Below are 115,343 nucleotides of genomic sequence, written 5' to 3' on the forward strand. Positions count from 1 at the left end.
ATTTGCTTTTGACCCAAAGCCCGTTCCAGCTCCTTAATGCGCTCTGCCTGCTCTTTGTGCTTCTTTGATAAACTTTTACTTTCCACTATCATTCGGGTATTACTCACGTAAAGATCGGAATATTTACGTAACCATTTATATACCGCCGTGGTACTTACATCATAAAGCTCGCTAACATCACGAACCCGGAGTTCTCCCTTTTCAATCTGCTTGACTAATTGCAATTTGAGGCCTAAATCAAACACCCTGTGTTCTTGTCCTTTTTTCATTATACATTAAGTTTAAGAAAAAAGGCAACCTATGTTAGGCGTAGTCAGTATTAATTAATTTTAAATCTTGGTCTTTGTTGAGCAGTTAACTGCTCAACAAAGGTTCCGAATTCTACAGGTTTCATATTTTTATTCTTTTTCAGGGATGTCCTTTAATATCTCTTTCAGGAACTTCCAGAATTTCTTTACCGATGTTATGTTTGCCTTTTCATCGGGTGAATGCGCACCACGGATAGTAGGTCCGAAACTAACCATATCCATTTCCGGATAGTTCTGTCCCAATATCCCGCATTCTAGTCCGGCGTGGCATGCCGCTACATCCGGTTTTTCATGGAACAGAATTTCATATTTTTTGCGAAGTACCTTTAATACGGGAGAATCCAGGTCGGGTTGCCAGCCGGGATAACTTCCCGAAAGTTCCACTTCACAACCGGCCAGTTCAAAAACCGCACGAAGGGCATTGGCCAGGTCCGTTTTAGAACTGTCTACCGAAGAACGGGTTAGACAGGAGATCTTTATATTTCCTTCTTTGATCTCCACTCTGGCCATATTATTGGATGTTTCCGTCAACCCTATCATATCGGCACTCATCCGGTATACGCCGTTGTGTGCGCCGTATAAAGCTTTCGTAATGCCTTCCTGCACCCCGAGTTCCATAACTTTCAGCGGGCTGTCTACGGGCTTCGCGGTGATCTCCAGGGACGGTTCCATCGTTTGCAGTTCGTTTTTGATATCCCGTTCCTGTTCACCGAATTCAAAAACGAAAGCATCCTTATGTATCTTTTCTATCACAACCACAGCCGTACTTTCGCGTGGAATGGCATTTCGGAGCCCTCCCCCCTCTACAGAGGCAATACGTAAACCGTAATTTTCAAAACCGTCAAAAAGCAGGCGGTTCATTATTTTATTGGCATTACCCAATCCTTTGTGGATATCCATCCCGCTGTGGCCGCCCTGCAATCCTTTCACCGTGATCTTAAACGCGACGGCATCGTCGGGCACGGGCTCTTCTTTATATGTACGCCGGGCGGTTATATCCACGCCCCCGGCACAACCTATACCTATTTCATTATCTTCTTCCGTATCGAGGTTCAACAGTATTTCTCCCTTCAACAAACCGGGTTCGAGCCCCTGTGCCCCGGTCATACCGGTTTCTTCATCGACGGTAAACAAGGCCTCTATGGCCGGATGTGGTATATCGGTACTTTCCAGGATGGCCATAATAGCCGCTACTCCCAGTCCGTTATCGGCCCCCAGCGTAGTTCCCCTGGCTTTTACCCAGTCTCCTTCCACATACATGTCTATACCCCGGGTATTAAAATCAAAATCGGTATCCGCGTTTTTCTGGTGTACCATATCGAGATGTGATTGCAGCACAACCATTTTCCTGTTTTCCATACCCGGTGTTGCCGGTTTACGGATAATGACATTTCCGGTTTTGTCCCTGAGGGTTTCCAGTCCCAATTTCTTTCCGAAATCCAACATAAAAGCTATTACCTGTTCTTCCTTCTTGGATGCCCGGGGCACGGCATTCAGGTCTGCAAACCTGTTCCATACCACGGCAGGTTCCAGGGATCTTATTTCTGAACTCATATTTTTTCCTTTTGTTTGTTACAAAACTACAGAAACTTTTAAATCCGGACAGGATTATTAACAGCCGTATTTTGCTCTGATCTCAGAAAGCTGCGGAAAAAGCGAGAAATAATTCCAGATGAATTTTACACAAGGTAAATGCGTATTAAAATTCAAACGGTTTGTTGTGAGGTGCTTTTTTAGTTTTGGAGTTGATGAGTTCGGAGTTGGTAGCTTGAGGTTGAAAATACATTATGAATTAGAAATCCATAGGTTTCCGGCGAACTGAAAATCCGTTTTGCTGCGGATACACGAATAATTTTGAGATGACTATTCATATATCCGTGTATTCGTGCCAAAATTTACAGAAACCGAAGTCACCCCGATATAAAAGAGTATTTCCAGCACAACGGACGGGCTTTTGCCCGGAATTTTATATTCCGTATTCCTGTCATAGGATATATTTTCCTATTTTTAGCCCATGTCCGAAAAAATGAGAACCATCCTGGCGCTGTCCATAATCCCCCAGGTAATTGCCATCAAATTACTGGCCCTGGCCCCGGAATTTATCGAAAAATATTACAGTAACGGCATATACCCTTTCATATCGGCGGGATTCCGTTATGCTTTCGGATGGATTCCCTTTTCCGCCGGGGATATTTTTTATACGCTTGCCGGTATTTTCATACTTCGTTTCCTGGTCCGTAATACAAAATATCTTTTGCGTAAGCCGTGGTACTTCTTCCGGGAGATCCTCATCGTGATCTCTTTCGTCTATTTTTCGTTCCATCTCTTCTGGGGGATGAACTATTACCGTCCTCCCATACATCAGACCCTTGAAATCGGAAATACATATACGACAGAGGAACTGGTTAACTTTACTGAAAAACTGATTGACAGGACTAATATCCTGCAAAAAGAAATTACGGGAAACGACTCCACATTGGTCAAACCGCCTTATTCCCGCAGGGACATATATCGTATGTCTTCCTCCGGTTATACCGTCATATCCGCAAATAATCCGCATTTCAACTACGCTCCTGCAAGTATAAAAAGTTCGCTTTTTTCCCTGCCCCTTACCTATATGGGGTACAGTGGTTATCTTAACCCGTTTACCAACGAAGCCCAGGTAAACAGCCTCCATCTGGATTATCGTTATCCGCTTATAACCTGCCACGAGGAAGCCCACCAGATCGGTTTTTCGGCGGAAAACGAAGCCAATTTTATCGGTTACCTGGCTGCAACAGCCAATAAGGACCCTTACTTTAAATTTTCCGGTTACGCTTATATGCTTCGCTATTGCCTGAACGAGATTTACCGGAGAGACCGGGAAGAATTCACCAGGTTGAAGGAACAGGTGCACCGGGGTATTCTCAAGAATTACGAAGAGGTCGCCATATTCTGGAGCAAATACGAAAACCTGGCGGAACCGGTGTTTAAAAACACCTTCAATGCATACCTGAAAGCTAACAACCAGACGGATGGAATAAAAACATACAGTTATGTCGTGGCGCTCCTGGTTAATTACCACAAAAGGTATCCTTTATAAATAACGCTTCCCTACCAGCCTATCCCCGAATACCTCAGTTTACCTGTGGCAAAAAACAACAATACACAAATCGTATAAATCCTCTGTTTTTTTGTCTTAAAAGAAATATCGGGGAACGTCTGTTTGATCATTAATAATCAAAAGTTAAAGTTTCCTTAACTAACTCATGCTTTTTAACAGTTATCTTAACTTTAAGCCTACTAAACTCTAATTCAAATACGTTATGAGAAAAAGGCTACCCGTATTATTACTGGTATTCCTGTGTTCGTTTACTCTACACGCCCAGGAATATTTTCCGAAGAATGACGGTGTCAAAACCACAGACAACAACTACACGGCATTTACCAATGCGAAAATTTACATCACGCCCACCCAGGTTATCGACAAAGGGACTCTTCTAATTCAGAAGGGCAAAGTTATCGCTGTGGGAAGCAAAATTTCCATTCCCGGTAACAGTGTGGTGACAGACCTGGAAGGAAAATACATTTATCCTTCTTTTATTGATATTCACAGCGAATTCGGTATACAAAAACCTGCCAGGCAAGGTCGTGGCAGACGTTCGCCGCAATACGACGCTTCCCGGAAAGGCTTTTACTGGAACGATCATATTATGCCGGAGAAAAATGCCCTGGATAAGTTTTCGTTCGACGCCAAGAAGGCCAAAGAATTACTGCAGGCCGGTTTCGGTACGGTGAACACCCACGTGGCCGATGGTATTGTACGGGGTACCAGTGTGCTCGTTGCCCTGGATTCCCTGGACACTTATGATATGCGCATCCTGGACGAAAAAGCCGCCCAGCATCTCTCTTTTACCAAAAGCGTTGCTTCTGCACAGAATTACCCTACCTCGCTTATGGGAGCTATGGCGCTTATCCGCCAGATGTATAAAGACGCGGAGTGGTATGCAGGAGGAAATACGGAGAACAAGGATATGTCTCTCGAAGCGCTGAACACGAATAAAACCCTTCCCCAGATATTTGATGCGGGCAGTTACCAGAACGACCTTCGTGCCTATAAGATCGCTAAGGAATTCGGTCTGAAGTACATATTAAAAGGCGGTGGTGATGAATATCAGCGTATCCCGGAAATAAAAGCTACGGGGACCAGTTTTATCCTCCCCCTGAACTTTCCGGAAGCCTACGACGTAACCGATCCTTACCAGGCCGGAAAGGTATCCCTCGCGGATATGCGTTTGTGGAACCAGGCTCCCGGAAATCCCGCTGCCCTTGCCAAAAACGGGGTCCCCTTTGCATTCACACTCTCCGGACTCGAAAAAACGACAGACTTTAAAACAAACCTGCTCCGCACTATTGATTACGGACTGGATAAAACCAAGGCCCTGGAAGCCCTTACCACTGTTCCTGCGGAGCTTCTGGGGAAAAGTGATATAGGTAATCTCAAAAACGGAAGTTATGCCAATTTTCTCATAACCTCGGGAGATATCTTCGACAAAAAAACTACCCTTTATGAAAACTGGGTTTTAGGAGAAAAGCACACTATAGCGGACAGGAACATCAAAGATATCCGCGGTGAATACACTTTAAATGCAGGTGGAAAAACATACACCCTGAACATTACAGGGGAAGTTTCTTCCCCGAAACCGGAACTGAAATCGGACACGACCAAAATCAGTTCCAAATTAACTTATGAAAACGGCTGGTTCAACCTTTTCTTTTCTCCCGAAAAAGAAGGTTCCCGTTTCCTGAGATTATCAGGTTTGGTTACCACCCCGGAAACTCTTGGCGGCAAAGCCTTGTCGGGGGACGGCACAGAAGGAAGCTGGACCGCGACCAGGAAATCAGCTTACGAAGAAAAAGAGAAAAAAGAAAAAGAGGAAAAATTTGTCCCGGAAACAGTTCCGGTTACCTTCCCGAACAAAGCATACGGATTCTCACAACTTCCGAAACAGGAAAGCATTCTCTTTAAAAATGCCACCGTATGGACCAGCGAGGAAGACGGTGTACTGGAAAATACGGATGTGCTGGTCAAAAACGGAAAAATATCCCGTATAGGCAAAGACCTTTCCGCAGGTGGCGCCACGGTTATAGATGCCACCGGAAAACACCTTACTGCCGGGATCATAGATGAGCATTCGCATATCGCAGCCGCTTCCATTAACGAAGCCGGGCATAATTCTTCCGCGGAAGTGATTATGGAAGATGTTATAGATGCGGATGACATCAATATATACCGCAATCTGTCCGGAGGGGTTACTTCCATACAGATACTGCACGGTTCCGCCAATCCCATAGGAGGCAGATCGGCCATTATTAAACTAAAGTGGGGACTGCCCGCAGAAAAACTCATTTACGAGAACTCACCTAAATTCATCAAGTTTGCCCTGGGAGAAAACGTAAAACAATCGAACTGGGGAGATATGCAGACCATCCGTTTCCCACAGTCCAGAATGGGCGTCGAACAGGTATATACGGACTATTTTCAGCGTGCTAAAGAATACGATGCCAAAAAGAAAAGCGGGAAACCATACCGTTTTGACTACGAGATGGAAACTCTTGCCGAGATCATTAACAAAGAACGCTTTATTACCTGCCATTCCTACGTACAGAGCGAGATCAACATGCTGATGAAAGTTACGGAAAGATTTGACTTTCCTGTCAATACTTTTACCCACATACTCGAAGGCTATAAGGTAGCGGATAAGATGAAGGAACACGGCGTGCTCGGTGCTTCTACATTCTCCGATTGGTGGGCGTATAAGTATGAAGTGAATGATGCCATTCCCTATAATGCAGCCATTATGCAAAGCCAGGGACTGACCGTCGCCATCAACTCCGACGATGCCGAAATGTCGCGCAGACTTAACCAGGAAGCGGGTAAAACCGTAAAATACGGTGGCGTTTCCGAAGAGGAAGCCTGGAAAATGGTTACCATCAACCCGGCCAAGATGCTGCATCTTGACGACAGGGTAGGAAGTATCAAAGAAGGGAAAGACGCCGACGTAGTGCTCTGGAGCGATCACCCGCTGTCCATTTACGCTATTGCCGAAAAAACCTTTATAGAAGGGGTCCCTTACTACGATTATGAAACGATGAAACAAATGCAGGCAAGCATCGCACAGGAAAGGAATGACCTCATCAACCAGATGATCAAAGCCAAGAACAAGGGAATGAAAACCCAGGCTCCGAAGCAGAAAGAAGAGAAGCATTTTCACTGCGATACGGAAGTGTACGGAATTTAAAAGGCCTCGACTCCGCTCGGCCGGACAGCTTGTAAAGTAACTCTGTCACCTCGAGCGGAGTCGAGAGGCTTAATATGCTTGTAACACATTGTTCAGATAAATATAAATTCAGGGAAATGAAATTCTATTTCGTTTATATTGTAAAATGCTCCGATGATTCTCTTTACACAGGTTTAACCAATAACCTGGAAAGAAGAATTAAAGAGCATAATAATGGCCTAAATAAGGATTCCTATACGTATAGAAGAAGGCCTGTGAAACTTATTTTCCATCAGGAATTTATGCAATTTGAGCAAGCAGAGATATTTGAAAAGAAATTAAAAAAATGGAGTAGAAAAAAGAAACTTGCCCTCATAGCAGGTAATTCTGAATTACTTCAAACATTATCTGAATGCAGAAATAAAACACATTATAAAAATTTTACTCATGAAAATTCATAAAAATATATTTTATTTCGTGCTGCTACTTTCCTGTACGGTTATCTCCGCACAGCAAACCCCGGCAGCAAAGCAAACCGAATCTGTTCTTATAACCGGCGCTACGGCGCATATAGGTAACGGTAGTGTCATAGAAAACAGCGCGATCGGATTTAAAGGCGGGAAGATCACCTATGCCGGGCCGCAATCGGGAGTTTCGGCTTCGGAATACGACAAGGTTATCCAGGCATCCGGTAAACACGTATACCCGGGATTTATTGCCGCCAACTCCACCCTCGGACTGGTGGAAGTAGACGCGGTAAGGGCGAGTAACGACCAGGCGGATACCGGCGAACTGATCCCGCATGTCAGGAGCCTTATTGCCTACAACGCGGAATCCAAAGTGGTGGAAAGCTGTAGACCCAACGGGATTCTGATGGCCCAGGTAGCCCCGAGAGGGGGACTTATTTCCGGGACATCTTCGGTGGTACAACTGGATGCCTGGAACTGGGAAGACGCGGCTATCAAAACGGACGACGGTATCCACATGCACTGGCCCAATGCCTTCCGTTCCAAAGGATGGGGATTCAGCGGCCCCAGCGAGTTTATGCCAAACAAAGAATACGAGAAGGAAGTACGGGAGATCACGACTTTCATAACCGGGGCAAAAGCTTATCTGAAAGGAGACAAATCCCCTGAAAACCTTCCTTTTAAAGCTCTTACAGGGCTTTTTGACGGTTCTCAGAAACTGTACATAAACACCGATGGCGAAAAAGAAATTACCGATGCCGTCAACTTTGCCAAAGAAAACGGGATACAGAAAATTGTTATCGTAGGGGGCGGAGAAGCTTATAAAGTAACCGGGCTGTTGGTTAAAAATAATATTCCCGTAGTACTGAGCCGGCCGCACAGACTCCCTTCCGGAGAAGATGACAATGTGAAACAACCGTATATGCTGGCCAAAATGTTATCGGACAAAGGCATCCTGGTCGGCCTGGAAATGAGCGGGGCCATGGAACGTATGAACACGCGTAACCTTCCTTTCTACGCAGGCACATTTGCCGCTTACGGTCTGGACAAAGAGAAAGCCGTACAGATCATCACGGAAAACAATGCCAGAATACTGGGCATCGATGACTTTGCCGGAACCCTGGAAACCGGAAAAGATGCCACTTTATTTATCTCCGAAGGAGATGCGCTGGATATGCGCACCAACATCCTTCCCCACGCTTTTATCCAGGGCAGGGAAATAAGCCTGGAATCACACCAAACCAAATTGTGGAAACGCTATATGGGCAAATACGAGGCCGAACGTTAACCTCTACCCGTATAGATCACCTGCAAGGCCGTCTTATCCCCCAGAGACGGCCTTGTGTTATTTTGGGGGCCCGGTGGCTTCGGTACATTCCGAACACAGTTCGGAACACTCAGTCACCTCTGTAGAGGTTTTGACAACCAATGCCTTACAAAACAAAACCTGAAACCTGAAACCTGGAACCTGGAACCTGGAACCTGCAACTTGTAATTTATACCCTGAAACCCGGAATCTACCTTTCGACCGCTCAGAACAGGTACCGGGGTATTTAATCCCGATATTATCGGGACACTTAGTGAGTAAGCAGAAGATTCGTATTTTTGCGGCAAAACGTCCAGATTGAAAACAATAAGCAGTGTTCAGAACCCGATCGTAAAACAGGTACTCCAACTCAAGGAAAAATCCAGGACACGGAAAACATCCGGTTTATTTGTTCTGGAAGGAAAGCGGGAACTGTCGTTGGCTTTAAAAGGAAATTACGAGATCGATTCGGTTTTGATATATGAAGACCTCTTCCGGGCGGCTGAAATAGAAGCACTTTTTGACAATATCCCCCGGAAACCGGAAATCATAAGTATCTCCAGGGAAGTATACCAGAAACTGGCCTACCGGGAGACAACGGAGGGTATACTGGCCATATCCGAAAGTAAAGAACACACGCTGAACACGGTTTCATTTACAAAAACAAACCCGCTTATCCTCGTTGCCGAAGCCCCGGAGAAACCCGGGAACATAGGGGCGCTTCTCCGCACCGCAGATGCGGCCGGCATAGATGCCGTGATCATTGCCAATCCGAAATCGGATCTCTATAACCCTAACATTATTCGCTCCAGTGTCGGATGTGTGTTTACCAGAACAATTGCCACGGGAAGTACGGCAGAAGTCCTGGGCTTCCTGAAGAAAAACAACATACGGACCTATTGTGCCGCGCTGACGGCATCCGTCCATTATCATACAGTAGATTTTACCGGGGCTACCGCCCTGGTGGTTGGTGCCGAAGCTACCGGTCTGAGCGACGAATGGCTCCGGAATTCAGACCGGAATATTATCATTCCCATGCAGGGAGAAATAGATTCCATGAATGTTTCCGTCAGTGCGGCAATTCTGATTTTCGAAGCAAAGAGGCAGAGAGGGTTCCTGTAAATGTCCCTATATTTCAAATCCACAGGATTCGGGTAACAGTGGTGAATCTATAATTCAAAAAATCGTATCTTAGCGTTATGGAAACTACATCGGACAGAAAAATTAATATTACCAAAAAAATACTGGAGGTTCAGGATGATTCTGTATTGGACCAGATCGAACAACTTCTTTCAGAAACCGAAATTGTAGCTTATACTTCCAATGGGGAACCTTTGACCAAAGTAAAGTATATTGCCCATATTGAAAAAATCAGTACGGGTATTCAAAAAGGGGACAAAACCTATACATCCGAAGAAGTTAAAAACTATATTCTGAATCGCAAATAATGGAAGTGATCTGGTCGGAAAAAGCTAAGGAATCTCTTGCCGGCATCTACGATTATATCTATCCATTTAGTCCCCAAAACGCAGAAAGAGTAATCGACACTTTATTGGAAATTGGAGATTCTCTGGGGGATAAACGGTTCGAATATGCCAAAGAGCCAATTATTCAAAAGGAAAAATACAGATTTATACCCAAATGGAGTTATAAGATCGTTTATGAACGAAAAGAAACTTCAGTCATTATCTTAGACATTTTTCATACTAAACAAAATCCTGATAAGATCGTATTTTAACAAAAGAGAAATTCATGACTCCAACCGTACTTTTTTACATTATCATCGGCATATTATTATTGGATTTTATTGTAGACCAGGTATTGGACTACCTGAACGCAAAGCATTTCGGCGATGCCGTTCCCGAAGAATTAAGTGACGTTTATGACGATGAGGAATACGTCAAATCCCAGGCTTATAAAAAGACCAATTATAGCTTTTCAAAGGTGTCTTCGGCTTTTTCCCTCGTACTTACACTGGCTTTCTTTTTTCTCGGCGGTTTTGAATATGTAGACCAGATAGCACGTGGCATTTCGAATAACGAAATTGTAATAGCCTTGATTTTTTTTGGCATTATACTTTTTGCCAGCGACATGCTCACCACGCCGTTCTCTTACTATCACACTTTTGTCATCGAAGAAAAATTCGGGTTCAACAAAACCACGAAAAAGACTTTTTTCCTGGATAAGTTAAAAGGCTGGATCATGGGAGCTGTTATAGGTGGCGGAATCCTGGCCTTAATCATATGGTTTTACCAGGTGGCGGGAAAAAACTTCTGGTTATACGCCTGGGGAGCAGTTGCCGTTTTCACCGTATTCATGAACATGTTCTACAGCAAACTCATTGTTCCGCTGTTTAACAAACAAACCCCGCTGGAAGATGGCGAACTGAAAACGGCCATAGAGAAATACGCTTCTACCGTAGGTTTTACCCTCAATAAAATATTTGTTATCGACGGTTCCAAGAGGTCCACCAAGGCCAATGCCTATTTTTCCGGTTTCGGCCGGCAGAAGAGGATCACCTTATACGACACCCTGGTCCGGGACCTGGACACCGAAGAGATCGTTGCTGTCCTGGCCCATGAAGTCGGTCATTACAAAAGAAAACACATTTTGTTTAATATACTGGCATCCGTATTGCTCACGGGGTTTACGCTCTATATTCTTTCCCTCTGCATCCGCATCCCGGAATTGTCTTATGCCCTGGGCGTAACGCAGCAAAGCTTCCACACCGGGCTTATAGCCTTCGGCATACTCTACAGTCCCGTTTCGGAAATAACAGGATTTATCATGAATTATATTTCCAGAAAGTTCGAATACCAGGCAGATGATTACGCTAAAAAAACCTATGGTCCCTCCCCCTTGATAACCTCCCTGAAAAAACTGAGCAAAAACAACCTCAGCAATCTCACCCCGCATCCGGCCTATGTAAACATACATTACTCCCACCCCACACTATTGCAGCGTATACGAAACCTCAGAAAGCATTAAATCCTGTCCTTTTAAATTGATAAAAATCTGTTTTGTACAATTTGATCGGAAAATCTGTTTAACCCCGAGCTTTCGGGAGAGGAATTAGCGAAACTCAGCTTTTGTCATATACTAAGTTCATAGGTAATAAAGAAATATAATCGCCACACAAAAGACCTGGTAACAACCTGTACGGTAAAAAATGAACCGGATTTTTTAAGGCACGGAATTTGCTGTTTATTTGTAAAAGTTTTATTAACTTTATGTAAAGCCATGGCTTCGGGAAAATCCCGGAACACTGGCCGGACACAAACCTTGTAACCGACAAAAGAAAGTGCTTTTATGGCAGTAGTGATTGATACGGAAAAAGAGAACAAAGAGATTGCCAAGCAATATAAAGAGCTGCTTCGCATCAGTTATCAAACGTTAAGCGATGAAGATAAAAAACTTATCCGGAAAGCGTTTGACACAGCTGTTGATGCCCATAAAGATCAGCGGCGTAAGAGCGGGGAAGCCTATATCTTCCACCCCATTGCCGTAGCCAAGATAGTTGCTTCCGAAATAGGACTGGACGCCACATCCATAGCGGCAGCCCTGCTTCACGATGTCGTAGAGGATACGGAATATTCGCTGAATGATATCGAAAAAATGTTCGGGAAGACCGTTGCCCTTATTGTGGACGGACTCACCAAGATATCGCACCTCAGCAAAGAGAAGGATATATCCCTGCAAGCGGAAAATTTCCGTAAAATGTTGCTTACGCTCAACGATGACGCAAGGGTGATCATCATCAAAATTGCAGACCGGCTGCACAACATGCAGACCATGGAGTCTATGCCGGAACACAAACAGCTGAAAATAGCTTCGGAAACGCTGTATATCTATGCCCCCCTGGCCCACCGGATCGGCCTGTACAACATCAAGACCGACCTGGAAGACTTCGGGTTGAAATATACGGAACCGGAAGTGTATAACGATATCCTCAGTAAAGTAGAAGAAAGCAAAGAGGAACAGAAAGCCTATATCGCCGCCTTTTCCGATGTTATACGGGAAAGCCTGGATAAAGAAGGCCTGAACTACCAGATCAAGGGACGGCCTAAATCCATCTTCTCCATCCGGAGAAAAATGAAGGTCCAGAATGTGAGTTACGATGAGGTCTACGATAAATTTGCCATACGTATTATTTACAAATCCGATTCGGCAAACGAAAAATTCCTCGCCTGGAAAATATACTCTATAGTGACGGATCATTTTCGTCCCAATCCCGTCCGGTTACGCGACTGGATATCCTCTCCTAAATCTACCGGGTATGAAGCGCTGCACATTACGGTGATGGGACCGAAAGGGCGTTGGGTGGAAGTACAGATACGGAGTGATCGGATGCATGAGATCGCCGAGAAAGGTTATGCCGCACACTTTAAATACAAACACGGGGACCAAAAGGAACAGGGCATAGAAGTATGGCTGAATCGTCTCCAGGAAGCATTGGAAAATCCCAATTCCAACGCTGTGGATTTTGTTGAGGAATTCAAACTCAACCTGTATTCCAAGGAGATCTTTGTCTTTACCCCTAAAGGCGAACTTAAATCTCTGCCCAAAGGCGCAACCACACTCGACTTTGCCTTTAATATCCATACCGAGGTAGGCATGCATACCCGTGGGGCCCGGGTAAACGGCAAACTGGTTCCGCTCAGCTACGAACTGAAAAGCGGTGACCAGGTGGAGATCATAACCTCCGAGCAGTCCAAACCCAATGCCAACTGGCTCGATTATTCCACAACGGCAAGGGCACGTTCCAAAATAAAAACTTCCCTGAAGGAAGACAAAAAGCAGATAGGCGAAGAAGGAAAAGAACTTTTACGCCGCAAGCTAAAACATCTTAAGATCATTCTAAACGAAAAAGTGGTCAACGAACTGGTGGTTTACTTCAAACTGAAAACCAGCCTGGACCTGTTTTTCCGTGTAGGAATCGGTACCATAGACAACCAGATGTTGAAAAACTTTGCGGCTTCCCGTACCAATACCTTTATCAACTTTTTCAAGAACCGCATCCGGAAAACCCCTTCCGCTCCGCAGCAGGAAGACCTGGACAGGGAAGAAGTGACGGCCAAATACGACATGCTGGTCTTCGGTAAGGAAGAAGAAAAACTGAGTTACAAACTGGCCAGTTGCTGTAATCCCATTCCTGGAGATGATGTTTTTGGTTTTATTACGGTGAACGAAGGGATCAAAGTACATAAAAAGGACTGTCCGAATGCCATAGCCATGCAATCGAACTACGCCTACCGGATCATTCCCGCCAAATGGGTCGATTCCACCCAGCAAGAATTTGTGGTCATGCTCAGCCTTTCCGGAATAGATAATATGGGCCTGGTGAATAATGTGACTAAAGTGATCTCCAATAATATGCACGTAAACATGAGAAATATTAATTTCGATACCAACGACGGTATCTTTTCGGGCAAGATCACCGTAGTGGTTAAAAACAACACCATCCTGAAAAAACTTATCGACAACCTGAAAAAGGTAAACGGTATCGACAAAGTATCCCGGTTATAAACTAACGGCGCCACAACACCACATATCCGTCTTTCGTGATAAGAAAGGGATAGTATCAAACCAAAATCTTTACGTATCTTTGTGCAGGCAACAGCCGGGGGATTTTTTCCGGATGAATGCCTGAAGCGGAGATGTGGTTATAATTTGCGTTATACTACATTTTCACATAAAAACGTTAAAAACAGGCTACTTTAGCCCGTTATACATTTTATATTAGAACTTTACATATTTTCCGGAATTGCGAAAATGTTGCAGGAACGAAAAAAAAATATGTAAGTTTGTGTGTTAATTTTTTTGATGTCCTTCGTTATGATAAATGAGACGACCAATAAGAAGAATCAGGAGATAGTTAAAAATGTCTTCACCCGTTTTCTGGAAGACAACGGTCACAGGAAAACCCCGGAGCGTTATGCTATTCTCCAGGAAATATATGACAATGAGGAGCACTTTGACATAGAGTCGCTGTACATTAAAATGAAAAACAAAAACTACCGGGTCAGCAGGGCTACCCTGTACAATACCATAGAACTGCTTCTGGAATGCGGACTGGCAAGAAAGCACCAGTTTGGCCAGAACCAGGCACACTACGAAAAATCGTATTTTGACAGGCAGCACGACCACGTTATACTTACGGATACCGGTGAGGTTATGGAGTTTTGCGATCCGCGTATCCAATCCATAAAACAAACGATAGAAGAAGTTTTCAATATCAAAATACACAATCATTCCCTGTATTTTTACGCTACCAAGGAAGAAGAAAAATCATAAATCCGTAACGACATAAACCAGGAAACAGATTCGCTGTCAGGACAAGCGGTTTTTCCGTGGCCCTATTATTATTTCACCTGACAGAAGTCGGTATATTGTATTAACGAAAAGACAAGATAAACACGAACAAGACAATGGCAGTAGATTTACTACTCGGACTCCAGTGGGGAGACGAAGGAAAAGGCAAGATCGTAGATGTCCTCACCAAAGATTATGACATCATAGCCCGTTTTCAGGGCGGCCCGAATGCAGGGCATACACTGGAATTTGACGGGATCAAACACGTATTGCGCACTATCCCTTCCGGAATTTTTCACCCCGAGGCCATCAATGTTATAGGAAACGGTGTCGTTATAGACCCGGTAGTATTGGTAAGTGAGTTGGAAGGACTGAAAAAATTCGATATCGATTACAAAAGCAAACTCATACTTTCACGTAAGGCACATCTTATATTGCCTACACACCGTCTCCTGGACGCTGCTTCGGAAGCTGCGAAAGGAAAAGCCAAAATAGGTTCTACGCTAAAAGGTATTGGCCCTACGTATATGGACAAGACCGGGCGAAACGGTCTGCGTGTCGGAGACCTGGAACTGGACACCTTCGAAGCCAGGTACCGCGCATTGGCCGAAAAGCACGAAACCATGATCCGCCATTACGAAGTGGACCTTCAGTACAACCTTCCGGAAATGGAAGCGGAGTTTTTCGAAGCCGTAAAAACACTCAAAGAACTCCGTTTTATCGACAGCGAAGAATACCTGAACAGATCGCTGAAAGAAAACAAAAAGATACTGGCCGAAGGCGCACAGGGCTCCCTGCTGGATATTGATTTCGGCACCTACCCTTTTGTCACTTCATCAAACACTACGGCTGCCGGCGCATGTACCGGGCTGGGAATAGGACCAAACCGCATCGGGGAGGTCTACGGGATCTTTAAAGCCTACACCACCCGTGTAGGAAGCGGCCCCTTCCCTACCGAACTTTTTGATGAGGACGGAGAGCGTATGGCAAAAATAGGAAACGAATTCGGAGCAGTGACCGGGCGTCCCCGCCGTTGCGGATGGCTGGACCTGGTAGCTTTGAAATATGCCGTCCAGGTCAATGGCGTCACCCAGCTTATGATGATGAAAGCCGACGTACTTTCCAAATTCGAAACTTTGAAAGTATGTACCGCATATGAATATAAAGGAGAAGTCATAGCACATATGCCTTTCTCCATTGAAAAGGAAAACGTAACCCCTGTCTATACCGAATTAAAAGGATGGGACCAGGACCTTACCGGGTTGACTTCGGCAGACCAGCTTCCTGAAGAACTCCAGGATTATATTGCTTTCCTGGAAAAAAACCTGGAAGTACCTGTGAAAATCGTATCTGTAGGTCCAGACAGGACCCAGACTATATATAGGTAGATTTTTGGTTACAGGTTGCAGGTTACAAGTTGGCCTTATAACTTGGAGCCTGTAACCTGCAACTTGGAATTTATTACCCGCCACCACTATTAAATTCCTCTTAAATCCGCTATTTCCTTGTTCAAAAAAGCTATTTTTGAAACAAATTTCACAACGTGCCGGTATTTTTTAAGAAAATAATTTTCTGTCTTCTCGCTTTTCTTTCCCTGGCCGTTCATGCCCAGGAAAAGAAGAAGATCAATATTATATACAGCGGGGAATACAACCAGAACGAACAGAAATACCCCGGGGCATCCATTTTCAGCAAGGATGACCGGCAGGTACAGTTTGAACACGAAGGTATTGACCTCTGGTGCGACCTAGCCATTTTTTACCAGAAAGAAAATCTTCTGAAAGCTTTCGGCAATGTATTTCTGCAACAGGGAGATACGGTACAGTTAAACAGCGGGTATATAGAATATGACGGTAATACCAAACTCGCCCTGGCCCAAAAAGACGTATTGCTTCAAAATCCTGACATGACCCTTACTACGGACACACTGTATTTTGACCGGAACACCCAGGAGGCCTATTACAATTCTTTCGGTACGGTAAAAGATTCCACCAACGTACTGACCAGCCGGGAAGGACGCTATTATCTTACTCCCAAAAAATACAAATTTGTCACCGATGTAAAAATCGATAACCCGGAATACGAAGTGCACTCGTTGCGGCTGGATTATTACACCACCACCAAGCATGCCTATATGTTTGGCCCGTCCACTATTATCGGCGAAGACTATACCATATACTGTGAAAGAGGGTTCTATAAAACCGAGGAAGAAGAAGGCTATTTCGTAAAGAATTCCCGTGTCGATTACAATAACCGGATTATCAACGGGGACAGTCTCTATTTCAATCAGAAAAAAAACTTCGCTTCCGCCACCAACAATATAAAGATTACCGATACCATTAATAAAGGAATCGTTAAAGGGCACTATGCGGAAGTCTTCAAGGAGAAAGATTCCGTATTCATAACCAAAAGGGCCGTGGCCGTAAACCTGGTAGAACAGGATTCCATATACATACATGGGGATACCCTGATGGTAACCGGCAAACCGGAACACCGTATCATCCGTGCTTTCCGGGAAGCGAGGTTTTACAAATCAGACCTGAGCGGCAAATGCGACTCCATACATTCCGACCAGAAGACAGGGATCACCCAGCTTATCACCCGCCCCATATTGTGGTCCGGCGAAACACAGATGACGGGAGACAGCATCAACCTCCTTTCCAATCCGGAAACCGAAAAACTCGATTCGCTCCATGTCTGGGACAATGCCTTTGTCGTACAAAAAGATTCCCTGGAGAAAAACGGCTATAACCAGATCAAAGGAAAAGAGCTGCTCGGTTACTTCGAGGAGAATGAACTGCGGGTAGTGGATATGATCAAAAATGCAGAATCCATCTACTACACCCGGAACGATAAAAACGAACTGATAGGCATTGACAAACACGTCAGCGGAAATATACAGTTCACCATAGAGAACAACGAAATGCAGGACATTTCCTATTTTATTAATCCCGATGCCATTCTGTACCCTGAAAACCAGCTTCCCGAAAATGCCAGGAAACTTCGGGGTTTTGTCTGGTATGGCGACCAAATGATTCGGAGTAAGGATGATATTTTCGACGAAGACGACAACAATGTCGAACTCGTAAAAATACGGGGAATTGACAATCCCATAGATATCGAAGCCGAGGAAGAAGAATACCGCAGGGCGATGGATAAGGAGCCGGGAATACTTCCTCCCAGGAAAGAGCCTTCATCTCCCGCGGAGGTTACAGACAGTATTCCGCCGGAAGCCGAAGATACGACTGCCGTGACACCACCCGGGGAAAAAGACAGTACAGGCATTGAAAGCAAGGAACCCGATTCCCTGCAAGTCCGAAAACCGGTAACACAAGCAATAGACAGCCTTTCCGAAAAGATAGACAGTATTGTTCCGGAAAAAAAAGAAACCGATTCCCTCAAACTTCAAACGCCGGGTGTTCCCGTAACGGACAGTATCCCGGTAAAAAAGGAACAGGACAGTATTATTCCGCCAAAGAGGAATGATTCCATTCCCGAAAACGAAAAGAAGAACGCAACATCCCCGCCATCCGAACAACAAGGCACAGGGGAGGAAAATGAAGAAGGTTTATAGGAATATGTCAATGATGAAACAGGATTTTTTTAACTTCCAGGCACAGACATCGCCCCACCCGCTTGCCCTGGAAGTCTCTCATGCTAAGGGCAGCTATATTTATGACACTACTGGCAAAGCCTACCTCGACTTTATTGCGGGTGTTTCCGCCAACACCCTGGGGCACAGTCATCCTAAAGTGGTGCAGGCGGTGCAAGATCAGGCCGAAAAGTACATGCACGTTATGGTCTACGGGGAATTCATCCAGCAACCCGCAGTAGAACTGGCCAGGTTACTGGCATCACATCTCCCCGCGCCACTGGAGACCACATATCTTGTCAACTCCGGTACCGAGGCTATAGAAGGCGCCCTGAAACTGGCCAAAAAAGTTACCGGACGAAGTGAAATCATTGCTGCACGGAATGCCTATCACGGCAATACCCAGGGCTCTATGAGTGTTATGGGCCACGAAGAACGCAGGCAGGCCTTTCGTCCCCTTATCCCGGGGAACAGGTTCATTACCTTTAATAAAGAAGATGACCTGGAAAACATCACAGAAAGAACGGCAGCCGTCCTGCTGGAAACCATACAGGGAGGAGCGGGATTCATTGTCCCCTCCGATAATTACCTGCAAAAAGTCAGGAAACGATGTGATGAAACCGGGACTCTGCTCATCCTGGACGAAATACAACCCGGATATGGCAGAACGGGAAAACTTTTCGGGTTTGAGCACTTTGGTATTGTTCCCGATATCCTGGTTATGGGTAAAGGCATGGGCGGAGGTATGCCCGTGGGTGCATTCACGGCATCAAAAGCCATGATGGCCCGGCTAAAGGACAATCCCAAACTGGGACATGTTACTACTTTCGGGGGAAACCCGGTAATAGCATCGGCCTGCCTGGCTACATTACGCGAAGTCACCGGCACTTCCCTAATGAAAGATACCCTCGAAAAAGAAAAACTGTTTCGCAGGCTACTCGTTCATCCGCGGATAAAAGAAGTACGCGGAAAGGGGCTGATGCTTGCCATAATGACAGACAGCGCGGAAATAACCAATTATGTCATCCTGGAGTCCCTTAAACGCGGCTTACTGATGTTCTGGCTGCTTTTTGAGCCCGACGCAGTACGCATAACCCCTCCCCTCACCATTTCCGAAAAGGAAATACGTGAAGGGTGCTCCGTTATCCTGGACGTCCTGGATCAATGGCACGATTAATGTTAACTACTTTGTTGATAACAAATACGTGGAATTGCTGGAAATAAAGGCCGCAAACCCTAAATTTATTAACGTAGAATCCTAAAAAAGCATGCTTATGCCATTTAGTTCTAACGAAGACCGAAAGTTTCCCATTTCGAAATTCGAGTCCATGCTCAAAACCAATGACGTGTATTTTTTTGACGCGGATGATTTTGAGGATATTATCCACCACTATCTCGATTTAGGGAAAGTGGCTTTGGCTAAAAAAGCCATAAAGATCGGACTGGAACAACACACCACTTCGACTACCTTGAAATTGCTGTTGATCGAAGTACTGATCTTCGAGAACCGGTTTGATGTAGCGGAAAAAATGCTGGATGAACTTGCGGCCCTGGAAACCTCTAATGAAGAGATATACATTCAACGGGCCAATATCTATTCCAAAAAAGACAATCACGCCATGGCCATCGAGCTCCTTAAAGAAGCCCTGGCCTATACGGAAGACAGCGCGGATGTCTATTCGCTCATAGGTATGGAATACCTTTTCCTGGACAAGTACGGCGAAGCCAAGGATTGTTTTATAAAATGCCTGGAAGAAGACCCGGAAGACTATTCCGCTCTTTATAATATTATCTACTGTTTCGATTTCCTAGAAGATCATGAGGGCGCCATAACATACCTGAACACTTACCTTGAGGACAATCCGTACAGCGAAGTAGGCTGGCACCAGATGGGCAAACAGTTCTTTCATAAGAAGATGCTTAAAGAAGCACTTGCCGCTTTTGATTTTGCTATCATTTCCGATGATACCTTTATAGGCGCCTATCTCGAAAAAGGTAAAGTCCTGGAAAAGCTGGGACGATATAACGAGGCCATAGAAAACTATGAACTGACCCTCACCCTCGACGATCCTACCTCCTTTGCTTATCTCAGGATAGGAAAATGTCATGAAAAACTGGGGAATGACAATGTGGCCAAACAGTATTATTACAAAACCGTTCACGAAGATCCGCTGCTGGACAAGGGGTGGATAGCCATTACCGATTTTTACCTGAAACAATACAATTACCAGAAGGCCAAATATTACATCAATAAAGCGCTTAACATCGACAGCGAAAACATAGCTTACTGGAAACGTTGTGCAGAAATAAACAAGGAACTGCATCTTTATGAAGAAGCGGACATTTCGTACCAGAAAACCATTGAACTGGGCAACTACGAACTGGAAACCTGGACTTCCTGGTGTGATATCCTCGTTAAGATAGGTGAATTTGAAAATGCCGTACATGTTATGCTCCAGGCTCTTGAATTCTATCCTAAGGAAGCCTGCCTGGAATATCGTATCGCCGGACTTTATTTTACGCTGGCGGACAGTAGTAAAGGACGTTTTCACCTCAGGAACGCTCTGACCGATAATTATGATGACCGGGGTATTATGAAAGAGTTGTTTCCTTCCGTATTCAGCAGCAAAACCGTTAAGAATTTTATAACAGATTTTAAAAAGGCTTCTATTTAAAATTGTCTATTTTTGTTCGTCAAAGAACAGAATATGCAAAGAAGGCTATTGGATTACCTGATAATCACTTTAAAAGGGATGGCAATGGGAGCCGCCGATGTTGTTCCCGGCGTGTCCGGAGGCACCATAGCATTTATTTCCGGGATTTATGAAGAACTTATCGGTTCTATTGACAAGATCAACCTATCCTCACTGAAAATCTGGAAACAATATGGTTTCAGGGCCATGTGGAACAGTATTAACGGTAATTTTTTACTGGCCCTGGTCATAGGCATTGCTTTTAGCATATTCTCCCTGGCAAGGTTTATCAGTTGGTTGCTTAGCACCCACCCTATAGCCGTGTGGTCGTTTTTTTTCGGCCTTGTCATAGCCAGTATTTTTTTTATCGGCAAACAGATATCCCGGTGGTCCGCCAGGGTCATAATAGCCACCTTGCTGGGTGGGATCATATCCTATTACGTAACCGTTGCAAACCCCGTAAGCTCGCCGGACGGATTCCCCTACCTGTTCTTATCCGGTTTTATAGCCATTATAGCCATGATACTTCCCGGTATATCCGGTGCTTTTATCCTGCTGCTTATGGGATCGTACGAAATTGTGATCAATACTATAAACCAGCTCCGAGAAGGGATATTCCGTGCCGATATGCAACTTCTGGGACAGGCCTTTACCAAGCTGGCTGTTTTCGGCGTGGGGGCCATACTCGGACTCAAATTATTTTCAGGGGCCCTCAACTGGATGTTTAAGCACCATAAAAATACAACCCTGGCTTTACTTACCGGTTTTATGATCGGGTCCCTGAACAAGATATGGCCCTGGAAAGAAACCCTTTCCTGGAGAGTGAATTCACATAATGAGCAGGTTCCCGTACTGCAAAGGAGCATATCCCCTTTCCAGTTCGAAGGAAACAACCAGGTGGTCCTGGCTTGCTTTGTTGCCATTGCCGGGTTCCTCACCATATACCTTTTGGAAAAAATAGCCGTAAAAGCACAAAAAACAAATGAATAGTTCCAGAACACTCCGGGACAGGATCTTTTTAGTAATAAAAGGACTTGCCATGGGCGCTGCCAACAAGGTGCCCGGGGTATCCGGAGGTATCGTGGCCTTTGTTGCAGGCTTTTATGAAGAATTTATTTATTCCCTTCAAAAAATTAACCTCAAGGCATTAAAACTGCTTATCAACGGCAGGTTTAAGTCTTTTTACCGCTATATTAACGGCAGGTTCCTCGGGCTCCTGATCTTCGGAATGCTCGTAAGTTACTTCAGTGTATCCAAGATACTCGATTATTTTATAGCCCAGAAAGAACTTTACGTCTGGGCCAGCTTTTTCGGGATGATCTTAGGCTCCATTTACTATATCTCCAAAGGATTTAACTGGAGCCGGAAAACCATTCTTTCCGCACTCATAGGTCTTTTGGTGGGAATTTCGATCAGTTTCCTGAGCCCGGCACGGGAAAATACCAACCTTTTCTTTGTTTTCCTGTGCGGGATTATAAGTGTTTCGGGAATGACTCTTCCGGGCCTGTCCGGTTCTTTCATCCTCATCCTTCTCGGAAATTATGTACTCCTGCTGGTAGATTCGGTCAACTCACTTTACGATACTTTCGCCGAGATCTTTCAGGGCGATTTTTCCTTCGTGCAAAACCAGGAACGCATTGAGACGCTTACCATTCTCGGGGTCTTTACTCTCGGATCGGCAACCGGGCTGGTAACCCTGTCCCACCTGCTCAATTACGTATTAAAGCACTATCGCAATATGACCACTGCCATCATTATCGGTTTTATTACCGGCTCCCTGGGAGTGGTATGGCCGTGGAAAAGAACGCTATTCCGTGTAGACGAAACCGGAAAATACATCCTGGACAGCGAAGGGCACCAGATCATACAAAACTACCAGCGCTATATTCCCGATTTTTCACTTTCGGAGACCTGGGGAGCCATAGGTTTTGCTATATTTGGGGTATTGATCGTCCTTGCCCTGGACTGGTACGGAAGACGCACAAGAAGGATCAAATAACGATTCCCCGTTTATACCAAAGCACTTGGTTACCGTGCTTAAAACACCTACAGGGCTCCTGAACAAAAACAGAAAAATATGCCATTATTCGGACTTATCGGAAAAAACATATCGTATTCTTTCTCCCAGGTATACTTCCGGGAAAAATTTGAAAAACTACAACTTACAGACCATTCTTACGTCAACTTTGACCTACAGGATATCAAGGAATTCCCATCTCTCCTTACCAAACATCCCGACCTTATGGGATGCAATGTGACCATTCCTTACAAAGAAGCCGTCATGCCCTATCTCACGGGACTCAGCAACAAAGCGCAACAGATAGGTGCCGTAAACGTCATTAAAGTCGAGAAAGATCGTCTCACCGGGTACAATACGGATTACTATGGTTTCCAGGCTTCCCTGCAACCCTTATTGCGACAAGAACACCGCAAGGCTCTGATACTCGGTACAGGAGGCGCTTCCAAGGCCATAGCCTTCAGCCTTAAAGAACTGGGAATCGCCCATACTTTTGTTTCCAGAAACCCGGGAGAAGGACAATTATCCTATAATGACCTGGACGAAAAGACAATAAAAACCAGCCCGGTTATCATAAACTGTACTCCTATGGGCACTTATCCGGATGTAGAGAACAAACCGGCAATTCCTTATCATTATATTACCCCGGAACACTTGTTATATGACCTTATTTACAATCCGGCCGAAACTTCCTTTTTAAAAGAAGGAAAACAAAGGGGTGCTACCACAAGCAACGGACTTCGTATGTTGCAGCTTCAGGCAGAAAAAGCCTGGGAAATATGGAATTCTCCCGCCAGGTAAAACCCGGGGTGATATACGGTTTTACCGTGAAGCATATCAGAGTTTCTGTTCAGGGAAAAAAAAACAGTCTTTTCGGAAGGCTGCCTGAGTTCTATCCTTTGGTTCTTTTATGTGTCTTTTTCCTCCATTCCTGCCTGCCGGTGTGCAGGAATACACTGTAACCTCAATAATTATCGGGATCAAAAACAGAATTCAGACACTCTCTAAAAGCTTCAAAAGTTTTGCTATTTTAAGAGTAGTTAGTATCTTTCACGTTCTAAAGCGATGATGAACCATAAACATTTTTAAGATGTTAGACCAAAAAGACAATAACCTGCACCATGCAGAGGAGAATGCGGCTACCGGCCGGACCAAAGGGGAAGAAAAAGAGATTGGCATAGACCATGCGGCTGCTTCCGATGAGGAACCCGTGACGGAAGCGCATAAAACCGAGGAGACGGAAGACAAAGACGCAGGTCAGGCAACCCCAGCCGGTATAGAAGTAAATGAAGAAGAGGTTCCGAAAGAAACAGAGGAATCCGGAACGGAAGTGCATATAACCGAAGAGGTAGAAGACAAAGACGCAGACCAGGCAACACAAGCCATCATAAAAGCAGATGAAGAAGAGGTCCTGAACGAAACAGAGGAACCGGGAACGGAAGTGCATAAAACCGAAGAGGTAGAAGACAAAGACGCAGACCAGGCAACCCCAGCCACCATAAAAGCAGATGAAGAAGAGGTCCTGGACGAAACAGAGGAACCCGGAACGGAAGCGCATAAAACCGAAGAGACGGAGGACAAAGACGCAGACCAGGTAACCCCGGCAGCCATCATAGAAGTAAATGAAGAAGAGGTCCTGAACGAAATAGACGAGTCCAATGCCGAAGATGCCGAAGACGAAGACAATGTCAAAAGACATTCCATCCCGGTACTGGATTATCATGCCATGACCCTGGATAAACTGGCCGAGGAACTGGAAAAGCTTATCAAAAGGGAAAAAATACAGGCCATAAAGGAGCACGTGGATGGAATCAAGTATGAGTTTGATCTGAAATTCCAGGAACTCGTAGAGGAAAAGAAAGAAGAGTTCCTCAACGATGGCGGCAACGAAATAGACTTCCGCTATAGTCCTCCCGTAAGGCAAAGATTCCTCAATGCCTACGGAGATTATAAAGACAGAAGAAACCAGTACTATCAAAACCTGGAACAAAACCTTAAAAGCAATCTCACCAAGCGACTGGAGATCATCGAGGAACTGAAGGGCCTGATCAACGTAGAGGAAAATATAAACACCACCTACAAACACTTTAAAGAACTCCAGGAGCTCTGGAAAGTGGCCGGGCCTATCCCCAGGGTCAACTACAATGATGTATGGCGGACTTACCAGCACCATGTAGAGCGTTTTTACGATTTCCTGGACATCAACCGCGATCTTCGGGATCTCGATTTCAGACACAACCTGGAAGAAAAGGAAAAACTGATCACAAGAGCAGAAGAACTCGCCGAGATTTCCGATGTAAATATGGCATTCAGGGAGTTACAGTCCCTTCATAAAATATGGAAGGAAGACATTGGCCCCGTAGACAGAGAACACCGTGAGGACGTGTGGGAACGCTTCAGTGCGGCGACCAGGATAATTCACGAAAAAAGACAGGAGTACTTCAAGAACATGGATGAGATCCATGAGCAGAACCTGGAGAAAAAAGAGGAAATTATAGCGCAAATAAACGCGATTGCACAAAACAAGGTTTCTTCTCATAACCAATGGCAAAGGCAGATCAGGGAGATCGAAGCGCTCCGGGAAGCCTTTTTCAATGCCGGGAGGGTGCCGAGAAAGGTCAACGAGGAAGTATGGGCAGCCTTTAAAACCGCGGTAAGGACATTTAACCGGAATAAAAACGAATTTTATAAACACCTCAAAAAAGATCAGCACGAGAACCTGACCAGGAAACAGGAACTCATAAAAATAGCACAGGAGAACCAAGACAGTGACGACTGGGAAGTGGTTACCCCGTTGATGAAGAAAATACAGTCCGACTGGAAAAAAATAGGCCATGTGCCACGCAAGTATTCCGATAAAATATGGAATGAATTCAAGGCGGCCTGTAACCATTATTTTAACAGGCTTCACCAGCACAGGGACGAAGGTAATAAGGATGAAACGGAAGCCTACAAAGGCAAGGAAGCCCTGCTCGATGAGCTCAAGGATTTTCAACTGACCGGCGACCACCAGGCCGACCTGGAAACCGTCAAGGAATTTATTTCCGCATGGAGGTCTTACGGACGTGTGCCTTATTACAAAAGGAACATAGAGAGTAAATTTAACAAGATCATCGATGCCCTCTTTAAAAAACTGGATGTTGCCAAACGGGATATAGAACTCATCAAATATGGCAATAAGCTGGAACAACTGGCTAATTCCGACCAGGAAAACCTGATCGACCACGAAATGGTCTTTATACGCCGCAAGATCGATGAAGTAAAAGGTGAGATCCGCCAACTGGAAAACAACCTGCAGTTTATCAATGCCGATGAAACCAACCCGATTGTGAGAGAGGTAAACAAGAACATTGATAAACACAAGGAGACACTTGCATTGTGGAAAGCTAAGCTCAAGCAACTGAGGGAAATGGATTAATGGCCGTTTCCCCGGTTTCACATCCCTGAAAAAATTTGTTTTTTCATTCCGGAATACACCCGTCGTATCTCCGGGACAATTGTGCCATTTTACCCGCTATTCAAATATTTACGGGACCAGAAAGCATTGTACTATTCCCGTTCCGCGCCACCGCACCTGATCTGATTTTTACTATAAACTCACAAACGTTTCAAAAACAATGAAAAAAACAGCATTTTGCCTTGTCCTAACGGCATATTTTCTTTTCCCCGACTCTACGCTCGCGCAGGTCAATGAAAACGAAACAGGGGCCTGGTATATGTACTTCTGGAACACAACATTAAAAAACAGCCGTTTTGGTTTTCAAGGGGATGTACAATACAGGAACTGGGACATTATGGGAGACCTGGAGCAACTTCTCCTCCGGGGTGGTGTTACTTACCAACCGGAGAAGGCTAACGTTAAATTCACACTCGGATATGGCTATGTCCTTTCCGGCGAATACGGTGACGGCAACAGCACCAGCGAAGAAAGCAGGATATACCAGGAAGCTCTGCTCCCCCATCAACTGGGAGACCGGTTTTATCTAACTCACCGTTTCCGGTTTGAACAGCGCTGGGTGGAAAGCCAGGACTTTCGTACACGTTTTCGCTACAACCTTTTCCTTAACATCCCGGTAAACCAGGTTTCTTTAAATAAAGGAGCAATTTACATAGCCCTATATAACGAATTGTTTATCAACGGACAAAAAGAGACCGGCAACGGCAATACGGTAGAAATATTTGACAGGAATCGTCTCTATACCGCACTGGGGTACAGCATTACGGATAACCTTAAAATACAAGCGGGCTATATGCGCCAGTCTACGAATACTATTGATAAAGGACAATTACAACTGAGCCTGCATCATACGCTTTAAAATTATATACTCGTAACTGCAAAATCCAAAGGTTTTAGCATCTGGGAAATCGCTTTTCAAGTGATGAGTTAATAAGTTGATTCAGTTATCAGGTTATTCAGACAATACCACAGTATGCCTGATAGCTAAAGCCCGGAGGCTTTTGATCTCAGAGAGGTTTCTACTCCGCTCGGCCTGACAGTATTACACAAATACCTGTGATTATCAACTTAAAATCAGGACCAATAAAAACGGGGCCGGCGAATATTCGCCGGCCCCGTTTTTATATTATATGTCCGTCTCTTTAACTTACAAAGCTCTCCGAAACCCTCTAAGCAACTTATTTGGCAATATTTACAGACCTGGTCTCGCGGATCACCGTTACTTTTACCTGTCCCGGATATGTCATATCCGTTTGTATTTTCTGAGAGATCTCAAAAGACAGTTCAGCAGCCTTATCGTCACTCACTTTTTCACTTTCAACAATAACTCTCAGCTCCCTTCCGGCCTGGATAGCATAAGCTTTTTTAACCCCATGGAAAGCGAAAGCTATGTCTTCCAGGTCTTTCAGGCGCTGTATATAGGAATCGAGCACCTGGCGTCTTGCTCCCGGTCTTGCCCCGCTTATGGCATCACATACCTGCACTATCGGCGCGATGAGCGACTTCATTTCCACTTCGTCATGGTGAGCCCCGATGGCATTACAAACGTCGGGCTTTTCCCCGTATTTTTCAGCCCATTCCATACCTATTATAGCATGAGGCATTTCGGTTTCGGATTCAGGGACTTTTCCTATATCGTGAAGCAGCCCGGCGCGTTTGGCCAGTTTTGGGTTTAGTCCCAGTTCTGCCGCCATTACTCCGCACAGTTTAGCGACTTCACGGGAGTGTTGCAGCAGGTTTTGTCCGTATGAAGAACGATACTTCATACGTCCCACCATTTTTATCAGTTCGGGGTGAAGTCCGTGAATCCCCAGGTCGATCACCGTTCTCTTTCCGACCTCAATAATCTCCTCCTCTATCTGCTTGGTCGTTTTCTGTACCACCTCTTCAATACGTGCCGGGTGTATCCTTCCGTCCGTCACCAGTTTATGCAGGGACAAGCGGGCTATTTCCCTTCTAACGGAGTCAAAGCAGGATAAGATAATGGCTTCGGGAGTATCGTCCACAATGATCTCCACACCGGTAGCAGATTCCAACGCGCGGATATTCCTTCCTTCCCGGCCTATAATGCGGCCTTTAATATCATCGGATTCGAGGTTAAATACAGAGACACAGTTTTCTATGGCTTCTTCGGTGCCTATTCGCTGAATGGTATTTATGATCACTTTCTTGGCCTCCTGCTGTGCCGTGAGCTTTGCCTCTTCGAGCGTGTTCTGGACGTAACTCATGGCATCGCTCTTTGCATCGGCCCTCAGGGATTCTATCAACTGACTTTTGGCTTCTTCTGCCGGTAACCCGGAAATAATTTCAAGTTGTTTTACCTGGCTTTTATGTAGTTTTTCTACTTCTGTTTGCTTCTTGTCCAGGATCTCCATCCTGTATTCGTAATCTTTCAGTTTTGTTTCCAGTTCATCGTTAAGCTTTTTGTTCCTGGTTAATTCGCCGGTAATCTGTGCTTCCTTATCCCTCGTCCTCTTCTCTGCTTCTGCAATTTTTTTATCTTTTGCTACAATTACTTTCTCGTGTTCTGCTTTCAGTTCAAGAAATTTCTCTTTGGCCTGAAATATTTTATCTTTTTTTATGCTTTCGCCTTCGGTAGTGGCTTCTTTTACAATGGATGTCGCTTCTCTTTTGGCATTGGCCAATATTTTAGACGCATTTTTCTTTTCCATTATTCTGGCGATGAAAAACCCCAGGGCCACGCCAATTATACCCGCAACAATAATCATAGTTATATCCATCTTGTTTTCTCTTTTAAAAAAAAAGCCTACATCGGTAAGGGGTTATGTATAAACTCCAAAAGACAAGTTTAGGATTAACCGGCTGATCAAGGATCCGTTCATCCGGCCTAAACCGGAAACGGCATGCTTTTACAACCGAGACTCACCCTTCTTAATTTGAATAGTGTTGAGTTTATCAAACAATAATACCAATGTAGGCAGTACCTCTATTTATTTAAAGAACTTTTTTATGAACTAAGTTTAGCCTGAAGAAGTTCATTCAAAGCCTCCAGGCGTTCTTTGACCTCTTCATTTCCATTTTCTTTATCTATACTTTTCTGTTCTACCCGCGAGGCAAACTGTAAGGCACACATAGCCAATACATCCTGTTTATCCCTTACGGCATAATTCTGTTCAAACTGCTTTACAAGCCCTTCTATGCTTTTAGCCGCTTTCCGCAATCCCTCTTCCTGATCAGGATCAATGGTTAGCGGATATACACGATCTGCTATAGATATCTTAATTCTGAGCTTATCCATACGTCTTTTACAGAACCTTATTCCGAGAGTTGTGCTATACAGCTGTCAATCTCCCGTATTAAAGTATTTATTTTAAGCTTAGTTTCCGTTTTGCTTTCATTACTGCCCAACATTGCATTCGCCAGTTTAAGTGCATTATATTTTTCTTCCCAGCCGGCTATAACAGTTTCTTTTTCCTGTATCACCTTTCCGGAATCTGCTAATTCCTCCGTTAATTTAAGATTAGCCTGCTTTAAAATCTCCATTTTGTGAAGCAGCCTGCTAATCCTATTTTCAAGAGAATCAACAATTTCTGTAATATCACTCATACCTGCTAATAACAATACATCTGCCTACAAAGTTAACATACCTGATCATACTTCGCAATAGTTTCCCTCATTTTTATCGCATTTCATCCATATGGGCACTCCACAAATGAAATAATTACAGGAGGAACACACAGCCGGTTTCCTTATTTTCAGAACAGTTTCTGTTGTACATCCGCCAGGGTATGCGGAACAGAAAGACTACTTCCCAGCTCTTTATTGAGTTTTTCGATAAGATAGGCAGATAACAGAGGGGATGCGTTTTCGAGATTCTGGTGTACAAAAAAATGGATGCGCTCCAATCCCTGTTCTACCCAGGATTTTAATTTCACCACCCAATCGTCCAACCGGTCATAATCACTCTCGTGATTAGCCCCCACATACCTTACGAAGGCTTCGTTATTTGTCAGCCTCATATGCATAAGGTCTCTTCTCCCGGCGGTATCTACTATAATATTTGCTATATTGTTTTCTTCCAACAAGTGGTACAATTCTCCGGCCACTGTGGGATCGTTGAACCAATCGGTATGACGGAATTCCACGGCCAGGGGGATCTCTTCAGGCCAGAATTCGACAAAACTCACTACGCGGTCAAAATTTTTCGGGGCAAAATTATTGTGCATCTGCAAAAATACGGTCCCCAGTTTCTCTTTGAGGTGAACTACACCATCCAGGTACTCCTCTACCGGCCCCTGGAAATCCAGCAATCTTTTAAGGTGACTTACCATCTGGTTCACTTTCGGGAAGAAGCGAAAATCTTCCGGCACCTTATCATACCAGGAGGAAAACTGGGACGGCGGAAAATTCCTGTAGAAGGTAGCATTGAGCTCTATGGCGTTAAACTGCGTCGCATAATACGCCAGTTCATCTTTGGTACCTCTCGGATAAAAATTCTTCAGGTCCTGCCGGTTCCACTTGGCACATCCAATACAAATCTGAGGCGATTTCCTATCTTTATTTGCGGAAAGTACCGCAGCCGTATCCGGATGGTCTTCGGGAAAAGAAAAATCTACGGTTTCGGGGTTATCTACTTTTCCAAATTTCATTTTTACCGTTTTTTATTGTTTTACAAAGTACGTATAATTCCGTAAATTTGCGAAACAGTTTAGAATTACGTTATTTTTTTCCGGAGGTAACAGACAGTGTATTTTGAAGTTAGGTTACCATAAAACAATTTTCCTTAATTTTTCTTTGCCTGCCTTTTAAAAAAGAATATATTTGCACCCGCAAAATGGCCTCGTAGCTTAACTGAATAGAGCACTTGATTACGGCTCAAGAGGTTGCAGGTTTGAATCCTGCCGAGGTCACTTTTAAAATTCACAATGAGCATCAAAACCTTGCAAAATCTATGATTTGCAGGGTTTTGTTGTTTTACGGCCATCATTTAAATTGAATTGATTTGATTCTAAATGTCGCTTCATCGGTCAACAAAAATTTAAGCGGTCAACACTGTTGACCGAATGGCCCAAAACACAAAACCATAGTTGATTTGACTTTCATCTTCATGTTTAACCTTTAAAGATGACAACTATGAAAACATCGCACACCTTTTCCATCCTCTTTTGGATCAATGCTTCACGATCATCAGAAAAAAAAGCAGATTTATTTGTTAGAATAACCGTAGACGGTAAAAGGGCCAATATCAGTTTAAAATACAAGGGGAATATTCGGCTTTGGGATTCTCAAAGGCAGCGGGCTACTGGGACAGGGCAAGTCTTTAAGCGAATCAATAATTCTGATTATATAGCTTTTTACCTTTAACTCTATTTCCAGACAAGTTGAGCTGTTGGTCCATCCCAAGGATAAAGGGATCGGTATCTTCCAGAGACGAAACATCAATCACATGAACGGCAATATAGCCCTCACCTAAAAAACCCGGGTGTGCTTTTGGGTTTGTTATTTTTGCTGTTTTTCGATTGATCAAATATATAAAGTATTGAATAACCGCAACACCTTTCAGATATTGCGGTTATTGCATTGCTAATCTTGGATCATATAAAAAAATCTTCACCTCCGGTTCCACGCTTTTGGTAGCCTTTATGGCTACGCTCAAGACGAATAGATTCCACCACCGTATAAGCGTGGTATTTTGTATTCGTAGTCACACCTGCAAGACGTTCTTCCCACAGCTGACCATTTGAGGTAATTTTAGCTAACATTTTTTCTGTCACATAATTCACCATGGAATTGATCCAGTTTTCATTGGCAGGCGAATATTGTTCTGCGGGGGGTATAGAGAAGAACTCGCCCACCCCGTTCGGAGTGCTCATTTGCATTAGTGCTTCATCAGCGAAATCAACCATATCGTGAAAATATTCCCTGGCTGTAATTACGTCCTCCCTAGTTCCCCAACGGAAGATGTGCCCGCCTACAAGAAAGTCAAAATCATATTCCAATATCTGGTCATGGGCTTCGATCCACGCGATGATGTTTTCTGAAGCATCACAGTGAAAGAATGTGCATGATCCCGGGCTCACGATATCGATCTTGACCAGCGCTTTTTGTTTGGGCGCGTAAATAAAAATATTTCCGGGGCAATGGTTAGCTCCTTTATAGGATAGCTCCAGTTTCTCACCTCCCAGTTCAAGCACATACTCGTCTTTGAAAGTAAGGGTAGGTAACGGTCGGAGCGGGTCAGGAAACCGTTCAAGCAATTCAAACGTTATTTCGTGCGCTATGATCTCCACTCCGGAAGGAAACATAGCAGCCGCGCCAATATGGTCGGAATGCCAGTGGCTATATATAACAGTTACGATCGGCTTATCTGTTACTGATTCAATGGCAGCAAGCATGTTTTCTCCCAACATTGGTGGTGCGTCTATTGCAATAACTCCTGCTTCAGTGACCATGAAGGCAGCGTCATATCCGCCTGCAGTAACCCAATAAAAGCCATCTCTCAGCTCCTCACAATGATACCCGTTCTTTTGGAATTCAGGACTGCTCAGGTACGCAGGGTGAAAGCCCTCTGGAGATGGGGGGTGCTCATGCCAGTCGGCTTTTTCAAAACCATGCTTGGTAAAGTAAAAATCTTCATGTCGTCCTTGTTTTTGTTCATTTTCTTTCATGATAGTAAATTGTTTTAATTTATGAATTAGAATTTGTTATAATTATCTTTTGTTTTTGAATAGCCAGCGATGCAGCACTCTATTTATTGCCGGCATGAGCAAATAGGTCATCAGTGCTACCATAGCCATAATACTCAGTAGGGTATTGAGGAATTCGGGCAATCCTAAATATTCCAATAATCCACCAAGAAACGGCATGAGTACTTTTAGTAAGGCAAAGATGATGATAACCGTAATCAACATCATTTTCCATTTTGCTGGAGGTTCAGCAGCAGTATGTTTATCGACAAACCAAAAATCAAGACCGGTTAAGGCCAACTCTGGTTTCACCTCGGCGTACAAGTGCTTAGTGGATGTGATTAGATTCTCTCTCTCCCGCGAGTTATTCCATAAGCTTAAGTTACTGTAACTGTCAAAGCGAAGTATAACTGCATATTCTGTAGCTGTACCATCTGTCACTTTTTTATAGACATCTGCTACTTGATAACCCTTATATTGTGATGCTGCTTGGATCATACCATGAATTGAATCAAGGGCCTCTCCCTCTAAAGCTACCTTAGGTCTCAATTCGACAATAGTAATCACTGGCAAGTCATTAGAGTCAATCATATCATTAGTTGAGTCAGTTACAAGTGTCTTAGTCTCCATATTCGTTAGTGATTGTCTTTTTAATTTGATATTTTAAAGTTTTGGACTAACTCCCGCATCATGATGTATATGCTTAAATTCAATAAAATCATGCATCGCCGCAAGGCCATTTAGTCGGCCCAATCCACTCATCTTGAAACCGCCTTCCTCAAATTCATCATTGATTCTAGCCCAGTTGTTGATCCATACCGTACCGGCATCCAGTCTTCTGCTTACCTGCAACGGAAGATCCACGTTGGTGCTCCAGACCGAGGCTGCGAGTCCATATTTATTGTCGTTGGCCAATGCTATCGCTTCCTCTGCTTTATCGAAGACCTGTATCGTAGCTACCGGTCCAAAGGTTTCCTCTTGTACGATATCCATTTTATGGTCCGTTACCTGTAGTAAGACCGGACGGTAAAAGGCTCCTTTATCTAACACACCATCCTTGGTTTTCCCACCACGCAGTAAAACCTTTGCCCCGCCTTGAATGGCTTCTTCCACCAAGACGTCCACACGATCCACATTACCGTGGTCGATCAGTGGCCCCATATCGCTTTGGGGATCACTGGCAGGTCCTACTTTGACTTTTTCTAATTCACGTACCAGTTCGTTTATAAATTGCTCAGCAATATTTTTCTGCACCAGGATGCGGCTGCCTGTCATACAAAACTGGCCAGTGAAAAGTGTTATAGCTTTAGCGAGTACGGGCACTGCCTTTTTAAGATCTGCGTCATCAAAAACAATCATAGGAGTCTTGCCTCCCAATTCAAAGCCAAAACGCTTAAGGTGCTCGGCACCGTTTCTCATCATGATCTTTCCTGTAGCAGTGCTGCCGGTGAAACTGATCGATGGTACATCCGGGGAACTGATCAGATGGGCAGCGCCTTCATGGCCACTTTCAGTAAACTGGTTGATTACGCCGATCGGCAGACTTTTGATCGATTGGAATACCTCGCAAATTACAGAATTGACCTGTGCGGTCTGTGCTGGCATCTTGATCACGACTGTACAGCCTGCAGCCAGGGCTGGTGCCAAAGACCGTACCATGAGAATCACTGGTGAGTTCCATGGGGCGATAATACCGGCTACACCTATCGGTTCTTCCAGTACCATACTGAAACTACCTGCACTTGTTTCCAAAGCCCTGCCACTCTGAGTTAATACCAGTGCGGCATAATAACGTAGTTTTGATGGAACTCCGCCAACTTCCATGCTAGCTTCCGCTTTAACCTTTCCATTGTCCAATGAAAGAATATGGATCAATTTTTCACCGTATTCCTCAAAGGCATCTGCGAGTTCATTTAAGACTTTGGCTCGGAGGATTCTGTTTGATTTCCAATCGCTGTGTTGAAATGCAGCTTTTGCAGCAGCGATTCCTGAAGCCGCAGTTTCATAGCCTCCGTCAGCAAAACGGCCAATTACTTCGCCTGTGGCGGGATCAATACTATCTTTATAGATTTGACTGTCCACCCACTCATTATTGATCCAGTTAAGTTTAGGCACATGTCCTGCGACGTTGTCCATTTTGTTTATCATAGTTTGTCTATATGCTGTATTGTTCTTTATTTTCTTTTGTTTTTTTGATCTCATCAGCAATCTTTTCCGCTGCCATGATAACCGTGACATTTGGTCCGGACGAAATAAAACTCGGGAATATTGAGGCATCCACCACCCGGAGACGTTCCACACCATAGACCTTTCCCCATGCATCAACAACTGCGTTTGGATTTTCTTTAGGCCCCATTGGTGTTGAAGCGACAGGATGGTTATAGGTCTGCAGATTTTGATTGATCGAAGCCAAAATCAAGCTATCATCAGTAATATCCCAACCAGGGGTCAATTCCATTACCGTCATGTCTTTCAGCGGTGGTGTCCGGGCTAGCTCCCTTGAGAGCTTAACACCTTCAAGCAATCTTTGACCATCTTCCTGGCTGCTTAGGAAATTAAGGTCAATCATTGGCGGGGTTTCCGGATCACGGCTGGTAATTTTTACGTAGCCCCGTGAGTTTGGATTGGTCAATGCAACTCCTATCACATACCCGGAATTGGTTGGGCTTAACCCCGAATCGAAGAGGTGACCTGCAGTAATGTGAAGATCCAGTTCATCTGGTTCTGCAAAAGAAGAACGTGTCCATAAGTTTACACCAGTCACAGGCGAAAGCCTGCCGATTTTCTCTGGATCTGATGCATATGTGTTGAAATAGAATGGGTGGTCCTGTATATTTTTTCCAACAGGAAGGTCGGCGATGACCCGTATCCCCATAGGTTGCAGAACCTCTCTAGGACCTAGACCGGATCGCTGTAAGATAGTGGCAGTACCATAAGTACCGCTGGATAAAATGATTTCCCTGCCCTTAAACAATCTTCCATCGGACAGAACAACACCTATTGCTTTTTTGTCCTCAAACAAGACTCGATCGGCAAGTGCATTACCCATAATAGTCAAATTATGCCTTTGTCTTACTGATTGATTGAGGTAGGTCATGCCTGTATTCATCCGGATACCGTCGACAATGTTGACGGGATACGCACCGACTCCATATTGCTTTTCCCCATTAAAGTCAGTAATCTCTTCATATTTTTTGGCCTTAGCCGCTTCCATAAAAGCGGTCTGCATAGGCGAGATATCTGTCTGTTGAAGCTGGTTCACCGGAAGGTAACCGGTATGTCCGTGCCACTGCTCTTCATCTCTGTTCGATTTTTCCAGTTTTTTGAAGTAGGGCAGTACGTGCTCCCAAGACCATTCCTCTAGTCCCATATCAACAAATCGTTTGAAATCGTTGGGAATGGCTCTGAGGGCTACAGCTGCATTGACTGCCGAGCTTCCACCCAATACTTTACCACGGGGAATCGGGATAACATGACCTGCATCATTGGGTACTGACTGGTATCCCCAATCATACCTACTGTCTCCGTTGGCTGCTATTATCTGACTGTTGCTCAGGAGCTCGGGGTACTTATCCTTTGAAAATGCTTCCCCAGCTTCAAGGAGCAGAATGTGAAACGCTGGATTTTCACTCAGGCGGCTAGCCAGGACAGCTCCGGCAGATCCACCTCCAATAATGATGTGGCTGTATTCAGAATGCAAATCTTTGCCATCAGTGGTATTGTTTACTTTTTCCATTGACATTTAAGTTTATTTTAAGTTAAAGTATGATAAGACGAATCGGCTTGGTCCTTGCGGTTGCCGTAGATAGGATTACGGCTGGAGCCGAATCAAGAAACTCTTTTTTATGATGCTCTCCGATACCAAAAACATCAAGGGCTGCTTCATCGGCCAATATGATCCGATCCAGTAACTGTTCCATAGCATCTGCACTCGCTGCTAAGGGTTTTACTACCATACATGGCAGATGCAAAACTTATCTTTTCCTATTTCCATTTTTTTATTTTAATTGTTCTTAAATACTTCTTGATGCAAGGACACCGCTTTCCAATAGAAGAACCTGTTAATGGCTGCAAATTGTTATCTCTTGAAATTGAAGATTGTTTAAGAAAGGGCATTGGGAGGAGGACCTCCGGCCGGTTTTGTTTTGTCATCAGGCAAAGGCACAAATTCTTTATTATCCATTGGAGGTAAATTTATTCGACCTTGTTTCCAGTCTTCTTTAGCTTGTTCAATCCTATCTTTTCGGCTGGAAACGAAATTCCACCAAATATACCGGTGCCCCAGATGTTCTCCCCCAAGCATCATCACAGTGCTTTGTTCCTTTGCGATAATTAACGGATCAACCCCTTTTGTGAAAACCATTAACTGACCGGGCTGATAAATAATCCCATTTACTTCAACGCTACCTTTTACGATGTATACACCTCTCTCGCTGTATCCAATTGGCAAACCAAAGCGAACCCCTTGTTCCAGTACCACGTGTAAATAAAATAAAGGGGAATGCGTCTTCACATTACTTTTCAGGCCGTAGGCTTCTCCTGCAATTAGACGCATCCAAATACCCGTATCTGTAAAAACAGGTAATTGTTCCGGCTGATAGTTCTCAAAAGTAGGATCACTTTCCTCATCTTTTTCAGGCAGTGCTACCCAGGTTTGTATCATTTCAAGTTCACCTCCGGCCAGCATTGCAGGATCTTCAAAACGTTCACTATGTACAATGCCCTTTCCGGCAGTCATCCAGTTTACCTCTCCCGGTTTTACCACCTGCTCCACGCCAAGGCTATCTCTATGGGTTACATTCCCACTGAATAAGTAACTGACTGTAGATAATCCGATATGCGGATGCGGCAATACATCAAGACTACTTACTGGTCCTGATGGCATAGTTAATGGCCCGCCATGATCCATAAAACTAAAGGGGCCTATCATTCTATGAAGCCGATAGGGAAGGATGCGTTTAACCGCAAAACCTGGAGAAATTTCGGCCTTTCTAGCTTCTATAACAATATCAAGCATAATGAATATTCTAATAATTAAACTCTTTTTAAAATCTATGATAACCGCATATACACTTTATTTTTTGGGCCACTCCCCAAACCTGCCTTCCCTGAAATCCTTAAAGGCTTGCTTTATCTGCTCCTCGGTATTCATTACAAAAGGACCTTTTGCCGCAACTGGCTCTCTTAAAGGTTTTCCCGCTATCACTACACACAAAAGTGGTTCGGTAGCATATAATTCAACTTCACTGGCTTCGTCAGCGGATGGTTTAAGCCAAAGAACATCGTTCTTTTTACCGGCTACTTTATTTGCACCAAAAATACCGGCACCGGCTATAACATAAATAAAGCCATTGAAATCAGCCGGAAAATCCTGCAGAACGGTATGCGCTGCCTGTAGGGTAATTTCAACCATTGTTACAGGTGCATAGTTTTTTGTGTGTGAAGCAACACCTCCGGAAGATCCGGAAATTACTTTTATTTCAGCTCCGTTTTCTTTGCGTACGGGTGCCTCGGTGTGAATAATTTCCTGATACCTAGGCTCAACCATTTTGTGTTCCGCAGGTAAGTTAACCCACAACTGAAGTAAATGTGCAAAGCCTTCTTCCTGAGCCTCTTCTATATGCAGGATACCTTTACCTGCCGTCATCCACTGTACGTCTCCTTTTCTTAGTTCTCCTGTATTGCCTTGGTTATCGCGGTGCCGAAGTACACCATCGATCATATACGTAACCGTTTCGATTCCCCGGTGTGGATGATGATCGAATGCACCCTTTTTCATATTGTCTTCGGCCATAATCAAAAACGGGTCAAATACCTCCCATTTTTCGGCTGGCAAGACGAGGTTCTGTTTGTGGATAGGGCTGTTTCGCTGTGGGATCACCGACCACTTGTTTTGAATTTCTCGTTGGATCATATTCTTATTTTCAAGATTTTATATTAAACCGCTGTATTACCACCATCTATTACCATTTCTGAACCGGTAGTATAGCTTGATTCATCAGATGCCAGGTAAAGTACGCCTAAGGCAATTTCATCCGGAACTGCTTCGCGCCCCAGAGGAGTTATACCAATTGCCATTTTCTTAAATTCTTCCGGATTTTGCAGACCTTTGGTCATCGGTGTATCAACGTATCCCGGATGGACAGAATTAACTCGTATGTTATCACCGGCAAATTCGGCGGCAGCACCTTTTGTAAAACTTCTTACGGCACCTTTAGAAGCTGTGTATGCTGTGGCCTTAGCCGATCCGACTATCCCTGCAATGGAAGATATATTGATGATTGATCCGCCTTTATTTTTTTTCATATGAGGCACCACAGCCTTGATTCCTATAAATTGACTTAACAGGTTTATATCTACGACCTTTTTAAACTCGTCAACGGATGTTTCTTCCAAGCTCTGCATAATATTTCCGGTAATCCCTGCATTATTCACCAGAATATGAATCGCACCATAGAGCTCAATCGCTTTTTTTACAACCTCATTCCAATCCTGCTCAGAGGTGACATCGTGTATCATATAATGGACGGTTCCGCCACTAGCTGTTATTTGATTGGAGACGTCCTTTAGACCCTCTTCCTTAATATCGGTTATCAACACTTTTGCACCTTCGTCAGCAAACAGGACGGCTTCTGCTGCCCCCAAACCTCCTGCACCACCTGTAATGATCGCTACTTTATTTTCCAATCGTTTCATAACTCTTCTTAAAATTTAAATGTTTATTTATTAAAAATTACTTTGACTATTTTTTTTGATAATGCCTTTTATTGTATTCGGATTGCGGTTGTATTTATAACCAAGCGGTATGATCATTAGGTTATTTTCCCTGGCATAACGCACCAATTGATCAAGTAATAGTTTTGCGAAACCTCTTCCTTCGTATCCAGGATTTATTACTGTATGGAATACCCTAAAATTCCTATCTCTTACGGAAACATCCATCTTTTCTGCTTTTTACCATCTGAAAAAAGCTGGACTTCACCATAAATGCTGTCGTGATTAAAAATTATTGAGTTCCTTTTTTATACTTTATGCTCCCGATGGCCATTTTGCAACCTGATCAATAAGTTCCTCTGTGGTTGCTTGCTCCGCTTTAGTTCACGGACGTGCTTTTGGGTTAAAAACATTTGATAAAGTTTTTACACTAACTCGTGCGTGAATACATAATTCTGGTTTCTAAAGAAGCGTAATTTCTTTATTTAGATATTCATGTGCTTCCATTATTTTTTTGAGATTGATTCTTTTGATTTTTCGGCATTTTTGCTATTGGTTTCTCGCATTATAGCGTAAGCCTTATGACCAGATAAAGCAACAGCTTTAGCTGTAAGCCATCCAAAACCACTATTTGTTCCTGTAATTAATACAGACCTACAACATTGTTGACGATCATAGTTGGTTCGTTACTGTTCAAATTAGCCATTTGATGGTTGGTGGTCGATCAGCAAAACGATGCTGTCTGCGGGCCGAAGAAGTCCTTCAAGTCCAATTTTTGGTGTTTTGTTCATGATTGTTACGATTTAGTTACTGTTATTAGTTTGCTGACTATCCTATAACCTGTGTGCACTATTGATCTGGGTAATCAATCTGTCTCAAATAGGACTATTTTTATGCCATAAATAAAGCGCCTGATAATCAATAATATATAGTCAAAATAAAAAATATACATACTCCTCAATATCATATTATTCTCTTATTTGAGAAATTAAATTACCTTTATGCTATATTAAATGTTGTGAAAAATGAAGGATATCATCGATGAGTTTCAGCTAAAGGCAAAATTGATGGATCAACTTCCCTATGAAGTGATCTGGGTAGATATGGATGCCACACTTGTGTATGCCAATGAGAAGTTTTGTAACACTATTGGCTACAGCAGAAAGGAATGCGGCAAATTATCGGTACTGGATATCAACACGACCCTGACCCCACAAGGCTGGAAAGATCATTGGCAAGAAGTCATGGAAAAAGGAAGTGTGAACTTTATCACGGTCCACAAAACCAAAAGGGGTAGATTCTACGACGTAGAGGTATACGTTCACAAATTCTCATATAACGGAAAAAATTATATATGCGCCGTTGCCAAAGAATTTACAGAACCCAGCTTTCATAAAAGGATCATAGACAACACCTTTGAAATTGCAAATATCGGCGGCTGGGAGTTGACCTTGCTCGATGGGTCCATCATGGCCACTCCCTGCGCTCTGGATATTCTGAAGGTCAAGGATTTGGAGGAGCTAACGCCCCCAAAAGTCATCCATAGGTTCAAGGATAGTGATCGTTACCGGTCCTTGTTGGGAGAAGTGATCAGAAATGGGACAGCCTTTGATGAAATACTGGAAACCAACGATTCCCCGCCCCGGTATGTCAGGGCCGCTGCAAAGCCCATTTTAAAAGGTAACAAAATATACAGGGTATTTGGCATCTATCAAGATATTTCCGAATTAAAGTACAAAGAAGATGATTTACGTTTCTATAAGGCCATAATGGAAAATGCCCAGGATTTCATTGCTGTCTACAATAAAGAGGGGGATGTAATACATTATAACAAATCCCTAATGAAACATTTAGGGTACAGCAAGGAAAAACTCGACGGATCCAAAATATTTGATATAGATCCCGCGGTCAGCCGGGAATGGTGGGACGCCCAATTTCAGAAAATCATCGATAAGGGCTCACTGCGTTTCGAAAGATTGTTACCAAGGGCGGATAACACACAATTTCCCATTGACGTGACGGCAAACCATATAAGGTTCAATGGTCAGGATTACAACTGTTCCGTAGGAAAGGACATCACAGCAAAAAAAATGCGCGACCTGGAATTGCACGAGGCCCTGCAAGAAATAAAAACCTTGAAGGAGCGTCTCGAAATTGAAAATGAATATTTGCAGGAAGAAATTGGTAATAGAATCAACTTTAAAAACATCATAAGCAGTAGCGAGGCCTATAAAAGCGTACTTGTACAAGTTGAACAAGTGGCCCCTACGGATACAACAGTATTGATCACAGGCGAGTCGGGCACTGGAAAGGAATTGCTAGCCCGTGCCATCCATAGCAACAGCAAAAGGGGAAATCGTCCGTTGATCAAGGTCAATTGTGCCACACTGCCCAAAGAACTCATGGAGAGCGAACTGTTCGGACATAAAAAAGGGGCCTTTACCGGGGCCACTGCGCATAAGGAAGGTAAGTTTACCCTCGCTGATGGCGGGACCATCTTCCTTGATGAAATCGGGGAATTGCCCTTGGAACTCCAACCTAAGCTTCTCAGGGTGATACAGGAAGGTGAATACGATGAATTGGGCGGTACCAAGACCATCAAGGTCGATGTGAGAATCATTACCGCAACGAATCGGGATTTAAAGGAAATGATACGGGAAGGCACGTTTAGGGAAGACCTTTATTATCGTTTGAACGTATTCCCCATACACAATATCCCCTTGCGGGCCAGAAAACCCGATATCCCGATACTGGCCCAATACTTTTTGGAAAAATATGCCCCAAAGGCCGGAAAGACCTTCAAGCGCTTAGCGCCACAAACAGTTGAAAGACTTATGGCTTACAACTTTCCGGGCAATATCCGTGAATTGGAAAATCTGATCGAACGTGCCGTCATCATAGAAAACGGCACGACCCTAAACCCTGGCAACTGGGTTCCGGAACAGGAAAATTCACCTCTTTCCAATGAATTCAAATCATTTGAAGCCAATCAAAGGGATTATATTATCAAGGTGCTGGAACATACCCATTGGCGTGTTGGAGGCCCAAGTGGCGCTGCAAAAATTTTGAATTTGAACGACAAGACCCTATTTGCTAAAATGAAACGTTTGGGTATAGAAAAGAAATTCAGTCTAAAATGACAAGGATTTAGAGGGGTTTTGAACTCGGTTTTGAATACTCTCAATCTTTTAGCAAATTATTTAAAAACAGGACTAATCAAACACCCTTGGGGTTTCGGACTTCATTCAATTAGATATACAACTGTGAATAAAAGTCTATGACTTTAAACGAAAAAAGCAAACGGATTCTGTCTTTATTCCCGGGGACTTTTTGTACATAAGATTTTGAACCTTCGACCCCGTATAGATTCATTTAAACCTGCACCGAAAACCTATTAATACTTCTTTCCCACTTGAAGAAAAGGTAAGTTCCAGATGTTTTCCCGGGTACTCCGAGGTAAATACATAACTGCTTCCTATTCCTATTACTGCTCCCACTAAGACATCTAAGAGATCGTGCTGATCAGCCTGGATTCTGCTATAGCCTGTCCATACTGCCAAAGCGTAAGCCGGAAGTCCGTACCTCCAGCCATACCGTTTTTGGATAAATGCTGCGCTTTGAAAAGTAGTTGAAGTATGTCCAGATGGGAAAGACCGGTTATTCGCCCCGTTGGGTCTGGGCTTGTGAATGGCCGATTTTAGTCCATAAGTAACTATTTCATTGACTACAAATCCCTTGAGAAACTGCCAGGAACCTTTTTTATCTCCAATAATGAATGTAGATCCCAAAGCTACTACAGGTAAAGAAAAAAGCAGGGCGTTCCCCGAGTCTTCTATTGTTTTATCCTGGGTATATCCCTTATCAGGATTTAAAAACAAACAGGTAAGAATCACCGTATAAATTATAATACGAATACACTTTAACCGAATCTTATCACCAGGTATATTATACATAGAACCTTTGTTTAGCAGATATTGACATTTATTTCGTTCCTTTTTCTCCTTAGTTTGACTTTATAACCGACAAAGAGGCCTGGAGCAGCTCAATAGTTATGATACGATGACCTAATGTTTTGTACTCTCCGTCCATCTGCAGGTTAAAAAAACCGGCATCACATCTGGTAAGTTTTATTTTCCCGGTTTGATAATTAACCACCTCCTTTAGTTTCAAATGCCTTTTCAATACCATCAATATCCCAAACCATATAAACCGTATGCCGGGCATACGAGGAACGATCAATACGTCAAGAAGTCCGTCATCAAGTGATGCTTCCGGCGTTAAGCTGATATGGTATCCTAACTCATTGGAATTGGATACAAAAATCAAGTATGGATTTTTGTAGACCGCTCCTCCTTCTATAGCTATCTCTAATGTTCTTTTTGAATCTGTCAGAAAAAAAACTTTGGCACAGGCTTTTATATAAGTTATAAGTTTACGGCTTTCATAACTTTCGTAACTCTTTATCACTTCTGCATCAAATCCTAATCCTGTATTACTAAAGAAATACTTACCATTACAAGATCCTACATCAATCCGGGCAGAGACCTGTTTTTTAATGACCTTCAATGCAAGTTCTACATTTCTTGGAAGGTGTAAATGAGAGGCCAACCCATTACCAGAACCCAACGGAATAATTCCCAAAAGGATGTTGGTATTTACCAATACGGAGGCTATCTCATTTACAGTCCCATCCCCCCCGCAAGCTACAATAATAATAGCTCCCTGATCTACTGATGTTTGAGTCAATTTAATGGCATGACCTTTATTATAAGAATATTTTACTACAGTGTCATATTCATCTTCTGGAAAATACCTCAATAATAACTGCCGGTTCAACCTATTGTTTCCTCGACCTGCAACAGGATTAACGATGAAATGGATTTTCTTCATATCCCTTAGTTTTTGAGGTGGAGTTTGCCTTTGGTATACAGATCATCCGCCACCTGATAAAATGAAATGGTCTGAAGGAGAAAATCCCGGTCTGTTTCTTGCTTCAGAAGTTCATCGGTGTCCCGGTTCCACAGATAAAAGTTAGCTGTTTTCCGATCTCCGAGGATCATAATCCGGTCTCCTTTAAGCAATCCCAGTTTTCTGTAATTGCCTACAAAGGTCCGTTCTCCTTCCCGGAGTAAATGTCTTATGTCCTGTCCGAAAAAAGATGACGTATATGCCCAGTTAAAATAGCCGAATAGGGTGGGGAACAAATCGATCTGCGAGCATAGATCCGGAATTGTTTCCCCTTGCTGCCCGGGCAGATTATATATAATAGCCGGGATATGATAATTATTTACATCCAGTTCCCAGCGCCCCGCACTACTGGCACAATGATCACTCATAATTACAAACACCGTGTTTGAAAACCAGGGCTTTTTACGGGCCTTTTCTATAAACAGGCCAATGGCATAGTCAGTATATTTCACAGCTCCTTTTCTTCCTGTTCCCGAAGGAATGTCTATTTTTCCTTCCGGGTAGGTATAGGGTCTATGATTGGAGGTCGTCATAATAAAATTAAAGAAAGGGACTCCGTTTTCAAATTGAATATCGGCCTGTTCTATTACTTTTCCGAAAAGGTCCTCATCACAAACACCCCAGGCATTTTCAAAGGTCACATCTTTGTCATCAATGTTTCTCCTGGAGGTTTGTATATTGTCCCCGATCAAGAATCCCCTTCCCCTGTCTACTATGTCAAAACCGTTTCCGCTAAAAAAGGCGTTCATATTATCAAAATAGCCATCTCCACCGTAGAAAAAGCTCCGGCTATATCCTTTTTGTTTAAAAACCTCCCCAATGGTAAACATTCCTCGGTTTCGCTTTCTTTTTACGATACTCCTCCCTGGAGTCGGAGGAATAGAAAGGACAATAGCTTCCATGCCCCGAACCGTCCTGGTCCCCGTTGCATACAGCTTGGTAAACAGAACTCCTTCTGTTGATAGTTTATCCAAGTTGGGGGTCAGGTGATCCTGGTTTCCGAAAGCTCCAAGGAATTTTGCGCTTAGGCTTTCCACGCAGATAAAAATGACATTAGGTGTCATTTCTTCCTGTAAAGGATCAGGTCGGGCTATTTCACGGAAAACAGGATTATTCTCGGCATCTGAAATTTTATCACGAACCTTGTATGTGGCTGCTACAGTGCTGTATGCCTCTGTTTTGGGAAGAACCCGGTAGAATTCCGGGTAAGATAGTTCATTATTGCGAAATGCAGCAAAAAACGAAAAAATCCCGGCTTTGGACAATTCATTATCATACCGATTCGAAGACCATTCAGCATCTTCATTAGAAATAAAAAAGGTAAAAAGCACGGCTATAATCAGCCATGGTAGCCCGTACAAAAGCCTGGTTTTTAAAATGTCTGTTGCAGAAAAAATCTTTTTAAAAACAGAAACTCTATCCACCAGGTAGATCGTTACCCCGGTAAGCACGAGCATAAAGGTGATCAATACGGGCAATGGGTAGGATTCATTAATGTTCTTGACCACCTCATACGTATAGATCAGGTAGTCTACCGCAATAAAGTTAAACCTTCGATGGAACTCATCCCAAAACGTAACTTCGGCAAAAAAAGAAAAATAGACAAGCAGTATACTTAAAGAAAAACCTGTATAGGTAATTATACGATCCGGTAGGCTCCCCACCCATCTGACCGAAAGAAGCATCAGATAAACGGCATAAGGGAAGGCAAAAAAAGAAAGGGTTCCGATATCAAAGAATGCTCCCCGGAAAAATATTTGTAATACGTCTGCAATACCGGTATCTGCTTCCGAAAAATTCCAAAACAAAAAACTACAGCGAATTGTAAAAGAGAGTCCTAAAAAGAACAATGCAAACACTTTAAGTAAGGAAAAGCGTCGGGGAAAGAAATCGTACCTCATATTAAATTACATCTGAATTCAGAGGTAAAGTTAGCAGGAGAATCTAAAGAAAAATTAAAGTTCACTTCCCCGTATGCCAACATATTATTTGATCCAGAAAATCATCCCAACTACCAAAAGAAAACCGGGATTTCCCTTAGATATCCTAATTACCAGAAAAATCTACCGTAAACACATGCATACCATCACTAAAAGCATAGGATATTTTAAACCCGTACAGGTCGCATATTTTCTTCACAATAGCCAGGCCCAGACCTGTGGACTTCGCACTGCTGTTCTCCCTGTAAAACCGGTTAAAAACCTGTTCGGAATGTACTATAGGGGCATTTCCGGTGTTTTTTACGGTAAAAGCATAGGATGAAATTCCGATCGTAATTTCCCCCTTCTTCGAACAATATTTAATAGCATTCGAAATCAGGTTATTACAAAGAATTTCGGCCAGGTAATCATTCATTTCAACGATAAGATCTCTGGTAGAGTCTATGTATATTTTATCTCCAAAAAGCTCCTCAAAATCTGTAATTTTTCCCTGTATCATAGTATTAAAATCAATCTCACGGATAGCGGCAAATTGGCTGTTTTCAATTTTGGTGAGCAGGGTGAGTCCTTTGTTCATTTGGGTAAGCCTTTTTATGTCCTTTTGTATCGAAGTAAGCTGCTGGTATTGTTCTTCACTTACTGGTGCTGCGTTAATAACATGATCCACTTTCATCTGAATGATGCTCAGCGGAGTTTGCAATTCGTGAGATACATCTTCGGTGAACTGTTTTAAGTTGTGATAATCATCCCGAACTTTCCTTGTCAAATCCCTGATCTTGTCATTCAATTGAGTGAATTCAAGAATATCAGGGTTTTCCAACGCAATAGACTCCTTTCCCGTAAGGGAAAACTTTTCTATCTGTGCCAACGTATGGAAAAAAGGGTTCCACAAGTAAGCATTTCCGGCGCGATTCAGGTAGAATAACAATATGAGAACCAAGGCAATAATCAACACGTAAGAAAGCACAATCGCTAATAATATATTCTGAGATTCCAGAACATAATCCCTCACCGTAACTTTATATACCTTATTTCCTATCTGCTTAAAACTGGAAAGCTCCCGGAATAACTCCATATCTTGCTGTGTATCGTCATAAATCAGGGTATCCTTGAGAATTTCGGGGACCACCTTACTGGCCTCACTCACTTCTACCACAGGAGGCATGATATATGGAAGATTTCCTTTGAGCAGACTATTTTCAATCCGGGCAGTAATGGCATATAGCTCTTCTTCAATCTCCTTTTGCAATATCTTCCGGACATAAAAATATAAGACTACCGAACTGGAACACATAAGCAGGAGACTCAAAAGAATAAAGATCCTTGAGGTTTTCTGGAGAAGTCCTATTTTTTTGTTTGTTTTGTGCATTTAGTCTTCCGTAAATTTATATCCACTTCCATAGGCCGTCTTGATATATCGGGCACCTACAAGGGTAAGTTTTTTTCGCAAATTATTGATATGGACATAGATAAAATCAAAATTATCCACCAGGTCACTGTGATCTCCCCACAGGTGTTCGGCTATAATTTCCTTGGAAAGTACCCTGTTTTTATTGGTCATAAAAAAGAGTAACAGGTGATATTCCTTTTTAGTCAAAATAACTTCCTTGCCCTCTAGCCAGACCTGCTGAGCTGCTGTATCCACGGTAATTTCATTAAATGTAAATAAATGTCCGCCTCCGAATTTCTGCCTTCTCAGAATAGCCCTTATCCTGGAGTTTAACTCGGCCAGGTGAAAAGGTTTGGTAAGGTAATCATCAGCCCCGAGGTCTAATCCTTCCAGTTTGTCATCCAGGGAATTATTCGCCGACACAATAATGACTGCGGTATTGGAATCCCCATCTTTTTTAAGGGTTTTCAGTAAATCAATACCGCTACCGGTAATAAGGTTAATGTCTAGTACAATAACATCATAAGTATACAAAGAAAGTTTATAGGAAGCCTCATTATAATCTACTGCCGTCTCACATACATAGCTTTCTTTTTTCAGGTAAACCGCAATAGACTCACGCAAAGAAAGTTCATCTTCTGCTATTAATACTTTCATGAAACTAAAGTTAGTGTTTCCTGTTCAAATTTTATACAGATTTCTTAACTGCACTCTTTTTTTCCGGAAATCCAGTTATTGTTATTTTCACTAAAACCTAATTACAGTTCCGACTCCTGCCTGTTTTCCATTATAAAAGGGAAAAACCAATGTATCGCAAATGTGTTTTTTATGTTTTTCTTAAGAATCCTTTCATTCATCAGGGAATGAATCCAATACGCAATTTTAGTGCTCAATATACCGATTCCCGCCCCTGCCACGACATCACTAAACCAATATTGGTCATTATAAATCCGGTTCCGGCAGCCACAATGTTTCCTGCTATACCTCTCTTGTACCAGGTTAATTACAAGGTTTCTTTGTGCACCGACCGTAAAAATCCCCGAAGAAGATAAACCTGAAAAGAATATCGTAACAGGCATTGTATATTTTTATTTACCCCCTTTTCGGCATTAGGCCAGCTTTCTTTTTTATAAATACCCGGTAAATATAAACGGGAATTCTAAAGAGAATATAAAGAAGGTAAAGCACCACATGGATTTAATGTTTCTGTAAAAATAAATCAATATTAATCTAAAAATCATCTATTTGCGTTAGACTTAAAGTCTGGTTTGCCACAGATACACGACTATATTATGGGGTGTTTGGTCATTATTCGTGTATCCGTGGCCAAAGTTTATAGAAACTAAAGTAACCGGGAGCAGGGCTTTTACTTTTAATTTAATAATAAACAATGACCATAGAGACGCCTGAATTCGTTGGAATTTTGGATGACGGACTGTTTACTCAATTCACTGTGCCGGATTCTCCCTCCATAGTTTTCCACCATAATCATAATCACAAAAGTTCCGACAGCGAGTAGTACAGTGATCATTTTTAATATGATATTCCGGTTATTTCGCATCGTCGAAACAAAGAAGGTAAATAAGGCCATTCCACCTGTGCCTATCATTAACCAAAAAGCAACTCCCGCCAAGTCTTCATGAGCCTCTATATAGGGTTCGGATACATCCTGTAAATGTTCAACGGTTTCTTCGGCCACCTCCCCCGTCAGGAAAGCGGGAATAGTCAACAAAGTAATAACCACCTGATGAGCACCTTCGCGATAAAAATCGGGAATTGCACCGCTGTCGGAAACTATATCTCTCTGGAAATTCGATTTTTTCCTTAAGATAGTATCCAGTAATGCATTATTGCCATAACAGGGCACCCCGCGAAAAGCATTATAGGCAGGCATTACGGATTCGACATGAGCTTCCGTTACAGCGGCATTAAAGACAGGTAGGTAGGTTTAAATCCTTATCGGAAACATCAAAATCATCGCTATGTCTTGATATCTCGGGGCCATTATGAACTGCAAAATGTTTGCCCATGGCCACCAGTTTTAAATACTTGGGATCTTCTCCCTGTAATCCTTTGATGAAATTCACACCCATTCTCGAGGTAAGGAACGGATCTCCTCCATAGGTTTCCTGTTCCCTTACTTATCTTGGGTCCCTGAAAATATTTATGTTCGGTGACCAAAAGGTAAGGCCAATTTATATTTCCCTTACTCCCTGGCTTCATCAGATATAACCGTCGCCACTTCTTTTATAAGCCCCTCATCAAAACTGGCCGACAGACCTATACTATAGCCTGGGGAAAACAGTTGCTTCCCCAGCCCTTGCGACCCCGTGCAGACATTCGTTCCATCGGTTATATTTTGAAATTCCTAACCTCGGGACTCCTGAGCTGTCGTTATACATCATACTGATCTTTTCCACTAAGGTCTTTCGCCCCAGCAGGTCATCTACCCGGGAGGAAAAATCTTTATCGGTATCCAAGTAAGGAAGTACGGTCGACTTGTTTTGGCATCCGTGTAAAAAAACAGGGGTACGTCTATAAGAGGAACGAGCTTTATTTTTTACCGAGTGTATGGGGAGCCTTCGTTTTCATAGGTTCTGATTGTCTTAGTTAGGTTATTGAATTAACGGTTCGGAAGAAGGAGGGGCCTGACCGGGGTCACTCCCCCATTGCCTGTTTGCTTTATTTCCCATTTGCAGCTTAAGTACACCTCCCCGTTCAAGATCGTGATGGGTAAACCAGGGCTTATTCCACGGTTCCCCATTTAAGGTCGCAGCCTGTATGTATTTATTCTCCTTGGAATAATTTTCCGCTATAATAGTAAATTCATTTCCGTTCTCTAATCGAACAGTACTTTTTTCAAAAAAAGGGCTCCCGATATTATAAACCGGTAGGCCCGGGGTTACCGGGTATAAGCCCAGCTGGGAAAATACCACAAAGGCCGACATCCCGCCCCCGTCTTCATCCCCGGGAACCCCCATAAGGTCATTTCTGAACCAGGTATCTATAAGCTTATGTATTCTTTTCTGGGTTTTCCACGGGGCCCCCGCATAATTATATAAATAAGGTATGTGCAAAGACGGTTCGTTTGCCATGCTGAATTGCCCGACATTCCCTGTTTGATCGGGGAGCTGGGCATAGAACTGAGATTTTCCTTTTCCCATAGGTTCGGAAAACATGGCATCGAGGTTAAGCATAAAGGATTCCCTTCCGCCCATTAGTGCTATCAGGTCGGCAACATTATGCTGTACATCCCAACGATAGGTCCACGCATTGTTCTCACCGTAATAATTCCTTGCCCCCAACCCGCCTGAAAATACATAATCAAAGGGTTCAATAAACTTCCCTTCCTTGTCTTTAGGGTGAAAGAACAGTGTTTGCGCATTAAATAATTTTCGATAATTATACGATGCTTTCAAAAAATACCTGTAATCTTCTTCCTTGCGAAGTTCTTTGGCTATTTGAGATAGACACCATTGATCGTAAGCCGTTCCCAAAGAGACGGCCACAGGCTGCCGCTTTTCAAAATCGTTGACTTCCGGGACCGTCTCTTCATCGCCGGGATATAGGGCCGGTATATATCCCTTTTCTTTATAAAAAACATCCAGCCATCCAGCAGGTTTACCCGACCATGGCGCCAGTGTTTTTTCTGTAATTGCCCCTTTGGCCGCTTTATAGGCTTTTTCCAGGTCAAAACCCTGCAGCCCTTTTCTATGTGCATCTATGATAGCTGCAACGCCGTGATTGGAGTTCATACGACGGCTGTCCCCGGTAATTTCAGGAAACGTGGGCAACCAAAAATCATCCATTTGTTCTGACATCAAAACAAATGAGTTTAATATATCCTGCTCCTTTTCCGGGTCAATGAGAATCCGCAGGGGGTGATGGGCTCTGTAAGAATCCCATATCCAGTCGTCGGTATAAAAATCCCTTCCGTGGTCCTGGTGCACCTTCCCGTCAAATGCGCTGTAATACCGGCCGTCCTCGGAAATACATACCGGCCTTTCATAACAACGGTACAGGGAGGTATAAAAAACGTTTCGATCACTCGCCTGGCCGCCTCGTACCCTGATCTTCCCCAAAGCCTCATTCCAAATATCCTTTCCTAGATTTTGCAACTCTTTGAGTGATATGTTCTTTAATTCCCGTTCCAGATTGGCCTTCGCCTGTTGTTCATCAATAAAGGAAACACCATATCTTATCCGCATTTGTTTTAGTCCTCCCGGGTATTCCATAATTAAACAGGCATTTTTCCCATCGGCATGATGTCCGGCCGCACTGGCCCCGTTTTTCAGTACGGAAACCTGTTTCGGGAGTTCTTCGGGTTGCAGGTACAGATATACTTTTGTATTGTTTGCAAGATTTTGATAACCGGAAAAAGCGGAACCATCCCATTCTAAAAGCCCGTTTTTGGAATTCAGGACCAGGTACGTATTCGCCTTATCATTTCCGAATGAGATCTCATACATCCCCGATTGATGGGAGAGCCCGAAATCTATGGAGATATCCTGATCATCCAGATAAACCCGGTAGGAATAAGGAGTGATCTTTTCCTGGTCATAAGAATAATCCATCACCGGTTTTAAGTCAAATTCCGAACCCTTATACGGACTCAGGTTGAAGGCGGAACTTCCTCTGTGACTTGTGACTATCAAGGGTAATCCGTGTAATCGGTCGCCATTGTAATCACGCCTTTCGGGGTAAACCCGCAATATACTGTTCGGCAAATGGATCGTCGGAAATGTGGGCACCAGCATATGACTGATATTTCCCATATACGGATTTACATAGTCTACCGGCTCCAGGACCTCCGAAACGCCTTCGTTTTTCTCACTGCTACCCGTACAACTCATCATTATGAACAGCAGTAACAAAGCAGCCGGTGTTTTAAAATATTCCTTCATTGTTTTATTTAATTATATTCGAATTAGGTTCTTGTTTAATTTGATGGAAGTACCTTTTTTTATTCTTTGCTGAAAACGCTTATCGCTATATTGTATCACCAATACCCCGGTTTGCTTAGCTAAGACACGAACCTCCTGTAATTGTTTTTTCTCCCATTTTAATCCTATTTCAAAGCCTCCCCTGGCCAACAACCCGGATATTTCGCCTATGGAAATTCACCGGTAAACAACGCAAATAGTATAATAGCCAGGGTTAATGGTGATCTAAAATAGTTGCTGCCTTTCATCTATTAATTTTTATCAATTTTCAACTTTCCATAATTTTTTGATAGCTTCTTCCTGTGAATATCCAACAGGACAGTTTTCAGATTTTGTGTTGGCCCTGTAACTACCGGCACTCGCATTGGGGCACGATATCATACGGTTCACAGGCATCTGTAAATGTCCTTGCGGATCTATCTTTTTAATCCAGTGGTAAGCGTAATCCAGCCATTTGTTCCTATCAGCTTCTTCTTGTAGTGAAAACCAGGATATTTCGTCCCACCCCCATACAAAATGGGATGTCATATCTGCTACATTCGGATGTTCACCCCTCCCGTAATTGTCGAACTCTACCAGGTAGGGAAGGCTTTTACATTTCCAGCCGCTTGGGCTGTAGCATCCCATACTTTTTGTGTAAAGTGCATCCAAGTAGCCCACTTTCAGCTCTCCCCCGAGAAAAGATTCGGGAGTTTCCTTGATGCGTAAGGGAAATGAGTTAAAATCAATCAGGCTTTTGCCGTTTTTCAGCATTCCGTGATAGGGAACATGGGCATCCAGAAGCACCCGGTTTCTACGGGCATTTTCGGAGGCATATTTCCTTATCTTGGAAATTATAAAAGCCCAGGACTCCCTTTGGGGATCGTTCATTCCAATAAGCTCAATCTGCCCCAGGTGGAAGGCTTCGCACCCGATCCGGATATAGGAGGCTGCCAGGTAATAGAACCACATTTGTGTTTCAATTCTTGAAATATCGGGAACACTGCTTCCTTTACGCCAATGATCTACATAAATGCCGTCTTTATTGAGCATTCTTTTATAATTGAAAGTCCTGTTCTCCGAGGAGGTTCCGAAATCTTCAAAAACCCATTCCGGCACCTGAACCTTATTAACTTCTTCTGTAACAATTTCAAACAGGCATCCCTGGAAGATGATCTCCGGGTCAAAATTGTGAATAGTATCTACCCATTTCCGTGCATTCTCCCAAAAGGAAGGTTTATTTAGCAGGGCTTCTCCTCCCCACCTATAAATGGATCTACCTATGAATTTGGGATGAATGTTTTTGATCAAACGGACATCATCATCGTGGAAAGGATACTGCCTCTTCCCCTCGGGTTTTTCGGGCATCAGAAAATAAACCATGGTCACCGCCCGATCCAGGTAATTTTCCAGGACCTTTTGCGAGATCCCGTTTTTATCAAAATAAAATTTTCCTGTTTCCTGTCCCGAAATATACTGGAGACAGAACAACAACACCGTGAATAACAATATACCAGGTTTAGTTTTTAGTATTATTTCCTTGTTCATCATTTCTATTTCCCGTTTTTTTAACTACATAATTTTCCATGCCCTGCACTTTTGAAAAATAAAAAGCTGCTTTACCAAAATTCCTTTTTTGGTAACAAACAGACCCGAGGTAATAATTGCACAATGCGTGACCGGAATACATGGCATCAGCTTTTACCAAGTACTCCTCTACTTCAACGATATTATTGTCTTGCAATGCCTTGAACCCCTTGTTGTCAAGTAGTTGAAATTTCCGCTACATCACTATAGCGCCGGATACAGGCTGGCCACTCTCATCATAAACCACTCCGGAAACCGTTTTTGCGCCTGTGCAAAAAGTGGCGATGCCGTTGCAAAGAAACAAAGTAATGTTAAAGAACATAACTTTCGCATAATATCAGGATTTCTCCTGATAGAAAGAACCTCGGTTTTCATATATCAAATTATTCCGTGTTAAGTTGGTTTCATATTAATTTTCCTTTTAGGGGATCAGAGCAAAATAGCCGCTCGATCCCTCGTGCTTCCGCTTTAATACTTCATAAAAGGTTTTAAAACAAATTACCGGCAGGAAATTCACTGACATTACAATCCGTCTGGTTTTGGAAACAAATAAAGGAGGATATGCTTAATTTTAATATAATTAATGCTAAAAAAAAGATTAATTCCCGCTTAATTTATGCGTATTTTTTATTTTAAATTCTGGTTTCATACTACATCATTAAAAATTCACCAAAAAAAGACCATATTATCATTTTGAGTTACACGGGGAATATGTACTAGTGATCTGTAAAAAATTATAGAATATCTCTAAACATTATTTATCTTTTCCAGGAATCAAAAAAAGGGAAGGGAGCCTTTCCCCATCCCTTTTGACAAACCTGTTTATTGAATAGCCAGCTCTTGACAACGGGTTATCACTTATTTTGTAATCATTTAAATTCTGATGTATACCTAATCCCGGAATTTGATTATAAACCTACGGACAATTGTCACTGCGAACGTAGTGCAACAGTCTCCTTGCGGATTTGCGTTTACCTTTATACCCCAGGAGATTGCCACACCAGGCTTATGGCAGGGTGCACAATGACGCTTTTACCTATGCCAAACCTACGTTAATTAGCACCTTCCTTCCAGGGTAATTCTGCCATGTCAGGGTCCAGGGTTTGCTTAACCATCTTAATGGTCCCGTCCGGATTGTAGAAAAGTTCATCTACACAAACGGATCTGAGCCAGTCATGTCCGCCGGAGAGCTTACTATTGTGATAAAAGGAATACCATTTCCCCTTAAATTCAACAATAGAGCCGTGATTGGTATAACTATCCGTAGGTTCCATATAGATACCCCGATGCTCCCAGGGACCTAAAGGGCTTTTACTTGTGGCGTATCTCATGCGGTTATGTTTCTCCTCTTCATCGTGATTATCAGAATATGAAAGGTAGTACGTGTCTCCTTTCTTATGTACCCAGCTGGCTTCATGAAAGTCTACCAGTCCCTCCATCGGCTGCATCTCTCCATCAATTTCCATCATGTTGTCCTTTAGCTTTCCTCCCTGGCATCTTGCACCGCCTCCATAATAGAGATAAGCCTGCCCGTCATCGTCTATAAATACGCAGGGATCTATCATGGGGTCCAAACCTTTAATATAACCCTTGACTTTAAAATCCCTATCCGGGTATTTACTGGTTGCAACGCCGATCTTCCAGGTAGTATCCCATTCACTTCCGCTGGGATGCGGAAAATAGAAATAATAGGTTCCGCCCTTATAGGCACAATCCGGGGCCCACATAAAACCTCCTTCTTCCCTTCCCCATGGCACATCCTCGGAAGAAAGTATTTCCCCATGGTCTTTCCACTGTATCATATCGTCCGTAGAGTACACATGATATTGATCCATAAGATCGCAACCTCTAGGCGGTGCTATATCATGCGATGGATATACATACAACCGGCCATCTTCCCACACATGGGCCGAGGGATCTGCCGTGAATATATTTCTAAAAATAGGATTTTGTGCTTTCTCCTTAACTTCAGCTTGAGCAGTTTCCTGAGCATCAGCTTCCTTATCTTTTCTTGCCGATTCCTTGCATCCCATAGCAGTGAGGAAGGCCACAACCGTTAGCATCGCAAATTTTTCTTTTTTTATTCGTGTGATTTTCATAAATAATTAAAATTAGAGTATTCCGTAATTTTTAGTTTCCAATTAATAACTCCACATTTACTTTACACCTGCTGAACACTATTGCTGTTTCTCCGGCTTTCTTTCAGGCAGGATTTTATCTTGTTTTAAATATGTTGCAGCCAGTCCGGTTAACCACAGATAGTAATCTGAAGGAACCTTATCGGAACGGTAAACAAATGTACTTTTCCCTACCGGGACACGATGCGCTACCTTAAAAATTGCGGTGCCTTCATCTATTTCATCAAACATGGCAATATAAATGGCATGCGCTCCTTCTGTGACAACACCTCTTAATTGTTTCCAGAAAAAGGACCCCTCATTCCTGGGGATCGTACTATCCGGACGCCCGGGAGGTAACATATTATTCCAGCTAAACCCGGGGAATGCCACGGGCATATATTTCAGATCATGGGCATCGCACCACTGCTGGTCTTTTCCGATCAGATTCTTAAAGCTGGGATAGGTATCTTCATTAAACCGTCCTACAAACCAGGGATGAACAATATCTGCCATCCTGATCACTTTATGTAATTTCGGATCTTTTATACAATCCCTGCCCAGTTCTCTCCAGTAAGCCGGGACACCGAGTAAAACATCGCATCTCCCGCCTTCTTCCGATTTAAAAAAACGTATCAGGGCTTTTATATCCTCCAGGTCATATTTCCGGTTATCATTAAATCCAACGCCCCAAATGCCAATGACAGGCCGTTGATCATTAAACAAATAATTGCCGTATTTCGAACGGTCGTCGTACCCGTATTTTTCCAGGATTTCTTTCCAATCCTTTTTAACTATGGCAGTATCCCCTGATCGCATACCCGAAAGGTCATACATTATGCTTAGGGCCCTGTCATTTTTTAAAGCCGCCTTATTGGCAGATTCCAGAACTTTATTAAAATGCATTTTCCCCGATGGGTTCCGGACCTCGGCTACAAAACGCTGCATGAAAACACCATCGATATTATAATCTTTCATCCACTTAAAATGCAACTCCACGGTACTTTCGTCATAGGAGCTGAATACCTGCGCCGTGGTGCCGGATGCATATTCAAAAGCGGTGTTGTACTTTTTTTCATATTCTGACATATCGGGCCAAAAATCAATAGTACAATAACCGGGTTCAAACCTTCCCTTTCGCTGATAATGGTGCCATCCGCGATCCGCCCCGTCTTCCGGGGTATTGAACCATCCCTGGTATCCTGCCATGACCAAACCTTTGGAAAAGGTATGCTTTTTAAATGTACGGTCTGGCATGGTATTTTGGGCACTGCCTGCAATCGGAATCAGGCATGCCAGCAATATTTTAAAATATTTCATCTGTTTACTTCCCATTTCGCTGTGGCATTTGCTGTGTTACGGGGATCTCCCCTTTCAACATTTTTGCGGCTTCTCCCGTGAGCCATAGATAATGATCGGAAGGCACCCCATCCATATCAATAAATTCTGCATGTTCACTGACCGGAGGATTATCGGAACCTTTAAAAATAGCTGTCCCTTCATTGACTTCATCAAACATAGCTACATAGAGCATCCGGACACCTGCATTCAACGCGGTCTCAATCTGTTGCCAGTAAAAACGGCCTCCCTGCCGCGGAATAGAGCCGGAAGGTTTGATATCATCCGGAAATTCGAATCTGCTCAGGTTATGCCAGCTAAAGCCCGGGTAAACAGAAGGCACATAGTCAACCCCATTGGGTTCGCACCATTTTAAATCCCCGATAATCAGGTCTTTGTAACGGTCCATGTCGCTATGGAGAAGCGGGGTAAACCGCTGTACCATCCACGGCAGTACGATATCGGCCTGTTTTATGATCTCGTGTAAATAGGGATCGCTAACACAATCTGCTTCGAGAGTCCTCCAGAATGTGGGTACGCCCAACATGACACTGCAACCACCATATTCCGGATCATTCTTTAAAAAATCAATAAACCTGCCGATTCCTATATTCCGGATATTATACGGACGATCCGGAAAACCAAGCCCCCAAATAGCAACCAGAGGTTTCCTGTTGTGATGCAGATAGGTATGGGTTCCCTTCTGATTGGTAACCCTTAAAGAATCTACCAGGAACTTCCAGTCTTCAATCAAAACCGAACAATCTTCTCCCCTGGCGTTCAATCCCGACAGGTCATACATTATGGCAATGGCCCTGTTCTCCTTCGAAGCGGCGGAAAACGCATCTTTCAAAATTTTGGTCGCCGTTTTGCTCCTACGCTTTGCAGGATGAAAAAAACGTTGCATAAAAACACCGTCCAATCCGTACTCCGTCATCCATTTAAAATGCAGGTCCACGGTACTTTTATCATCCGAACTGAAAAACCGTGCAGTACTTCCATTGGCCAGTTTCAGGCCGGTAGGATAGGTTTTTTTATACTCACTTACATCGGGCCACATATCAATTCTTATATTTTTTTCATCTGGGTACATTTTTCCTTCTTCCTCGCGAAACCACCCCTGGTAGCCCGCCATAACCAGCCCTTTATAGGTCGGATAATTTGTGGAGCCGGTATGTTTGGTTTGAGCACATACAATAGCCGGTACAAAATGATATAATAAAAAGGCCAGGGCCACATTTTTGATTGTTGTCTGCATTCGTTTTTATAATTTTAAATTTTTAGATATCCAGTTGTAGACCGCGCCTACCAGGGCAGCTTTTTCGCCAAGGCAGGCTGTTATTACAGGTATTTCCAATCGATGCTTTTTCAGTATTTCGATAACATCTGTTAAAAAATACTGCTCTGCTTTTATCATGTTACCCCCGATAATTATCATCTCGGGGTTTCTCATTTTTACAAATTGCAAGATAAAAGCCGCCAGGTTTTCACTAAAATGCCTGAAAATATTTACAACCTGCGGATGTTTGCCAAACCGGTCCAACAAATCCTTTAAATCCTTTACTTTTTCCCCGGTAGCCTGGTAAAAGCTGTTAACAAACCACCTCGTACAGAGATAATCTTCTGAAATCCCTTTTCCAAAGGGAAATCTCCATAAACCTGCGTCAAAAGCCACTCCGTCTATGGTGTAAGCCGAACCCAGGCCGGTTCCGAGGGTGAGCCCTATTACAGATCTTACTTTTTCATGTCCTAAAAACAGGAGTTCCCCCTGTAAAAAGCCAGCTGCATCATTGACAAAGTCAATCCGGTCTTCCGAAATATTCAATTCTTTAGCTAATAATTCTTTAATATTCAAATTATACAGCCTGTCATATTTTTCCTGACCTTTCATATAGCTAATCCCATTTTTATAATCAAACGGGCCGGGTATGGCAATTCCCATATAAGTGTTACCGGGTTTTCTGAGTGTATTATGAATGGCACCTGCCCAGTTTTTAATTATTTCTTCGGTACTCCCATGTGGATTGACCCGTTGCCTCTGATATGAATCGGGTTTATATTTTCGCGTTTTACTATCCACTCTTGCCACGGTAATATGGGACCCCCCAATATCGACACCTATATAGTCGAATTCATTGTGATTCATAGATCTTTTAATGGTTAACTTCATATTGTATCTATCATAAGCTATATACACTATCGATTGGGTTTAACAGAGCCATAGCCTGAGTCTCCGTGAAACCAATTGGAGGCCTGCCCGGTAAGCCAGAGGTAATGATCTGAGGGCAAATTCTGCTCGATCCCCATAAATTGCAAATCGCCATTGAGAGGTACTTCGTTTTCGCGTAAACATTTAAAGATGGCGGTGCCTTCGTCTACTTCGTCAAACATCGCCACATATAAGGACTCCACGCCGGCTTGCCTGGCACCGGCTACCTGTTTCCACAGGAAATCACCTTCTAACCGCGGGATTGAATTGTATAGCGAAGGGTCGTTATTCATATTGCCCCAGCTAAATCCGGGAAACACCAGTGGTACATAATCAATGTTGTTTTGCCGGCACCATATCACATCTGCTACCATCGTGCCGGCCACCTCGTTGTAGTTGTCATTATTATAGCGCCCTACTGCCCAGGGCATAATGATATCCACTTTTCGGATGAGTTCATGTAATTCAGGATTATTTTCGGTATCGTTTCGCAGTTCCCGCCAATAATAGGGCACCCCCAGCATAATAGACACTTTGTTTTCAGGGCCTTTTAGCCGATCAACCAAATCGTTTACTTCGCTGATGGAATATTCCCTGCCATCGTTAAAGCCTACTCCCCATATGGCCACAAGGGGTTTGCCATTATGCCTGAGATAGGTGGGGTGTTTCACATTGTTAAACAAGTCAAAGGTTTCTTGAAGTTCATTCCAATCTTCTTCCAAATAGGCCACGTCTTCACTGTTAGACCCGCTAAGGTCATACATCACGCTGATGGCGCGTTCGTATTTCTTTGCCGCTTTTAGCGCATTGGACAACACTTGGTTGAAATGCCTTTTCCCCGCCTCATTAGAGGGTTTCACTTCCGCTATAAAACGCTGCATATGTACCCCATCCAGCCCATATTCCTGCATCCATTGGAAATGAAGGTCTACGCTCTCTTCGTCATACGGGCTGTATAAATAAGCATCAGAACCGTCAGTAAATTGAAAAGGTGATTTGTAAGTTTTGGTGTATTCACTTACATCGGGCCAAAAATCTATAGTACTAGTCCCCGGCTCAAAAGTGTTCCCCTGTTGGTAATGGTACCAACCCCGGTTGGAGCCATCTCCTTCAGCCGCAAACCACCCCTGATATCCAGCCATAACCAGCCCTGTATAGGAGGTATACAGGCATCCCGTTTCGTCGTAAACGGTTTCTGATACCTCTTGATTTTCTTCTTCCGCAGCGGGATTGTTGTCATCTGAACAGGCAAACGACAAAAAACAAGCACTCGCCAAGAAAATTCGATTAATCCATTTGTCATATGATGTTTTCATAACTATTCTGCATTATTAGGTACTTCCACTTTAACAATCTCGGTATAATTATATTTGCGGTTGGCATCGTTTACATTAGCCCCAAGGCGCACATGATAGGTATATCCTGCTTTTACCGGGAGGGGACCGATGGTGTACACCCCACTGGTTTCGGCATCACCTACCTCTTCTGCCCACGATTTGTTGATCTGAATCCGTTGATTAGAATATTCACCGATATCGATGTTATTGGTTGCACCGCAAAAAGTAGTAAGACTCAAAAATGGCTTGATATCCACAAGATTGGGCAAACCTGTACGGATCGGGGCATTCAACCGGCATTTCATCGTCAATTCCAGTCCGTCCAGTTCCACCTCAAAGTCTGTCAATCTCAGATACGGAATAACCGTAAAGTCTTGTTCCGTATCTCCGTCCAGGACAACACCTCTTATGGTATCCATAGGCCAGAAAGCCCCTCCATAGGGTAACATATCATAGGTACCTTCAAATAGTTTACTGTTGTTATAGGACCCGTCTTGTTTTACCGACAAATTCTGAGGGTTAGGTTCGGATGCTGTCCAGGTCCTTTCCCATATCCGGATATCCCACTCATCTTGCGAAGTAAGTAAGTTCTCGCTGGTGTACGAATCAATTACGCGCCCGTGAACCCGTGCATCCGGCGCCTCCCAGTTGTCGGTCTTTAAACATGAGGAAGCCGACATCAACGTTACTCCTAATAGTATGTATATTATCTTCTTCATAATATTCGTATCAATAGATTAATTAATAAAGTGGATTCTGTGGTAGCAAATTATTGTTCTTGGCAATCTCTCCCCATGGAATCGGCTCGTAATAACATTGTTTGGAAGCTGTCCACTCCCTGTTCCACCTATTATCTTCATCCAGGTAAATATATTTTTCTTCATCTGCTACATAATAACAGCTAAGCACGCGGTGCCGGAACTGATTCAACACCTGGTCGGCCGTACGCCAGCGACGAAGATCCCACCACCAATGGTTTTCACCATACAGTTCACGCTCGCGTTCGTCGCGGATGAACTGCAACGATTTTTCAATCTGATATGGATAATTGGCTTTATTGATGGTACCGATATTCGTGGTGGTCATATCTATTACCGGACGAACCTCCTCGGCACCTGCACGATCGCGGATCATTTGAACGTAATCAAAGGCCCGGTTCCGTTGACCCAATTCGTAAAGCGCTTCTGCAGTGTTCAGGTAAATTTCCCCCAAACGGAAAACCACCCAATGCTGGTCGCTGCGATATACCTGAACATCACTTGTAGACATATCCGGGTTCATGTATTTGCGAACAAAAGCTGCACCCCAGCCATTATTTTCACCGCCCTGGTCTTCAAAATGCCCATGCGCCCCGGTGATGTTAAGGATCTTGCCATCAATTTCAGTTGTCCAGCCCCGGCCGCCTAAAATACGGTTGCCGTTGCTGTTAATCGGAGCGCTATTACTTCCCCTCTGTATATCGGTAGCCAGTCCATCAAAAGTTCTGTAGATACCTCTTTGTATGCTAAAGGTCTTTCCGCGTAATACATCTCCATCAAAATACATGGTTCCCCGCATACGCGGTTCCATGCCTTCACGGATATCACTGCGGCTGTCAAAACGAACCGGGGTACCGTCAGCATCGGTGTATACCGGCATATCATACAATTTCATAAAATCCAGCGGCGGATAGCTCTCCGAGCCTACAAACGACGACATATCGGGGCTAGGTGCCATGAGTGCATCGTAATTATGACGCAGGCGATTGCCGTCGGGTGAGGTGAAGTCGTAGGCTTTGATGAAAATCGACTCGGGAGATGCCGGGTCCAGGAACAGGTAAGCAAAGTTGGTTGCCTTGTCCGGGTAATCCTTGGTGTACAACGAATAGGGGCCCGATTCGACAATTTCTCCCGCCTCTACACAATATTGAAAAAATTCGTTGCCCTGTGAGGAATCCATCCCTGCCAGACCTTTCTGTGTGGCAGCTTCATTCTGGAACCCGAGGTATTGCGTATACTTGGCAATGGAGCCTGCATACAGCATGGCTCGAGACATGAGCGCCGCGGCAACATATTTATTAGCACGCCCCGTTTCACTGGTTTCATTCATGTTCTCTACTGCAAATTTCAAATCTTCATAAATAAATTTCCACGTATCGTACTCGGTATTACGCGACACATTCAGTTCTTCTGCATCTCCAAAAGGGTCTTGTACTTCTTTTACAATGGGGACACCCCCATAGCGTTTGGCCAAACCAAAATAGAAGTAGGCCCGTAAAAAATGGGCTTCGCCCAAGAGGCTGTTATATTCGGCTTCTCCATAAAGTTCGGCATAATCGGGAAAATTCTGGATAAAAGTGTTTACATCGCGAATGCGATCATACGGCCAGTAACCGAACCCGTCGTTATCTACTGATACCCAGGTATTGAAGAACTCCCCACTCATATTTCCCAGACTGTTTTTCCCCGTCTCCCAGTAACCGCTTGGGCGATAGCTCCCCGGATTGGTACCGTAATACAGAAAATCTTCAATAGGAAGGTAATTGTATATACTTACGAAGTATCTCTTAACCCCTACTTCAGTACCAAAAAGTTCTTCTTCTCCCAAAACTCCTTTTGGTTCCAAGTCTAAGTCTTGGCAAGAAAAAGTAAGTCCTCCGAGAAGTACGATATATATTAAAATCCTTTTTTTCATCTGTTAATATTTTATTGTTTCAATGGTCAGATGGAATGCCCCGATTATCATATCAATTGGTTTGATAAATCCGTTTATGGACATTTCATAATTGTTCTTTCTTTAGAATTTAATGTTTGCACCAAGAGTAAATGTTTGGTTTACCGGGTAATTATACATTTGTATGGCATCGGTAGAAGCACCGCCCGCTATACCTGGCCGTTCAGGATCTGTATGTTCAAGACTGGTAAACGTCAGCAAATTATAACCGCTCACATACAGCCTAAAAGTTTTAATCCCTGCCTTAGACACCCAACTGTCCGGCAATGTGTATCCCAATTGCGCTGTTTTCAAACGCATGTAGGAGGCATTTTGCACTGCGTTGGTACCGGTACGGCGGCCATCGTGCCCCGTAACAGGGTAATATCCGGGAACCCATTCCGTATCTGGATGAAAATAATCTGCATTTGGGTCTGCCGGATGCCACCGATCCATGAAATACGACAAGGTGTTTCTTCCCCCAAACGGCACAGGCTCCACCAACAGCTCCCCGTATTGCACATAAACACCGTGTGCTCCCTGGAAATCCAGAGCCAAATCGAACCCTTTCCACGAACCGCCAAGTGAAATGCCATAGTTAAAGACCGGAAGCCCGTAAGTAGCTATCGGGTGGGTATCATCGCCATTTATCACCCCGTCTTCGTTCCAGTCGTTCAAATACCAGTCCCCGGGTAATGTGTTTTGCCCCGAGGGAAGATGGAAGTCGCGAATTTCATCGATACTCGTAAACATACCGGCAGATTCGTTACCCCACCAAATATCGGAGTACCGGCCACTGCTGCGGTTTCTCCAGTGATCGTAAGAGTTGCTCGCAGGGGTTTCTAACCAGTCGGTCCGCATATGTTTGGTAGCCGAGATTTGCCCATTCACATAATAAGAAAGGTCGTTCCACTGGTTTTGGTAATTCAATGCCACTTCATACCCAAAATTACGGTCGCTATTCAGGTTTTCCTGTGGCAGGGCTGCCCCCACTGTTGCAGGAATTACCGCCCCGCTACTCGCCAGCAATCCGGATCGGTCGCGCTTAAACACGTCAACCGACGCATTCAACTTGTTTTTCAGCACACCAACATCCAGGCCCAGATTATAAGATTTAATGCGATACCAGGTTAAATTCGGGTTCGGAATAGCCGAAGGTAAAACACCACCGGTAAGCGTACCATCGTAAATCCATCCAACTTCATTCGAGTTCAGGTTATAACCAAGGGCTGGCGGATAGTTACCGGCCGAACTGTCATCGCCCATCTCGCCATACGAAGCCCTTATTTTCACGTTACTAAGAAAATCGAGATTATCTTTGATGAACTTTTCTTCACTTATCCGCCATGCTGCAGAAAGCGATGGGAAGAAACCGAACTGGCTTCCTTTCGGGAAGCGGGATGAACCGTCGTACCGGAATTTAAAGGCAAACATATATTTACCTGCATAGTTATAATCTACCTGACCGATTAATGACCTACTCGCGCGGTCGCCTACACCACCGCCTTGCCCGCGCTGGTTTTCTGTTTCACCAGCAAACAGGTATTCCGAGTTGATCAATATTTCACGATATGCATTAAAACTATCCCAGGTATTGTAGGTTTCTTCATAGATCAAAAAGTTATTGAAGTTGTGCTGGCCAAATGAATTTTTATAGAACAACCCCAACTGCATATCGGTATCAAAATTGAAATTGACACCCCTTGTAACATTCGAAGGCGTATTTCTTTCAATCAGGTCATACGTATCGTTATCCGGAGCATATTGATACATGGTATACGCCCTACTATAATTTTTATAGTCGGGGACGCTTGCTGCATAATCGTATAATACTTTGCCCGACAACCCTTCTACGCCAGGGATATCGTATTCCAGTGTTAAGGTCCCGTTGAAACGGCGATCCCGGTTCAGATTATACCCCACGTAGTCTGCATCGGTCCGGGCAATCATGTTCCCTTCGGGGATTAGGTTTGTATCGCCGTTCAGGTACTCCGGGTTGTCGTTGGCATAAAACGGTGCATCGGGACGCATGAGCCACACTTCTTTATAGGTGTCCCAACCGGCCCTGCTCGGCTGGGTGGTATTCACCATAAATCCGCCCAATGACACCCTTGCTTTCAGGCGTTTGGTAATCCGGGCATCGATATTGGTACGCAGATTCCAGCGGCTTGAGTTGAAATCACCACTCCTAAATGCACCTTCCTGTTTTGAATACCCCAGGGTGAAATAATACTGTAATTTTTCATTCCCCCCTCTTACGCTCAGGTTATGTTCGGATTGCGGGGTAGATTCACGGAATACCTTGTCCAGCCAATTGTAAGAGTGTTTGGTACCATCGTAGTAGGGCTGAAATACTTCTTCGGCAAATATCGGGTTTTGACGGACCAAATAGTTTTTTCCAAAATCCTGCCAGTTCGATTCATTTCTCAACGTCATATAATCAACCGCATCGACGCCTTCCGGAACATAGAGGAACTGTTGCAAGGAAGCACTGACACTATAGCTGATATCCACTTTCCCATCCTGAGATATACCTTTTTTGGTAGTTACAAGGACTACCCCGTTAGCAGCACGTAACCCATATATAGCGGCCGTACCGTCTTTCAGCACCGAGACACTTTCGATCTCTTCAGAACTCATCCGCGCAAAATAGCCTTTGTCCCGTGGAATACCGTCTACGACAAACAACGGGGTCCCCATACCACGGATATCTATTTCCGTGTCGTATGCTCCGGGCGCACTACTTTTCTGGACGACACGTACCCCGGGCACTTTACCGGTAAGCATATTGAGCGTATTTTCATTCTTCGTACGCACCATGTCCTCTCCTTTAATCTCGGACACAGCACCCGTTAACGTAGCCTTTGTCGAGGTCGTATATCCAACAACAACTACTTCGTCCAGGCTTTCTAAATCCGGTTCCATGGCAATATCAATTTCCGACCGGGTTCCAACATTTACACTAACAGACCTATAACCTACGTAACTAAATTCCAGCACAGGATTATCTGAAACAGATACATCCAGGGAATACTTCCCGTCAAAATCGGATACTGCTCCCGTATTCGTATTTTTCAATACTACCGAAACTCCCGGCATGGGCACTCCGTTTTCGTCTATTATTGCTCCACTTACATTTTTTTGACCTGGGCCGTTTTGTGCCAGTAGGCATAAATTTGTCGTCAATAATAATATTGCCGCTAAAAACATTTCAGTAAACCTCACGGATTTACCGTAAATTTGAATTTTTGGTTGGTTTAATTTCATAGATCAATTAGTTTAGTCTTCATAAAGTTTTAATTGGTGGTTGTGTTAAAAGAAATGAACATATAGCACTACATCGTTTTAGTAGACTTTTTTAATCTTAAAGCTGATTTTAACTTTCTATATATTTTTAAAGTAAAAGCCAGATAAATGCCGGTAAAATTTTGATAACAAATAAAGGAGAGAGCTATTAATTAAATCATAATTAACAATAAAAAAAAGCTTAATAATTAATTAATTATCATTAAAGTGATTAAAATAGGCTTCAATTTTTATATTTTAATCAATTTAAATCCTAAAATTCAATTATATGATTAATTTTATTCCTTGAAATATCATTCAGCCTCTGATCAGACTAAGGACTTAGCCACTGTTTAATTTTTTTAGGGCGACTAACTCATCTATTAAAACTGTGAAGATTTTCAAATTAATATTTTGTCTTATATCCATACTATTTCTATCCGTAAATACCTATGCCCAAAACTATTTAAATGAGGGGCTTTACTTTTCATCTCATGAAGTCATTCAGGATCATCGTACTTCTCTGAATATTACCCCTAACTCTCCCCTTTTCCTAAAAAAGGGATTCTCGCTTGAATTTAGTGCCAACTTCAGAAAGGGTGACGGTTATTATGGAGATATTGTCAGGGTTATCGGGGACAATGAAGTTAATATAGATTTGGTATCGAACCTGAACACTGATGAAGCCAATTTCTGGCTGGTGGTCAAAGACAGTATTCTATTTACAGTGAAATGGGATGATATCCCGGACGGTGCTTTTGATCAATGGATAGATATCAAATTAAAAATTGACCCCAGGGATTCCTCGATCACTCTATCTTTTAACGGGCATAAATTATATAAAAAAACAAATATAATTTCGGAGATTAGCCTTTACAATATAATATTCGGTGCCAGTAACCTGAAGCCTTTTATCACAACAGATGTCTGCCCGATGACCTTGAAGAATATTAAAATATTTAACCGTAATTCCAACTTGATCCGGAACTGGATACTCGGCAAGCATTCAAAAAGCAATAAAGTTTACGACGAAATTTCGGGAGCAGAGGCCACCGTATATAATCCGATCTGGAAAATTGACCAGCACTTACATTGGAAGAAAAGAAACGAATACACCTTTAATAAACTGGTAGGCATTGCCAAGGATGACCTTCACAACCGGCTTTTTTTTGTAGATCCCCGGGCGGTATATGTCTACCATACAGAAACCAATAAGATAGATACATTAAGATATTCGGGGCAACCTTATTTTTGTCAGGGCAATACCATCATATATAATAAATATTCCGATGAATTATGGTCCTATAATTTTGACAATGACATTATAAATATCTTTAATTTTAAAAACAAACAATGGAGTATTAACCATACCGAGTGTCCGGAAACAGATTACTGGCATCACAACAGGTTGATCTCTCCAAAAGACAGTTCCCTGATAACCTTCGGCGGCTATGGCCACTACCGGTACAAAAATGACCTCCAAAATATTCATTACGGAAAACACTGGACCGATACTGTACTTCCAGATTCCATAACACCTCGTTATTTAAGCGGTACAGGGGTGTTGGACAATGAACATTTTTTGATTTTCGGAGGGTATGGAAGTAAAACAGGGAGACAGGAGGTAAACAGCGAGTATTACTACGATTTATATGCCATCGATCTCAAGGATTTCAGTACACAGCAAAAATGGAAATACCCGGCACCGAAGAATACGCCTTTCGTTCCACTGGAAACATTGATCATTGATAAAGACTCCAGGAGTTTTTATACTCTTGTATATAATAACACTAATTACAGTTCTAAGTTAAACCTTGTAAGATTTTCCATTGACCATCCCGAACAAACGATTTACCAGGATTCCATCCCCTATAATTTTCTGGATGTACGATCCTGGGGCACTTTATTACTTAACAGTCAGAAAAATAAATTAACGGCTGTAACATCAACGGACAATGCTGTCAAACTGTATTCCCTTGCTTATCCACCCCTGCTTGACAAAGATGTTTTCCAGGAAGATCCGGGCAGAGGTTCAATAGTAAAATGGACAGGGATTACTGCCATTCTTGCTATTATAATACTCATATTTTACTTTATTGCACAAAAGAGAAAGCGAATCAGATCCCAACAACAAAATAATACCAGGGAACCATACCTGCCTAAAAAGTTCATTTCGTCCAATAGCTCCAAAAAAAGAATATCCGCCATTTACCTCCTCGGAGGGCTACAGGTTTTTGACAAGGAAGGTCAAGACATCACTGCCTTATTCACCCCAACCTTAAAATCCCTGTTCCTATTAATTTTACTTTATACCACAAAAAACCAAAAAGGTATATCTTCAATTAAACTTACTGAGATCATCTGGTATGATAAAAATGAAAGCAGCGCGAGAAATAACCGCAACGTTAACATCAGGAAATTAAGGTTACTCCTGGAAAAAATAGGAAATATTGAGATCACCAATGACAATACCTACTGGAAAACTGTCATGGGTGAGAATGTCTATTGCGATTATACCAATGCCTTATGGACCCTCGATAATTTAACCGACCACTCTGAAGAAGAAACCATTATAAAATTAATTCAGACCGTATCGCCCGGTGAAATTTGTCCGGATATACAAACGGAATGGATGGACAGCTTTAAAGTGGATTTTTCCAATCGCCTGATCAATGGCCTGGAATATATTACCAAATCGGAATCGGACCCCAACAAACTCAATACCATTGCAGGCTGCATTTTGAAATATGACACTTTAAATGAAGAAGCCCTAATTCTAAAATGCAAATCACTATATCGCATGGGAAAAAAAGGTCTTGCCAAACAGAGTTACGACATTTTCAGAAAAGAATATGAGACTTTGCTCGGAACGGAGTTTACCAAACCTTTTATAAAGATCATTGAATGAATTTGATGTGCTTATTGCTTTTCTGTTTTCCCCCGTCCAATACTTCAAAGTACCACATGACCGAGCACTGGAATGGTACGGATCTACCTGGTGTGGAAAACCGTATAAGCTTCCCCTTTTTTCTAAAGTTACATAGAATCAGTTCTATAAATAATAGGTGTAAGCCAGGACAATTCGAAAAATGAAGTCGCCGGAAAATTCCCCGTCCTTCAGGTCCGGTATCTAGACATGGATTCGGTAAGACCCGATCCCGACCAGTAAAGTACATTTTTTTGTAACAAATTTGGCAACCATTTGTTACAGGTAGTAAGAGCTTCGGTTTCCCTGCCTGACAGCATACCATACCCAAACGCCTGCTCAACGTACATCACCCTGGCACGCCAGCTCACCCAGATGTAAGAAAAGCAGTTGGTGTTCATGGTCATGGTAAACAAATAATTATTGGTCCATCCAAGTAGAAGTTCCTGAGACAAAAGTATACTACCCCTATAAAGGCCAGAATGATGCTACGGTTAATAACATTTAAGCATTTGTTAATTGTCATAAGTATCTTCTCCTTTCGTCCGCAAAAAAGCATCCAGGTAAATTGAACATTCATAACTATCACTACTGACACACTCTTGTCATAGACCTGCGCTACTTTTGCATCAACAATTTTAAATAGTATTATTATGAATCTTCTTTCAATTAGAATTATCACAACAGAAGTAGAACAGTTAGTTGGTTTTTACGAAAAAATAACCGGATTAAAAGCAATACGACACACTAAAGAGTTTGCTGAATTGAAAACGGCAACGGCAACATTGGCAATTGGCAGTACTAAAACGTTACAACTATTCGGCGGCAATGATGTAGCAAAAGCAGCTCAAAATCGTACAGCTATTATTGAATTCTTATCAAAAAGCGTGGATGATGACTATGCCAGGTTAGGAAAATTAATCGGGCATCATCTTGTACAAGAACCAACCACAATGCCTTGGGGAAACAGGTCACTTTTATTTAGGGATCCTGATGGAAATTTAGTTAACTTTTTCACTCCTTTATCACCCGAAGCAATAGAAAGATTTAAAAATAACATTAAAAAAATTTAAAAGCACTACAGCTATCAGCTAAAGCTTCGTTGCGTCCGCAGGGAGGGTGTAAACTGAACTCTGTCTGAATAGATTTTAATGTCTAATTATTCATTTTATTCAGACAGTAAATTATGAGTAGTAAAGCAGAATCAGACTTAGAGAGAACGGCCCCTACTCCACTACTTCCTGCCGGACTTTTGAGCAAAGGCCTGGCAAATCTTCTCCTGGGCCATTTTTAAATGGGAATTGACCGTACTCGGATGAATATTCAGTTTTTTGGCAATCTCTGTCTGTTTGTAGTTGTCACACAGCCAAAGCCGGAAAACCTTCCGCATTTGCGGGGGGAAGGTATCTGTAATTTTCAGAATAGCAACGAACATCCCTTTTTTTTCTTCCTCGTCCTCTGCAATGACTACAGGATTATAATGCGGGGTGATTTCGGCGTAAAAATCTAAAAACCCGAGTTCGTCTGTAATACCATGGGACCTGAAAAAGTCGATACAACCATTTTTTACCGCGGTATATACATAAGGTTTTAGGGAAGGGCCTATTTCTATTTTGTCTTTATCCACATTTTTCCATACCCGGATAAAAACCTCCTGGACGATATCCTCGGCGACGGCCCGGTTAAAACAGATACTATAGGCATATTGTACCAGCTTATCGTAGAACTGGTTATAGAACTCCTCGAATTTCCGTTCCTGTATTTCCTTTGACAAGTCAGCACTCATAACTATGCAATTACAATATTAGACTTCGCGAATGTATGATCAACACATAAGATGAAAAGGTAAATACAGATAAGGATCAGGGCCTGGGGGGTTAACCATAAACAATATTCAAACATAATCCAGTTATACCTCAAAACCATAAGTACCATTATACCCTGAGATCCGTACCGGGAAAAAAGGTATAAAGGGGGTATTACCGTACGTGCGGTTTCCTTTACGATGGCACTGTTTTCCATGTGACCACCAGTTAAACAAAAAACTCTATGTACTCAGTGGGAAAGACGGGTAGTTGTCCCAACACCTGCTTTAGGGATGCGCAGGGGCCCACGTATAAAAACCTTACAATAGCTTAAGAAGATTGTCCTTTTTCAGAACACAACACCTCACTTCATGGCGGTTTTGACTGGGGATGCCTCTGATAAACCCTCTATAAATGAGGATTATAAGGTTTTCACACTATTTTTAGGTATCGGATTGAATATTTCAAAGTTAGTAATAATTAAGGATATTCAACATAAATACTTATATTTTAAATTATCAACAACACTACACGCAATTAAATGTATTAAAAACAAATAATAGTCGATTTTATTATTAAAACCGACATTCTTCATCAAACCATGATCAGTCAGCACCGGGCCTTATGGAAACACTACGTAAAAACGCCCGGGGCGGTTTTGTTGTTTACAAAATTTTTAAAACCCTAAAACCGGACTTCAACCGTTTTATACCGGGTTCCCTCCCTGTGGAGTGGTTTGCCCGGGGCTAATATAAACATTTTTTTTAAATAATGGATTATAGTCCATTGACAGATTGCAGAATAATCGAGCTCTTTGTAGCGATGAAAGATTCCCTGGCGGATATAGAAAATTATATTATACAGCGGGTTAGAGAAGAACGGGAAAAACGCAATATTTCCCAGCACGACCTATCGCTGAGCCTCGGCATGGGAAGTTCTTTCATCAGCCATATCGAAGCGCCTTCCAAAAAAGCAAAATACAACATTAAACATCTGAACGCCATTGCCAAGATACTGAACTGTTCTCCCAAAGATTTCTGGCCCGACGAACCGTTATAGGTTGATTTTCAACCAAAATAAAAACCCTATCCTCAATTAGGCTATTCAAGCCGCAAACCCTTTTCGTATATTTTTAATTCGGCCCTATCCGGGCCATGCATGACCTGCCCGGTTCATAAAGCAGCCGGTCGCCCCATGCCGCATTCATACCAGCGGCAATGATCCCAGTAGGGATCAGCTATTGCCCTTTCCCCGCCTTACGCTGTACACCTCGGCACCTTTTTTAATTGACCTCCCCGTAAATTGCCATACTACCCGTTTTTCACATCCGGATCTTTCCTTTTAACCCGTGATTTTGTCCGTTTCAATAGAATTTTCATTTCACTTGGTTTCAAAGAAGCCTAACCTTGTCTAAAAATAAAAATATGAATTCTGTAAAGTCAATGTTGAAAATAGTGCCTCTGTTAGTCATCTTCTATGCCTGTGAGGCACAAAGCCAGGTTGTCGTGCATCGTCGTGTGGCCGTAGTGAGGCCGAGACCTTATTATTATCCCCATTATTATCACCCGGTAGTTGTAAGGCCTAGGGTCATTGTTCCTTATCCCACCGTGGTAGTTGGTGCTTTACCGCCATCTTATGTCACTGTTTATGCCGGAAATACTCCCTATTATTATTGTGACGGCGTCTATTATATAAAAGATCCTTCCTCCGAAGCGTACACCAAAGCACAACCTGTAGTAGGTACCATAGTCCCCGAGTTGCCCGAAGGACAGAAGAAAATCGTCATTGACGGAAAAACGTATTACCAGTTTGAAGGTGTTATATATAAAAAGGTGACCGTAGAAAAAAAGACGCGCTACGAGGTGGTCAGTGTTGGTAAAATATAGGGTACATATTTAGTTTATTGACTATGATGAAAGAAAAGAACTGGCCTGTTGGTGTTCCGTTTATATTAACGCTATCCTGTGTCGTTTCATTCCCGTTTTTTCTGAGACGGGCTACAGATTCATCTTTTGTAGTCCTATACCCGATACTTCACATTGTGCTGTTCTCATTTTCCTGTTGGTTTTTGTTTCAAAGTCTTATCCGTTTCACCCATAAGAAACTGTGGTACATTTCCTGCTCTGCGATTATTGTGATCTTATTGGGGGCGGGGTTTGATGTGATCGAGGCTCTTTCGGGAATCGATTACAGTGTTGTTGTAGGAACCGAATTTACGGGATATAAACAACTGTTGATGAAAATTTTCAGGGAAATGCTGTTAGGCGGGCTTGTTGCTTTTGTCGTTTATTATCTCGAAATTTTAAAAGAAAAACAACGAAACGCCATAGAGCTCGAACAGTTGAAACAAAAGCAGCTCGAAGCCAATATTTCGTCACTGAAAGAGCAATTAAGTCCTCATTTCCTGTTTAATTCGCTGAATACTTTAAAGTCCCTGATCCGTCAGGACCCGGAAGCTTCCGAAGATTTTGTGGTAAAACTCTCCGAGGTCTATCGTTTTTTATTGATGCACTGGGAGGATCAAACCGTAAGCATTACTGAAGAACTCGGCTTTATAAAAGCCTACAGTTATCTCCTAAAAAGCCGGTTTGGGGAGAATTTTCAGGTACATATTCATATTCCGGAACCACAGCAGAAAAACCTGATCCCTCCCCTTACCCTGCAATTATTGATCGAAAATGCGGTGAAGCACAACATTGTTTCACGTTCGAATCCTTTGACGATTAGTATCACTTCCATTAAAACTCATCTCATAATTAGCAACAATTTTCAGCCTAAAAATTCAATAGAAAGTTCCGGGAATGTAGGTCTCTCCAACATCAATAAACGCTATTTGTTATTAGCAGGGGAAGGCATACAGATTCAAAAACAAAATAGTGTGTTTACCGTTAAGATCCCTATGTTACATTCATTATGAACGTACTCATTATCGAAGATGAAATAGCAGCTGCCAGAGATTTAAAGCACATGTTGATACAGATTCAACCTGACCTGCAGGTACTGGATATTATTGATAGTGTAAAAGATGCTATACTTTGGCTACGGCAGCACTCCGCCCCCGATCTTATTTTTAGTGATATCCAACTGGCGGACGGGCTCAGTTTTGAGATTTTTGAAACTGTTTCTTTGAAATGCCCGGTCATTTTCTGTACTGCTTTTGACGAATATGCCATTCGTGCTTTTGATGCCCATGGCATTGCCTATATCTTAAAGCCTTTTAATGAAGAGAAGTTACGAAAAAGCCTGGAACGTTACCGGCAATTCAACACCATGTTCTCAGATGACCATACTGTTACCTTAAAGGATATTTTAAAGAAGATCCATGTAAGGGAAGGCCCCTATAAAAATAACTTCTTAGTGTCTTTCGGAGAAAAAATGATTCCCTTGGATGTCCATGATATTGCTTGTTTTTACACTGAAAATGGCGTTTGTAGGCTTTTTACTCATCAAAACAAAAGTTACCCCGTCAATTATACGCTCGAACAGCTGGAAGAGAAATTAAATCCACAGCTGTTTTTCCGGGCCAACCGCCAATACATCATCTCGTTTAAAAGCATTGAGGCGGTAGAGCCATATTTCTCCAGGAAATTATTTGTACGAACCGCAGTAAAAGTTCCTCAGCACATCATTGTAAGTAAACAAAAAGCCTCTTCCTTTCTGCAATGGATGGAAGGAAATCATTGAACATGTCATTTGAGCATATACCCGAAGAGCGATTTGAAAAGTAATTCCAAATCGCTCTTTTCAGTTTTAACCTTTTTGTGTCCGTTTCAACTTTCAATTTGTCCGTTTCAGTCTTTTTGTAAGGATATAGCCTTATCATGAAATGCACCTTTGCTCCATAATAAAAATTGAATTATGAGCACAAATGTAAAAAAGCTATGCGGCGTGGTGGTGTTTTTCATCGGCATACTTGCCGCTAAGGCACAAACAGCAGACGCCATTTTAGGACAATGGGAAAACCCGGGTAAAGAGAAACAGATCGAATTCCGTAAAACCGATGATGGGCATTACGAAGCCGTGGCTTTAAAGGAAGGGCAGCCCACCATTATTAAAAACCTATCGTACCGGGATAATGCATACACCGGAGGGAAAGTCTACATCCCTGAAAAAGACACCTGGCTGGATTGTACAGTCAAACTCGAAGGCAAAAATACACTTTTGCTTACCGGAAAAAGAGGATGGTTCAGCAAAACCAAAAAATGGACACGACTTTAAAATTATCCGATATAGAAATGAAGTTCAGTATACTTTCAGGTATCATTTTATTTTTTTCATCGACTGCCTTTTCACAACAAATTCTGGAAGATTATATCCGGGAAGGCCTGGAAAGCAATCTCGGTAATGTAAAATTACAGGCAGATTATCAAAGATCACTTGCCGTTTTACAGGAAGCCCGACGAATGTATGGCCCCCAAATAGATGTTATAGGGAATTACAACAGGAATTTCCAGGAAGGCATTGCCGTTGAAGACCAGCAAGGTCTCGGTGACCTGTTGGAAGATTCGAATTCGGTCACCTTCGAGGATGGTAAATTATATTATCCCCCTAAAAATTTTTATAAGGGCGGGATACAGCTTATGCAACCCGTGTTTGTGCCCGAACTAAAACACAATAAGGCCATGTATACCGCACAAAGCGAAGCCGCCCGGGCCACTTTGGAGGATTTTAAAACAGAGCTGTCGGCTTCCATTGCTATTGCATATTATCAATATTTGGAGAGCATAGCCATGGAAAAAGTATTGGAAGAGGGATTGAAGCTGGCAGAAAAAAACCTAAGCAGCACGGAAAAACTGATCGCCCTCCATAAGGCCACTAAAGATGCCCTCTATAGGGCAAAATCGAATGTGGAAGATGTAAAAAAGCAAATAAGAAACGCTCAAAATACGGTACAAAATAGCAAGTATTATTTCAATTTTCTACTTAATCGCGATGCACATGCCTTGATCGCTATAGATGAAAAACTGCAGTTTGATGCTTCGGCCAGGTACCAGGTCCTCAAAACCGAGGATACGCTTTCTGCTTATAAACTGGAAAATATCAAAAAAAATCAGGAAGCATTGGAAGCCCAGGCCAGGTTGATCAGGTCCAACCATCTCCCGGACGTTAATCTTCAGGCTTTCGGGGGGATCCAGGGGGTTGAGCTCGATTTTGATAATGACAGGCTTAAAATGGCACAGGTACAGCTTTCGCTGAAGTGGAATATTTTCAACAGCGGCACCAATAAAGCCAAATACCGTCAAAATCAGGAGCAACAGGAAAGTTTGCAGGCACAATATCAAATGAAACAACAAGAACTACAAATGAAGGAATTGCAAAATTTCGGGGATATCATGACGCATTTGGAGAATTATGTCTCTGTGAAAAGTACCTACGAGAATGCCCGGATCTATTACGAAACAGTGTACGAGAAATACCTTTTGGGATCGGCTTCCATCCTGGAACTTACCGATGCCCAATCACAACTGCTGAAAGCGCACCAGGATCAGATCGACTGGTACTATCAATTGCACATGGACCAGGCGGCCTATTTAAAAGAAACCGGTAAAACACTATCAATTGTTCCTTACGATGAATCAAAGAAATAAGTATAAGGCCTTCACTGCCGGCCTCTGTTGTTTGCTTTTGGTTTCCTGCGGAAACCAGGAGAAAGAAAAAGAAAATAACATTCCCCACGTCAATACTGTTCATCCTTCCCGGGCCCGACTTTATACCGATGTAACCGTAAGCGGGACCATAGGGAATGAGTCCCAGATCGTGTTATCATTTAAAACTGGTGGGATGGTGGACAAGGTAAATACTAAAGAAGGGGATTATGTAGAAAAAGGCGCTGTCCTGGCCACCTTAAATACAACGGAGCTGGATGCACAGATGCAGCAATCCCGTTTGAAAATAGAAAAACTCCAGCGTGACCTGGAACGCACCCTGGCCCTGGTAAAGGATACCATTACCACCCTGGAACAATTGCAGGACCTGGAAACCAATTTACATGTAGCACAGCAGGAGAAAGCGTCATTGGCTTTTAACAGATCGCAATCCGTGTTACGGGCTCCAAAATCCGGGTTTATTATAACACAACAATTGGCATTAGGGGAGTACAAAACTCCCGGAAGCCCGGCCATTACCATTGGGAGCCAGGGAGATAAAACCCCGGGGCATTGGATATTTACCGCCGGGCTGCCTGATAAAGATCGTGTACTTCTGCAACAGGGAAAAGGAGTTAGCGTCAGGCTGGATGTTTTTCCTGGCGAAAAATTCCCTGGAACCATCATCCAATTGTCATCGGTCCCCAATCCTCAAACCGGGACTTACGAGATTACTGTTACGTTTAATGCCAGGGATAAGCAGATCGTTTACGGACTTACCGGAGAGCTGTTGATCCCCGTTCAGGATGAAAAGGATTGTACCGTATTACCGGTGGAGGCTTTCGTGAGCATGGAGAACCAACAGGGCATTATTTATACCCTCGATCATGGGAACAAGGTAGTTTCGAGGACCGTACACATCACAAAAGTCTTAAAGGATAAAATAGCTATTGAGGACCGGCTTGCGGAGGAAATGCAAATTATTACCAAAGGAAAATTACAGGCAGTTGCCGGCAAAACAGTCCAAATCGTGAATTGATATGAATATACCTGGATTTTTTATAAAACACTGGCAATTTACCGTTTGTATTTTCCTGTTGATCATTTTTTTGGGGATCAGATCTTTCACAGAAATGTCCAAGACGGAAGACCCGCTATTCCCGGTCCCGATCTATCAGGTGGCAATTATTTATCCCGGTGCCAGTCCGGACGATATGGAACAACTGGTCGTAAAACCCATGGAATCTGCCTTAGGTTCCCTGGATGATATTGATGAAATAAAAACCACGATCAATGATGGGATCGCTACCCTTCAGGTCAAGTTCCTGCAAGATGTTGACATTGATAAGAAATATGACGAAGTTATCCGGGAAGTCAATCAGGAGCGGGTAGATTTACCGGATGGGGTTACTGATGTCGAGGTCATTCAGGGGTCTACCACAAATGTAAATATCGTACAATATGCATTGGTATCCCCCCATAAAAGCTACCGTGAGATTGAAGAATTTGCCGAACAGGTAAAGAGTGCCATCGAAGGAGCAGGCGGAGTTCAGGAGGTAGATATTCACGCGGTAGCGGAGCAGCAAATCGATGTGGAGGTAGATCTTCATAAAATGGCGGCCTATGATATTACCTTAAACCAAGTGTCCAATGCCATTCAGAGTGAGGCCACCCGGGTTCCGGGAGGATATGTCGATGTTTCCTCCAATCGTTATAATATAAGGACCAGTGGCAATTATGAATCTGTAGATGCTGTTCAAAATACTATTGTAAAGACCAATGGTACGCAACAGGTTTATCTCAAAGATATAGCCAGGATCTCCGAAAGTTATGCGGATGCGACATATTACGGAAGGTACAATGGGCAAAAAGCAGTTTTTGTAACCGCCAATCAGCAGGAAAACACGAATATATTCCGTGTAAATGATAACATTGAAGACCGTTTGCAACGTTATTACGACGCGGACAATGGCATTCAGCTCATCAAGCTTTTTGATCAGAGTCAAAGTGTTTCACACCGTTTAAACGGGTTGTACCGGGATTTTGTCATTGCCATTGTTCTGGTATTGTTCACGCTGCTGCCTCTTGGCCTCCGGGCTTCTTATGTGGTGATGTTTACCGTACCTACTTCCATATTCATAGGGATTACCCTGCTCTATCTTACGGGCTTTTCACTCAACCAGTTTTCGATAGTAGGATTGGTGATCGCCTTAGGGCTATTGGTAGATGACAGTATCATTGTGGTTGAAAATATCGTTGCCAAATTACGAAAGGGAAAAACCAGGGATGAAGCCGCCGTGGAAGGGACCAATCAATTGTTGGGAGCAATTATTTCAGTGACCATTTGTATCCTGCTTTCATTTTTACCATTGGTGATCCTCGACGGAAGCACCGGGGATTTTATCAGGAGCCTTCCTATGGCGGTAATTTATACGATGGGCGGTTCTTTTTTTGTATCCATAACATTAACCCCTTTAATTTCAAGGTATATTCTGAAAGATAACCTGGGAGATAACCGGTTCTACCGATGGCTGATGAAACTTAATGAAGGGCCATTTTTAACCATTCTGCACAAATGCTTAAAATACCCTAAGTCTACTTTGGCGATCGCCGGGGGATTGATCCTGATCGGATTCGGATTAATTAAGGTCATCGGGGTCACGTTCTTTCCTACTGCGGAAAAACCACAGTTTTTTATCAACGTAACACTTCCGCAGGAAAAAAATATTGAAGCGACCGACAGCGTGGTCAAATTTGTAGAGAACAATTTAAAGAAGTACCCGGAAATCACTTCAGTGGCCAGCAATATAGGAAAGGGAAACCCTAAGATCTACTACAACTTGTCCCAACAATCCCAAAAAGCCAATTTCGGAGAGATTTTCTGCCAGGTAAATGCATACCACAAGGATGAATTTAATGCTCTTTTGGAGCATTTGCGAAAAGATTTTGCCCACTATCCCGGTGCAGATATTGAAGTCAAGGAATTTATACAAGGGCCCCCGGTCTCCAACCCCATTGAAGTACGGATACTGGGAGAAAATATCGATTCCTTACAAGTTTTATCAGCAAAAGTAGCGAAAGCGATGAATGAAACCGAGGGAACACTTTATGTAAACGATCCGCTGGGCCAGACCAAGATCGATATAAAGATCGAGGTAAATAAAGATAAGGCCCTGGCCCTGGGTGTTCCGTTTAGTGAAATTTCCAGGACGATACGAATGGCTTTTACCGGAATTCCGGTAGCAGAGATCATGGGGACCGGGGGAATAGACTATAATCCGGAAATTGTGGTGAAAATGGATCCCGGACAGGTAGAAGATTTTTCAGCTTTCGACCATATCAATGTGTCCTCCATGTCTGGAAACCAGGTGCCATTAAATTCCATTTGCGATTGGCATTTTGAGAGCGCTCCTCCGGAAATCCAGCATTATAACCGAAACAGGAGTGTAACCGTTACAGCCTCGGTAGCTTCCGGATATCTCACCGGGGAAGTCAACAATAAATTGATCAAAAAGATCGAAAAGATGGACTGGCCGGAAAACTATCAATTTGAGGTCGGTGGCGAACAGGAAAAAAAACAGGAAAGCTTCGGGGGGCTTACCACCAATATGCTTATCGCAGTTTTTGCCATCGTGGCCGTATTGATCCTGGCCTTTCACGGGATCAAGGGGACTCTTATTGTAGCTTCCGCTATTCCTTTAGGAATGTTCGGAGCGGTAGTTGCATTGTGGCTTTTTGGTTATACGCTTTCTTTCACTGCCTTTATCGGATTGGTGACCCTCATTGGACTGGAGGTAAAGAACACTATTATCATCGTTGATTTTACCAACCAAATGCGCAAGGCAGGACATTCTATCGACGAAGCGATAGAACTGGCCCGGGAAGAAAGGTTTACCCCAATTTTCCTGACAACTTTAACAGCCGTTTTTGCTCTGATCCCACTGGTTATTGAACGTTCAGATTTCTTTTCTCCACTGGCATTAGTGCTTATTGGCAGGTTGTTGAGTTCCCTGTTCCTAACCCGTTTTGTTGAACCTGTGTTATATAAAATGCTGATGAAATAAGGTGGATAATAATAACAATAAAACCGGAATGGATGTTCTGGTGGTCATTTTATTAGTGCTTTATGCCATGTGTCTCATGTATTTACAAAACCAATTCTATATCGACTATTATAAATGTTATTATGAAAATCAATGTGAAAACTATAGGGAATGGCTGTACTATGTCCCTTAAAATACTCGTATGCTGTCTTTGCTTTTTCGGGCAAAGGACGGAAGCACAGATCAGGGAACCTTTTCAATTAGGGTATCGTTATACTCCTTTAAATGATGGGGATGGCAATGTACAGCAATTGCAGATGAAATCGATGTTCCCGATCTATCAAGGCGAAAGGTCAGTACTGGCTGCAGGAATCGCTTATTTACAGCAAAACGTCCATAGCGATACCCTGGAACTTCCGGAGCATTTATATGCTTTAGGGATCCCGTTGGTATGGAGATACCGGTTGAATACCGGAACGGATCTGCAGGTCATGGGAAATATCAGTGTGAATTCCGAATTCAATGGGATCTCCTCCGAAGACATCGTCTATGCCCTGGCAGGGACTGTGCTTAAAAAATATTCGGAAAGGCTGACTTTGGGATATGGAATCGGGTATGTCCGGCAATTTTTCGGAAACCAGGTCGTGCCCGTGCTCCATATGGATTACGAACCCAATGCCCGGTGGAAAATATACGGGCGGTTCCCCATACAGGCCGTAGCTGAATTTACCCCGCATGACAAGAATAGTTTCGGATTGGAATGGATCCTGAACGCCATCAGTTTCCGACTTGATGAAATTGACGGTGGGGAAGAAGGGTATGTAAAGAACAGAAATGCCGGTTTAATGCTGTTTTACCGGCGTAAACTATTCGGTCATTTGACCGCGAAACTATCGGTGGGGTATCGCAATACCTTGTATGAACAATTTTATAAAGACGACAATACCTGGACGCTGATCACTTTCCCCGTGGGAGAAGAGCCGACACCTGTACGGGAATTCAAAAATTCGGGGGGCTCGTTCCAAGTTGGTTTGAGCTATGATTTATTTTAAGGATACCATTTCATCGAAGTCATCACATGCTACAGAACTAAACACATGGCGGTAATAAAAACGAATCGTGTCTTAACACTACTTGGTATACTGAGCTTTTGGGGTATCCGGTCTTCCTATGGGCAGGAAGTAAAAACGTATAACGCACCCGGAAAAAGATGTTACAGCAATACCCTGTTCGTCAAAAAAGCGGAGGATCCTCAGGGCGTTATCGTTATGGATGTACAGAATAAGGATATAAAAACCTACGCAGAAAACAACCCCCTGGTTACTTCCGGACTTTTTGAGGCTTATAATTTTTTATACATCAAAATTCTGGATGAGCAGAGCAGAAATTCTGCAAGTTGTTATGAGACCATTACGGGAGTGATCTCACAGGTATATCATATCCGTAAAGATGCCTTTTATATGATCCGAAATTCATCATCAGACAACCGGAGCGGTCCAAATGGTAGTGGTGATAGTGCTGAACTGCATGTGATTTATGCCCCGGTACAGGATGTGGAAGATATCAAAAACAGCATAGACACCATGGCTGCCGGTAAAGAATATAAAATCCCGGAGGAACTTACGGAAAAGCAGCGGGACTCTATAAAAATGAAAAGCTTTAAAGGAAATTTCGATGCCGAACTGCACTATGCCCCTGTTTTGTTAACCGGGAACAAATTTGGGTTACAGACCGACTTTATAGGGGTATTCGGGTTGTCTTTCAAAAAGAATATAGGAGAAAAAAATGCGTTGGTCCTTAATCTTAATTATTCGCGTGCCAATAAAGATAAAGTACAGGAAAGTGTGATCTCTTCAGGTACAAAGGACACTATAAATACCCACGCCCTATTTGGCGGAGAGTTGTTGTACAGGACATATATAGCTCGGCGGAAACAATTCAGAATATTTGCTTCGGGAGGTGCCGGTTTTTATTCCGTCAATGATGTAGACCTTAAAAAAAGGAAAACGACCTCCGTATATCGGAAAAGGTATGAAAGCCAATATTTCACACTATTGATAGAAGGGGGTTTTGAATACCGTATTACCCCGGTCCTCAGTGTTAACAGTTCTGTTCCGTTAAAATACTTTATCAGTAACAAAACACCTGATCTGAATACATTTTCCTTCGGGTTGAATTTAGGGATTTCCTTTACCCTGAATACCAACAGGGTACTGAAAAATAAAAACAAGGATAAGGATGCCCCCAATTAAAGCGAAGTATAAATCCCGATAATCACAGGGATCCAAGGATAAAACTTAAACTTATGGCTGACAAATATTGTATAACTTAAATTGATTGATCATGAAAAAAAGCAAAATCTTAAAATTATGTTTAATGCTATGCATGGGTATTATTTTCGTTGCTTGTGATGAGGATGATGACTATATCTATTATTATCCTGAGGACATTGCCTATGGCCTGTTGGTTAATGCCAGTCCGGGTTCCGGGGATTTATACCTGTATGCTGATGAAAATCAAATCAACCAGGACCCGTTGAATTATACGGATGCGCGAGGGTACTATAATTTTTATACGGGAGACCGGTTGTTTTTTCTCAAAAACCAAAATGGAGAAACTTTAGATTCCTTGTCTGTAAACTTAAGTATGGGAGAATATTTCTCTGTTTTTGCCGCAGGAACGTATGGCGATAATATTGAGTTAGCGTTGTATCCGGACAATGTGGACTATCCGGGAGGGGGGAATGCCATGCTCCGTTTTATCAACCTCTCCCCGGATGCTCCTTCTGTTGACATATGGAACGGTGATGAAGTATTGGCAGAAGATCTGGATTTCAAGCAGGCCAGTGTATTTATAAAAATGGATGATGGAACCTATGATTTTAAATTTACGGATGCTTCTACCGGTGAACTTTTATTTAAGAGTGATGCTATGGATTTATACGGGGGTCGTACCTATACCATTTATGCCAAAGGGTATGTGAATCCTCCAAGTGGAAGCAATGATGTGCTGTCCATAGACAGGATCGTTAATTTCTAATGAGAGGGACAGGTTTATGTTAAGAGAGCAAATAGCACGCTCCCGGATAAGGGCCATACTAAAATTAATATTTAGACCGCGTGCTATTTGTTACTATCTTACAATAGCGGTTTCACCCCTTATTTTTTCAGCTTCACCTTTTTCGGTAAGCCATATTCATCCCATGAACCCTAAACTTGCAGTATTAAATAAACATATAATATAAAAACACATAGCGATGAAAAAAACACTTTTTATTTTAGTGATCTTAGTGCAAACGGCTGTTTTTGCCCAGCAGGAAATGTCTGAAGGCAAGGAATTCTACCAGGAAATACTCCAGGAACAGATCCACGCCCTGCAGCTGGAAGGCGATCAGAAAAAAGCGTTTACGGAAATAAGTAATAAATATTATGACAAAACCATGGCCATCAGGGAAAGTAACGCTTCGAGGATGTCCAGATTCAAAGAACTCAAATCCCTACGGGAAAGCAAGGACAACGAACTGAAAGCTGTCCTGGACGAAAACGAGTTCGAGGCCTATAAGGAACTCCAGAAGGAAAACCGGGAAAAATTGAAAGAAGCAAACAAAAAACGAAAAAATTAGGTTTTAGGTTGTTGGTTGGTTATTTTTTGTTGAACACTAAAGGCTCTTTTTATGGGATTTCCATTAATTTTAAAGAGCCTTTTTTTATTTTCTGTATGATGCGTTTAACCGGTAATGAAAAAAAAGTATTGCTCCTGGCGGCCATTTTTATAGCTGTCTCTCTCAATATACACCGATTATTGTTGCTTTTGCCCGAAGGAGGCGCGAGGGTTGGCACCCCCTGGAGCTTCAACCTTCCGGAACTTATATTCCAGGTTGTTTACCAGGGGCTCTTCTGTTATGTGGTTGGCTATATTAATTTGAGGTTGTTGCCTCCGCCATGGAGATTATCAGATAAATGGTGGTACCTGCTCCTGGTCAATTTTTTGTTGTTTGCCACCTTTCTTTTTGTCGGGATATACTCCCAGGATCAGATATTCGACAATGTTACGGATCGGCGGATGTACCGCGGCGGTTATATGGTGCGTTTTGCCATAAGTGGCGGATTGATCCTTATACTGGTTAAGATACTTCTGCTTTACAGACAGCAAAAGCTGAAGGACAAAGAAAACGAACGCCTGAAACTGGCCTATGCGAATGCAGAGATCCGGAACCTCAGGGCACAGGTCAACCCCCATTTTCTGTTCAACGCACTGAGTAACCTTTCTTCCCTTGTACGTGAAGAACCCAAAAAAGCCCAGGAATACATTGCTCATTTATCAAGGGTTTTCCGTCATTCCCTCTCTGATCATCAAAAGCAACTGACCAACCTGCGGAAGGAGATGGGGTTTCTCCGGTCCCATATAGAATTGCTGAAGATCCGTTACGAAGATGCCCTTATTGTTTCTATCCCGGTATCCGAACACTGGGACAAAAAATTGCCCCATATGTCCCTGCAACCCCTTTTGGAAAATGCCGTAAAGCACAATTTCCTGTCACCCGAATACCCGTTGCGAATAGATATTACCTGTACAGATGATACCCTTGTTTTTAAAAATACCCTCAGGAAACAACCCTTCCGGGAATCGTCTACCGGAATAGGACTTCTGAACCTGAACGAGCGGTACAGGATACTGACCGGTAAAGAAATAGAGATCGATAAGACGGAAACTCATTTTATTGTTAAATTACCATTAATCTGAAGTATTGATGTCATTAAAAGTAGCCATTATAGAAGACGAGCCCGCCATTGCGAGGAACCTGGAATACACCCTTGGTGAGATCGGCAAGGACATTGCTGTTCTATATGTATTGGGTAGTGTTTCAGAATCCGTGGACTGGCTGAAAGCTAATATACAACGTTGCGATCTGTTGTTTATGGATATCCGGCTATCTGATGGCCTGTCTTTTGAAATATTTGAACATATAGAACCTGTGGTCCCGGTGATATTCATTACAGCCTATGACGACTATGCGCTGCAAGCGTTCAAGGCCAATGGGGTGGATTATATCCTGAAACCGTTTGAGCAGAAAGATATTGCCAGAGCGCTGGATAAACTGCAACGAATCCGTCACAATTCGACCGGAGAAGACCCCAGGTTTGCAGAAAGGGTACAAACCCTTCTGAATTATATGGAAAATGCAGGAATCCAACCTTACAAGGAAGCCTATCTGGTACATTATCAAAACAAGCTCGTGCCGCTTCCCGTGGAACACATACACTGGTTTTATACTTCCAATGAGGTCGTATACGCTCATACTTCCGACGGAAAAAAGTATGTTATTGATACCACGCTGGAAAGAATACAACAGGAAGTCTCACCGGTAAAATTCTTCAGGGCCAACCGGCAGTTTATCCTTCAGAAAAAAGCGATCCGGGACATTGATTTTTATTTTAACGGAAGACTTGTGGTCAATGTGCTGCCCAAACCTGACGAAAAAATAATCGTCAGTAAAGCCAGGGCCCCGGAATTTAAAAAATGGCTGGATGACTAAACCGCTACGGGTTTGAAGTCCGCAGGTTTGTGGCAGACGGAAAGGCTCTCTGTCACGGATACGTTAATAATGATAAAAAACTGAGAGCCCGTCTACGTTTTATCCCTTCGGCAAACCCAGGACATTTGTGGCTGAAATATATAGAAACTAAAGTCGCTGCCACAATCGCGATAATTATCGGGTGCCAGGGTTTTAACCCATGAGATGAACCCCATAAATAACCAGAAGTAAGATATTATTACCGGGCTTTCTTTATGGGATATTTGTTTCCCGGACCAGTTCCCTTCGCCTGGGACTGTTTTCCAGAACCGTCAGCATTCGGTTTACCTGGTCCGCAGTAAATATATGCATACACGCATCCTCCGTATAATCCATAAAATTTTCTACCATATCAAGGGTGCCGCAGCTTATATGTTCTTCGGGACATCCGTAATTCGGTGCAGCGGCTGGCGGAGTATCATTACAATAATCATCCACGGCACAATCCCCGTCGCCCCATATATGCCTTAAGCCCAACCAATGACCTACTTCGTGAGTCGTAGTCCTTCCCAGATCATAGGGACGGACCAGGGAAGGGAAATTCCCTTTATCACTGCTTCCGAAATATTTGTAACCAATGACAATCCCGTCCGTGTCTTCGGGACCTCCATAGGGGTCCAGTCCTTCCAGCCCGGATTGGTCAGGGAACTGCGCATAACCAAGCAGGTCCCTGCTGACAAATCCTCCGAAATTGACGGTCCAGATATTAAAATACCTATCGGGAGGCCAGATGGTATGAGGTTTAAGGCTGGTTTCGATGGGGTTACGCACAAACCCTTTTGGCCATTCGTTCCGGCCCCCGTGTATCCTATCGATACCGGGTTCTTCCATGACAGAACCGTCCGGAGCCTTTTCGGAGAGCACGAATTCTATCCGGGCATCCCCACCTTCCGGGTGTTCATTATATCCTCTTGTACCGGATTTTTTTCTAAAATCTTCGTTTAAAACTTCTATCTGTGATCTGATCTGTGCTGTGCTGATGTTCGCCCCCTGCCCTACGGGCTCACCGTTGTGTACCACATGGACGACAACCGGAATGCGATACACCCATTCGGTATTGACATCGTCATCCGGATCACAGGAGGAGACCAGGAACAGAAAAAGGAAATACCGGGGCAAAAGAGTTTTTGTAGATTTCATAGGTTTGATGTTATAATGCTGCAAAATTATTTTTCCGGGTTAAAAAAGGTTTTTCCTTCCGGGTGAAACGGCATATTGAAATGCCAAGTGATCCGAATTCCGGGGTGAATTACCCATGTGTAATACCTTCCTGCCTGTTGATGAAAGAGCCGTTTGGAAATTCGCCCCGGGCTTTCTCCGTTTCACCTTAAATTCCTGTACGGCATTCCAGTGTTTTTGAAATTTTGTCCTAAAAAGATCATGGAAGCTATTCATTTTCAAGAAGGACGAGGCAGGGGAATTATTTTTATGCTGTTGCTCGCATTGATCATCGCAGAGATCCTATGGAGCTGGAAAAAAAACAGGAAGGTATATGACGTAAAAGACACCCTGGCCAATCTAGCCATTTTTGCGGGGTTCCAGCTTTCCAAAGTTGTGTTTTTTGGAGTACAGTATGCTTCTTTAAGTATAGTAGCTTCCTTTGCCTTATTTGAATTTCAGGAAAACCCGGGTATTTTTCTCCTTACTTTTTTGACGGTAGACTTTGTCTATTACTGGTATCACCGGTTATCTCATCAACTGAAATTCCTATGGGCCTTTCACCTGGTACATCATTCCAGCCTGTTTATGAACCTCACGGTATCGTACCGGCTCAACTGGCTTAATGCTTTGATAAGCCCTTTTGTATTCGCTCCCATGGTACTCATAGGATTGCCGTTCAGATTTGTCGCCCTTTCCTTTGCCTTTAACCTGCTATACCAGTTTTTTCTTCATACGGAAGCTGTCGGTAAGTTGGGGTTTATCGAAGGTGTTTTGGCTACACCCTCTGCACACAGGGTGCACCACGGATCTAACGCAGCCTATATAGATAAGAACTTCGGGGGTGTATTTATAATCTGGGACAGGATTTTCGGCACCTATCAAAAGGAACTGGAAAAACCGGTATACGGCGTCACTACGGGTTTTATCAGTAACAATCCCCTGGTGTTGGTCTTTAAAGGTTTGGTGGATTTCTTCAGAGGAAAGATGAACTATAAAGGATGACGGTTCACCCTTAAAACCAGCAGTCTTACCTTTTTTAAGTATCGAAGAGTTCCTGACTGGACATAATTTAGTATAAAATTTAAATCAGCACAAACATGAAAAAAACACCATTCATTTCCGCACTCGTACAAAGTAAAATATCGTGGACGATGCTACTGCTATTTACATGTGCCCTGATGTCTTGCAGTGATGATGATCGTACCACCGAAGACCCTTTTGCCGAAATCACCGAAGACCCTTTTGCCGAAATCACCGAAGAACAGGCTGCCGAAGCTATGCTGATGGCCGTATCTCCGGAAACAGGCGGCACTGTAGTGCAAACTCAGGAAGCCCTATATGTTTTGGAAGGAGACCCTATGAGCCATAGCACACACGCCTCATACCAAACCGGGGATTATGAATGCGGACAAATATACAATGCTACTTACAGTGGCTCCGACACATCCGGTTCTTATACGTTTGATATTGATTATCAGTGGGATTGGACACTCTATTGTGATGCCCAAGGAAATCCGGAGGAATTTATCTTTGACCTGAACGGAAGCGGGTATTATACCACTCCCAGGATGACCTCCGACGACACTAACGAAGCCAATATACAGGTCTCGGGGCTGAATGATACTGAAGATCTCTATCTTATAAACGAGGAATATACCAGAACGGGAACACAGGAATCTTTTATACGAAATAAAAACAGTTTTTCCAGTACGATAACCATGTCTACGGTGAAGCTTTCCATTCTAAAATCAAATTACAACATTACTTCGGGGAGCATGGCCATTGCCTTTAAAGGAACGTCATCCCAGGGGAATACCTATTCGTTTTCCGGAGAACTGGTGTTTCACGGTAATCAGACAGCTACACTTACTTTGGGGAGTGGTAATGCTTATGAACTGGTCTGGTAAACCTGGTTCTGTAAAAGATTAAGCCTGCAGGTCCTCTGTTTATAGTAGTTGCGGGCTTTTTATATTTAACTTATTAAAAAATTTTGACTGAAATGAAAAATAGAGATTTTGCTTCCACACGAAAGCATTTTGTGCTGCATGGCCACGGCTAATAAGCGTCCAAGTATAGCTTAGGAATAATAAGCTTCTATTTCAGCAATTAAAGGGGAATCCCCCCTATCTTCCGATATTCATAAACTTCTTCCGGACCTATAAATTTATGATACAGAATATTTGCTTCGGAGGAAGACAGGGATCAAATTATTGAGAAAATCAGGACTTTTATGAAGACTATATAACAATAGATAGCATCAGTCTCAAGGTGCCGATATCTAAACTAAAACCGGTATAATAAAGACTCTCTCATATTCCCTAATAAAGGGAAAAATAACAGGGGGAGTCCCTGTTATTTTTTGGTAAATGATGAATTTTTAAAGCCGCGAAATTCAAAAAAGCGAAGGAACTCAATGATTTTAGTCAAAAAAAGGACACTTTGACCATGGAATCCCAACCCCAGCTTCCCAAGGGCGATGGATGAGCTTCCCTTCTTTTTACCGCTAATCTCTATAATTCATTTTTTTTCTGAATACCATATTAATTCTGAATTTTGCATTACTTCCCGTAACTTGAATATCCTCTCCCCCACCGACACCTATTGTCCCCGAGGAAGCATTATATGCATCTACATAATCAAAACCTAATGTTGACATGGCGTTAAGTAAATCCGTTTGATTGCGTATTTGAAGATTATTTCTCTTTTGAAGTAATTTTTCCAGGTTCTGTAATACATTTTCATACTGTGATTTTTTACTTTGGATGGTAATGTTCATTCCTCCTAAAAGCTTCGTGTTTTCAGAAGTGATAACCACATATTCGGGGAGTTGTTTAATATTAACAGAAGATGAATTATCGACATTTAATTCTTGTGCAGATAAACCGACAGTTCCAAATACGGACACCAAAATTAATGCGATTACATTTTTTTTCATTGTTTTCATTTTACATTGATAATTATAGTTTAACATTTATTATAATGACGAATTGTATATAGGAATTCAAATACATTCTGAAGTAAGAAAGCAGATCACATTTCCTTATATTATATTAAAGAAATAGATTTGGTTAGTACATGAAATACAGCAGATTCCGGATAAAAAAGATAATACCAGTATTATGGAAATAAGTAGAAGTAACAATATCAATATTTCTAATGTATTGCATACGAGGCTTATTGCTCTGATTATCCTTTGTTTTTTCATCATTCAGGTTTTGATTCAAAATTTGTGCCCCTAAACTCAAATGATCGGTAAAGGACTTTGTCTCTTTAAAAAAATCTAAGGGCAACCCCTAATTGTATTTGCTGGCTCTTTGTATCTTTACCTATTTGGCTGATATCGGAGAAGCCCCAGGTATAGCGCCCATAAATGATTATAGGAAAAAGGTTTACTTCGGCTCCTAACACTGCCGCAAAATCAGAATCTTTAAATAACCTTTCTCCGTTTTCAAGAACACTTTGATCCTTACTTGCCAGAAAACTGAATTGAGGCCCGGCATTTATGGTTAAAAGTCCGCCTGAATTGAGCCTTAATAAAACGGGGACACTAATGTAGTTGAGCGTTTTATCTTTGTCGAATGCGCGATCAATGATATCCTCAAAACGATCACTGATTTCTGTGTTCGTCTGGTTAAAAAGAACTTCGGCCTGCACCCCGATAAAATCTGTGATATCATAATAAACAAAACCTCCGAGTTGATAGCCTAATTTATAGTTATCATTAAAAGATTGACCGTCTAATCTGGTAAGATTAGCCCCGGCTTTTGCACCAAAATGAAATTGTGCCTGGGTGGTATAGCCCGTTAAAAAAAGGACTAGAATAAAAACACGCTTTTTCATATCATAAAATTAAATTCGTGGCGAAATTATTAAAACAAACAGGCAGCAATATGTTATATATACAAACCAGCTATTTTAATATACAAAAGGGGCCTTGATAAAATTTCATCTATAGGTATAGCAAATAATCCTGGGAGGTATATGTTAAAAAACAGGACAGCTTTACTGTATGCAGCGTATTGTAAATCTTAATCAGGGCGTAAGTAGATACGTTTATGATAAGTAATGTCATGTAGAACAACCACAGGGACCATATTAGGTGATTTTGTATAGTTTTAAATGGCTTTCGTATAGAAGTATAACTTTGTTATTGCCAAATATGTTTTTTTAGAACAAAAATGTTTATGAGAAATGTTGCTTTAAATGAAGATGCTGAAAAACTTCACTTTGTAGAGATTCTTATTCAGCGTAAATATAGAGTTTACAGGCATGCGATCGGGATTGTACTTTTATTTGTAATGTTCATTAGTTTACAGCCTATTGAAAAATATAATATATATGATCTTTTTGTTACGCACTTAATCACATTAAGCATCTTTTATATTAACCTATATGTTCTTCTGCCAACCTTATTGTATAAACGAAAATATTTCACATACTTGATGTTGATCCTGTTGCTCCTGCTCCTGAGCTTAATTTTTTTAAAAACTATTCATAAATTATTTGAAGTCCCAAACGATTTGGGTGTGAATAAAGTTGAACCTTCCTTTTTAGTTCAATTTTTAGCTTATACAGCAATACTAACCCCTTTTATATTCGTATCGACAGGAGTTAAACTTTTTCAAAAGTGGATAAAATATGATCGCCGGGTTAAAGAGTTAGAAAAAAATACAGTGGAAATGGAATTGCAGGCATTGCGAAACCAGATCAATCCCCATTTTGTATTCAATACGCTTAACAACCTGAATTACATGATTGTAAAAGATCAGAAAAAAGCGTCTTTCATACTTTCCAGGTTGTCCGATTTCTTAAGCCATCATTTGTATGAAAGCAATCGAAAATATATTGCTTTAGCATCAGAGATCAGGTTTATCAATGATCATCTTGACCTGGAGCAAATCAGGAGGGATGATTTTACCTTTGAAGTCATCCCGCCCCAGGAAACAGACATTGAAATACCGACCAATATTTTCTCCGTATTCGTCGAAAATGCGATTAAACACAGCCTTGATTCCGATTCGGCGTCCTCTGTAAGTGTATCGTTTAAAAGGTCGGGGGACTTATTAACCTTTGACTGTATGAACACAAAGCCATCAAACCCATTAAAAAAGAATACTAACGGGGTAGGTTTAAAGAATGTAAAACGGAGGTTGGAGTTAATTTATGCGGATCACTACAACTTAACTATAATGAACTCCGACAGCATATATAAAGTAACACTAACACTTCCATTATGAATTGTATCGTTATAGATGATGAACCCATTGCAAGAGAGGTCATAAAGGACCTGATCAAAACCAGGCCGGAATTAAAATTTATCAAAGATTTTAGCAATGCTGTCAGGGCAAAAGAATTTTTAGAACTCCATGATATTGATCTCATATTTCTGGATATTGAAATGGCCGGTCTTAACGGACTGAAATTTGCAGAAAGTGTTCCGGAGAATACACTTGTAATTTTCACGACGGCATATAGAGATTATGCTGTGGAAAGTTATGCATTAGATGCTGTGGATTATTTGTTAAAACCGGTATTTTCCGAACGTTTTGATAAAGCGGTGAATAAAGCCCTTTCGCTGCATCAATTACTTTTAAAAAAAGATACGGACACACAAGGGAAAAAGAGAAATTTTTTATTTGTTAAAGCGGATCGGAAGTACTATAAAATAGCATTTGAGAAGATACTTTTTATTCAGGGTATGAAAGATTATTCGATCATATATAGCGGTACGGATAAAATTATAACGTTGCTAAATTTAAAAACTCTCCACAAACAATTGCCTCATGAAAAATTTATAAGGGTCAGTAAATCAAATATAATAAATGAAACAGCTATTGATGCCTTTGATAATAAAACCATTTATATTCAAAATCATGAAATCCCTATAGGAAAGGTTTATCAAGATGATTTTTATAAGCAATATATAGATAAAGAAATATAAGTTTTCAGAGGTCGGTACTTAGTTGCACCTGATTCCTTTCGGATAAATTTTATGATTGTTGACCAATTTAGTTATTGAGTTATGGATAGTTCCCTGACCCCCGGCCAATGGAAACTACTATACCTGAAAAACGGATTTTTTTATTATCAATCTTGATTGAAGTACCCGACTTAAGTGTTTGGCGGTTTACATACAAAAAGTGAGAACAATGCTATAATGACATTGAATAGATTATATTTTCAATATCATATGATTATGCGGAATACCAACTTCTTCAAAAGGCTCACCAAAACCTTAAAAACGAGGCTTTTATAAAAATTAACCACGTATGTTCTGGAATGGCATGTAACTTCTTTAATTTTCCGGGTTTTAGCAAATGCTATGATCTGATGAATTAAAAGTTTTCTTACTCCCTGCCCTTGAGCCGCAGTATCGGCTGCCATTTGGATCAATCGGGCTTTATTTGATTTTTCCTCCGGAGGAACCAAAACAGCACAACAAATTACCTTGTTATTTTCAACAGCAACAAAATGCCAGGATTTGTCGTCATACATTTCCCGGGAATTATCGGGAATTACCAGTGAACGTAGTAGAATTTTATTTCTTAATTCCCGTATTGCGGCATAAAGCGGATCATCTATCGTGATGTTCTTTTTACTCTGTACACCTCGGTACCTTTTTTATATGTTGCCGTAATAAAGTAAGTGCTTTGGATATATGAATTTCCACTGTTTTTATGGAGATTCCCATTTCTTCGGCTATTTCTTTATATTTTAACTGATTATACCTGCTGAGTATAAAGGCTTCCCTGCACTTGGGAGGTAATTGTTCTATAGCCCGGTGTACGGCTTGTATTTTCACGGAAATATTATTCGCCCCCTCCGCATGCAATTCATGCAGGGTTTCCCATTTCAAGGTATCTAACAAATTGTTTTCCTTTTTCTCCCTCCTCATATGCTGAAGAAATTCGCGATGACATGCTTTAAAAAGATAGTTCTTCACTGAAGTGTGAACGTCAATATCGTTCCGGGATTCCCACAATCGTATAAAAACTTCCTGCACTATGTCTTCCGCAAGGTCTGCATCCCCCGATAGTTTTGTGATGTAATTGCACAACCAGCTATAATGCATCTTAAACACCTTTTCAAAAGTAGCCTTATTTTTTAGTGAGGAAATAGTGATAGGGGGTTTCTGCATTTTTTACAATTGAAAAAAATATAAAATATTTAATATTTATATAGGGGTTTATAGCTAAAAAAGCATCTTATAGGAAAATAGTCCATCGAAAATAACAAAATGCTGCCATTAATTCAAAAATATCTCGACGGAAAATCTTCGGTCGAAGAAGAAAGGGAACTACTCGACTGGATACAGGCCAGTGAAGTTAACAGAAAGGCCTTTAAAGATCACGTAAAGTTGTGGAATTATACCCACAAAGAAGAATACGCGTTTGACGCGGACCGGGCTTTCGAGACCATAACGGAAAAGACAGGCACCATACCCCCTAAAAAACAAAGGTTTTTTAACAGTATATACAAATACGCGGCCGTACTGGTCATCGGCCTGCTCTCGTTTTATTTTTATACCTATATAACGGATACGCCGGGTAGTCGTGAAGGTCCGAAGGAAGGGAAGAAAAGCAATGATATCGTACTCATTGCAAACAACGGGACTCAGGAGATCATTCCGGAACAGGAAGAAGAACTGTCTTACCTCTCCCCTGCCGAAAGGAATGTGGAGGAAGATACGGCATACCATACCATACTTGTTCCCCGGGGAAGGGTTTTCAGCCTCGTACTTTCCGACAGCACAAAGATCAGGTTGAATGCGGAGACCCGGATCAGGTATCCCGGGAAGTTTTTACCGACAGAAGAAACAAGAACGGTATACATAGAAGGAGAAGCTTTTTTTGAAGTTGCCCACAACAAAGAACAACCGTTTATCGTAAAATCGGGTGGCCTGGAAATAGAAGTATTGGGAACAAAGTTTAATGTCTCTTCCTATGCATCCAATGCGGCCATAAACACCACTCTTGTGGATGGATCGGTAAAGGTAAGCAGCCCCGGCGAGCAAGCCCCTCCGGTTGTACTCCGCCCCAGCCAGCAGGCTACATATGACAAAAAAACGACCCTTATGGAAGTCTTTGACGTAGATACCGGTATGTATACGGCCTGGACAGATAAACGGATAGTATTTGACAATGAACCTTTCCGGGATATCATTTTAAAGATAGAGCGTATTTACGATGTAGACATTGTCAATAAGCTTCCGGATACCGGGCAGGAACATTTTACGGGGGAATTCGGCCGGGAAGACAGCATAAAAGACATCCTGAAAATTATAGGCAGCAGTATTGATTTTAAATATAAGACCGAAAATGAAAAAATAATCCTTTATTGACTAAACCACTCTGCACGGAAAGGCGCGGAGGTTTTGATAAACGGTCCTGCCCTTCCGGCAGGTGGGGAAATTGTTCTTTAGTTATTGGTTGTTGAGTTAATAAGTTATTTGGTTATTGAGTTTATGTGGGTTACTTAACTAACTGAATAATCTAATAACCGGACTATAATTTTTCCGCCCTGCCAAAGTGTAGGGTTTTAGAACCTCAACCGGGACCGATAAAAAAGGGAAATGTTGGCGCATTTCCCCTTATAATGCCCTAAGATTACTAAACCGCGAAGTATTAATAAACTAAAGCAATCAAAATTATGAAAAAAAGTTTTCTACCGGCCTTCTTTTTTCGAAGGATTCATCCTCTGGCCAGCAAAAATTTAAAAATGAAAATTTCCACGATCCTCTTTTTGTCCTGCATCTTTCAATTGACTGCCAATTCCGGTTATCCCCAGGGCAAGCTTGAATTCAGTTTTGAAAATGTCTCCATAAAAAAGGTACTGAAAGAAATCAACAAGCAAGCCGGTTACAAGTTCTTTTATCGCAATGCGGATATAGACACCCGTAAAAAAGTATCCATCACTGCTCAACAAGAGAAGGTCGATGCCGTATTGGACAACCTTCTTAAAGATACGGCCACGGACTATACTATTATAGGAACTCATATTGTGCTGGCCCAAAGAAAAGACCATCCCTCCCGCCCTATACAAAAACGCGAAGTCTCCGGAAAGGTTACCGATAAGCAGGGAAGCCCTTTGCCTGGGGCCAATGTTTTGGTCAAAGGAACAACTATTGGCGGGCAAACCGATTTTGACGGCAATTTTTCCGTTACCGTTCCGCCGGGAGCACAGATTCTTGTGGTTTCCTACATCGGTTTTAAAACACAGGAAGTGGACATCAGCAATAAGGATACCCTACAGATCTCCCTCGAAGAAGCCGCTGCCCAGCTCGATGATGTCATCGTGGTAGCCAGCAGGGGAAAGCCCAGAACAGCTTTTGACTCCCCCGTACCGGTAGACAACTTAAAGGCGGAAGGATTACAGCAAACGGGAAGAGCATCCCTGGATCAGCAGCTTATGTTCAAAGTACCTTCTTATAATGCCACGCAGCAACCCATATCAGATGCCGCCGCCCATTTCAGTCCGGCCGATCTCCGTGGGCTTTTCCCCAGCCGGACACTGGTCCTGGTAAACGGAAAACGAAAGAATGCCAGCGCCCTGGTATACAGTTACGTAACCCCGGGACGTGGCGAAGTAGGTGTAGATATGAAAGCCATTCCCTCGGCAGCTCTGGAACGTGTGGAAGTACTCAGGGACGGTGCCGCGGCACAATATGGCTCCGATGCCGTAGCGGGGGTCATTAACCTGGTTCTTAAGAAAAAGGCCGACCCCTATATCAATACCAGCTACAGCACTACCACAAAAGGAGACGGTGAGCAGTACCAGATAGAAGCCGGATTCGGAGTAAATATACTGGACAAGGGATATGCCAACCTCACCTTAAATTACTTCGACCAGAAAAGATCGCAACGCCCGGGCACTATTACCGGTGTGGAAGACGAAGCCGATTACTGGGGTATCACGGACGAAACGGATTTTACTACCGACGACCTGGCTGCCTTTCTGGAAAGGAATCCCGGTGCCGGGTTTAAAGTGGGCCTCCCCGATATGACCATTACCAATTTTTCCTATAACATGGGGTATACACTGGACGAGGAATCGCAAACGGAAATATATTCCTTCGGAACCCTGGCCAACAGGAAAGGTTCTGCCCCCCAGTTTGCCAGGACCTCATATTGGGTGAGCGGTTTCGACCAGATCTATCCCGGCACCGAATATTTTCTTCCCGAAATGGCTCCCCAGATCAATGACTATACCTTCTCCCTCGGGCTGAAAACCAAATATAACGGCTGGGATTTTGACCTGAGCTCTACCCTGGGAAGGAACCGGATCGATTATTACATCACCAATTCCTTTAACCAGTCCTATGGAGCCGGCAGCCCGTCCGATTTTTACAACGGGGCCCATCAATTCGGCCATATTGTGAACAACCTGGATGTTGTGCGTACTTTTGAAGACACCGGTATCGAGGCATTGACCGTGGCTTTCGGCGCCGAGCACCGGACAGAGCGTTTTGTGACCGAAGCCGGGGAAGAAGCCTCATATGCCGACGGTACTCCCGACGATCCCACAGACCGGACCGGATCGGAATCATTCGGTGGCTTTACTCCTGAAAATGCTTCTAATGATTACAGGAACAATCTCGGGATCTATGCTGATATCAGTGCCGATATTACCGAAGCCTTCCTCATCGGAGGAGCGGTTCGTTATGAAGACTACAGCGATTTCGGGTCTAACGTAAGCTGGAAGTTCAATTCCCGCTTAAAAACCCTGAACGATAAATTGTCCATAAGAGCCTCGCTGAGCAGCGGTTTCCGCGCCCCTTCCCTGCACCAGATCTACTATACGGCGATAACCACCACCCTGACCGAAAACGGAATACAGCAAAATGGCATTTTAAACAATGCCGACCCCGCGTTAAGGGCCCTGGGGATACCAAGGTTAAACCCGGAAACTTCCTTTAATATCGGTGCCGGGATCACTTACCGTATCAACAGGAAGATCGGCATAACCGTAGATGCTTACCAGATAGATGTAGACGACAGGATTGTCCTGTCCGGGCAGGTAACACCCACCGGAGACCCTGAAAACCCCATAGACCAGACCTTACAAAGGGTTAACGTCGGTTCCGCGGGCTTCTTTCTGAATGCCATCGATACACGTACACAAGGTATAGATGCCGTTTTTAGCTATGACAATATAGAAATAGGCAGCGGGTTTCTTAGCGGAAGTATTGCGGCCAACTTCAATAAAACGGAAGTAAAAAGTACCAATTTCCCTGCTTTCATAGCGGAAAATGACCTGGGAGATGCTATTTTTTCCAGGGAAGACGTGTCAAGGGTAGAGACCTGGAGACCCCGACAAAAAATTGTCGCTACCGGTACATACCAAATAAACAAATTCTCTGCTACCCTGTCCTTTCTGAACTACGGAGAAGTAACTTACAGGCATCCGAGCAACCCTGAAGACGATGCCACTTATGGCGGTAAATGGCTGACGGACCTGAGCTTTACGTATGCCTTTACAGACAAAATAAAATTTACGCTCGGAGCCAACAATCTTTTTGACGTATATCCCGACACCTTTGCTAAAGCCTATGCGAACAACGGCGGCTCTCCAACCGACAGGAATCTCGATTTTGTGGGCAGGTTTAAATATCCATGGCAAACCACGCAGTTCGGGATAGACGGAACCCGGATATTTTCCAGGTTATCCTTTAAATTTTAGGATATAGGTCCGGGTAAAAACGAGCGGAAGGAATAATCTTTTCCTTTACATATGGTGATTTGACTATTTTTTATTCAAATTTCTCCGTATTCTGCTTAACTGTGTGGGAGTAATGCCCAGATGAGAGGAAATATAACGCAATGGAATTCTATTGTCAATATCAGGGTATTGCTTTACAAATTCAAGATATCGGGTTGTCGCATTTTTCATGACCAACCCGATTTCGCGTTTTTCTTTGTCAAAGACCCAATTGTTTTCAAGGTAGGCAATATAGAAGTCTTTAAGGTCCTTATTTTCTTCAATAAGGGTTCTGTATTTTTTATAATTGAAACTGATAATAACCGAGGTTTCAATAGCCTCTAAAGTAAATTCCGATGGTGTGTTTTTAAGGCAAGAGACCGTCGAACTTACAAAATCCCCTTCAAGAAAAATGTTTTTGTTGTAGGTATTCCCATCGTTATCTATAAAATAAGCGATAATAGCTCCCTCACATAGTATATGAACGTTTTTCGCTGTAGTGCCAGCAGGTAATAAAATCTCATTTTTCTTTACTTGCTCAATTTTGGCAATAGCTTCCAAAAGCGAAAGTGAACTTTCACTTACCGGGTAATATCGCAGGAATACTTGTTTGAGTTGAGCTAAATATTTTTCTGGTTCGATCACTATATAAAAAATGAATTTAAATATAATTAATCCCCAACATTCATTTGACAAAAACCGCTCTTTTTGTTGAAACTTTTTTATAGGGTGAATCAATCATAGAGGAATCAAAGGCATATACCTTTCCTTTGATCTGAAAATCAGCATGGGCCCGTTTTTCACGAGCTATATTGATCAAATGGTAGGCAAACTCCTCAAAGATTTTGCTGTTACGTTTTTCATTAGCTTAAGCCAGGTTGCTTCTGGTCACGCTTTTGCCAAATCCAAGATGATACGATTTTGGATGATGAGCTTCAATGACCGTAATTAAATCGTGGAGGCTCTCCCGATTGGTTAACTGACCAAAAACCATACAAAGTAATTGGTTCCAGCACATGAAATGCCGGACGTATTTATTGCCGTTATGTTGGGTAACAATATGGTCAAAAACACGTCGAGGTAAAAACGTGGTGACTTGCGAAAAAACATATTTGCCGGTATTCATAGGAAAGTGCTATAAAATCCTTCCAACATACCAATTCAAATCGTCACGCCATAAAAAAACGCTGAAAGCTACGGATTACAAGGGTTTCAAAGAACGTATATTAATTTTTAGTGGACACTAGTGATAATTTATAATAGAAAACCTTCGTCTCTACAATGACCTTGAATATCCCGATCGAAACCGTTTCCAAACTTTTAGGACATACAAAAATCGCTTTCGTCTCACTGAAGTTTAACGTTCAAAAACGACAACCATACATACCAAACATATTTTTCCTTTCTTTTTTTGGGTAGACCTGAAAAAGGCTAACAACAATCAAACTCTTATATATGCCATGGTTACCAGTAATAGTAAACAACGATATGAATAAATTTTTGGGAATGATCAAAAAAACCGCCGAGTTGGCGAACTTGGATTTGTGCTAATTACGAAAAGAATTCTTGATCCGGGAACATATAAAAACCTGGATTTTAATCATAACAAAGTTCGAACAATATTTTCAAATCGTTCAGACTTGCTATTATGATAATACCAAATGGGTTCGAAGGTTCAAAGAGAAGTTGCATCGCTTCGTTAATGCTTGATATAGTGTTTTTACTCCGTTCTTTAAAAGGCTGAATTTCCCTTTTTGCAGCATTGTCCAGCAGAATAATGCTATACGGTACTTCACAGACGTTTTTGCTCATCTGTCTTTGTTGTCTTTTCCTTAACCAGGGTTCCGCCAAAATGGTATCGGAGCGTCAACCCCACCCTTCGGGAATCGGGCTTATCATTATAGCTATAATTGATGATATTGCTTTTTGAAACGCCCTGTTCCCTGTAGCTGTCGAACATATCGCTTAGTGTAAAAACTGTATCCAGCTTACCGTCAAGGAATGAGCGTTTAATGCCGAGATCGGTAAAAAAGACTTCTTTGGCGAGGTAAACTCCCCGTAATTCAGCAGAAGTATATTTAAGAGCCAGGTCCAGCGTATAATGCTTAAGTATCCTGATCTGCTGCTGCACCGAAAAAGTCGATGCCCATCTGGAGAACGTACGTTCCGCATCCGTTTGAGAAATGGGATAGCTTGTATGGTTAAGTCCGCCAAAGAACTGGACATCCCAGAACGTCAACAGTTGTAATGGTGCCATGATATTGATATCGACCCGGTCGAAGTGAGTGAAATTGGCACTTTGGCTCCTCACTGTTACCCCATTGTCATCGAAAGACAGGTGGCGTGAAATATAATCGTTGCGTTTACTGTACCCGGCTGTGAGGATGTATTTCTTTCGGAAAGTATAGGACGCCGAAAATTGCCACGCCATTTCAGGCACCAGTTCCGGGTTTCCCGAGTAATAAAAATATTCGTCGTTATACCAGCGCACGGGATTCAGACTGGAATAGGACGGGCGGTTGATCCTTCGGCTGACGGCCAGGTCGATCTTGTGGTCATCATCCGGAAAATATCCTACGGACAAGTTGGGAAACAGGCGGGTATATGCCCAGTTGTTGGCAAACGAACCATCCAGCAAAAACGCTTTTGCCCGGGTATGTTCCAGCCGTAACCCGGTTTCGACCTCCACATTCCCAAATGTTTTGGAAACCGAGACATAGGCTGCACTGATCTGTTCTTTGTATTTGAAATGATTAGTGAGTTCGGGGATCTCCACAAAACCGTCGCTTATTTTTTCTTCGGAGCGGAAATTATTGTCATTGCTGGCTTCGGCAAATTTCAATCCGGCTTTAAAACCCAGTTTCGGAAACGGTAGGTCGGCATCGGCCTGTACCGACTTTATTTTAACAAATCCCGGTTGATGGATACGCATCGTATTGGTATGTAACAGTTGCCGGTCAGCATTATAATGCTTTCCTTCCATCAACCCGTCTGAAAAATTGCGGTAAGAAATATACCGGGCATCCGCGGTTATTTTTTTTCCCGTGGTATCAATATCAAACTGGTAGTCAATATTTATGGCATCGTAATGATATGGCTCTTCCAGGTCATAAGTGGAGTAAACGTCAGAAAACAAACTGCCGTCTTCCCTTTGTTTGCGGATTGCCGAGGTTTTATTACTCGAAAAGTCATCGAAATAGCCATGATAATGGGCGCCAATCCTGTGTTTCGGGGCAAATTGCCAGTCGCCTCCGGCTTTCCAGGTATAGAAATTAATGTCAAACGGATTTTGATTTTCCCTGCTTAATATGAGCCGTTCCCCGTTCTCCACAATGGTATTTCCGCTTTTACTTTTGCGGAAACGGTGGGGTGTGTTATAATCGAAAGAAGCGTAGGTACTCCATTGCTCTCCATTGATACTCCCCGCAATATTCTGATTGTTCATCCAGGACCGGCCCCTGGACAAGCTGCTTTTTAAACTCAGGGCATATCCCCTGGCCCTGTTCTTTTTGGTTACAATATTGATGATACCCGAATTTCCGGCGGCATCATAAGCAGCAGAAGGATTGGTAATAAGCTCTACTTTATCAATATCCTCGGCACTCAGTCCTTTAAGGAATATCCCCAGCTGGTTACCGGAAAGATAGCTCATCTTCCCGTCGATCATCACGTTGACGCCGGTAGTCCCTCCCAGTATGATCTCGTCGTTCTGCCCGATACTCACTCCGGGGATTTTTTTCAACAGGTCAAAAGATGACACCCCGCTGGAAGTGGCGGAAGAAGCAACGTTAAAAGTTACTTTTCCTTTATCGGCCTCAACCAGTGGTTCTTTAAAAGTAACGACCACTTCGTCCAGTTCCTGTACACTTTCTTTCAACACAACATTTATATGTGATGACTCCTTTACCTGAATTTCAGCGGAGGACATACCGATATAGGAAAATACCAATATGGCTCCACTGGCTACATCTATGGAATAATGGCCGTCAAAGTCGGTTTGCGTACCGTTTTTGCTCTCTTTCACTATTACAGTCGCCCCCGGTAACGGTTGGCCCTGCGAATCGGATACCACACCGGTTACCGTTCTTTTCTGGGCCATTGCCATATAGGAAAACAGCAGTATATTTAAAAACAGGAAAGTGCTAAATTTCATAGATCATTGACTTAGTGATCAGGATTAAAACAGATTAGTAATTCATGTATCAAAGAAGATGTATTCTCCTTCTGAAAATGAACCAACCAAGAGCGCTGAAAAGCCCGATAAAAATAAGTAGTGGCATATATAGCCGTGTTCGGCTCAATGTGGTTTCATCGGAAAAGACTTCTACCTCAAAGGCATCCCAGTTTTCGGATGCTACCGAAGCTTCTCCGAATATTTTCGGATAGAAGTGCAATCTCAGTTTTTCGTGAAATCTTTCGGTTTCGTCCAGAAAGTGTAACTGGTTGCCCAATCCCGATCTGGCAATGTCGTTAAAGCAAAGCTGTAAATGGAGTGTCGGGATAAATTGTGCAATCCGGGAAGCGGCTGTGTTCCTTTGCCCTAGCTTTTCCCGTAATGTCGCGGATTGCTCCGCAGTTTCGTCATCTCCCATTTGTTGCATGGCGTAATACCAGAGCCAACTGAAATCGCCTTCGGGTAACGTATATTTTTTGAACCGGGGGTAATGGGCATAAAATTTATCCATGGTCAGTTTCTTGTCCATATCCCATTTTTCGTGATAGCCCTTTCGTTGCTTCACCGTGGTTTCAAGGGCTTCCGGAAGCGGATATCTCTTTTGCAGATCGTTATTGAGGGCAGCGGGCAGCACCAGCACCAGTAAAATCCATATGGAAAGCAAAATAATGGCATTAGAATTAGAACTTTTTTGTAGTGAAGCCACAAAAAAACAAATAGCAAACCATACCAGGACATATAAAACGGAAGCCAGCAAGAATGCCAGGAAGTCCCTGTCCGGTTCTATGCCCAGTACCGGGACCCCAATAGCATATAATAGCAGTAAGGCTCCTATAGTTACCGACAATCTCACACCAAAAGATTTCAGGATAAACCATAATGGTCTCTTAGTCTGAACGGCAATAATCTTCCAGATACCGCTTTCTTTCTCTTCGGATACGATGTTATAGGTAAAGGAAATGATAAGCAGCGGAAACAGGAAGACAAGCACAAAACCAAAATCAATATTTCCGATAAGCAGGTTGTATGGATTGTTGAGACCGGCATCGTATTTCTGGGCCTCCAGGGTACGTATGGTTACGCTTTTTACCGAGGGATTAACGTCGCGCTGCCCGATGGACAACGCATTTAATGCGGGGAACCGGTTTACTATTGAAAATTTTATATAATACAACATCAGGCCCAGATCGTCCTTGTTGTACTCGGCGTGACGTTCTATGTGTTCTTTCTGATACCGGGCGGTTTCGTCAATACTCCTGTTTATTTTTTCGATATGCTGTTTTCCCACCAGGAGGCTTATGACACCCGCCAGGAGGATAAAGGACAGCCCGATCTTTACACTGTTGGAGCGGGTAAAATTTATAAATAGCAGTTTCATGTCTTTTAATTAGTTTATTAGTCCATTTGATAATGTGCCAATTCTTTATTACGTCCTTCTATTTCATTATCATATTGGCACATTGACACCTTATAATACTTTCAGGGTTTTGGAAAGTCTCCCAAGGATCAAAGCAAGGAGCAATACCCAGAACGGAAATGACAAAAACGAGATAAATTCGCTATGGAAAGCAGTCCCGATACGGAGTGGCCGGTATTTAAAATCCTCAATTTCGGCCCAATGCTCTTTGTCCAGGACATAATCAGGGTCTGCCGAACTTTTGGCCGTATTGCTTACGTGCTTTATTTGCAGGTCATTGAGGCTTTGCGCCAGGCGGTACCTGTACTGTTCTGCCTGGTCCTGGAAATCGATAAAAGCATTGTAATCTGTGCCGGACAGGGTCATGGACAGGTTTTTTATACCCATATAGGGATCGAGAAAGGTCAGATACCTTGAAAAGCTGTTTTGCCGGGCATAGACCTGTCTCAGCTTTTTGAGATGGTCACTGTGGATCTTCGCGGTGATCTTCTCTCCCTCTTTCATGACAAGTCCACTGTAATTAAAGGGTAATTCCGATACGGAATCCACGTTATAAGCGGTCAGGACGGAATCTTTGAGCGCCTGGTAATGCGGGTCATCCGGGTTGTGGCTGTCCCCGGTTTTCACCACGTCGTTCTCTATTTCTGCCTGGAACGCTGCTTTGGTGGGAGACGGGTACAGGTAAGCCCCCAGCGATTGACCGGCCCTAGGTAATAAAACGGTGAGCAACAACCAAACACCTATGGATGATGTCAGTGCCGTTTTTGATGTTCTGCTCAATGCCGAGATAATAACGGCTATAACACAAAAAACAGACAGGTAAATGAAATACAGTATAACAATGAGCAACAACCTGTATGTTTCGTCCGGACCGATATTCATTTTCTGAAGCAGCCCCCAAAGAAGTATGGTGATAATGATGATGGGAAAATAAAGGGTAGACATCACCAGGATCATTCCCAGGCTTTTCCCAAGTAACAATTGCTTCCGGTCCAAGCCCTGGCTCATGAGTATCTTTAACGTGCCGTTTTCCCGTTCGGCGGCAATACTTCGGAATCCCAAAAAGAAGATCAGCAAGGGCAACAGGATTTGTAATATCATAGCAATGCTTATTTCCCCAAACCGCAACATCCCTGTGGAGAACTCCGCTTCGGAAAAGTTTGTAGGGTTCTGGACATGGGCTTCCAGGAAAATGGAACTGCCCAGGAAACTTTCCATACCGAAGTCAAAAACACTTAACGGGGTTTGGGGACGAAAGGCAAAATGTCCGTAATGCGCCATTCTGTGCGGGTGTTTGTCCGGATTATCGAGCCAGTCCTGCCTGGCCTGTTCCTGGTATTTTTCCCTGATCTCCTGCCGGGCCTTAAAGTTTTCCCATCCGGAAAAAACAGCATAGGCCAGCAAAATCCCGATAATCAGGGTTAAAACGTAGACCGCTTTATTCTTGAACGTTATTTTCCAAAACAGTTTTGCGATGTGCACTTCTGCGTTCTTTATCATGGTTTAAGTTTTAGAAAGTGTCCTTAAAATCTATAATTCAGTACAAGTGAGCCGTTTCTGGGAGCTCCCGGAAACAGGCGCAGGTAGTTCTGCGCGCCCAGCCAATAAGTGGTATTGAAAAGGTTCCCTATATTTAAGGCCACCTCTATATTGCTGTTGCCCGGCGCATAATACAAGGCTGCATCAAAAACGGTAAATGCGGGTACCCTGAAATCACGCGTAAACCAGGGTATTTTACTGCTTTGGTGCTGTATGCCGAATCCTATGCCCAGGTCTTTAAGGGAAGGGACATTTCTTAAGTCGTACTTGGTCCACAGATTGGCGCTGTTTTTCGGGGTGTTCTCCTTTCTTTGACCAATCAGGTTTTCATTGGCATCGCTTACGATTGTGGCATCTATATAACTGTAGGAGGCAATGACCTGCCAATCCGGATTAATATAACCTGTGATGTCCATTTCAAAACCCCGGCTCCTGTCGGCTCCCCGTTGCACCAGCAGATCGGGTTGGGAAGGATCGTTAGCGCTCATCAGTATGTTTTTTTGATTTATTTCATACACAGAGACATTGAGGCTCATATGCTTGTGGAACAGGTCCATTTTTGCCCCTATTTCCTTCAGGTTACTGGTCAAAGGCTTGAATAGTGCAGCGGAAACATCCGACCATAAAAAATTTGCTGTGCTTGGCAATAGTGTTGTCGTGTTTGATTGGGGCTGGAAACCTTCCAGATACGTGCCGTATATGTTAATGTTGTCGTTCAGGGCATAAGTGAGCCCTACTCTCGGTAGGAGTCTTTGATTATCAAAAGATGATTCATTCGGAGTTTCGTAATGAGTGATATCCTTAAACCACTCCTGCCGGAGGCTGAGCAACAGGGTAAATTGCTTAAACTGCAATTGCTCTTGTATGTATATTGCGTTATTTGTTGTGAGTGCCGAGGGTATAGCTATACGCGAGTTCATCGTGTAATCTCCGATCTCCCTGATCTCGTGGCTGGGATTATTGAGATTGACATGGCCTACATTCGGCCTGGGTATAACGATGCCGTCAACTTCTATAGTTTGATAATTCCCTGCATTGGCCACATCAAAAGAAGATGCCACAGTACCGTCATTTAATAAAAATCCGCGTGCAGCATTCTGTCCGCCTCCTTTCGCCTTTTCCCAGTAATGAAGGTCATACCCCACAAGGAGCTTGTGATCTACACTTCCGGTTTTAAAATCAAAATTGAAATAGCTGCTCAGGTTATCTATATTCCAATATTGTTCACGCTCCACAAACTGCATGGCAGCCAGGGAGGTTACGGGATTATTATCTATATCCACCGCAAATGCTCCTGTGGTACGATGTTCCTGCAGATCTTCCGTCCAGGATTGTTTCATGTAGGACGTATTGAAACTGATATTGGAATTGAATTTATGGGCGATATTTCCCATGATAATAAGTTCTTTGGACCTGAAAAAGTCGTTCGGGGCGCTCAGATTCATACTGATAGGAGTACTTTTTAAATCGGTGACCCCGACTTCTGCTCCGAAAATCGGCTGTCCCCGATCCAGCATTCCGTTCATATCGTTATAGATAAGCTCGGCATTGATGGCCGTTTTATCATTGGGTATATAACTAAAGGAAGGAGAGATCAGTATGGTTTTATTGTTGACCAGGTCCCGGTAGGAGCGTGCCTCCCGGTAAGCGCCGTTAACGCGATAAAGTAAGGTTTTTGATTCATTCAGGGGGCCGGTGAAATCCAGGGTCCCCATAAATGTACTGAAACTGCCTGCACTTATACTTACCTCTTTCCGTTCTACGGACAGGGGTTTTTTGGTGACCATATTAATACTCCCTCCCGGATCAACACTTGCAAAAGTGGCGCTTGCAGGGCCTTTTATAACCTCCACACGCTCTATATTGGTGGTCAGGGGCTGTAAAAAATAAAACTGGCGTGTGCGCATACCGTTGATGATCTGTCCCTCTTCATTCTGACTGATACCCCGGATATTGTACTGGTTGTAATAACTGGACGGAGTAACGCCACTGACAACTTTAACCGCATCTGCCAGTTGAAAAGCCTGCCTGTCGGCAATCAATTCTTTGGTGACCGTACTTATAGCCTGTGGAATATCTTTATTTTCCATGGCTGTTTTGGTGGCGGAAAAGGAATATTTACTGTCGTAACTTTTTAAAGTCCTGCCCACAACTTCTACAGTCTGTAATGCTGTAACTTCAGGAGATAATTGAATGTTGAGAAAATTGCCGCCTGCTTTGATCCGGTAACTTTTATACCCGATGTACGAAATCAGAATGGTCCCTTCACCTTCCAATGAGAAGTTTCCGTCTTCGTCGGTAACAGTTCCGCGGTCGGTGTCTACAAGGGTGACGGAAGCTCCGAAAATTGGAATATTCGTCTCCATATCAGTGATTTTTCCGGTAATGGTTTGTGCCCAGGAGGAATTGAAAAAAATAAGGAATGCTATGGTGAATAAACGTGTCATGAACTGTTGTGGTTTATACGGTTTTTAAATACAATTGCTCCAGCTCGTTAGCCGAAATTTTACAGGCTTCCAATTCACTTACCAGATTTCCCTCTTTCATGATACCGATACGGTGGGCGACCTCCTTGGCCCTGAAAATATCATGGGTAGCCATTAAAATGGTCGTCCCGGTAGTTGAAAGTTCTTTCAGAATTTCCGAAAACTCATTGGCAGCCTTGGGGTCCAGTCCGGATATGGGTTCGTCCAGCAATAGCACTTTGGCATTTTTGGCCAGCGCAATGGCAATTCCCACTTTTTGACGCATTCCCTTGGAATAGCCCCGCAAAGGCTTTTGATGAGCGTTTTCCTGTAATCCCGCTTTTATCAGCAATTGTGATAGCTCGTCCCGATGGAGCTTATACCCGGCCAGGGAGGAGAAAAATTTCAGGTTTTCCATCCCGGTAAGACTGGGATACAGCGTTACCGTTTCGGGAATATAGGCCAGGTATTTTTTAGTTTCCGAAGCATCTCCCGTTACAGACAACCCGTTTATGCTCGCCTCACCCGAAGATGGTGCGATAAATCCCAAAAGAATATTGATGGTGGTAGTTTTTCCCGCTCCGTTAGCCCCCAGCAGACAGAATATCTCCCCTTCGTTTATATTCAGGGTCAGTTGATTTAATGCTGTAAAACCGTTGTATTTTTTCGTAAGGTCTTTTGTTGTTATCATATATTTAAGTTTCTGTTATTGTATCCATTAACGGGGGCACTTCCCCATGCGGATAGCCCGTATTTCATGACATTATTTCAATAACCAGTGCAGGCAGTTTGCCGGTTATTCCGTTATTTTTTTATTGAAATTGGCCTTGCCTGAGACTATAATACCCCTAAAGTTTCGCAACCCGATTTAATAAAATTATGGGTACAGGTACCATACAGCGCCCGTGCTGCAAATTTTCGATTTTGTACAAATAGAGAAATCACCTGAAAAAGAACTTTTCCAGGATACCTTGACAACGCAAAGGTTGTTATGGTTCAGGAGAGGTAAGGCGGCGGTTTATTAAAATAATAACCGCGTGTTTGGATTTTCGACACCGTAACCACATAAACTGCAGGTAGGTGTTCTGTTTTAGGAAAAACAGGAAGGGTAAATCCGATAATTTCGGGAGTAAATGTTACCGGGGTATTGTGCTCTTTGACTGTATATAGTTTACAAATTTCACAATTTCCATAATTGTCATCCTGGTTGGAAATATGCTCAAAAGCATGGAGATTCACCACTTTCAAAAGGAAGAAAGTAATGATAAGGAAAAAACTGATATTACGCTTGTTGCTACAGAGGTGCATATGGGACCAAAAGTAGAACATTCCGGATTTATCTACAAGAAATACTATTGGAATATGTGAATTATTATTTATTATCCTCTAAATTGGCCCAGAAGTTTTAAATCCTGTATAACTCGGTGCGGAAATTGTTCTTCCCAACGCTTTATAAATTATGAGGTGAACAGGTTTCCAATAGAAAAAATATCGGAAACCTACTCGCCCTTAGCTTTTAAATGTAATCCATAAAAATCTTTACGGCGTTAAACAAAAGCTGTTAATTTAACCCTTCTAACAGGGCATTCAATACCTGGGTATCATAAACCGTATTATCCGCACGGTTAATGATGCCGAAACCATTATTCCCTGTACTTCCTTCATCCCAGTAAAAGGGCAACAGGCCATTTGCTTTCGCCTGCCTTACCACATGTTCCGAATAATACGCCCGCGATGCCAGGTGCAAGTTAAGATCGTCCCCGGTCAATGTAGTGCGCCTGATAGTTCCGAACTCTCCCAGGACAACGGGGACACCCTGATCTACAAACCGGGCTTTCATCAGTTCGAAACTGGCATCCAACGTACTTTCTTCTCCCCATGTCGTATTGCGGGAAGTATCGGTTGTGGAGTGATATCCCTCTCCCCAGTAGTAGAACATAGCTCCCCAGCTTGCATCTTCGGTAAGACCGCAAAATTGCCATGGATCGTAATAATGCACTTCTACCATCATACGATCGGCAACCGTATCTGTAGGCAACGTGGTCATCAGGTCATTCGTCTTTTGAATATTTGTAGTCGGCCCCTGGACAATCAACGTTCGATAGGCATTTTTACCTCCTGTGGCCCGGACCGCATCAATAAATGTTTGATGATAGGATGTCAGTACGGCCATTTGAGTAGCATCTTCAACTGCCGGTTCGTTGGTGCCGGCAAATAACAAATGCTCGTCATAATCCCGGAAATGAGTTGCTATTTGTTCCCAAAAGGCTTTTTGTTTCGCATTGTTTTGCTCCTGCTTGTCCTCGGTAACATTATTTTCAAGCCATCCGCCATCCCAGTGGATATTCAGAATAGTGTACATATTGTTATCTATACAATACTGCACTACCTCTTTTACCCTGTTGAGCCAGTCTATGCTAATTTCTGCAGTATTACTGTTAGCGTATTGATCCCAGGAACACGGTATTCTTACCGCGTTAAAACCACTTTGTTTTACCCGGTCAATCAGCGCTTTGGTAACTATCGGGTTTCCCCAGGCTGTTTCACCACCAGTGGCTTCCAGGCTGTTTCCCAGGTTCCAGCCCAGGCTTATCTGAGCAGCCAGGCCTGTAGCAGTACTGCTCATCCCTGTTGCATCCGCAGGGATAGGATCGGTGTTGTAATCGGGATATATGCCGGATGATGATGCAACTCCCGTTTGAGTAACCGGAATTTTTACCGGCTTTATTTTATTGGCATTTATAGTGAGAACCGTAGAGCGCTCCTCCAAACCGGCCTGTTTTGAGGCTGTTATGGTTACGGTAGTAGTGCCGGCAGTGCCGGAGGTTTCACTGAAAGTTATCCAATCTGTTCCGGAACTGCTTATCACCCATTTATCTACATTTGTGGTAATGGTCAGGTCATAACTGCTTTCCGCACCTTCAAATTCTATATTCCCAGTACTTGCAGTAAGGGTTTTATCGCCCTCTCCTTTTAGTTCCGTGCTGTCTTCCTCCATGGTGTTGTCTTTACTACAAGACCAAAATCCCATAGAGATAAAACAAACCAAAAGGCCGATAACGACTTTACTCTTTATTTTTTTCATTTTTAAAGTATTTGGTTTAGTGCATGACAAAAATTGACTTTCGAAAACTCTTCAATCTTTGACCGATCCCGATAATATCGGGACTAAAGAACAATGTAATTCAGTTAATGATATTTGTTCATTTTTTTAGCCTTTTTTAGTGCTCCCTTCTTCATCCCAATGTCTCGGGAGAAAAGGGATGGACAGCTTGCTGGCCAGGAAGTTTTGACCAACCCGAACTTTGGCGTGTTTACTTTTATGTTTGGGAGTATCTCTATGGTTTGGGCTTTCAAAACCCTCCCCCCCTTCGCTGCGCTAGGGTACCTCCCTTCATCACAAGGGAGGAGCCTTTTTGAGTTTTAATAAGATATAGAACATACATCTTTTCTGACTATTATAGCACTAACTAAATGACATTGCTCCTTAGAGGAAGGGTCAAACTGATTTTCCAACAAATAGTACCAATTAGCACATGAATTTTCTAATTGGCACATTGCTCCATTCTAATTATAGGATACCCAATAACTATTGGTAATGAAATCCTTACCTCCGGGAGATGCACTTATCTCGTATCCGAGTTGTACGGTACTCAGAGTTATGGCTTCATTTTTAAACCATTTCTCGTTCGGGGTCTGGGCTGTCCGGTTCTTTATCCAGTTTAGGATCGCTTTTATATCTACTGTAGCTGCCGAGGTATTTCCTGTTCTTACAAAGGAGAATACCCGGTTGCCTATACCCTGATCCTCGTTACCGTTATGGCCGTTATATATATTCCAGGTATGGCCACCTATGTAAACATTGGTAGCGACGGGAATGGGGTTTCCGGTACCGGACCACTCGTAGGAGATAGGTTTTACCCCACCTTCTTTGTGCATCCACAGCATGATCTCATAGTCGTGATTATTGCACCATATATCATAGGCCGCTACATAATGTCCGCCGGATGGCACATTTATATTAAAACCGGAAGTACAGCTGTTCAGGGTATTGATATTGATATTCACATTCCTGCTGCTGTTGGGATAGGATTTTATGCCATCCGTATCAGGATGATCGGCCCATACGCCCCAGTTGCTATAACTATTGGCCCACATCACCTGTACACTGCCGTTTACCATACCCCAGATATTGTTGTAAAGGGTATAACCACCGTTATTCCATGAACCGTACCGTTCATCCGTAGACCAGGCTACTGCCTGAGCAGCTGCCGATGCTTCTTCCCCAGTGGTTTGAGCAGTGGAAAACTCGGGTTCGGAAAGATTCGCTACCTGATCTTCTTCCTGGTTACAGGAAACTGCCAGCAACAAGGCTAAAATTCCTGCTGTAATGTTGGTTTTTGTTTTCATAAGATATTGGGTTTTAGAGTTTGTTTAAACTGGATTGATTGTAGCGAAAAATGATGATTTTTGTTCCATATGAAGGCTTTTTTGAGCCGCATAGCCATAGCTATGGGACGAGAAAAAGACGAATATGGGGCAAAAAGGGCATTTTTTTAGCCAATTGAATTCAGTTTAAACAAGCTCTTAGTTAAAAAATTGATTTTTATTTTTTGAACAGAAGACCAGTGACGGATGGATCTCCGGTCTTCTGTAATCAGCCACATATCCCTTTATATTTATTCTTTGGAAGCGAATCGGTTACCATTCCCTCAGCAATACTCGCATTTTGCCGAATTATTTTTGGGAATCGAATATTACTTTTTCACGAACCGGATAGCGGTTCCGCCACTTTTTCCCAAATGTAGCTCCAGGTGATCTTTTGAGGTCACTTCCCTGGTACTGATCTCTACCCCTGACGGATTGGTTTCATACCCGGTTCCTTCGGGATCGGCATAGATCTGAGCTTCATAGGTCTCCCCTTCCTCAAGAAAATCGAGAGTTATTTTTAAGGAGCGTTCCTTTTCGTTAGTGATACTTCCCAAATACCAGTCATCGCTGTTCTTGTCTTTCCTAACCGTGGTAATATATTCACCGATCTCCGCATTCAGCACTTTGGTATCAAACCAGTCTACAGGCACATCCTTTAAAAATTGAAATGCCGGATTGCCATCATAATTTTCCGGGAGGTCGGCCAGCATTTGAATTGGGGAATACAATACCACATACAATGCCAGTTGTTTGGCGGCTGTTGTGTGAACGTCACGCCCTTCATGGCCTTGTTTGATCTCCACATCCAGTATTCCGGGAGTGAAATCCATAGGACCGGACAGCATCCTGGTAAACGGCAAAATGACTTCATGTGAAGGCGGATTGCCCTCGCTCCAGGCATTGTATTCCTGCCCTCTTCCTCCTTCGCGTGCCATCATGTTGGGATAGGTCCTGCGTTCGCCGGTGTC

Annotated in this window: 95 protein-coding genes, 1 tRNA gene, 1 other RNA gene and 3 pseudogenes (1 of these 100 running past the window's edge); 46 read left to right on the top strand and 54 right to left on the bottom strand. The window is 42.8% G+C overall.

Annotation, left to right across the window (positions count from 1 at the left end):
- Positions 1–269 (bottom strand): transposase (locus ACVBDY_RS16855; protein WP_447176613.1); only part of this gene is annotated, 269 nt, incomplete at its 3' end.
- A 129-nt stretch (positions 270–398) separates the two neighbouring features.
- Positions 399–1,862, bottom strand: a complete 1,464-nt coding sequence (locus ACVBDY_RS16860) for an aminoacyl-histidine dipeptidase (protein ID WP_447176630.1) — start codon at positions 1,860–1,862, stop codon at positions 399–401.
- Between the two features lie 472 nt (positions 1,863–2,334).
- Between ACVBDY_RS16860 and ACVBDY_RS16865 the strand changes: the two genes are divergently transcribed.
- From ACVBDY_RS16865 to ACVBDY_RS16955, 19 genes are all read left to right on the top strand, one after another.
- The gene (locus ACVBDY_RS16865; protein ID WP_447176631.1) at positions 2,335–3,390 is read left to right on the top strand and encodes a DUF3810 domain-containing protein; all 1,056 of its coding nucleotides are present in this window, start codon (positions 2,335–2,337) and stop codon (positions 3,388–3,390) included.
- A 223-nt stretch (positions 3,391–3,613) separates the two neighbouring features.
- On the top strand, positions 3,614–6,589 hold the full coding sequence (locus ACVBDY_RS16870; RefSeq protein ID WP_447176632.1) for an amidohydrolase family protein: 2,976 nt from the start codon (positions 3,614–3,616) through the stop codon (positions 6,587–6,589).
- Positions 6,590–6,705: 116 nt separating this feature from the next.
- Positions 6,706–7,029: a GIY-YIG nuclease family protein gene (locus ACVBDY_RS16875; RefSeq protein ID WP_447176633.1), complete on the top strand. Its 324-nt coding sequence runs from the start codon at positions 6,706–6,708 to the stop codon at positions 7,027–7,029.
- Positions 7,016–8,323 carry an amidohydrolase family protein gene (locus tag ACVBDY_RS16880; RefSeq protein WP_447176634.1) on the top strand — a complete coding sequence of 436 codons (1,308 nt, stop codon included), beginning with the start codon at positions 7,016–7,018 and terminating at the stop codon, positions 8,321–8,323. The genes ACVBDY_RS16875 and ACVBDY_RS16880 overlap by 14 nt, the downstream gene beginning before the upstream one ends.
- A gap of 336 nt (positions 8,324–8,659) precedes the next feature.
- On the top strand, positions 8,660–9,463 hold the full coding sequence (locus tag ACVBDY_RS16885; protein WP_447176635.1) for a TrmH family RNA methyltransferase: 804 nt from the start codon (positions 8,660–8,662) through the stop codon (positions 9,461–9,463).
- 77 nt (positions 9,464–9,540) lie between these two features.
- Entirely contained in the window at positions 9,541–9,789 is a 249-nt protein-coding gene (locus ACVBDY_RS16890) for a hypothetical protein (protein ID WP_447176636.1), read from the top strand.
- The gene (locus ACVBDY_RS16895) at positions 9,789–10,079 is read left to right on the top strand and encodes a type II toxin-antitoxin system RelE/ParE family toxin (protein ID WP_447176637.1); all 291 of its coding nucleotides are present in this window, start codon (positions 9,789–9,791) and stop codon (positions 10,077–10,079) included. The genes ACVBDY_RS16890 and ACVBDY_RS16895 overlap by 1 nt, the downstream gene beginning before the upstream one ends.
- A gap of 14 nt (positions 10,080–10,093) precedes the next feature.
- Positions 10,094–11,329 carry a M48 family metallopeptidase gene (locus ACVBDY_RS16900; RefSeq protein WP_447176638.1) on the top strand — a complete coding sequence of 412 codons (1,236 nt, stop codon included), beginning with the start codon at positions 10,094–10,096 and terminating at the stop codon, positions 11,327–11,329.
- A 321-nt stretch (positions 11,330–11,650) separates the two neighbouring features.
- Positions 11,651–13,867: a RelA/SpoT family protein gene (locus ACVBDY_RS16905; RefSeq protein WP_447176639.1), complete on the top strand. Its 2,217-nt coding sequence runs from the start codon at positions 11,651–11,653 to the stop codon at positions 13,865–13,867.
- Between the two features lie 309 nt (positions 13,868–14,176).
- Entirely contained in the window at positions 14,177–14,635 is a 459-nt protein-coding gene (locus tag ACVBDY_RS16910) for a Fur family transcriptional regulator (protein WP_447176640.1), read from the top strand.
- A gap of 134 nt (positions 14,636–14,769) precedes the next feature.
- Positions 14,770–16,041: an adenylosuccinate synthase gene (locus tag ACVBDY_RS16915; RefSeq protein ID WP_447176641.1), complete on the top strand. Its 1,272-nt coding sequence runs from the start codon at positions 14,770–14,772 to the stop codon at positions 16,039–16,041.
- 155 nt (positions 16,042–16,196) lie between these two features.
- A complete protein-coding gene (locus tag ACVBDY_RS16920) occupies positions 16,197–18,227 on the top strand; it encodes an OstA-like protein (protein WP_447176642.1) in 2,031 nt (676 codons plus the stop codon).
- 13 nt (positions 18,228–18,240) lie between these two features.
- A complete protein-coding gene (locus ACVBDY_RS16925; RefSeq protein WP_447176921.1) occupies positions 18,241–19,422 on the top strand; it encodes an aspartate aminotransferase family protein in 1,182 nt (393 codons plus the stop codon).
- Between the two features lie 97 nt (positions 19,423–19,519).
- Complete coding sequence (locus ACVBDY_RS16930; protein WP_447176643.1) at positions 19,520–20,920, top strand: tetratricopeptide repeat protein; 1,401 nt, start codon at positions 19,520–19,522, stop codon at positions 20,918–20,920.
- 33 nt (positions 20,921–20,953) lie between these two features.
- Positions 20,954–21,928 (top strand): DUF368 domain-containing protein, encoded by a 975-nt coding sequence (locus ACVBDY_RS16935; RefSeq protein WP_447176644.1) that lies wholly within the window; start codon positions 20,954–20,956, stop codon positions 21,926–21,928.
- Positions 21,921–22,937, top strand: a complete 1,017-nt coding sequence (locus ACVBDY_RS16940; RefSeq protein ID WP_447176645.1) for a DUF368 domain-containing protein — start codon at positions 21,921–21,923, stop codon at positions 22,935–22,937. The genes ACVBDY_RS16935 and ACVBDY_RS16940 overlap by 8 nt, the downstream gene beginning before the upstream one ends.
- 78 nt (positions 22,938–23,015) lie before the next feature.
- Positions 23,016–23,756: a shikimate dehydrogenase family protein gene (locus ACVBDY_RS16945; protein WP_447176646.1), complete on the top strand. Its 741-nt coding sequence runs from the start codon at positions 23,016–23,018 to the stop codon at positions 23,754–23,756.
- Positions 23,757–24,045: 289 nt separating this feature from the next.
- A complete protein-coding gene (locus tag ACVBDY_RS16950) occupies positions 24,046–26,373 on the top strand; it encodes a DUF349 domain-containing protein (RefSeq protein WP_447176647.1) in 2,328 nt (775 codons plus the stop codon).
- Positions 26,374–26,572: 199 nt separating this feature from the next.
- Positions 26,573–27,271 carry a DUF2490 domain-containing protein gene (locus tag ACVBDY_RS16955; RefSeq protein WP_447176648.1) on the top strand — a complete coding sequence of 233 codons (699 nt, stop codon included), beginning with the start codon at positions 26,573–26,575 and terminating at the stop codon, positions 27,269–27,271.
- 319 nt (positions 27,272–27,590) lie between these two features.
- On the opposite strand, the gene rny is transcribed toward ACVBDY_RS16955, so the two are convergent.
- The 5 genes from rny to ACVBDY_RS16980 form a co-directional block, all read right to left on the bottom strand.
- Entirely contained in the window at positions 27,591–29,153 is a 1,563-nt protein-coding gene (gene rny / locus ACVBDY_RS16960) for a ribonuclease Y (RefSeq protein WP_447176649.1), read from the bottom strand.
- A 50-nt stretch (positions 29,154–29,203) separates the two neighbouring features.
- Positions 29,204–29,325, bottom strand: a non-coding RNA gene (gene ssrS / locus ACVBDY_RS16965) — 6S RNA.
- Positions 29,326–29,380: 55 nt separating this feature from the next.
- The gene (locus ACVBDY_RS16970) at positions 29,381–29,671 is read right to left on the bottom strand and encodes a cell division protein ZapA (protein ID WP_447176650.1); all 291 of its coding nucleotides are present in this window, start codon (positions 29,669–29,671) and stop codon (positions 29,381–29,383) included.
- Positions 29,672–29,688: 17 nt separating this feature from the next.
- The gene (locus ACVBDY_RS16975; protein WP_447176651.1) at positions 29,689–29,979 is read right to left on the bottom strand and encodes a coiled-coil domain-containing protein; all 291 of its coding nucleotides are present in this window, start codon (positions 29,977–29,979) and stop codon (positions 29,689–29,691) included.
- 149 nt (positions 29,980–30,128) lie between these two features.
- Complete coding sequence (locus ACVBDY_RS16980) at positions 30,129–31,022, bottom strand: DUF72 domain-containing protein (RefSeq protein WP_447176652.1); 894 nt, start codon at positions 31,020–31,022, stop codon at positions 30,129–30,131.
- A gap of 187 nt (positions 31,023–31,209) precedes the next feature.
- On the opposite strand from ACVBDY_RS16980, the gene ACVBDY_RS16985 reads away from it, so the two are divergent.
- A tRNA-Arg gene (locus ACVBDY_RS16985) sits at positions 31,210–31,283 on the top strand.
- A 223-nt stretch (positions 31,284–31,506) separates the two neighbouring features.
- Complete coding sequence (locus ACVBDY_RS16990; protein WP_447176653.1) at positions 31,507–31,737, top strand: hypothetical protein; 231 nt, start codon at positions 31,507–31,509, stop codon at positions 31,735–31,737.
- On the opposite strand, the gene ACVBDY_RS16995 is transcribed toward ACVBDY_RS16990, so the two are convergent.
- From ACVBDY_RS16995 to ACVBDY_RS17045, 11 genes and pseudogenes are all read right to left on the bottom strand, one after another.
- The gene (locus ACVBDY_RS16995; RefSeq protein ID WP_447176926.1) at positions 31,703–31,900 is read right to left on the bottom strand and encodes a hypothetical protein; all 198 of its coding nucleotides are present in this window, start codon (positions 31,898–31,900) and stop codon (positions 31,703–31,705) included. The two genes, ACVBDY_RS16990 and ACVBDY_RS16995, sit on opposite strands and share 35 nt — an antisense overlap.
- Positions 31,901–31,967: 67 nt before the next feature.
- Positions 31,968–33,041, bottom strand: a complete 1,074-nt coding sequence (locus ACVBDY_RS17000; protein WP_447176654.1) for an MBL fold metallo-hydrolase — start codon at positions 33,039–33,041, stop codon at positions 31,968–31,970.
- A 42-nt stretch (positions 33,042–33,083) separates the two neighbouring features.
- Complete coding sequence (locus tag ACVBDY_RS17005) at positions 33,084–33,689, bottom strand: putative antibiotic biosynthesis monooxygenase (protein WP_447176655.1); 606 nt, start codon at positions 33,687–33,689, stop codon at positions 33,084–33,086.
- A 33-nt stretch (positions 33,690–33,722) separates the two neighbouring features.
- The gene (locus ACVBDY_RS17010) at positions 33,723–35,261 is read right to left on the bottom strand and encodes an aldehyde dehydrogenase family protein (protein WP_447176656.1); all 1,539 of its coding nucleotides are present in this window, start codon (positions 35,259–35,261) and stop codon (positions 33,723–33,725) included.
- Positions 35,215–36,795, bottom strand: a complete 1,581-nt coding sequence (locus tag ACVBDY_RS17015; RefSeq protein WP_447176657.1) for a GMC family oxidoreductase — start codon at positions 36,793–36,795, stop codon at positions 35,215–35,217. Before ACVBDY_RS17015 ends, ACVBDY_RS17010 begins: the two co-directional genes overlap by 47 nt.
- A 22-nt stretch (positions 36,796–36,817) precedes the next feature.
- Positions 36,818–37,015 carry a hypothetical protein gene (locus ACVBDY_RS17020; RefSeq protein WP_447176658.1) on the bottom strand — a complete coding sequence of 66 codons (198 nt, stop codon included), beginning with the start codon at positions 37,013–37,015 and terminating at the stop codon, positions 36,818–36,820.
- A 146-nt stretch (positions 37,016–37,161) separates the two neighbouring features.
- On the bottom strand, positions 37,162–38,076 hold the full coding sequence (locus ACVBDY_RS17025; RefSeq protein WP_447176659.1) for a pirin family protein: 915 nt from the start codon (positions 38,074–38,076) through the stop codon (positions 37,162–37,164).
- Between the two features lie 57 nt (positions 38,077–38,133).
- Positions 38,134–38,973 (bottom strand): pirin family protein, encoded by an 840-nt coding sequence (locus ACVBDY_RS17030; protein WP_447176660.1) that lies wholly within the window; start codon positions 38,971–38,973, stop codon positions 38,134–38,136.
- Positions 38,974–38,996: 23 nt separating this feature from the next.
- Positions 38,997–39,755 (bottom strand): SDR family NAD(P)-dependent oxidoreductase, encoded by a 759-nt coding sequence (locus ACVBDY_RS17035; protein ID WP_447176661.1) that lies wholly within the window; start codon positions 39,753–39,755, stop codon positions 38,997–38,999.
- A 30-nt stretch (positions 39,756–39,785) separates the two neighbouring features.
- The gene (locus ACVBDY_RS17040; RefSeq protein ID WP_447176662.1) at positions 39,786–40,001 is read right to left on the bottom strand and encodes a GNAT family N-acetyltransferase; all 216 of its coding nucleotides are present in this window, start codon (positions 39,999–40,001) and stop codon (positions 39,786–39,788) included.
- A gap of 156 nt (positions 40,002–40,157) precedes the next feature.
- Positions 40,158–40,226 (bottom strand): annotated as a pseudogene (locus ACVBDY_RS17045) ((4Fe-4S)-binding protein); the annotation flags it as partial.
- A 572-nt stretch (positions 40,227–40,798) separates the two neighbouring features.
- Between ACVBDY_RS17045 and ACVBDY_RS17050 the strand changes: the two are divergent.
- Together ACVBDY_RS17050 and ACVBDY_RS17055 are read left to right on the top strand one after the other, a co-directional pair.
- The gene (locus ACVBDY_RS17050; protein ID WP_447176663.1) at positions 40,799–42,913 is read left to right on the top strand and encodes a sigma 54-interacting transcriptional regulator; all 2,115 of its coding nucleotides are present in this window, start codon (positions 40,799–40,801) and stop codon (positions 42,911–42,913) included.
- Between the two features lie 17 nt (positions 42,914–42,930).
- Positions 42,931–43,026, top strand: a pseudogene (locus tag ACVBDY_RS17055) (AraC family transcriptional regulator); the annotation flags it as partial.
- A gap of 115 nt (positions 43,027–43,141) precedes the next feature.
- Here ACVBDY_RS17055 and ACVBDY_RS17060 read toward each other — a convergent pair.
- From ACVBDY_RS17060 to ACVBDY_RS17145, 18 genes and pseudogenes are all read right to left on the bottom strand, one after another.
- On the bottom strand, positions 43,142–43,726 hold the full coding sequence (locus ACVBDY_RS17060) for a phosphatase PAP2 family protein (RefSeq protein ID WP_447176664.1): 585 nt from the start codon (positions 43,724–43,726) through the stop codon (positions 43,142–43,144).
- A 49-nt stretch (positions 43,727–43,775) separates the two neighbouring features.
- Positions 43,776–44,663 carry a diacylglycerol/lipid kinase family protein gene (locus ACVBDY_RS17065; protein WP_447176665.1) on the bottom strand — a complete coding sequence of 296 codons (888 nt, stop codon included), beginning with the start codon at positions 44,661–44,663 and terminating at the stop codon, positions 43,776–43,778.
- Positions 44,664–44,668: 5 nt separating this feature from the next.
- Entirely contained in the window at positions 44,669–46,549 is a 1,881-nt protein-coding gene (locus ACVBDY_RS17070) for an LTA synthase family protein (protein WP_447176666.1), read from the bottom strand.
- A gap of 238 nt (positions 46,550–46,787) precedes the next feature.
- Positions 46,788–48,050 (bottom strand): sensor histidine kinase, encoded by a 1,263-nt coding sequence (locus ACVBDY_RS17075; protein ID WP_447176667.1) that lies wholly within the window; start codon positions 48,048–48,050, stop codon positions 46,788–46,790.
- The gene (locus ACVBDY_RS17080) at positions 48,051–48,728 is read right to left on the bottom strand and encodes a response regulator transcription factor (protein WP_447176668.1); all 678 of its coding nucleotides are present in this window, start codon (positions 48,726–48,728) and stop codon (positions 48,051–48,053) included.
- Between the two features lie 715 nt (positions 48,729–49,443).
- Positions 49,444–49,965, bottom strand: coding sequence for a hypothetical protein (locus ACVBDY_RS17085; RefSeq protein WP_447176669.1), 522 nt, complete (start codon positions 49,963–49,965; stop codon positions 49,444–49,446).
- A 34-nt stretch (positions 49,966–49,999) separates the two neighbouring features.
- Positions 50,000–50,197, bottom strand: a pseudogene (locus tag ACVBDY_RS17090) (hypothetical protein); the annotation flags it as partial.
- A 489-nt stretch (positions 50,198–50,686) separates the two neighbouring features.
- Complete coding sequence (locus ACVBDY_RS17095; protein WP_447176670.1) at positions 50,687–52,975, bottom strand: GH92 family glycosyl hydrolase; 2,289 nt, start codon at positions 52,973–52,975, stop codon at positions 50,687–50,689.
- 12 nt (positions 52,976–52,987) lie between these two features.
- Positions 52,988–53,191 carry a glycoside hydrolase family 95-like protein gene (locus tag ACVBDY_RS17100; RefSeq protein ID WP_447176922.1) on the bottom strand — a complete coding sequence of 68 codons (204 nt, stop codon included), beginning with the start codon at positions 53,189–53,191 and terminating at the stop codon, positions 52,988–52,990.
- Between the two features lie 84 nt (positions 53,192–53,275).
- A complete protein-coding gene (locus tag ACVBDY_RS17105; RefSeq protein ID WP_447176671.1) occupies positions 53,276–54,544 on the bottom strand; it encodes a hypothetical protein in 1,269 nt (422 codons plus the stop codon).
- Between the two features lie 1,088 nt (positions 54,545–55,632).
- Positions 55,633–56,679, bottom strand: a complete 1,047-nt coding sequence (locus tag ACVBDY_RS17110; protein WP_447176672.1) for a family 43 glycosylhydrolase — start codon at positions 56,677–56,679, stop codon at positions 55,633–55,635.
- A 78-nt stretch (positions 56,680–56,757) separates the two neighbouring features.
- On the bottom strand, positions 56,758–58,017 hold the full coding sequence (locus tag ACVBDY_RS17115) for a glycoside hydrolase family 99 protein (RefSeq protein ID WP_447176673.1): 1,260 nt from the start codon (positions 58,015–58,017) through the stop codon (positions 56,758–56,760).
- Positions 58,018–58,021: 4 nt separating this feature from the next.
- Positions 58,022–59,293 carry a glycoside hydrolase family 99 protein gene (locus tag ACVBDY_RS17120; RefSeq protein ID WP_447176674.1) on the bottom strand — a complete coding sequence of 424 codons (1,272 nt, stop codon included), beginning with the start codon at positions 59,291–59,293 and terminating at the stop codon, positions 58,022–58,024.
- A gap of 6 nt (positions 59,294–59,299) precedes the next feature.
- The gene (locus ACVBDY_RS17125) at positions 59,300–60,181 is read right to left on the bottom strand and encodes an ROK family protein (RefSeq protein WP_447176675.1); all 882 of its coding nucleotides are present in this window, start codon (positions 60,179–60,181) and stop codon (positions 59,300–59,302) included.
- A 50-nt stretch (positions 60,182–60,231) separates the two neighbouring features.
- Positions 60,232–61,560, bottom strand: coding sequence for a glycoside hydrolase family 99 protein (locus tag ACVBDY_RS17130; protein WP_447176676.1), 1,329 nt, complete (start codon positions 61,558–61,560; stop codon positions 60,232–60,234).
- Between the two features lie 2 nt (positions 61,561–61,562).
- Positions 61,563–62,300: a DUF3823 domain-containing protein gene (locus ACVBDY_RS17135; RefSeq protein WP_447176677.1), complete on the bottom strand. Its 738-nt coding sequence runs from the start codon at positions 62,298–62,300 to the stop codon at positions 61,563–61,565.
- Positions 62,301–62,322: 22 nt separating this feature from the next.
- Positions 62,323–64,254, bottom strand: a complete 1,932-nt coding sequence (locus ACVBDY_RS17140) for a RagB/SusD family nutrient uptake outer membrane protein (RefSeq protein WP_447176678.1) — start codon at positions 64,252–64,254, stop codon at positions 62,323–62,325.
- Between the two features lie 102 nt (positions 64,255–64,356).
- Positions 64,357–67,539, bottom strand: coding sequence for a SusC/RagA family TonB-linked outer membrane protein (locus ACVBDY_RS17145; protein ID WP_447176679.1), 3,183 nt, complete (start codon positions 67,537–67,539; stop codon positions 64,357–64,359).
- Between the two features lie 409 nt (positions 67,540–67,948).
- Here ACVBDY_RS17145 and ACVBDY_RS17150 point away from each other — a divergent pair, with 409 nt between their 5' ends.
- Positions 67,949–70,465 carry a hypothetical protein gene (locus tag ACVBDY_RS17150; RefSeq protein ID WP_447176680.1) on the top strand — a complete coding sequence of 839 codons (2,517 nt, stop codon included), beginning with the start codon at positions 67,949–67,951 and terminating at the stop codon, positions 70,463–70,465.
- A 209-nt stretch (positions 70,466–70,674) separates the two neighbouring features.
- Here the strand turns inward: ACVBDY_RS17150 and ACVBDY_RS17155 are convergent, their stop codons facing one another.
- A complete protein-coding gene (locus ACVBDY_RS17155) occupies positions 70,675–70,938 on the bottom strand; it encodes a hypothetical protein (protein ID WP_447176681.1) in 264 nt (87 codons plus the stop codon).
- Positions 70,939–71,136: 198 nt separating this feature from the next.
- Between ACVBDY_RS17155 and ACVBDY_RS17160 the strand changes: the two genes are divergently transcribed.
- Positions 71,137–71,556 (top strand): VOC family protein, encoded by a 420-nt coding sequence (locus ACVBDY_RS17160; RefSeq protein ID WP_447176682.1) that lies wholly within the window; start codon positions 71,137–71,139, stop codon positions 71,554–71,556.
- A gap of 161 nt (positions 71,557–71,717) precedes the next feature.
- Here the strand turns inward: ACVBDY_RS17160 and ACVBDY_RS17165 are convergent, their stop codons facing one another.
- Positions 71,718–72,269 carry an RNA polymerase sigma factor gene (locus ACVBDY_RS17165; RefSeq protein WP_447176683.1) on the bottom strand — a complete coding sequence of 184 codons (552 nt, stop codon included), beginning with the start codon at positions 72,267–72,269 and terminating at the stop codon, positions 71,718–71,720.
- Between the two features lie 790 nt (positions 72,270–73,059).
- Here ACVBDY_RS17165 and ACVBDY_RS17170 point away from each other — a divergent pair.
- From ACVBDY_RS17170 to ACVBDY_RS17235, 14 genes are all read left to right on the top strand, one after another.
- Positions 73,060–73,347 (top strand): helix-turn-helix domain-containing protein, encoded by a 288-nt coding sequence (locus ACVBDY_RS17170; protein WP_447176684.1) that lies wholly within the window; start codon positions 73,060–73,062, stop codon positions 73,345–73,347.
- A 365-nt stretch (positions 73,348–73,712) separates the two neighbouring features.
- The gene (locus tag ACVBDY_RS17175; protein ID WP_447176685.1) at positions 73,713–74,174 is read left to right on the top strand and encodes a DUF6515 family protein; all 462 of its coding nucleotides are present in this window, start codon (positions 73,713–73,715) and stop codon (positions 74,172–74,174) included.
- Between the two features lie 23 nt (positions 74,175–74,197).
- Entirely contained in the window at positions 74,198–75,205 is a 1,008-nt protein-coding gene (locus tag ACVBDY_RS17180) for a sensor histidine kinase (RefSeq protein WP_447176686.1), read from the top strand.
- The gene (locus ACVBDY_RS17185) at positions 75,202–75,972 is read left to right on the top strand and encodes a LytR/AlgR family response regulator transcription factor (protein ID WP_447176687.1); all 771 of its coding nucleotides are present in this window, start codon (positions 75,202–75,204) and stop codon (positions 75,970–75,972) included. Before ACVBDY_RS17180 ends, ACVBDY_RS17185 begins: the two co-directional genes overlap by 4 nt.
- Before the next feature lie 174 nt (positions 75,973–76,146).
- Positions 76,147–76,506, top strand: coding sequence for a DUF2147 domain-containing protein (locus ACVBDY_RS17190; protein WP_447176688.1), 360 nt, complete (start codon positions 76,147–76,149; stop codon positions 76,504–76,506).
- Positions 76,491–77,876: a TolC family protein gene (locus ACVBDY_RS17195; RefSeq protein ID WP_447176689.1), complete on the top strand. Its 1,386-nt coding sequence runs from the start codon at positions 76,491–76,493 to the stop codon at positions 77,874–77,876. Before ACVBDY_RS17190 ends, ACVBDY_RS17195 begins: the two co-directional genes overlap by 16 nt.
- Positions 77,860–78,912 (top strand): efflux RND transporter periplasmic adaptor subunit, encoded by a 1,053-nt coding sequence (locus ACVBDY_RS17200; RefSeq protein WP_447176690.1) that lies wholly within the window; start codon positions 77,860–77,862, stop codon positions 78,910–78,912. Before ACVBDY_RS17195 ends, ACVBDY_RS17200 begins: the two co-directional genes overlap by 17 nt.
- A gap of 1 nt (position 78,913) precedes the next feature.
- Complete coding sequence (locus tag ACVBDY_RS17205) at positions 78,914–81,937, top strand: efflux RND transporter permease subunit (protein ID WP_447176691.1); 3,024 nt, start codon at positions 78,914–78,916, stop codon at positions 81,935–81,937.
- 122 nt (positions 81,938–82,059) lie between these two features.
- The gene (locus tag ACVBDY_RS17210) at positions 82,060–82,968 is read left to right on the top strand and encodes a DUF6268 family outer membrane beta-barrel protein (protein ID WP_447176692.1); all 909 of its coding nucleotides are present in this window, start codon (positions 82,060–82,062) and stop codon (positions 82,966–82,968) included.
- Positions 82,969–83,013: 45 nt separating this feature from the next.
- Entirely contained in the window at positions 83,014–84,168 is a 1,155-nt protein-coding gene (locus tag ACVBDY_RS17215; protein WP_447176693.1) for a hypothetical protein, read from the top strand.
- 91 nt (positions 84,169–84,259) lie between these two features.
- The gene (locus tag ACVBDY_RS17220; protein WP_447176694.1) at positions 84,260–84,955 is read left to right on the top strand and encodes a DUF4397 domain-containing protein; all 696 of its coding nucleotides are present in this window, start codon (positions 84,260–84,262) and stop codon (positions 84,953–84,955) included.
- A 217-nt stretch (positions 84,956–85,172) separates the two neighbouring features.
- Positions 85,173–85,538, top strand: coding sequence for a hypothetical protein (locus ACVBDY_RS17225; RefSeq protein ID WP_447176695.1), 366 nt, complete (start codon positions 85,173–85,175; stop codon positions 85,536–85,538).
- Between the two features lie 95 nt (positions 85,539–85,633).
- Complete coding sequence (locus tag ACVBDY_RS17230) at positions 85,634–86,659, top strand: sensor histidine kinase (RefSeq protein WP_447176696.1); 1,026 nt, start codon at positions 85,634–85,636, stop codon at positions 86,657–86,659.
- Between the two features lie 7 nt (positions 86,660–86,666).
- Complete coding sequence (locus tag ACVBDY_RS17235; protein WP_447176697.1) at positions 86,667–87,452, top strand: LytR/AlgR family response regulator transcription factor; 786 nt, start codon at positions 86,667–86,669, stop codon at positions 87,450–87,452.
- 252 nt (positions 87,453–87,704) lie between these two features.
- On the opposite strand, the gene ACVBDY_RS17240 is transcribed toward ACVBDY_RS17235, so the two are convergent.
- Positions 87,705–88,631 (bottom strand): zinc metalloprotease, encoded by a 927-nt coding sequence (locus tag ACVBDY_RS17240; RefSeq protein ID WP_447176698.1) that lies wholly within the window; start codon positions 88,629–88,631, stop codon positions 87,705–87,707.
- 240 nt (positions 88,632–88,871) lie between these two features.
- Here ACVBDY_RS17240 and ACVBDY_RS17245 point away from each other — a divergent pair, with 240 nt between their 5' ends.
- On the top strand, positions 88,872–89,654 hold the full coding sequence (locus ACVBDY_RS17245; protein WP_447176699.1) for a sterol desaturase family protein: 783 nt from the start codon (positions 88,872–88,874) through the stop codon (positions 89,652–89,654).
- Positions 89,655–89,749: 95 nt separating this feature from the next.
- Positions 89,750–90,559 (top strand): hypothetical protein, encoded by an 810-nt coding sequence (locus ACVBDY_RS17250; RefSeq protein WP_447176700.1) that lies wholly within the window; start codon positions 89,750–89,752, stop codon positions 90,557–90,559.
- A gap of 596 nt (positions 90,560–91,155) precedes the next feature.
- On the opposite strand, the gene ACVBDY_RS17255 is transcribed toward ACVBDY_RS17250, so the two are convergent.
- On the bottom strand, positions 91,156–91,587 hold the full coding sequence (locus ACVBDY_RS17255) for a hypothetical protein (RefSeq protein ID WP_447176701.1): 432 nt from the start codon (positions 91,585–91,587) through the stop codon (positions 91,156–91,158).
- 335 nt (positions 91,588–91,922) lie between these two features.
- On the bottom strand, positions 91,923–92,492 hold the full coding sequence (locus ACVBDY_RS17260) for a porin family protein (protein WP_447176702.1): 570 nt from the start codon (positions 92,490–92,492) through the stop codon (positions 91,923–91,925).
- A gap of 344 nt (positions 92,493–92,836) precedes the next feature.
- Here ACVBDY_RS17260 and ACVBDY_RS17265 point away from each other — a divergent pair, with 344 nt between their 5' ends.
- Positions 92,837–93,889: a sensor histidine kinase gene (locus ACVBDY_RS17265; RefSeq protein ID WP_447176703.1), complete on the top strand. Its 1,053-nt coding sequence runs from the start codon at positions 92,837–92,839 to the stop codon at positions 93,887–93,889.
- Positions 93,886–94,593 (top strand): LytR/AlgR family response regulator transcription factor, encoded by a 708-nt coding sequence (locus ACVBDY_RS17270; protein ID WP_447176704.1) that lies wholly within the window; start codon positions 93,886–93,888, stop codon positions 94,591–94,593. Before ACVBDY_RS17265 ends, ACVBDY_RS17270 begins: the two co-directional genes overlap by 4 nt.
- A gap of 245 nt (positions 94,594–94,838) precedes the next feature.
- On the opposite strand, the gene ACVBDY_RS17275 is transcribed toward ACVBDY_RS17270, so the two are convergent.
- Positions 94,839–95,147: a GNAT family N-acetyltransferase gene (locus tag ACVBDY_RS17275; protein ID WP_447176705.1), complete on the bottom strand. Its 309-nt coding sequence runs from the start codon at positions 95,145–95,147 to the stop codon at positions 94,839–94,841.
- A 100-nt stretch (positions 95,148–95,247) separates the two neighbouring features.
- Positions 95,248–95,790 carry an RNA polymerase sigma factor gene (locus ACVBDY_RS17280; RefSeq protein ID WP_447176706.1) on the bottom strand — a complete coding sequence of 181 codons (543 nt, stop codon included), beginning with the start codon at positions 95,788–95,790 and terminating at the stop codon, positions 95,248–95,250.
- 99 nt (positions 95,791–95,889) lie between these two features.
- On the opposite strand from ACVBDY_RS17280, the gene ACVBDY_RS17285 reads away from it, so the two are divergent.
- Together ACVBDY_RS17285 and ACVBDY_RS17290 are read left to right on the top strand one after the other, a co-directional pair.
- Positions 95,890–96,993, top strand: coding sequence for a FecR family protein (locus ACVBDY_RS17285; RefSeq protein ID WP_447176707.1), 1,104 nt, complete (start codon positions 95,890–95,892; stop codon positions 96,991–96,993).
- A 377-nt stretch (positions 96,994–97,370) separates the two neighbouring features.
- On the top strand, positions 97,371–100,331 hold the full coding sequence (locus ACVBDY_RS17290) for a TonB-dependent receptor domain-containing protein (RefSeq protein WP_447176708.1): 2,961 nt from the start codon (positions 97,371–97,373) through the stop codon (positions 100,329–100,331).
- Positions 100,332–100,394: 63 nt separating this feature from the next.
- On the opposite strand, the gene ACVBDY_RS17295 is transcribed toward ACVBDY_RS17290, so the two are convergent.
- The 8 genes from ACVBDY_RS17295 to ACVBDY_RS17330 form a co-directional block, all read right to left on the bottom strand.
- Positions 100,395–100,994 carry a Crp/Fnr family transcriptional regulator gene (locus tag ACVBDY_RS17295; RefSeq protein WP_447176709.1) on the bottom strand — a complete coding sequence of 200 codons (600 nt, stop codon included), beginning with the start codon at positions 100,992–100,994 and terminating at the stop codon, positions 100,395–100,397.
- Between the two features lie 223 nt (positions 100,995–101,217).
- Positions 101,218–101,475, bottom strand: a complete 258-nt coding sequence (locus ACVBDY_RS17300; RefSeq protein ID WP_447176710.1) for a DUF4372 domain-containing protein — start codon at positions 101,473–101,475, stop codon at positions 101,218–101,220.
- A gap of 470 nt (positions 101,476–101,945) precedes the next feature.
- Positions 101,946–102,161 (bottom strand): hypothetical protein, encoded by a 216-nt coding sequence (locus ACVBDY_RS17305; RefSeq protein ID WP_447176711.1) that lies wholly within the window; start codon positions 102,159–102,161, stop codon positions 101,946–101,948.
- The gene (locus ACVBDY_RS17310; protein ID WP_447176712.1) at positions 102,142–104,502 is read right to left on the bottom strand and encodes an outer membrane beta-barrel protein; all 2,361 of its coding nucleotides are present in this window, start codon (positions 104,500–104,502) and stop codon (positions 102,142–102,144) included. The genes ACVBDY_RS17305 and ACVBDY_RS17310 overlap by 20 nt, the downstream gene beginning before the upstream one ends.
- Positions 104,503–104,551: 49 nt before the next feature.
- Positions 104,552–105,901 (bottom strand): ABC transporter permease, encoded by a 1,350-nt coding sequence (locus tag ACVBDY_RS17315; RefSeq protein ID WP_447176713.1) that lies wholly within the window; start codon positions 105,899–105,901, stop codon positions 104,552–104,554.
- A gap of 90 nt (positions 105,902–105,991) precedes the next feature.
- Positions 105,992–107,440: an ABC transporter permease gene (locus tag ACVBDY_RS17320; RefSeq protein ID WP_447176714.1), complete on the bottom strand. Its 1,449-nt coding sequence runs from the start codon at positions 107,438–107,440 to the stop codon at positions 105,992–105,994.
- A gap of 23 nt (positions 107,441–107,463) precedes the next feature.
- Positions 107,464–109,926, bottom strand: a complete 2,463-nt coding sequence (locus tag ACVBDY_RS17325) for a TonB-dependent siderophore receptor (protein WP_447176715.1) — start codon at positions 109,924–109,926, stop codon at positions 107,464–107,466.
- A gap of 13 nt (positions 109,927–109,939) precedes the next feature.
- Positions 109,940–110,635: an ABC transporter ATP-binding protein gene (locus ACVBDY_RS17330; RefSeq protein WP_447176716.1), complete on the bottom strand. Its 696-nt coding sequence runs from the start codon at positions 110,633–110,635 to the stop codon at positions 109,940–109,942.
- A 536-nt stretch (positions 110,636–111,171) separates the two neighbouring features.
- Between ACVBDY_RS17330 and ACVBDY_RS17335 the strand changes: the two genes are divergently transcribed.
- Positions 111,172–111,312: a hypothetical protein gene (locus tag ACVBDY_RS17335; RefSeq protein WP_447176717.1), complete on the top strand. Its 141-nt coding sequence runs from the start codon at positions 111,172–111,174 to the stop codon at positions 111,310–111,312.
- A 193-nt stretch (positions 111,313–111,505) separates the two neighbouring features.
- Here ACVBDY_RS17335 and ACVBDY_RS17340 read toward each other — a convergent pair whose 3' ends face one another.
- The 3 genes from ACVBDY_RS17340 to ACVBDY_RS17350 all read right to left on the bottom strand — a co-directional run.
- Entirely contained in the window at positions 111,506–113,029 is a 1,524-nt protein-coding gene (locus ACVBDY_RS17340) for a cellulase family glycosylhydrolase (RefSeq protein ID WP_447176718.1), read from the bottom strand.
- A 482-nt stretch (positions 113,030–113,511) separates the two neighbouring features.
- The gene (locus ACVBDY_RS17345) at positions 113,512–114,354 is read right to left on the bottom strand and encodes a GH12 family glycosyl hydrolase domain-containing protein (RefSeq protein WP_447176719.1); all 843 of its coding nucleotides are present in this window, start codon (positions 114,352–114,354) and stop codon (positions 113,512–113,514) included.
- Positions 114,355–114,701: 347 nt separating this feature from the next.
- Positions 114,702–115,343, bottom strand: partial view of a glycoside hydrolase family 97 protein gene (locus ACVBDY_RS17350; RefSeq protein WP_447176720.1) — the 3' portion only. Its footprint extends 1,365 nt past the window's final position; 642 of the gene's 2,007 nt are visible here — the last part of the coding sequence; the start codon falls outside the window, past its right edge — the gene reads right to left on this strand; the stop codon is at positions 114,702–114,704.

The sequence above is a fragment of the Sinomicrobium halophytocola genome (genome assembly GCF_052983395.1).

Bases quoted from the DNA above. Each gene is read 5' to 3' on its own strand.
- ACVBDY_RS16860 (WP_447176630.1), bottom strand. From the start codon at position 1,862: ATGAGTTCAGAAATAAGATCCCTGGAACCTGCCGTGGTATGGAACAGG.
- ACVBDY_RS16865 (WP_447176631.1), top strand. From the start codon at position 2,335: ATGAGAACCATCCTGGCGCTGTCCATAATCCCCCAGGTAATTGCCATC.
- ACVBDY_RS16870 (WP_447176632.1), top strand. From the start codon at position 3,614: ATGAGAAAAAGGCTACCCGTATTATTACTGGTATTCCTGTGTTCGTTT.
- ACVBDY_RS16875 (WP_447176633.1), top strand. From the start codon at position 6,706: ATGAAATTCTATTTCGTTTATATTGTAAAATGCTCCGATGATTCTCTT.
- ACVBDY_RS16880 (WP_447176634.1), top strand. From the start codon at position 7,016: ATGAAAATTCATAAAAATATATTTTATTTCGTGCTGCTACTTTCCTGT.
- ACVBDY_RS16890 (WP_447176636.1), top strand. From the start codon at position 9,541: ATGGAAACTACATCGGACAGAAAAATTAATATTACCAAAAAAATACTG.
- ACVBDY_RS16895 (WP_447176637.1), top strand. From the start codon at position 9,789: ATGGAAGTGATCTGGTCGGAAAAAGCTAAGGAATCTCTTGCCGGCATC.
- ACVBDY_RS16900 (WP_447176638.1), top strand. From the start codon at position 10,094: ATGACTCCAACCGTACTTTTTTACATTATCATCGGCATATTATTATTG.
- ACVBDY_RS16905 (WP_447176639.1), top strand. From the start codon at position 11,651: ATGGCAGTAGTGATTGATACGGAAAAAGAGAACAAAGAGATTGCCAAG.
- ACVBDY_RS16910 (WP_447176640.1), top strand. From the start codon at position 14,177: ATGATAAATGAGACGACCAATAAGAAGAATCAGGAGATAGTTAAAAAT.
- ACVBDY_RS16915 (WP_447176641.1), top strand. From the start codon at position 14,770: ATGGCAGTAGATTTACTACTCGGACTCCAGTGGGGAGACGAAGGAAAA.
- ACVBDY_RS16925 (WP_447176921.1), top strand. From the start codon at position 18,241: ATGAAACAGGATTTTTTTAACTTCCAGGCACAGACATCGCCCCACCCG.
- ACVBDY_RS16930 (WP_447176643.1), top strand. From the start codon at position 19,520: ATGCCATTTAGTTCTAACGAAGACCGAAAGTTTCCCATTTCGAAATTC.
- ACVBDY_RS16935 (WP_447176644.1), top strand. From the start codon at position 20,954: ATGCAAAGAAGGCTATTGGATTACCTGATAATCACTTTAAAAGGGATG.
- ACVBDY_RS16940 (WP_447176645.1), top strand. From the start codon at position 21,921: ATGAATAGTTCCAGAACACTCCGGGACAGGATCTTTTTAGTAATAAAA.
- ACVBDY_RS16945 (WP_447176646.1), top strand. From the start codon at position 23,016: ATGCCATTATTCGGACTTATCGGAAAAAACATATCGTATTCTTTCTCC.
- ACVBDY_RS16950 (WP_447176647.1), top strand. From the start codon at position 24,046: ATGTTAGACCAAAAAGACAATAACCTGCACCATGCAGAGGAGAATGCG.
- ACVBDY_RS16955 (WP_447176648.1), top strand. From the start codon at position 26,573: ATGAAAAAAACAGCATTTTGCCTTGTCCTAACGGCATATTTTCTTTTC.
- rny (WP_447176649.1), bottom strand. From the start codon at position 29,153: ATGGATATAACTATGATTATTGTTGCGGGTATAATTGGCGTGGCCCTG.
- ACVBDY_RS16970 (WP_447176650.1), bottom strand. From the start codon at position 29,671: ATGGATAAGCTCAGAATTAAGATATCTATAGCAGATCGTGTATATCCG.
- ACVBDY_RS16975 (WP_447176651.1), bottom strand. From the start codon at position 29,979: ATGAGTGATATTACAGAAATTGTTGATTCTCTTGAAAATAGGATTAGC.
- ACVBDY_RS16980 (WP_447176652.1), bottom strand. From the start codon at position 31,022: ATGAAATTTGGAAAAGTAGATAACCCCGAAACCGTAGATTTTTCTTTT.
- ACVBDY_RS16990 (WP_447176653.1), top strand. From the start codon at position 31,507: ATGAAAACATCGCACACCTTTTCCATCCTCTTTTGGATCAATGCTTCA.
- ACVBDY_RS17000 (WP_447176654.1), bottom strand. From the start codon at position 33,041: ATGAAAGAAAATGAACAAAAACAAGGACGACATGAAGATTTTTACTTT.
- ACVBDY_RS17005 (WP_447176655.1), bottom strand. From the start codon at position 33,689: ATGGAGACTAAGACACTTGTAACTGACTCAACTAATGATATGATTGAC.
- ACVBDY_RS17010 (WP_447176656.1), bottom strand. From the start codon at position 35,261: ATGAGATCAAAAAAACAAAAGAAAATAAAGAACAATACAGCATATAGA.
- ACVBDY_RS17015 (WP_447176657.1), bottom strand. From the start codon at position 36,795: ATGGAAAAAGTAAACAATACCACTGATGGCAAAGATTTGCATTCTGAA.
- ACVBDY_RS17020 (WP_447176658.1), bottom strand. From the start codon at position 37,015: ATGGTAGTAAAACCCTTAGCAGCGAGTGCAGATGCTATGGAACAGTTA.
- ACVBDY_RS17025 (WP_447176659.1), bottom strand. From the start codon at position 38,076: ATGCTTGATATTGTTATAGAAGCTAGAAAGGCCGAAATTTCTCCAGGT.
- ACVBDY_RS17030 (WP_447176660.1), bottom strand. From the start codon at position 38,973: ATGATCCAACGAGAAATTCAAAACAAGTGGTCGGTGATCCCACAGCGA.
- ACVBDY_RS17035 (WP_447176661.1), bottom strand. From the start codon at position 39,755: ATGAAACGATTGGAAAATAAAGTAGCGATCATTACAGGTGGTGCAGGA.
- ACVBDY_RS17040 (WP_447176662.1), bottom strand. From the start codon at position 40,001: ATGGATGTTTCCGTAAGAGATAGGAATTTTAGGGTATTCCATACAGTA.
- ACVBDY_RS17050 (WP_447176663.1), top strand. From the start codon at position 40,799: ATGAAGGATATCATCGATGAGTTTCAGCTAAAGGCAAAATTGATGGAT.
- ACVBDY_RS17060 (WP_447176664.1), bottom strand. From the start codon at position 43,726: ATGTATAATATACCTGGTGATAAGATTCGGTTAAAGTGTATTCGTATT.
- ACVBDY_RS17065 (WP_447176665.1), bottom strand. From the start codon at position 44,663: ATGAAGAAAATCCATTTCATCGTTAATCCTGTTGCAGGTCGAGGAAAC.
- ACVBDY_RS17075 (WP_447176667.1), bottom strand. From the start codon at position 48,050: ATGCACAAAACAAACAAAAAAATAGGACTTCTCCAGAAAACCTCAAGG.
- ACVBDY_RS17080 (WP_447176668.1), bottom strand. From the start codon at position 48,728: ATGAAAGTATTAATAGCAGAAGATGAACTTTCTTTGCGTGAGTCTATT.
- ACVBDY_RS17085 (WP_447176669.1), bottom strand. From the start codon at position 49,965: ATGCCTGCCTATAATGCTTTTCGCGGGGTGCCCTGTTATGGCAATAAT.
- ACVBDY_RS17095 (WP_447176670.1), bottom strand. From the start codon at position 52,975: ATGAAGGAATATTTTAAAACACCGGCTGCTTTGTTACTGCTGTTCATA.
- ACVBDY_RS17105 (WP_447176671.1), bottom strand. From the start codon at position 54,544: ATGATGAACAAGGAAATAATACTAAAAACTAAACCTGGTATATTGTTA.
- ACVBDY_RS17110 (WP_447176672.1), bottom strand. From the start codon at position 56,679: ATGAAAATCACACGAATAAAAAAAGAAAAATTTGCGATGCTAACGGTT.
- ACVBDY_RS17115 (WP_447176673.1), bottom strand. From the start codon at position 58,017: ATGAAATATTTTAAAATATTGCTGGCATGCCTGATTCCGATTGCAGGC.
- ACVBDY_RS17120 (WP_447176674.1), bottom strand. From the start codon at position 59,293: ATGCAGACAACAATCAAAAATGTGGCCCTGGCCTTTTTATTATATCAT.
- ACVBDY_RS17125 (WP_447176675.1), bottom strand. From the start codon at position 60,181: ATGAATCACAATGAATTCGACTATATAGGTGTCGATATTGGGGGGTCC.
- ACVBDY_RS17130 (WP_447176676.1), bottom strand. From the start codon at position 61,560: ATGAAAACATCATATGACAAATGGATTAATCGAATTTTCTTGGCGAGT.
- ACVBDY_RS17135 (WP_447176677.1), bottom strand. From the start codon at position 62,300: ATGAAGAAGATAATATACATACTATTAGGAGTAACGTTGATGTCGGCT.
- ACVBDY_RS17140 (WP_447176678.1), bottom strand. From the start codon at position 64,254: ATGAAAAAAAGGATTTTAATATATATCGTACTTCTCGGAGGACTTACT.
- ACVBDY_RS17145 (WP_447176679.1), bottom strand. From the start codon at position 67,539: ATGAAATTAAACCAACCAAAAATTCAAATTTACGGTAAATCCGTGAGG.
- ACVBDY_RS17160 (WP_447176682.1), top strand. From the start codon at position 71,137: ATGAATCTTCTTTCAATTAGAATTATCACAACAGAAGTAGAACAGTTA.
- ACVBDY_RS17165 (WP_447176683.1), bottom strand. From the start codon at position 72,269: ATGAGTGCTGACTTGTCAAAGGAAATACAGGAACGGAAATTCGAGGAG.
- ACVBDY_RS17170 (WP_447176684.1), top strand. From the start codon at position 73,060: ATGGATTATAGTCCATTGACAGATTGCAGAATAATCGAGCTCTTTGTA.
- ACVBDY_RS17175 (WP_447176685.1), top strand. From the start codon at position 73,713: ATGAATTCTGTAAAGTCAATGTTGAAAATAGTGCCTCTGTTAGTCATC.
- ACVBDY_RS17180 (WP_447176686.1), top strand. From the start codon at position 74,198: ATGATGAAAGAAAAGAACTGGCCTGTTGGTGTTCCGTTTATATTAACG.
- ACVBDY_RS17185 (WP_447176687.1), top strand. From the start codon at position 75,202: ATGAACGTACTCATTATCGAAGATGAAATAGCAGCTGCCAGAGATTTA.
- ACVBDY_RS17190 (WP_447176688.1), top strand. From the start codon at position 76,147: ATGAGCACAAATGTAAAAAAGCTATGCGGCGTGGTGGTGTTTTTCATC.
- ACVBDY_RS17195 (WP_447176689.1), top strand. From the start codon at position 76,491: ATGGACACGACTTTAAAATTATCCGATATAGAAATGAAGTTCAGTATA.
- ACVBDY_RS17200 (WP_447176690.1), top strand. From the start codon at position 77,860: ATGAATCAAAGAAATAAGTATAAGGCCTTCACTGCCGGCCTCTGTTGT.
- ACVBDY_RS17205 (WP_447176691.1), top strand. From the start codon at position 78,914: ATGAATATACCTGGATTTTTTATAAAACACTGGCAATTTACCGTTTGT.
- ACVBDY_RS17210 (WP_447176692.1), top strand. From the start codon at position 82,060: ATGAAAATCAATGTGAAAACTATAGGGAATGGCTGTACTATGTCCCTT.
- ACVBDY_RS17215 (WP_447176693.1), top strand. From the start codon at position 83,014: ATGGCGGTAATAAAAACGAATCGTGTCTTAACACTACTTGGTATACTG.
- ACVBDY_RS17220 (WP_447176694.1), top strand. From the start codon at position 84,260: ATGAAAAAAAGCAAAATCTTAAAATTATGTTTAATGCTATGCATGGGT.
- ACVBDY_RS17225 (WP_447176695.1), top strand. From the start codon at position 85,173: ATGAAAAAAACACTTTTTATTTTAGTGATCTTAGTGCAAACGGCTGTT.
- ACVBDY_RS17230 (WP_447176696.1), top strand. From the start codon at position 85,634: ATGATGCGTTTAACCGGTAATGAAAAAAAAGTATTGCTCCTGGCGGCC.
- ACVBDY_RS17235 (WP_447176697.1), top strand. From the start codon at position 86,667: ATGTCATTAAAAGTAGCCATTATAGAAGACGAGCCCGCCATTGCGAGG.
- ACVBDY_RS17240 (WP_447176698.1), bottom strand. From the start codon at position 88,631: ATGAAATCTACAAAAACTCTTTTGCCCCGGTATTTCCTTTTTCTGTTC.
- ACVBDY_RS17245 (WP_447176699.1), top strand. From the start codon at position 88,872: ATGGAAGCTATTCATTTTCAAGAAGGACGAGGCAGGGGAATTATTTTT.
- ACVBDY_RS17250 (WP_447176700.1), top strand. From the start codon at position 89,750: ATGAAAAAAACACCATTCATTTCCGCACTCGTACAAAGTAAAATATCG.
- ACVBDY_RS17255 (WP_447176701.1), bottom strand. From the start codon at position 91,587: ATGAAAAAAAATGTAATCGCATTAATTTTGGTGTCCGTATTTGGAACT.
- ACVBDY_RS17260 (WP_447176702.1), bottom strand. From the start codon at position 92,492: ATGAAAAAGCGTGTTTTTATTCTAGTCCTTTTTTTAACGGGCTATACC.
- ACVBDY_RS17265 (WP_447176703.1), top strand. From the start codon at position 92,837: ATGAGAAATGTTGCTTTAAATGAAGATGCTGAAAAACTTCACTTTGTA.
- ACVBDY_RS17270 (WP_447176704.1), top strand. From the start codon at position 93,886: ATGAATTGTATCGTTATAGATGATGAACCCATTGCAAGAGAGGTCATA.
- ACVBDY_RS17275 (WP_447176705.1), bottom strand. From the start codon at position 95,147: ATGTATGACGACAAATCCTGGCATTTTGTTGCTGTTGAAAATAACAAG.
- ACVBDY_RS17280 (WP_447176706.1), bottom strand. From the start codon at position 95,790: ATGCAGAAACCCCCTATCACTATTTCCTCACTAAAAAATAAGGCTACT.
- ACVBDY_RS17285 (WP_447176707.1), top strand. From the start codon at position 95,890: ATGCTGCCATTAATTCAAAAATATCTCGACGGAAAATCTTCGGTCGAA.
- ACVBDY_RS17290 (WP_447176708.1), top strand. From the start codon at position 97,371: ATGAAAATTTCCACGATCCTCTTTTTGTCCTGCATCTTTCAATTGACT.
- ACVBDY_RS17300 (WP_447176710.1), bottom strand. From the start codon at position 101,475: ATGAATACCGGCAAATATGTTTTTTCGCAAGTCACCACGTTTTTACCT.
- ACVBDY_RS17305 (WP_447176711.1), bottom strand. From the start codon at position 102,161: ATGAGCAAAAACGTCTGTGAAGTACCGTATAGCATTATTCTGCTGGAC.
- ACVBDY_RS17310 (WP_447176712.1), bottom strand. From the start codon at position 104,502: ATGAAATTTAGCACTTTCCTGTTTTTAAATATACTGCTGTTTTCCTAT.
- ACVBDY_RS17315 (WP_447176713.1), bottom strand. From the start codon at position 105,901: ATGAAACTGCTATTTATAAATTTTACCCGCTCCAACAGTGTAAAGATC.
- ACVBDY_RS17320 (WP_447176714.1), bottom strand. From the start codon at position 107,440: ATGATAAAGAACGCAGAAGTGCACATCGCAAAACTGTTTTGGAAAATA.
- ACVBDY_RS17325 (WP_447176715.1), bottom strand. From the start codon at position 109,926: ATGACACGTTTATTCACCATAGCATTCCTTATTTTTTTCAATTCCTCC.
- ACVBDY_RS17330 (WP_447176716.1), bottom strand. From the start codon at position 110,635: ATGATAACAACAAAAGACCTTACGAAAAAATACAACGGTTTTACAGCA.
- ACVBDY_RS17335 (WP_447176717.1), top strand. From the start codon at position 111,172: ATGGAGATTCACCACTTTCAAAAGGAAGAAAGTAATGATAAGGAAAAA.
- ACVBDY_RS17340 (WP_447176718.1), bottom strand. From the start codon at position 113,029: ATGAAAAAAATAAAGAGTAAAGTCGTTATCGGCCTTTTGGTTTGTTTT.
- ACVBDY_RS17345 (WP_447176719.1), bottom strand. From the start codon at position 114,354: ATGAAAACAAAAACCAACATTACAGCAGGAATTTTAGCCTTGTTGCTG.